Genomic DNA, 91380 nt, shown 5'->3' on the forward strand with positions numbered 1-91380 from the left:
CCGGGCGAACCAGGTGGCGGCCAACGCCCCGTCCACGGGCCGGTGGTCGACCGACAGGGTGAGTCCGACGACGGTCGCCGGCTCGAGCCCACCCTCGTCGGTGACGGCCGCGATCTTCCGCGCGGCGCCGACCGCGAGGATCCCCGCCTGGGGCGGGTTGATGATCGCGGAGAACTCGTCGACGCCGAACATCCCGAGGTTCGTCACGGTGAACGACCCGCCCTCGAGCTCGTCCTGCTTGAGTCGACCCTCGTTCGCCCGCTGCGCGAAGTCCTTGACCCGGGTGGAGACGGTCGTGAGCGGGAGCTGGTCGGCCCCGCGGATCACCGGGGTGACGAGGCCCTTGTCGCTCGCGATCGCGACGCCGACGTCGGAGCGCTCGTAGGACCGGACGTAGTCGTCCGCCCACGTGACGTTGACGTCCGGGACGTCCTGCAGCGCGCGGGCGACGGCCTTGACGAAGAAGTCGTTGACCGAGACCCGCACCGGTGCGCCCTCGTTGATCTCCGCGCGGAGCGCGAGCAGCCGGTCCACGCGCACGTCGCCGCGCAGGTAGAAGTGCGGGGCGACCTGCTTGCTCTCCTGCAGGCGGGCGGCCACGAACCGGCGCAGCCGGCTGTGCGGGACATCCGTGTACCCCTGCGCACCCGCCGCGGCGGGTCCCGCCGGTGCCGCTGCTGCCGACGGAGCTGCGGCGGCGGGTGCCTCCGCCTGCTGCCTCGCCTGCGACAGCGCGGCCTCGACGTCCTTGCGGACGATACGGCCGCCCGGACCGGTCCCGGTGAGCGCACGGATGTCCAGGTCGTTCTCCCGGGCGATCTTCCGGGCGATCGGGCTGGAGAAGATCCGCCCGTGCTCGTTGCCGCCGGTCCCCCGCCCAGTGGCCGGGGCCGTGGGAGCCGCCTCGGCCGGCGCCGGTTGCCCCGACGCGGCCTGCGCGTCCGCCGCCGCGGGCAGCGCGGCGGGCTCGGCCCCGTCGGCGTCGGTCTCGGGGGCGATCGCCTCGGCGGGCACCTCGACGTCCGTCGGGGCGGAACCGCTCGGGGCGGCCTCGTTCGCGGCCCCCGGGCTCGCGTCGTCGCCCTGCGCTGCGCCACCGGCCGGCGCGCCGCCGAGCTGCGCGAGCAGGTCCTCGGCCGCGGAGGCGTCCTCGCCGACGTCGAGGAGGACCGCGATGGGGTCGCTGACCCCGACCGTGGCACCGCCGTCGACCAGGAGCGTGTGGACGACCGCGGCGTCGTCGGCCTCGATGTCGACCACGGCCTTCTCGGTTTCGACCTCGGCCACGACGTCGCCGGCGGCGACGGTGGCCCCGGCCTCGATCGACCACTGACTGAGTATCGCGGTGTCGGCGTCGGCGGAGACGCCGGGCATCCGGAGGAACTTCGCCATGAGTTCTCGCCCTCTCTCGTCGGTGGCGGGTCAGACGGACCTGAGTGCGGACACGATGGCGTCCGTGGACGCCAGCGCGGCCCGCTCGAGGATCTTGGAGATGCTCGGCGAGGACTCGCTGCCGTGCACGCGGGTGACCGGGGCGTCGAGCCAGTCGAAGAAGCGGCGCTGGATCTCGTCGCTCAGCCAGCCCCCGTAGGAGGTGCCGATTGGCCCCTGCTCGACGATGACGACGCGGTTGGTCTTGCGGATCGACTCGCCGATCGTGCTCCAGTCGATGCTCGCCATGTCGAGCCAGCGCAGGTCGATGACCTCGCCGTCGACCCCGGCGGTCTCGACGGCCTCGAGCGCCCGGCGGACCATCGACAGGTAGCTGATGACCGTGACGTCGGACCCGGTGCGCCGCACGGCGGCCTGGCCCACCGGGAGGCAGAAGTCGAGGTCGTCGACGGGCGCGGGCCCATCGGTCTTGTACAGGTCGGCGTCGTGCTCGAGCACCGCGACCGGATCCTTGAGGCGCATCGCGCTGTTGAGCAGCCCGACGTACTCCAGCGGGGTCGACGGCGCGATGATCCGCCAGCCGACCGACGTGGCGAGGATGCCGGCGGGGTCCATCGAGTGCTGCGACCCGTAGCCGGTGCCCGTGCCGATCTTGATGCGCATGAGCAGCGGCATGTCGTGGTCGCCGCCGAACATGTGGCGGGCCTTGCCGATCTGGTTGAAGATCTGGTCGGCCGCGACCCAGATGAAGTCGGCGTACATGAGCTCGACGACCGGGTAGTAGCGACCGTCCAGCGCAACGCCGCCGCCGAGGCCCGTGAAGGCGGCCTCGCTGATCGGGGTCCCGAGCACGCGGTCGGGGAAGTCGGTGGCCAGGCCCTTCGTGGCGCCGCGGGACCCTCCGTTGAGCTTGTGGACGTCCTCGCCGAGCACCATGATCGACTCGTCCTCGGACATCCGCCGGTGCATGACCTCGGCGACGACCTCGACGAACTTGCGGTCCTCGACCTCGTCGGGGCCGAAGTCGGCGGTCTCGCGCACCTTGGCCGACCCGAGGTCCTCCGGGCCGCGGATGCCGACGTCGATGAAGTCCGTGTCCGGCCACAGCTCGGGCCGGATGCGCTGCGTGCCCGGCTTGCCGTCCGGGTCGGGCTCGACGAGCTCGGCGGATATCTCGGCCATCGTGCTCTTGGCGCTCGACCGGAGGGCCGCGGTCTCGTCCTCGGTGAGGATGCCGCGGCGCAGCAGCTGGGCGTCCATCTGCCGGATCGGGTCGCGGTCCTTCCAGTGGGTCTCCTCCTCCTTCGAGCGATACCCGAAGGCGCTGCCCGGGAACGGGCCGTTCTGGTGGAAGTGCCGGTAGGTGTCGACCTCGATGACCGTGGGGCCGCCGCCGGAGCGCATGACCTCGAGGGCCTCCTGCATGGCCAGGTAGACGGCGACGGTGTCCATGCCGTCGACCTTCCAGCTGGGGATGCCGAAGCCGGGGCCGCGCCCGGAGAGCCGGGGCTCGCCGGTGGCCTCCTCGGCCGTGGTCGAGACGGCGTACTGGTTGTTCTCGATGAAGAAGCACACCGGGAGCTTCCACGCGGCGGCCAGGTTGAGCGTCTCGAGCACGGAGCCGATGTTGACTGCGCCGTCGCCGAAGTAGGTGACGGACACGTTGTCGGAGCCCGCGTGCTTGTTCGCCCAGGCGAACCCGGAGGCGAAGGGGACGGCGCCGCCGACGATGGCGTTGGTGCCCATCGCGCCGGCCTCCTTCCACTGCAGGTGCATCGACCCGCCGCGCCCGCGGCAGTAGCCCTGCGCGAGGCCGGCGATCTCGGCGAGGCTGCGGCGCAGCACGGTGCGGATGTCGTCCGGGACGCCGTCGCGCAGGTCGAACCCGTCGGGACGCACGAAACCGAACGCCTTGGCGAGGAACTGGTGGTGGCCCCGGTGCGAGCCGTTGATGTGGTCGGCGCCCACGAGCGGGAAGATCGAGCCGACGGCCCCGCCCTCCTGGCCGATGCTGGAGTGCGCCGGACCGTTGATGAGCTTCTGCCCCGCGAGGTCCAGCACCTCCTCCTCGAAGGCCCGCACGAGGTGGAGCTGGGTCGCCATCGCGACCAGGACGTCCGGGTCGATCGCGTCCCAGTCGTCGTCCGTGCTGGTCAGCTCGACCCAGTCGACCGAAGGCTCGAGAGCTGTCTTCTTTGGCATGGTGCACTCTTCTCGATCTGCTCGTGGTGCCGTCGTTGGCCGGTCGCACGCCGCCGCCTGGCCGTAGCATGGCGTTCCGAGGAGGCCCGTGGAACCGGGTCGCCCCGGCACCGCGGCCGCCTCGGTCGCGAGCGCGACATTACCTTCACTATACATCTCTAGACAAGTTGTAAGGAGTGCGTGACGCTTGACCTGTAAGGACACGTCCTGCCCGGCCGTCGTGGGCCGTAGAACTGGAACCGAGAGATGACCGAGACCCTCAGCCGTACCGGCCCCATCCCGATGTACGTGCAGCTGACGAACATCCTGCGCGAGAAGATCGAGGCCGGCGAGTGGCAGTCCAACGAGAAGATCCCGTCGGAGAACGAGCTCAACAGGCTGTACGGGATCTCCCGGATGACGGCCCGCCAGGTGCTCGCCCAGCTCGTCAACGAGGGCCTGCTCTTCCGCGTCCAGGGCAAGGGGACGTTCGTGGCGCCGAGCAAGATCGCCACGCGCTCGCCGTCCTACAAGGGCATCCGCGAACAGCTCGAGCAGATGGGGTACACGACCAGCACCCGCCTGCTCAGCGAGGAGCTCGTCGTCGCCGACCGCCACCTCGCCGAGCGGCTCGCCCTGCCCGACGGCGCCCCGGTGCACAAGATCCGCCGGCTGCGCACGGTCGACGACGAGCCCATCAGCCTCCACGAGTCCTACATCCCCCAGCGCCTGGCCGAGGACCTCCTCGAGCACGACGCCGCCCAGCAGCAGCTGTGCGTCATCCTCGAGCAGCACTACGACCTGGTCATGGGGCGCATCGTCGAGACGCTGGAGTCCGGGACGCCGAGCCCGGCCGACGCGAAGCTGCTCGGCGTGGGGCGCAACGCTCCCCTGCTCGTGCTGCGCCAGGAGATCTCCACGCCGTCGGGCCAGCGGTTCGAGTACTCCAAGGTCACGTTCCGCGGCGACAAGGTGCGGCTCACCTTCGAGTACGAGATCTGACCCCCATCTCGCCCGACCGCCTCAGGGGGCGAGGAGCAGCGCCTCGAGGGAGGCGACGTCGACGACCCCGAGGTTGAGCACGTCCGCGCCCGCACGCACGGCGGTCGCGTCGTCCGGCTCGCCCAGGTGGTCGACGACGACAGAGGCCGCGGGGAAGTCGTCGTCGCGCGTGAAGTGGCTGAGCGTGACGACGTGGGTGAGTCCCGCGGCTGCGGCGGCCTTGGCGCCCGCCTCGGAGTCCTCGACGACGACGGCCTCGCCGCGCTCGACCCCGAGCTCGCGCACGGCGAGCTCGTAGATGTCCGGCGCGGGCTTCTTCGCGGGCACGACGTCCCCGGCCCACACGCCGTCGACGCGCGCGTAGAGGTCCTCCCCGACGACGGACCGCAGGACGGCGCGCACGCTCTTCTCGGCCGAGGTCGAGGCGACGGCGACCTTCCAACCGGCGTCGAGCGCCTCCCCGATGAGGCGGCGCACGCCCGGCCGGCCGGGCAGCGCCCCGGCCTCGACGAGCTCGACGTAGATCTCGCTCTTGCGCCGGTGCGCGGCGGCGACCGTCTCGTCGACGTCCGGCGCGGACGCGACGTCCAGCTCGGGGTGCTCGGCGAGGTAGGCGCGCATGCGCTCCTTGCCGCCGCCGACCTTGAGCAGCCGCGCGTACTCCTCGGCGCTCCAGCGGAAGGGCAGGCCCAGCTCCTCGAAGGTCTGGTTGAAGGCGACGAGGTGACCGTCGAGCTCGGTGTCGGCGAGGACGCCGTCGCAGTCCAGGATCAGCGCGCGGGCCATCACGCGGCCCTCCCCGCGGAGCGGAAGATCTCGGCGTGCTCGGTGAGGACCTTCGCCACGTCCTCGGCGATCGCGGCGAAGAGCTTGACCGGCTCCCACTTGCCCGTGCGCTCGCACTCGGCGAGGTGCGCCTGCGCGCCCTTCATGTAGGCGAGCTTGAGCGCCGTGGAGATGTTGATCTTGGCCACGCCGGCGTCGATGAACGCGTGGAAGTCCGCCTCGGTCAGGCCCGTGCCGCCGTGCAGGACGATCGGCACCTCGGTCTTCGAGACGAGCTCGGCGGCCCGGTCGACGCGCAGCTCCGGGGACGCCGTGTACAGGCCGTGGGCGGTGCCGAGCTGCGGGGCCAGGGTGTCGGCCCCGGTGTCCCCGGCGACCTCGATCAGCTGGTCGACCGTGTAGGCGTGCACGGCCTCGTCGGAGCCGACGCCGTCCTCGACCCCGATGATGTTCTCGATCTCCGACTCGACGGCGACGCCGGCCGCGTGCGCCTCGGCGACGACCTCCGTCGTCTCCGCCCAGGCGGTCTCCAGGGGGCGGTCCGAGGCGTCGAACAGGACGGAGTCCCAGCCGTGCCGGATGCACTCGGTGATGACCGCGCGGTCCGGGCAGTGATCGAGGTGCAGGGAGACCGGGACCGACACGTTGCGCGCCGCGGCGTGCGCGGCGAAGGCGAGCTGCTCGGCGCCGATGAGCTTCACGGTCTTCACCGACGTCTGGAGGATGACGGGCGAGCCGACGGACTCGGCCGCGTCGACCACGGCGCGGATCGAGTGGTCGTCGACGATGTTGACCGCGGGGACCGCGTACCCGCCCTCGCGGGCGGCCCGCACGAGATCGAGCGTCTTGGCGATGGTCATTGGAGTTCCTTCCCGATGGCGCCGGTGCCGGCGCGGCGTCGAGCCGACCCGAACGTTGCCCGACCTCTTGGACTATACATGTCCATACAACTCTGTGGCACCGTTTCGCACCGCCGGGTCAGGGGCTCGGGGCGCTCGCCCGCACCTCGTCCACGCTCGCGAGGAACTGGGCGGGGTCGAGCCCCCCGCGCCCCAGGAAGATCCCGTCCGGCTCCTGCGCGCGGTTCCGGGCCGCGGCGACGATGTCGGCGTACGTCCCGGGCACGGCCGAACCCCCGTAGACGATCCGGAACGAGGACACGGTCGCCTCCAGGACCCCGCGCAGCGCCTCGACCGTGGCGGCGACGTGCTGCGCGGGGGCCGGCTCGGGCTGGCCGATCGCCCACGTGGGCTCGTAGGCGGCGATCACCTCGGCGCCGTCGGGCAGGCCGCCGAAGTAGGTGGCGACCTGCTCGGTGAGTGCGGGGACCGGGTCGTCGTCGCGGGTGGTCTCCCCGCACACGAGGATCGGGACGATGCCGGCGTCGACGGCCGCCTCGATCTTCGCCCGCACGAGCTGCTCGGACTCCCCCAGGTGACGGCGCCGTTCGGGGTGGCCGACCATCGTGTAGCGCGAACCGAGCGCCGCGAGGAGCTCCGCAGTGACCTCGCCCGTGTACGGCCCGGCGGGGAAGGCCGAGACGTCCTGGGTGCCGATCTCGGTGCCCAGCGGTCCGAGCGCGTCCCGGAAACGCTCGACGAGCGGGAACGGCACGCAGATGTAGGTCCCCTCCCCCGCACCCCGACGTATCCCCAGGCCCCGTGCCACGGTCTCGATCCATGCCTCGGCCTGCTCGAGCGTGAGGTAGCTCTTCGAGCTGAAACCGGTCAGTCTCTCGGGAAGCACGGGTCGGGTCCTTTCGGGCGGGACGACGGGTGGGAGGAAGGGGCCTCGGTCAGCTGACGAGCGCCTCGGCGATGACGTCGACGACGATGCCCGCGGAGACGGCGCCGGGGTCCGGCGTGCCCACGGAGCGGTCGGCGAGCGGGCGTGCGCGGCCGATCCTCGGCCGCATCGGCGCGGTCTGCTCGGCGAGCTGCCGGGCCTGGACGGCGGCCCGGGACCAGGCGGATCCCGGGTTGGCGCCGTCGGCGACGGCCTTCTCGAAGGCATCGACGACGGGCACGACGACGTCGACCATCGTCTTGTCGCCGAGCTCGGCCCCGCCGACCCGCAGGAGCGCGTCGGAGGCGGCGCGCAGGGCGGCGACGGCGTCGTCCGAGGCGGGCGCGCCGGTGTCGCTCAGGCTGCCGCCGGCGGCGAGGATCATCGCACCCCACAGGGCGCCGGAGGTGCCGCCCGCGTCGTCGGACCACGCCTGCCCGGCGCGGGTGATCACCGTGCTCAGGCCGGCGCCGGCCTCGGACGCGGCCCGGGCGGCGGCGAGGGCCGAGGTCGCGCCGCGCGACATGCCGATGCCGTGGTCGCCGTCCCCGGCGACGGCGTCGAGACGGCCGAGCTCGTCGGACTCCCGTCGCAGGCGATCGGCGATGGCCGAGATGGCGTCGACGGCGACCGCCCCGGCGGCGCGGGAGGCGTCGTCGGACTCGGGGATCGCGGCCACCTCGTCCTCGGCGACGGCGCGCTCCTCCTCGCTGAGCACCTCGTGCTGCGCCATCGACCCGAGCTTGAGCGCGGGGGTGTCGACGGGGGCGAGCCAGAACTTCTCGAGCTCGTCGTCGAGCCAGACGAGGGTGAGCGAGACGCCGCCCATGTCCAGCGAGGTGACGAGCTCGCCGACCACCTGGTCGACGATCGTCACGCCGGCCTCCTCCAGGGCGTCGCGCACCCCGTTGTAGGTGACGAACAGCTCCTCGTACTTCGCCGTCCCGAGCCCGTTGAGCAGGGCGACGACCCGGCCGTCCGCCCCCTCGGGGCGTTCCTTGAGCAGCTCGGTGACGAGCAGGCGGGCGACCTCGTCGGCGGTGCCCATGTCCATCTCGTCGATGCCGGGCTCGCCGTGGACGCCGAGGCCGAGGGACAGGCGCCCCTCGGGGACGCTGAACAGGGGTTCCTTCGAGCCGGGCAGGGTGCAGCCCGAGTAGGCGACGCCGAGCGTGCGCGTCGCCTCGTTGGCCTTGTCGAACACGCGGCACACGCCGTCGAAGTCCAGGCCCGCCTCGGCCGCGGCTCCGGTGATCTTGAAGACGGGGACGAAGCCGGAGATGCCCCGGCGCCTGGACTTCTCGTCGGGCCCGGCCGAGGCGACGTCGTCGGTGAGCACGAGCACGCTGGCCTGGTGCCCCTCGGCCTTGAGCTGCTCGACGGCCGCCCCGAAGTGCAGGACGTCGCCGGCGTAGTTGCCGAAGCAGATCACCGTCCCGCCGCCGTGGTCGGCGGCCTTGGCGACGCTCACGGCCTGGGAGGCGGACGGGGAGGAGAAGATGTTGCCGGTCACGGCACCGTCGGCCATGCCCGGGCCGACCCAGCCCATGAAGGCCGGGTAGTGGCCGGTGCCGCCGCCGACGAGCACGGAGACCTTGCCGGGGGTCGACCGCGTGGCGCGGGCGACGCCGCCGGGGACCGCGCGCACGTGGCGGCTGTTCGCGGAGACGAACCCGGAGACCAGCTCGCGGGGGAAGTCGTCGGGGTTGTTCACAAGCTTCGTCATCGTCAGTCCTTCGGTGAGGGGTGGCCGGGCGTCGATGCCCGAGGGCCGGGTCGTGGAAGCTGGGTCCTGGAGGCTGCGCGGCGGGGGCGCGGTGCAGCGGGTGGGAACGGACGGTCGGGCTACGCACCACCCCCGGCCCGTGCGGCGCGGTCGAGGACGGCGTCGAGAAGGTCGTCGTCCCACGCGTCGTTCATGACGAGCAGGTCCGCGAGCGTGACGCGGTTGCGCATGAACGGCAGGGCGGAGAGGACCCAGCGGGCGCGCTCGGGCGCGACGGCCGGCTCGAGCTCGCCGAACCGGGTGGGCGCGCCCCACGCGCGCAGTGTGGCCGCCACCTCCTCCGGCGGTCGCAGCAGCGCGCGGAGCCGATCGAGGAACGCGTCGTCGAGCGGGCGTCGCGTCGCCCGGCCCTGCTCCCAGGCCGCGACCTTCTCCCCCACCGAGGCCCGGCAGGTCGCACCCAGGCGGCCCGTCGGGTCGACCACGCGCCACGTGCGCTCGACCCGGTGCTCGACGTCGTCGGGGAAGGCCGTCGCGTCGTCGATCCGCACGAGGTCGCGCTCGAGGGCCTCCTGCCACAGGGCCGTGGACAGGACCGTGGCGACACCGACCTGCCGGCCGTGCAGGTCGTGCGGGGCGTCGGCGGCCATCGCCGCCATGTCGAGGATGTGGCTCGTCAGGTGCTCGCAGCCCGAGAGCGGTGCGGTGCTGCCGACGACCCCGATCGACAGGCCCCCGTAGGTCAGGGCGTCGACGAGCGCGGTCATCGACCCGTCGGCCGACCGGCCCGTGCGGAGGTCCGCGACGGCGCCGAGCAGGTCCGCGAGCACCGCCGGGTCGGCGGGCCCGCCGGCGCCGAGCCGGGCGGCGAGCACCCAGTCGGCGACCGAGGAGGCCACGGCCACGGCGTCGCCGACGCCGGCCCCGACGAGCAGGTCGGGCGAGTGTTCGAGCGCGCCGGCATCGACGAGCAGCGCGTTCGGCCACCGGGTCGGCACCGTCGACTTCGCCCCGCCGCGCACGAGCACGCTCAGCGGGTCGGCGTATCCGTTGACGGACGGCGCCGACTGCACGGCGACGAGCGGGACCCCGGTCGGCGTCGCGGCCTTCGCGAGATCGGTGACGGTGCCGGAGCCGACCGACACCACGGCGCCGGCACCGGCGAGCGCGGCAGCCGCCTCGTCGACGGTGGACTCGTCGAGGACGACGCCGTGCGGCCCCGTGCACGGCGTCGCCCGCGCGACGTCGTACCCGGCGCGGCGGACGGCTGCCACCGCGATCTCCAGGAGGTCGCCGTCGCCGGTGGGTTTGGGCACCGTGTCGGCCAGCACCGCCACCGTGCCCCGGGCCCCGAGCGCGGCGAGCACCTCGCCGGCCCGGGCACCCGCGTCGACCCCGTACTCGAGGTGCTCGAGCTCGCCGCCCGAGGCGGCGGCCGCGACCTCTCGCCTGTGCTGTGCCGTCACGAGACCTCGAGGGCGGTGACGTCCTGCAGGTCGTCCCACAGTGGCTGGAGCGCCTCGCGGGTGCGCCGGTAGAGGGCGAAGTACCGGTCGTACACCGCGGTCTTCGCGCGGTCGGGCTCGTAGGTCCGGACGATCGTCACCGTGGCGTCGACTCCCGCCGCATAGCTCTCGAAGACACCGGACCCGACGCCGGCGACGATCGCCGCCCCCTTGGCGCCGAACTCCGTGCCCGCGGGGACCACGATCCGGCGACCGAGGACGTCGGCGAAGATCTGGCACCAGGACTCGGAGTTCGCCCCGCCTCCGGCCATCCGCACCGTCTCGACGGTGGTGGGGATCGAGTCAAGACAGTCGCGGATGCCGTAGGCGACGCCCTCGTAGACGGCACGGAGCATGTCGTGCCGGGTGTGCGAGCCGCGCAGCCCGAAGAAGGAGCCGCGTGCGCTGGGCTTGACGAACGGCGCCCGCTCACCGCCCGGCGCGAGGTACCCGTGGAAGATGAGGCCGCGCGCCCCGACGGGGGTGTCGGCGAGGACGTCGTCGAGGTACTCGAACAGCTCCATGCCGCGGGTGCGCGCCTCGAGCCGGAGGACGTTGCCGGGCTCGTCGAGGAACCAGTCGAGGTTCGGGGTGCAGAAGTTCATGCCCATCGACCGGATCCACGTGTCCGGGCTGTGCGGGATCACCCAGCCGGAGTCGGCCGGTGCGAACCCGTTCTCGAGGGAGTCGGTGGCGACGGTGACGATGCCGGCGGTCCCGATGACGGCCATGCAGTCACCGGGCCGGGCCACGCCGACCCCGAGCGACGAGGCGGTGATGTCCATCTGGCCCTTGTAGACGGGGGTGCCCGCGACGAGCCCGGTCTGGCCGGCGGCCTGCGTCGTCACCTCACCCGCGAGGTCGGTCGCGGCCTTGATCGGGGGCAGGACGTCCTTGATGCCGTCGATGCCCCACGTCCGCAGCACGTGGTCGGACCACGTCCGCGTGCGGACGTCGATGCCGGCGAGGCTCGCGTCGGAGGCGTCGGTCGACACGTCTCCCGTGAGGTTGTACTCGACCCAGTCCTTGCACCACAGCTGCGTGGCTCCCTCGAGGATCTCCGGCTCGTTCTCCAGTCGCCAGCGCAGGATCGCCGATGCGGTACCGGCGTACGGGCCGAGCCCGCTCGTGTCGAACTGCCTGCTGACCGTGCCGTCCTCGTACCAGGTGTCGATGACCTTGCCCGTGCGCCCGTCCGTCCAGAGGATGGCGTTGCCGGCCGGCCTGCCGTCCTTGCCGATCAGCCAGCTGCCGTCCCCCTGACCGGTGACCGACACGGCCACGATCTCCTGCGGACGGACGGACGAGCCGGTGATGGCGTCCCGGATGGCCTTGGCGGCGGCCGCCCAGACCGTGTCCATGTCCTCCTCGGCCCTGTCCGGGTCCGGCGAGATGATCGGGACGTTGCCCGCACCTCGGCTCATCTCCGTCCCGGTCTCGTTGAACACGGCAGCCTTGATGACAGACGTCCCGGCATCGATGCCGAGCAGGTATCTGGACATGTGCCCTCCACGGTGAGTGCTGATTCGTCAGCGAATCGTGGGTGGACCGTATCGCCTCATGTCCGTACTTGTCTACGCATGTCTGGCAGACCGGACCCGACGCCTCACCGTCGGGCCGGAACCTCGATCGTGCCGTCGTCCGTCACCGGGAAGAACGGGTTGAACGCGACCTCCCACAGGTGCCCGTCCGGGTCCGCGAAGTAGCCCGAGTAGCCGCCCCACTCCACCAGCTCGGGCTCCTTGACGAGGCGGGCGCCGACGCCGGTCGCGTGCGCGAGCGCGGCGTCCACCTCCTCGGCAGAGTTGACGTTGATCGCGAGGGTGACACCGCGGTAGGGCGGGGGCGGACCGGCGGGGATGCCGACGTCGGCGGCGAGGTCCTCGTAGCCGAACAGGCCCACCCACGTGCCCGATGTACGGAACCAGGTGATGACCGCATCGTTGTCCCCGCGCTGCTCCCACCCGAGTGCGCGGTAGAACGCGATGCTCCGCGCGAGGTCGGCGACACCGAGGGTGACGATGACGAAGTTGGCCGGGATGCTCATGCGGTCAGCCTCCACCCGTCGCGCCCGCGGCACAACGGTGTCGGCGCTGATCCGTAGCCTCCGCGGGAGGGGCCGACGCCGGATCTCCCGGAGGGGTCGTGGGCGACCCGACCTCCGCCGCTATGACGGCGGCCTGATCTCACTGCGCAGGAAGTCCTTCTGCCGGTCGTTCAGGTCGCGTTCGGCCAGGTCGAGGATGACCTGCAGCTGCTCCTCGGTCAGCGACGGCAGTCCGGCGGCGACCTCGCCGACCAGTGACTGTGCCTGCGACATGAGCTCGCGGAGCTCGCCGTCGGAGGTGGCCTCGTCGATGGCGTCGAAGCGCTCCTGCAGGGCCACCAGCTCCGACCGCACCTGCGGGTCGAGCAGTGCATCGGTGAGAACCTCGGTCTGCGGATGCTCCCGGAGGAGATGGGCGACCACGACGGTCACCGGGATGTCGGCGGGCGTCAGGCTCAGAGCTGCTGCTGTCCTCGAGAGCCCGACGTGGTGTCCGGCGCGTGCCCGGGCCAGCCGATCGCGTTGTTCGGTCAGGGCCGCGATCTTTGCCTCCAGGGCCCGCGCCGCCTCGTCCAGCTCCTCCTCGGTGGAGGAGGAACCGGGCTCAGCCGCCAGGACTCCGGCCTGCGCCAGCGACAGACCGGAGCTCGTCAGCTGTCTGATCCTCAGCAGGGCCACCAGATGATCCGCGGTGTAGTCCCGATATCCGTTGGACCCACGCGGCGGCTCCTCCAGCGCGCCCATCTGGTGGTAGTAGCGGACGGCCCGGACCGTCACCCCCGCGAGCTCGGCCAGTTCTGAGATGCGCATCAGGGTGAAGCGTGCCCTAGTCGGCGGATGCTCGGACTCAGCAGGGTCGCGGCGGCCGCGCCGATCCACACAAGGACGAGCGTCGTCGTGGCCACGTGCAGGGTGCCGATCTCGATGAGCACAGCAGCCATGCCGATCCCCACCGACGGAACGAGGGTCATGATGGCGTTCTGGCCGCCCAGCACCTTCCCGCGCTGGGCATCTACGACGTTCTCCACGAACGTCAGCCCGACGACGGCGTTCATGCAGCCACCGCCCAGGCCGACGATCGCAGCTCCGGCGAAGACCGACCACACGGGCCCCAGTATGCCGACGACGACGAAGCCCACGGCGACGACGGTGACGCCGGCGGTGAACCACCCCCGGCGCGGGATCCTGGCGCCGAACCAGGCAAAGAGTCCGCCGCCGACGAGCAGGCCCCCGGCCAGCGCGCTGAGCACGAACCCGACGAACCCGGCCTCACCCTGGAACGCGAAGTGCACCGGTATCACCATGCCTTGCAGGGCAGCGAGCACGACCGCCAGCGCCAGACCCAGCAGGACGACGACGCGCAGGAGCGGTGTGCGGAAGATGACCACCAGGCCGGAGAAGACGGACCTGGGGGCCTCGGGCTCGGAATCGTCCTGCGGTGCACGATCCTCCTGCTCTGCACGCGGAAGTCGAGTTGACCGGGAGGGGATGACGAGGGTCAGCAGGGCTGCCGATGCTGCGATGCCCGAGGTGACCCACATGACCGCCACCGGCTCGAGGGAGGCCACGAGTATGCCGGCGATGGCGGGGCCGACCAGCAGCGAGACCCCTGCCAGGGACTCCCGCAGGCCGATCAGCCGTGACGGGCCCATCCCTGCGGCCTGGGCGACGGCAGGGAGCATGGCCTCCCGCGCGGTGATGCCGGGAACGTCACCGAAGGAGTTCAGCACCGCCACGGCGATGAACCAGCCCAGGTTCAGTCCGACGGTGAGTTCGATGACGGGCAGGATGACCAGCGCTACGGCCGAGATCACGTCGGAGAGGATCGCGACGGTGCGGCGGTTGATCCGGTCCATGAGCGAGCCCATCAACAGCCCGGCGACGGCGGACGGCACCGCCGCGGCGATGGCCACGGCTCCGGCCCCCATCGGACTGCCCGTGGTGAACAGGACCAGGAGCGGGAGTGCGATCGCGGTGATCGAGTTGCCGAGCAACGACGTGCCGAAGGCAGCCAGGTAGAAGAAGACGATCCGAATCATGCGCCGAGTCCAAACGATGACGTCGCGTCAGGGTCAAGCCGCGTATGCGTTCCAGCGCGTAGCGGCGATCCGGTCGCGAACGGCCCGTGTGCGCTCGTCAGGCTCGCACCGGCTGCGGAGCCTTCGCGTCGGTAGAAACCCCTGAGGTCGTGCCCGACCCGGACATAGGTGGCTTCCACCGACGCGAACGGAGCGCCGCCGGCAGAAGTCTGTGGGCACGGCGATGACCGGCAGCGACCGGTCGGCCGACCCTCGTCCGTCCGCTACCGCCCGCGGTCGTACAGCCAGTGGAAGGTCTCGCCATGACATCCCCACAACAGCGCGTCGCCATCATCACCGGCTCGGACCATGAGCGGGCGATGGGCGCGGCCACACCTGTCGGCAGGTCCGGCACCGCGGACGAGGTGGCGTACGCGATCGCGTTCCTCGCCGGCGAGGGCGCGTCGTACATCACGGGTCAGCTCATCACGGTCGACGGAGCGAACTCCACCAGCGAGGAGCACGGTAGAGAAGGAAGGTACCGACAGTGATAGACGGATCCGACGAGTTCCTGCTCGCCCTCGCGAGCATCGCAGCGACCCTCGTCGGAACGTTCATCGTGGCGGTGTTCTTCTACCTCGACTCGGCGCTCCACCGGGCCCGCGGTGCCGCAGGCAGCTCGCCGGACCGGTACATCCGGGCAGGCACCCGGTGGGTGCTCATCGCGTACAGCCTGCCCCTGATCGTCCCTCTCGCCCTGGTCGGTGCGGAGCCGGTCTGGGCGACCGTCACGTTCGTGGTGTGCGCAGCGGCGCTGGTGATCGCCACCGTCGACACGTCCCGTCGAATCGTGAAGAAGGGCGCGACGAGGAGGTCTCTCGCGCTCGCCGCGAACGAGATCGTCACCTCGCTGGCCGTGGTTGCCCTGGTGGTCCTGCCGTGGATCCTCGGCGGCTGGATCCCGTCGCCGAGCGACCTCGTCCCTTCTCTCCTTCTCGCCCTCGCCATCGGCTTCACCAGCACCGCGGCGGTCATCATGTCGGTCGTCGACGCCGGGGAGACGTCGACGCCCGCTCCGCAGCCGACAGCGCTGTCGCGACGCTCCGCGACACGTCGCCGGCCACGGTCGGCGACGGCTCACCTCGTGCGCTGATCGGCCAGCACGGCGTTCCCACCCGTGAGCTGCTCGACGTGCGGCCGGGTACGGCCCGACCTCCGCCACCGGTGGGCAGGCGGTTAGTGTGAAGCGACCGCACCCCCGTCTGACTCTGGAGATCGGACCTCTCATGGCCTTCAACGCAATCGCCAACATCGCCCTCCGAGGGATCCCGGGCGCCTTCATCCTCAACTCGGGCATCAGCAAGATCGGCATGGACGACGAGACCGCCGGCTACGTGCAGGCCGAGGCCGAGAAGGGCATCCCGCAGCTGGGTTCGCTGGAGCCGACGCAGTTCGCCAAGCTGCTCAGCTACGGCGAGATCGGCGTCGGAGCGGCGCTGCTGGCGCCGTTCGTCCCCAACCGCCTGGCCGGACTCGCGCTCGGCGGCTTCTCCGCCGGCCTGCTGAGCATCTACTTCCGCGACCCGGCCAAGACCACCGACGACGGCGTGCGCCCGTCCGGCGAGGGAACGTCGCTGGCCAAGGACTCCTGGATGATGGCCATCGCCATCGCGCTCATCGCCGGGGGCTCGCGAAAGAAGGGCTGATCCCGACGAGGGGGGCGGCATGTGGTCGGAGCGGCGGCGCAGGCGCCGGCCGGTCAGGACCGAGCCGGGAGACGGCAGTGCGCTGAGGCCGCACCGTCCCTGGCAGATGCTGACCCGTTCGGTCTTTCAGGTCGAGCTCACCGACGAGGACGGAGTCGCACGCGACTACGCCGTCGACGTCAGGTACTTCAGCTGGGACGGCACGGTCCACTTCTACGTGGACGGTCGACAGGAGCTGGTGTCCGAGCAGCCCACCGCCTTCCCCGTGCCCGGCGGCATCCTCGAGGTCGCGGTCGGGGCCTCCGGGCTCCGGCGGATACACCTGGTGCCCGACGACGGCGGCCAGGAGCGCACGCTGAGGCCGGTCCGGCACAGCGCGGAGTACTGGCGCGCGGTGGCCGAGCATCGGCACCCCGCCCTCAGCAGGTGGATCGGGCGCGCAGCCGTCGTGATCCTGCTGATCGGGCTGGTGCTCTTCGGGCCGCAGCTGCTCGAGGCGGTGACCCAGTGGGACGTCGTCGGCGACCGTGTCGGCACCTACACCTCGCCGATCTCGTTGCCCGCCTGGCTCAACACCACCCTGCTGATCGCCGGCACCGCGGCGTCGCTCGAGCGTGCACTCACGCTGCGCAGTCACTGGTTGATCGACCTCAAACCCTGGTGGCTCGGGTGATGGAGTCGCGCCGGACCGGGTGGACCTCGGTCGGCCGCACACGTTGTCGTCCGGTACGCGCCGCCCGACGGCGCCGATAGGACGGTCGACTGCGTACGTTCACGGCCCGAGTCTCGACAGCAGGTCCTCCAGCTGGTCGAGCTCGTCGAGCGTCAGGCCCGCGGTCGCGGCGTCATCCGCAGCGAGGACACTGTCGACGACGCCCGGCGAGACGACGGCACCGACCTGTTCGGAGGGCAGATGAGCGACGAGCGTCGCACCGCCCTGGTCGAACGGACCCACGACAAGCGCGCCGGCCACCCCGAGGAGGTCGCGTCCCTCGTCACCTTCCTGGCGTCCGACGGGGCGCGCCACCTCACCGGACAGCACATGCACGTCAACGGCGGCGCCCACACCACGCGGTGAGAGGGGGATCCCGGGCGACGCAGGTCGACCCTCGACGAGTGGGCCCGGCCGGGTTCGAACCGGCGACCTACGCGGTGTAAACGCGGCGCTCTGACCAGCTGAGCTACGGGCCCGCGCCGAAGCCTAACCGGCGCCGCGGCGCTACCCTGGCAGTGGAGGCGAGATGGCGACGAAGCCGACACTCATCAACTCGGTCGTCCGCGCGACGCACCTGCTCGACGCGCTCGGGGACGCCCGGTCGCCCCAGCCCGCCAAGAAGCTGGCCCGCGCCGTCGGGATCCCGCTGCCGACGGCCTACCACCTGCTGCGCACGCTCGTGCACGAGGGCTACGTCGAGCACACGAACGAGGGCTACGCGCTCGGCGACCAGGCGGCGGCGCTCGGCCGCGGGGCGGAGCCCCACCGTGTACGGCGCGTGCTGCGCGGGCTGCACGACGCCTTGCACGCGGCCGCCTATCTCTCGACGTACGCGGATGGCGAGGCCCTGCTCACCGAGGTCGTCGACTCGCCCGAGGCGCCACGCATCGACATGTGGGTGGCGTTCGACGAGGCCGCGCACGCCACCGCCCTCGGCAAGGCCCTGCTCACGTCGTTGCCCGACGACGACCGGCGCGAGTTCGTCGCGCGGCACACCTTCGCCGATCTCACTCCGCACACCCTCACCTCCCCGAGGGCGTTCATGGCGCAGATCGGGCGGCAGGTGCCGTTCGCCGTCGACCGGGAGGAGTACCTGCTCGGTGTCGTGTGTGTGGCCGTGCAGGTGCCCGGTCGCGCGCAGGCGGTCGCGGTGTCAGTCCCCGCGGGGCGCGCCGAGCAGGTGCTCGCGCGCATCGACGAGCTGCACCGCACGGCGGGCCTCGTCGCCCTCGCACCCTCCTGATCCTGCTCGGTCCGGACCTCCACCGCGCCGCGGCCCGCGGATTATCACCAACTGAAAACTCGGCGTTGCGACGCGCCCGGGCCAGGCCGATGGTGGGCACCAACGGCACACGAGCCAACGGAGGCACACATGTCGACGACGACGAACCCACCCCCGCAGCCGACGACGGACGAACCACCGGCCGCGGCCCCACCGCCCGACGAGGTCCGCCTCGAGCTGTTCGAGACGATGGTCCGCTCCCGCACCTACGAGGAGGCGATCCTGCGGGAGTACCACGTGGACAAGGGCCCCGGCTTCGACATCGGCAAGGGGCAGATCCCCGGCGAGATGCACCTCTCGGCCGGACAGGAGCCGGTCGCCGCCGGCATCTGTGCGCACCTCACGTCCGACGACGCCGTGACGGCACCCCACCGGCCCCACCATTTCGCGGTCGCCCACGGCGTGGACCTGAGGAGGATGACGGCGGAGATCTTCGGCCGGGAGACCGGCCTGGGACGCGGCCGTGGCGGCCACATGCATCTGTTCGACCCGGCGGTGCACTTCTCCTGCTCCGGGATCATCGCCGAGGGGTACCCGCCGGCGCTCGGAGCCGCCTTCGCGTTCCGGCGGAAGGGCACCGGCGGCATCGCGGTGGCCGTCACCGGGGAGGGCGCCGCCAACCAGGGTGCCTTCCACGAGTCGCTCAACCTCGCCGCGCTCTGGCAGCTCCCGGTCGTCTTCGTCGTCGAGGACAACGAGTGGGGCATCTCCGTGCCCCGCACGGCATCGACGTCCGTCGCGTCGAACGCCGAGCGCGCCGCCGGGTACGGCATTCCCGGGGTACGAGTGGAGGACAACGACGTCGACGCGGTGCACGCAGCGGCCGAGACCGCTGTCGCCCGCGCCCGCGCCGGAGACGGGCCGAGCCTCATCGAGGTCGCCACCGTGCGCATGTGGGGCCACTTCGAGGGCGACGCCCAGGGCTACCGCCCCGAGCTCGCCTCGGTCGCCGACCTCGACCCGATCCCCCGCTATGCCGAGCGGCTGCGGGGCGCCGGCGTCCTGGACGACGCCACGGAGGAGAGCATCCGCGCCCGGGCGAGCGAGCAGGTCGAGGATGCCGTCACGTTCGCCAAGGACAGTCCGATCCCGGACCCGGCCGAGGTCCACCGGTACGTCTTCGCCGAGGAGCAGTCATGACCGCCACCGACACCACCCAGCCCGCCACCACCCGCCGGCTCAACACGTCCAAGGCGATGGTCGAGGCCGTCGCGCAGGAGATGGACCGCGACGACACGGTGGTCTACCTCGGGGAGGACGTCGGCTCCTACGGCGGCATCTTCTCCTCCACCACCGGGCTCCTCGACCGGTTCGGCCCCGACCGCATCATCGACACCCCCATCTCCGAGACCGCGTTCATCGGTCTCGGCATCGGGGCGGCGACCGAGGGGATGCGGCCGATCGTCGAGCTGATGTTCGCCGACTTCATGGGCGTCTGCCTCGACCAGATCTACAACCACATGGCCAAGATCCGGTACTTCTCGGGCGGCCACGTCTCCGTGCCGATGGTGCTGGCGACGGCCGTCGGCGGCGGCTACTCCGACGGAGGCCAGCACTCCCAGTGCCTGTGGGGCACGTTCGCCCACCTGCCGGGCATGAAGGTCGTCGTCCCCTCGACCCCCGCCGACGCCAAGGGTCTGATGACGTCGGCCATCCGCGACGACGACCCCGTGGTCTTCATGTACCACAAGGGAATCATGGGCCTGCCCTGGATGAAGAAGAACTCCCGGTCGATCGGCGACGTCCCCGCCGGCGAGCACCTCGTGCCGATCGGACGGGCGAACGTCGTCAAGGAGGGCAGCGACGTCACCGTCGTCACCCTGTCACTGTCGGTCCACCACGCCCTCGACGTCGCGGAGAAGCTCGAGGGCGAGGGGATCAGCGCCGAGGTGCTCGACCTGCGCTCGCTCGTACCGCTGGACCGCGAGGCGATCCTCGCCTCGGTCGGGAGGACGGGGCGGCTCGTCGTCGTCGACGAGGACTACCTCTCGTTCGGGCTCTCGGGCGAGGTCTCGGCGACGATCACCGACGAGGACCCGCGGCTCCTGACGGCGCCGGTGCAGCGCGTGACGATGCCGGACATCCCCATCCCCTACGCCCACGACCTCGAGTACGCGGTGCTCCCCCTGCACGCGCGCATCGAGGACGCGATCCGCAGGGTCGTGGCATGAGGGAGGTGCTCTTCCCCCGGGTCGACGAGGACGACCCCAGCGCCGAGGGTGTGGTCGCCACGTGGTACTCCTCCGACGGCGAGCAGGTCGCCGAGGGGCAGTTGATCGCCGAGGTACAGGTGGCCAAGGTCTCGGTCGAGGTCACCGCGCCGGCCGCAGGGGTTCTGCGCGTCGTCGCCGAGGAGGACGCCGCCGTCCACCAGGGCGACGTCATCGGTCGGATCGAGGGATAACCAGCTCGACGAACACCCGCCTCGAGGAGCTGCCACGCCGGGGCCGTCCCAGCCCCGGGGGCGTCGCCGTTCCGGGGGCCGTCCCCGCCCCGGGCGCTACTTCCCGCGGGACCGGGAGACCACCCGGGTGCCCGACCACTCGCTCCCCGCCGCGACGGCGGACGTCGCGTTCATGCCGGCGATCTGGGCGGCCTCGGAGATCTCGGCCGGGCCCACGTGCTCCGGCGAGGTCGGCTTGGGCGTGAGCACCCAGATGGTGCCGCCGTCGTCGAGGTTGGCCTGGGCGTCGACGAGCAGGTCGGTCAGGTCCCCCTCCTCGGTGTCCGACCTGCGCCACCAGATGATGGCGCCGTCGCACACGTCGGAGTGGTTCTCGTCGACGAGCTCGGTGCCCGTGTGCTTCTCGACGGCCTCCCGCAGGCCGTCGTCGGCGTCCTCGTCCCACCAGAACTCCTGGACGACCTGGCCGGGCGCGAACGCTCCGGCGACTGCCTCGTACGCACTGGCGTGCACAGCCCGACTACTCCTCCCCGGGCTGACGCCCGAACGATGCGCCCCCGGGGTCCCGGAGGTCGCTGCGGACGCCCCGCGAGCGCGCGACGTCACCCCGCACGGTATCGGGCATCTCACCTCATCGGGTACAGGCGGGAAGTTGGGCCCGCCCACACGGGGCGGCCTACGATGGTGTGGCCCATATGCAGGCGCCGGAGGCCTCGGCGCACACACCCGGGAAGTGAGATGACGTGACTGCCACTGATCACGGACGGCCGCTGATCGACGGCCTGCTGAGCCAGGTACCGGACATCGACAAGGACGAGACCGCCGAATGGCTCGAGTCCCTGGACGGCCTCATCGACGACCGCGGGGGACCCCGCGCCCGCTACATCCTGCTCAACCTGCTGCGCCACGCCCGGCGTCGCGACATCGCCGTCCCCGGCAACCTCACCACGCCGCACGTCAACACCATCGGCGTCGAGGACGAGCCGTACTTCCCCGGCGACGAGCACGTCGAGCGCACCTACCGCGGCTGGATCCGCTGGAACGCCGCCGTCATGGTGGCGCGGGCGCAGAAGCCGGACGTCGCCGTCGGCGGCCACCTGTCCTCCTACGCGTCCGTGGCGACCCTCTACGAGGTGGGCCTCAACCACTTCTTCCGGGGCAAGGACCACCCGGGCGGCGGCGACCAGATCTTCTGGCAGGGCCACGCCTCGCCGGGCAACTACGCCCGCGCCTACGTCGAGGGTCGCCTGACCGAGGCCGACATGGACGGCTTCCGCCAGGAGTACAGCCACCGTGAGGACGGCCGGGGTCTGCCCAGCTACCCGCACCCGCACCAGATGCCGGACTTCTGGGAGTTCCCCACGGTCTCGATGGGCCTGGGCCCCTCCGGTGCGATCTACCAGGCGTGGTTCAACCGCTACCTGGCCGAGCGCGGCATCAAGGACACCTCCGACCAGCGGGTGTGGGCGTTCCTCGGCGACGGCGAGATGGACGAGCCCGAGTCGCGCGGCATGCTCCAGCTCGCCGCCCACCAGGGCCTGGACAACCTCACGTTCGTCGTCAACTGCAACCTGCAGCGCCTCGACGGACCGGTGCGCGGCAACAGCCAGATCATCCGCGAGCTCGAGTCGTTCTTCCGCGGCGCCGGCTGGAACGTCATCAAGGTCGTGTGGGGCCGCGAGTGGGACGCTCTGCTGCAGGCCGACAAGGACCGCGCGCTGGTCAACCTCATGGACTCGACCAACGACGGCGACTACCAGACCTTCAAGGCGAACGACGGCGCGTACGTCCGCGAGCACTTCTTCGGCCGTGACCCGCGCACCAAGGCGCTGGTGAAGGACATGACGGACGACGAGATCTGGGCGCTCAAGCGCGGCGGGCACGACTACCGCAAGATCTTCGCCGCCTACACGGCCGCCACGAAGCACACCGGCCAGCCGACGGTGATCCTCGCGCACACGGTCAAGGGCTACGGCCTCGGCCCGCACTTCGCCGGTCGCAACGCCACGCACCAGATGAAGAAGATGCAGGTCGCGGACCTGAAGATGCTGCGCGACTCGGTGAAGATCCCGATCAGCGACGAGCAGCTCGAGGACCCGTACGACGCGCCGTACTACCGCCCCGACGAGGACGACCCGACGCTGCAGTACATGCTCGAGCGCAGGCGCGAGCTCGGCGGGTTCGTCCCGGAGCGCCGGGAGCCGGAGCCCTCCCTGGAGATGCCCGGGGACAAGCCGTTCGAGGTTCTCGCCAAGGGCTCGGGCAAGCAGGAGGTCGCCACGACGATGGCGTTCGTCCGGCTGCTCAAGGAGCTCATCAAGGACAAGGGCTTGGGCCGCCACATCGTCCCGATCATCCCGGACGAGGCCCGCACGTTCGGCCTGGACTCGATCTTCCCGACGGCGAAGATCTTCAACACCTCCGGTCAGAACTACACGCCGGTCGACGCCGAGCTCATGCTCTCCTACAAGGAGTCCGAGCAGGGCCAGATCATGCACACGGGCATCAACGAGGCCGGCTCGGCGTCGCTGCTGCAGGCCGTGGGCACCTCGCACGCGACGCACGGCGTGCCGATGATCCCGGTCTACATCTTCTACTCGATGTTCGGCTTCCAGCGCACCGGTGACCAGTTCTGGGCCGCGGGCGACCAGCTGGCCCGGGGCTTCGTCATCGGCGCCACCGCGGGCCGGACGACGCTCGCCGGCGAGGGCACCCAGCACATGGACGGGCACTCCCCCGTGCTGGCGTCGACCAACCCCGCGTTCGTGCACTACGACCCCGCGTACGGCTACGAGATCCGGCACATCGTCCGCGACGGCCTGACCCGCATGTACGGCGAGGACGAGCGCGACCCGAACGTCCTGTACTACCTCACGGTGTACAACGAGCCGCTCGTCCAGCCGGCCGAGCCCGACGACGTCGACGTGGAGGGCATCCTCAAGGGCATCCACCGGGTCTCGCCGGCCGAGGGTGACGGGCCCTGGGTCCAGCTGCTCGCCTCCGGCGTTGGCGTGCCGTGGGCGCTGCACGCCAAGGAGATCCTCGCCGAGGACTGGGGCGTGCGCGCCGGCGTCTGGTCCGTGACGAGCTGGTACGAGCTGCGCCGCGAGGCCCTCGAGGTCGAGAAGCACAACTTCCTCAACCCCGAGGACCAGAAGGTCGCGTACCTGACCACCAAGCTCGAGGACGCCGGGGGCCCGTTCGTGGCCACCTCGGACTACGAGCACCAGGTGCAGGACTCGATCCGCCAGTGGGTGCCCGGCGACTACCACACGCTCGGGGCGGACGGCTTCGGCTACTCCGACACCCGGCCGGCCGCGCGCCGGCAGTTCCTCATCGACTCCCACTCGATGGTGGTCAAGGCGCTGCAGGCCCTCGTCAAGCAGGGGTCGATGGACGGCTCCGTGGTGCGCGAGGCGATCGAGAAGTACGACCTGCTCAACCCGCGGGCCGGCCAGTCCGGCACCGCCGGCGGCGACTCCTGACGCACGCTCAGCACACCAACGGGAGGGGCGCCCGGCCGACCTGGCCGGGAGCCCCTCCCGTCGTTGCGCACCCCCTTCGTCGAGCGTGCGGTTTCCGGTCGTCGAGCGTGCGGTTGGCGCTGGTCGAGAGTGCGGTCGGTCGAACCGCGCTCGCTGTGGGAGCGGTGGTGCGACCTGGTGATGCCTGCTGGCACCTCTCGAGCAGTAATTCCGGCCCCGTGCGCGACTGCCGTGGCCGGAGCGGTCGGCCGGCCGATCCGGCGATCGGATCCCGGGGCGTGGTGACGTTCCGGCCAGGTGGTCTGAGCAGCTGCCCAGCGGTCGGGTGGGGCCGGTCGTGACGCGGAATTCTGCGCGTCCGCGACGGTTGAATCTGACGTTGAACCAGGCGGAGCGCGATCCACACCCCGCGCCCCTCGACAAGGAGCACGTCATCGCATGAGCACGTCACCGGGCAGGGCACCTGTTCTCACTGCCGAGGAGCTCGGCATCCGCGGACCGCTGGGCGGGCGTGCCACCCTGGTGCAGTTCTCGTCGAACTTCTGTGCGCCCTGCCGGTCGACGCGCGGACTGCTCGCCTGGGTCGCCGGCAAGGAGCCCGGCGTGCGGCACGTCGAGCTGGAGATCACCCGGCACCTCGAGCTCGGCGAGGCTCTCGGCGTCACCCGGACCCCGACGTTCTTCCTCCTCGACCCCGACGGCGCGGTGCTCGCCCGCCAGGAGGATGCGCCGAGGCTCGCGGGTGTGCGCGAGCTGCTCGACCGGCTCGTTCCCGCACGCGGGTAGCTACCACGTCGGTCCTGCCACACGGGCGGGCTTGCGCGCGAGACACTGGGGTGGCAGCCCGTACGCCGGGCGGCCGACCCGACCGCGAGAGGGACGGAGAGCCGTGTGAGTGACGTCGTCGTAGGTGTGCTCGCCCTTGTCATCGGGCTGCTGCTGTGCTTCCGCGGGCGCGGGGCTATGCGCGTCCTGCTCGCCCTGTGGGGCGCGCTGGTCGGGTTCGGGCTCGGCATGGTGGTGGTTGCCGAGGTGACCGGCGAGGGGTACCTCGCGAGCACGGCCGGCTGGGTGGCAGCGGTCGTCCTCGCTCTGGTCTTCTCCTGGTTGGCCTTCGTCTTCTTCTCGATCGCCGTCGTGCTGGGGTTCGCCTCGATGGGATTCGTGCTCGGCCGGACCGTCGCCGGGGCTCTGGGCGTCTCCGAGCCGTGGGTGATCATGGCAGTGGGCGTGGTCAGCGGCGTCGTACTAGGCCTGCTCGCGGCCGTCACCGACATGCCCGACCTGGTGCTCGTCGTCATCAGTGCGCTGGCCGGTGCGAGCGCCGCCGTCAGCGGTCTCCTGCTGCTGCTCGGCAACGTCGACCTCGACCACTACGTCGACACCCGGGTCGCTGTCGTCGACGAACCGCTGTGGTACGTCGGTCAGTTCGTGCTGGCCGTTGTCGGCATCGTCGTGCAGGTCCGCCATACCCGTCGCGCACGTTCGCTGCGCCAGTCGTGGGGGTAGTGCCGGCGATGCGGTGAGCGGTACGGCGTCCGTCGGACGTCCGGCCCGATCGTCGACGACGACGCACCCCGTCCCTGACGTAGCGCCTGCCGAGCTCGCGAAGATCGGGAGCTCGTAAGCTCGAGGAGGCGCACGACCGCGACTCCGGCCCCCTGCTCGATCGCTGCAGGCGATGAACTACCCGATGGGGCCCGTGACCGGGACGGGGTCAGCAGCGGTCGTGGACGGCGCACTCGGGCACGAGACGCACCTGGCGCTCACGTACCTCGAAGTCCTCCGTGCTGGTGGTGATCGGGATCGTTCCATCGATGGGCTCCCACACGCCCGTGCCGCCCACCTGGAACTCGGCCTCCCAGACGGTGGTGAGCTCGACATGAATCGCCTCATGGCCGTCGGAGTACGGATAGGACACCGTGTGCGCGGGATACGGGGCGCCCGGGTCGTCCCCGCTGGAGAACGGTGCGCTGCCGTCCATCGGGTCCCACACGTGCTCGACCGGCGTGAACCGCACATCCACCTGCTGTCCGAGAAGCTCGGTGGACACGATGTGCTCGTCCGCCGTCGTCCAGAGCAGGACTGGCATGTTCGCCAGCTGCCACCGACCGTCCATCATCGCCTCCCCCGTGTTGACCAGCAGACTCGCCGCCTCGGACCGGGACACCGTCACGACGACGGGGTCCTGCCCGGGTGCCGCAGGCACGTCGGCCTGCGGACGGGAGACCGACCAGGGCGCCTCGAGTGCGCACGTCGAGCCTGTCCCCTGCTCCATCACGCTCGTGCACTGCCCGATCTGCGAGCCGTAGAACCCCGGGTTCCCCTTGCCGAGACCGAGCGCAACGAACGCGCGCTGGGCTTCGGCGGGGGCGCCGTGTCCGCCCGGAGCATCACCAGATCCGCCCGCGGCCCTGCTCGGGTCCCTAGAACTCGTGGACCTCGATCGCTCCGCAACGGCGACGTCCACGCCATCGTCGACTACTCCACCAGTTACCCCATAAGAGTCGCCATCAGCCGCAAGCGCCGTCGCTTGAATCGAAGTCAACGCAAGTAATGTTACGCAACCTGCCGATACCGCCGTCCACCACCTCATGACGGAGTCTCGTCTCCATCTTGCGAGTATCCGCCGGCTACGAACAGCCACTCGCCGTCGACGAGACGAAGGAAGATGTGGAGCGAAATTGCTTCTTCATCCAATGTTTCCAGCTGATCGCCATGAACATCAACTACTGAACGCGCCTCTTCCACAGCTTCGAATTCAACGAACCAGTCAGGGTGGTCCTCGGTAGGCGGATCGACGAACGCCTCGTCGATCCGAACCACGTACTCGTCGATATATCTGCCATCGATCGAAAGTTCTTCGGTCGAATCAACCAATGACGAGCAGTATCCGCACTCGTCACCCGACACTTCCACGAACGGTTCGGTTACGCCGGTTTCAGTCAGGTGCTCGATCAGGTCGACGAAGTAATGCGCCGCCGCCAGCGCGCCGGCCTCGCCGTCGTCGTCCATCTCCGGGGGCGCTTCGGGCGCGGGCCGCGCACGGCGCTCGAGCTCCCACTCGGTCCACTCGATGTCCTCGGTGCTGACCTCGGCCCCGGCTGAACCGGACTCACGACCGCTCGACGACTCCGACGGTGTCTCCGTCATCCCGTCGGACGGTGTCTCCCCGGACTCGGCCTCGTCGTCGGGTCCGACACGCACCGGTGGTCGCTGCGTCTCGTCCGCGTCGTCGTCGCCCTCGCCACCGCAGCCGGCCAGTCCCATCGCACCGACGAGCAGCAGTGCGGTCAACCGACGCCGACGGCGCCCCCCTGGTCGCGTCATGCAGCCGAGGCTAGCGGCCCGGCCCACGCGGTGGGCGGTTACCGCTCACCCTGTGCACAACCTGGGCCGTCCACACCCGCAGGCGCCCGCGCCGTCCCCGCCGAGATGGAGCCCCGACGAACCGCAGGTTCGACAAGCCCAACCGCACGCTCGAGGGTCGAGAACCGCACACTCGATGATGTCGAGGGCTACTGGTTGCGGGCGTCCTCGAGCACCGAGCGCAGCTCGGTCACGACGGCGGCGCTCTCCTCGTCCTCGTGCGCATCCAGGAGCTCGAGGTACTTCTCGGCGTCCTCGTAGCGCTCGGACTCGATCGCGGCCAGCACGATCTGCCGGCCGGCCGCGGGCACGTGCTGCTCGGCGTCCCAGTGAGCGGTCGCGAGCGCATGAGCATGGGTGGGGTGCCCGGACTCCCGGAGCACCCACACGGACTCGGCGAGCGCGAGACCTGTCCCCTCGCGCGCGCAGGCCGCACCAAGGCGCCGGTTGGCGCCGTCCAGGTCGTCCTCCACGGAGAGTCGGGCGAGCTCGATGAGCGGGTACCAGGCGTTCGGCCGACCGGCGAGCTCCTCGGCCAGCGCCCACACGGCGAGGTCGGCCGAGCGCGGGTCCGACTGCGGGACGTCCGCGGTCAACGGGTCCGCCGCGCGGGACTGGGAGCCGTGGCGGCGCACGATCTCCGCGAGCTCGTTGAACGCGACCGTGTCGTTCGGGTCCTCCTCGAGCCGCGCCCGCAGCTGCTCCTCGCGCGGGTCGGGCGCCTGCTCGTGGGCGGGCCGGTGGTGGCCGTGGTCGGTCGTGGCGAGCAGCAGTGCGAGCAGGAGAGCAGGACGGCGCGCGAGGGACATGCTCCTCAGGATAGCGGCCACGACCGAACTCGCTCGGTGAGCGAGTGCTCCCGGTCTCACCCACGGTGTCGCCCGTTCGGAGGCCCGTACCGGTCCCCGCGGCGCAACCCCCTGCGAGGCGTCCGACACGTAGGCGGAGCCCTGACCTGCCGTCGCTCCGGCGGTAGGTTGGCCCGATGATCGCTGTGCTCGCCCCAGGCCAGGGGGCCCAGACGCCGGGCATGCTCGCCCCGTGGCTCGAGGACCCCAGCTCCGCCGCTCTGCTCGACGAGCTGTCCTCCGCCGCGGACCTCGACCTCGCCGACCTCGGCACGCACGCCGACGCGGAGACCATCAAGGACACGGCGCTCGCCCAGCCGCTCATCGTCGCCTCCTCGATCCTCGCGTTCCGGGCGCTCGAGGCCCGCTCGCCAGGGTTCGTGCCGTCACTGACCGCCGGCCACTCCGTCGGCGAGCTCGCCGCACTCGCGATCGCGGGCGTCCTGTCCGACGTCGACGCCGTGCGTCTCGTCGCGGTCCGCGGCCGGGCCATGGCCGACGCCTCCGCCGTCACGCCCACGGGCATGTCCGCCTGCGTGGGAGGCGACGCAGAGGAGGTCACCGCCGCCATCGAGGCGGCCGGGCTGACCGCCGCCAACGTCAACGGGGGCGGCCAGATCGTCGCGGCCGGCACCCTCGAGCAGCTCGCCGCGTTCGCCGAGCAGCCGCCCGCCAAGGCCCGGGTCGTGCCGCTCGCCGTCGCCGGCGCATTCCACACCGAGCACATGCGTCCCGCCGTCGACGTCGTGGGCTCCGCCGCGGGCGGCCTCGCCGCGGCCGACCCGCGCGTGTCGCTCCTGTCCAACCGGGACGGGGTCGAGGTCACCTCGGGCGTCGAGGCGCTCGAGCGCGTCGTCGCCCAGATCGCCCACCCGGTCCGGTGGGACCTGTGCTGCGAGACCATGCTCTCCCGGGGGGTGCGCGCCGCCGTCGAGCTCGCCCCTGCCGGCGTGCTCACCCGACTGGCCAGGCGCACCCTTCCGGGCGTCACCGCCCGCGCCCTGTCCACCCCGGACGACCTGGCCGCCGCCGTCGAGCTCGTCGACACGGACACCGAAGGAGCCTCATGAGCCGCCCCGCACTCAGGACCGCACCGCCGAACCCTCACGCGAGGATCCTCGGCGTCGGGGGCTTCCGCGGCGAGAACGTCGTCCCCAACGACGACATCGTCGAGCCGATCAACTCCTCCGACGAGTGGATCCAGCAGCGCACGGGCATCGTCACGCGCACCTACGCGAACCCCGGCACCACGGTTGCCGACATGGCGTCGTCGGCGGCCGAGGCGGCCCTCGCCTCGGCCGGCGTCCCGGCGACGAGCGTCGACGCCGTCATCGTCGGCACCGTCACCTGGTTCACGCAGACGCCATCGCTCGCGGGCATCGTCGCCGACCGGATCGGCGCGAACCCGGCGGCCTCCTACGACATCTCCGCCGCGTGCGCCGGGTACGCGTACGGCATCGCCCAGGCCGACGCCCTCGTCCGCTCCGGCACCGCCGAGCACGTGCTCGTCATCGGCGTGGAGAAGATGAGCGAGTACATCGACCCCACCGACCGATCGATCAGCTTCATCCTCGGCGACGGTGCCGGCGCCGCCCTCGTCGGCCCCTCGGACACCCCGGGGATCGGTCCGACGGTGTGGGGCTCGGACGGGTCCAAGGCCGACGTCATCGCCCAGACCCACCCCTGGTCCACGTTCCGCTCGGACGACCCGGACGCGGACCGCTCCTGGCCGACGCTGCGCCAGGAGGGGCCCACCGTCTTCAAGTGGGCGAGCTTCGAGATGACGAAGATGGCGGGCCGGGCGATCGAGGCCGCGGGTCTGCGCCCCGAGGACATCGACGTGTTCGTCCCTCATCAGGCGAACATGCGGATCATCGACCACATGGTGAAGTACCTGGGGCTGCGCGACGACGTGGTCGTCGGACGGGACATCGCCGACACCGGTAACACCTCGGCCGCCTCGATCCCGCTCGCGCTCGAGCGCCTGATCCGCGAGGGACAGGCGAGCAGCGGCGACATCGCGCTGCAGATCGGCTTCGGCGCGGGCCTCGCCTACGCCGCACAGGTGGTGGTGGTGCCGTGATCCGGTGCCCGCGCCTGCCACACTGACCCCCGTCCACGTTCAACCCAACCAGGAGAAGCACATGGCACACACGGAGGAGGAGGTCCTCACGGGCCTCGCCGAGATCGTCAACGAGGAGACCGGGCTGCCGGTCGAGGACGTCAAGCCGGAGGCGTCGTTCACCGACGACCTGGACGTCGACTCCCTGTCGATGATGACGATCGCGACCCTCGCCGAGGAGCGCTTCAGCGTCACGATCCCGGACGACGAGGTCGCGAACCTCAAGACGGTCCAGGACGCCGTGAAGTACATCGTCGGGGCCCAGTCCTGACCACCGGTCGGGGGCCCCGCCAGGCGCCCCCGACCGCTCCCCCGCGAAGGGGGCCGAACCATCGCGCCGCTCCGGCGCGCACCCGAGGAGGAACCGTGCCCGAGCAGTCCACCGCACGCCGCCAGGTCGTCGTCACCGGCATGGGGACGACGAACCCCATCGGCGGCGACGTCGCGTCGACCTGGTCCGCCGCGCTCGCCGGCACCTCCGGCGTCGCGCCCCTCGACAACGACTGGACCGAGACCTACGGGACGACCGTCACCTTCGCCGGCACCGTCAAGGTCGACCCCCTCGAGGTACTGCCGCGCCCCGAGGCGCGCCGGCTCGACCCGTCGGGCCAGCTCGCCGTCGTCGCGGCCGACGAGGCGTGGGCCGACGCCGGCGAGCCCGACGTCGAGGGCGAACGACTCGGCGTGGTCGTGGCCACCGGCATCGGCGGCATCCACACGCTGCTGAACGCGTGGGACACCGTCCGGGAGAAGGGCGCCCGCCGCGTCCTCCCGCTCACCGTCCCGATGCTCATGGCCAACTCCCCCGCCGCCAGCATCTCCGTCAAGCGCGGCGCACGCGCCGGTGCGCACGCGCCCGTGTCCGCCTGCGCGTCCGGCGCCGAGGCCGTCGCGTACGGGGTCGACATGATCCGCAAGGGCATCGCCGACGTGGTCATCGCCGGCGGCACCGAGTCCGCGATCCACCCGGTCACCATGGCCTCGTTCGGGAAGATGCAGGCGCTCTCGACGCGCAACGACGACCCGCAGGCCGCCTCACGCCCCTACGACGTCGACCGCGACGGCTTCGTCATGGGAGAGGGCGCCGGCATCGTCGTGCTGGAGTCGGCCGAGCACGCGGCCGCCCGCGGCGCCACGATTCACGCCGAGGTGCTCGGCGTGGGGATGACGGCCGACGCGTTCGACGTCGCTCCCCCCGACCCGTCGGGCCAGGGGCAGGAGCGGGCGATGCGCATCGCGCTGGAGGACTCCGGGCTCGCGGCGTCCGACGTCGTGCACGTCAACGCGCACGCCACCTCCACCCCGGTGGGAGACACCATCGAGGCAGAGGCCGTCCGCCGGCTCTTCGGAGAGCACGTCACGGTCTCGGGCACGAAGTCGATGACCGGGCACCTGCTCGGCGGCGCCGGCGCGCTGGAGACGATCTTCGCCGTGCTCGCGGTCAAGGAGCGCACCGCTCCCCCGACGATCAACATCGAGAACCTCGACCCCGCCGTCAACGTCGACGTCGTCCGTGACACGCCGCGCGACCTGCCCGGCACCGGCCCACTGGCGGCCCTCAACAACGCGTTCGGGTTCGGGGGCCACAACGCCGCGCTCCTCGTCGGCAGCGTCTGACGGCCGGCGCTCACCGCACCTCGCTGTCCGTCCCGACGTCGAACGCCAGTCGGGGCGGCTGGCCGTTCATCACCCCGACGAACCGGACGTCGCCGGACGGTGACCGGCCGAGCCGGCAAGCGCCCTCGACGGCCTCGTCCTCCAGGGCGCGGTCGCGAGCACCGGCCTGATAGAGCGCGAGCACCTTCGGAGCGGCGACGCGCGTACTCGGAAGCTCGATCCGGATGACGGGGATGACCGACCGCCCTTCCTCCTCGAGTTCCGGTCGCACGTCTTCAGGTCGCGGGACGACGTACCGCATCGTACGCTTCCCGGCATGGCCGTCAGAAGCGGTTTTCCCATCCTCACGAGCGACGCCATCGAGCCGCTCGTCGCCTTCTACGAGGCAGCGTTCGAGGCGACGAAGACGTACCGCTACCCGGGCGAGGACGGCCGGGACGTCTACGTCGCGCTCGACGTGGGTGGCATGCAGCTCGGCATCGGCGTCAGCACCGAGCTACCTCCGCCGGACCGGCGCACGGAGCTGTGGTTCTACGTCGACGACGTCGACGAGAGCTATCGCCGGGCAATCGACGCCGGTGCCGGCGACGAGGGCGCACCGAGCGACATGCCCTGGGGCGAGCGCGTCGCCCACGTGCGTGACCCTGACGGCCTGGTCATCCACCTCGGCGCACAGACCGCACCGGCGTGAGGTGCGGAGCGGACCTTCGGACCCGTGGACTCACGACGGCGCCGGCTCCGTACCAACGAGCTCAGCCCAGGCGCGCCCCGGCGTCGAGGGCGTGCTCGATGCCCGTGACGTACCGCCCGCTGTCGGAGACCAGGTAGAGCACCGCCTCGGACGAGTCGTCCGGCTCGAGCGCGGCCGTCGGCATGATGTTCATCTGCCGCGCCGCCTCCTCGAAGTCCTCGCGCGTGGGGCTCTCGAGATCGGGGCGGAAGAGCTTGTACGTCGGGTCGTTGAGAATCATCGGGCTCGCGAGCGTCGTCGGGTGGATCGTGTTGACCCGGATGCTCTGCGGGGCGAGCTCCTTTGCGAGGACCTTCATGAGCCCGACGACGCCGGCCTTCGCCGCCGTGTAGTGGGCGATGTTGGCGTTCGCCTTCATCGACGCGAGCGAGCTCGTGATGACGATCGCCCCACCGTTGCCGCCGGCGACGATGTGCGGCGCCGCGGCGCGAACCGTCTTCCAGACGCCCGTGAGGTTGATGTCGATCATCGTCTGCCACATGTGCTCGTCCATCTCGAGCGTGGGCGACATCGTGTTGATGCCGGCGTTGGCAAGGATGATGTCGAGGCGGCCGAGCTCGGCCACTCCCTCGTCGACGACGGCGGTCAGCGCCGCGAGGTCGCGGACGTCGACCTCGCGAGCGACGATGCGCCGGTCGAGCGCCTCGACCTGACGCACGGTCTCGGCGAGGTCCTCGGCGGTCGCGGTCGGGTACGGGACCGTGTCGATCTGCTCGGAGACGTCGACGGCGATGATGTCGGCGCCCTCCTGCGCGAGACGGACGGCGTGGTTGCGGCCCTGTCCCCTCGCTGCTCCGGTGATGAAGGCGACCTTGCCCTCGAGACGGCCTGCCATGGCGTGCTCCTTCCGTCGGCCCGGCGGGCGTCGGTGCCTGCCGAGGCATGTCCCAGCAGGCTATGGCACGCGGTGCCATTACGGAAGGGCGTCGGCCGCTGGTGCCGGTGCGCTCCGGGCGGCACGCGGCGTCCGGCGGGTCGCCTCACCCGGGGTCACCCCACCCGGTGCAGCCAGCGCACGGGCGCACCGGCGCCCGCGTACCGGAACGGCTCGAGCTCGTCGTCCCAGGCCTGGCCCAGAGCGAGGTCGAGCTCGTGGCGCAGCCGGGAGGGGTCGGTCCCGTGCTCGAGCGCTGCGCGCACGCGGTTCTCGGGCACCACGACGTTCCCGTGTGAGTCCGTCTGGGCGTAGAAGATGCCGAGCTCGGGGGTGTGCGACCACCGTCCGCCGTCGGAGCCCGGTGCGGCCTCCTCGGTGATCTCGTAGCGCAGGTGCTGCCAGCCGCGCAGGGCGGAGGCGAGGCGCGCGCCGGTCCCGACGGGGCCGACCCAGGACCGCTCGGCGCGCAGGAGTCCGGGCGCGGCGGGCTGCTCGGTCCACTCCAGCGCCACGCGCGCGTCGAGGACCTGGCCGGCCGCCCACTCCACATGGGGGCACAGCGCACGGGTCGCGGAGTGCACGAAGACAACGCCGCGGGTGTAGGCACCACTCATGTCGAGCCTCCTGGTTCGTGTGCGAGGGACGTCTTCCCCAACGGCCTCACGAGGAACCGGGCTGAACATGATCCACGGCGGAACAGCACCAGGATGCACGAGTCGGCGGCATTGCGCCAGAGTCGCGACGGACGGGTGTGATGGACGAGGTTGGTGATGCAGGTGTGACGAGATCAGTGCCCGGTCGGGCCCGCAGGATCACCGTGGCCTGCCGGGTCACCCGGGTCACCAGGTGGGACCTGCTCCGCGACGCCACCTGCCGTCCCGGGCACCGCGCCGGCGGCCGCGAGCCGGTCGGCGGTCACCGTCCGCGCCACGTACAGCATCATCACCAGGTAGCCCGCGCCGGCCAGGAGGAACGGCGTGCGCAGCGCCCATTCCCGGCCGAGCCCGGGCTCGAGCCACGTGACGAGCAGCCCGCCCAGGAGGGTACCGATCGAGATCGTGCCCCAGCCGAAGAAGCGGTAGACGGAGTTGACCCGACCGCGCAGGTGGTCCGGGATAATGCGCTGGCGCAGGGTCACGCTGATGACGTTCCACAGCACCACCGCGACGCCGGAGAGCAGCTGCGCCACCCACACGAGCCACGCCGTCGAGAGCAGGCCGACGGCCCCCAGCGTGAGGCACATGACTCCGACGCTCACCAGGAGCGCACGGGCGTCACCGAGCGCCGCGCCGATCCGGTCGGCCGCGAGTGACCCGATGACCGCCCCGACGGCAGCTCCGCTCAGCAGCAGGCCGAACGCCCACCCGTCGAAGAGCCCGAGGACCTCCTGGGCGAACAGGACGAGGACGATCCCGGCGAGTGAGCTCGCCAGGTTCATCGCACCGAGCGCCAGGGCGAGCGACCGCATGACCGGGCGTCGCCAGAGCCACCCGAAGCCGTCGGCGATCTCCCCCCGCCACCGCACGCGTCCCGTCGTCCGCTCGCCCGTGGGCGTGAACGACCCGCGCAGTGAGAGCACGAGGAGGCCCGAGAGGAGAAGCAGTGCGGCGTTTCCCACGAACGGCAGGACCATCGCCACCCCGAGGAGGACCCCGGCGAGCGGCGGGCCCACGAACTGGTTCATCGTCACCTCGGCGCCCCACAGGCGCCCGTTGGCCCTGGCGAGCAGGCGATCGTCGACGATCGCGGGCATGAGGGTCTGCGCCGTGTTGTCCCGCAGGACCTCGGCGAACCCGAGCACGAGGGCGAGCAGGCACAGCCCCGCGACGAGCAGCGGACCGTTCGTGGGCTCGGCCGCCCCGGCGGCGAGCTCCTCGGGTGTGGGCACGCCCTCCTGTGCCACAGCGAGCACGACGGCGAAGAGCACCACCACAGCGCACCTCAGCAGGTCCATCCACCCGACGATCGCTCGGCGGTCGAACCGGTCCGTGAGCACGCCGGCCGGCAACGAGAAGACGAGCCACGGGATCCGGGAGGCGAGGCCGACCAGGGCGATGACGGCGGCGTCGCGGGTGAGCGCGGAGGCGAGCCAGACCACGGCGATCGCCATGAGCCCGTCGCCGAGGTTGGCGGCGGTCGAGGCGGCGAACAACCGGGCGTAGTTGCGCCCGAGGCGTGGCCGCCCGGGCCCGGAGGGATCGCCCGCCGCGGACCCGTCGACGCTCACCGCGCCGTTCCGTCGTCGTCGCCCGTCGAGCGCCGCTCGGTCGGGTAGAGGGCGAACGCGACCCCGTACGTCGTGTCACCCGCGCGCGGTTCGGCGGTGAGCTCGACGAGGAGGTCGGACAGCCGCCGGTACCACTCCGCGGCACGCTCGGCCGGGATCCGCGCGTACCGGACGGCGGCCTGGACCTCCTCCTCCCGGCCGGACGGGACGGCGTCGACCTCGGCGGCCACCCTCGCCACCGTGCGTCCGGCCTGACCGACGGCCTCCCCCACCGAGTGGTAGTAGAAGGTCCGGGCGGTACGCCCGTAGTACTTCGCCTTGATCGCACGGACCATGCGCGTGCGCACCACGCGCACGAGGCCGGCCCGGGCGAGCACGTCGAGGTGGTACCCCACCGTCCCCTTCGGTCGACCGAGCACGTCGGCGAGCTCCGAGGTGGTGGCCGCGCGCTGCAGCAGGTGGTTGACGATCTCGGCGCGCGTCTCCTCGAACAGCGCCCGGTACTGGGCGGGCGTGCCCAGCTCGAGCGAGTCCGGCAGGTCGTAGTCGGGCGAGCTCGAACGGTCGGTCATACCCGTATGGTCGAGTAAACCCGACCATTGGTCAATGCGGACCCGAACCTGGTCGCCACGGTGATCGCCCACGCGGCTGCACACCGCTTCGGCCGCCCGTGCGTCGGCGGTCCGTGCGTCGTCGGTCCGTGCGTCAGGTGTCCGAGTGCCCGCGGTCGGGCGGGCCGTCGTCCCGAGCCCCCGCCAGGTCGATCATGCGCGCGACGAGCCGCTCCCACACCGGCGGGGTCAGCTCCTCGGCGGTCAGCGACTCGTAGAGCCAGAGGCCGTCGGCGGCCAGGCGGGCGACGAACCGGTCGACGGCCGCGTCGTCGTCGGGGTCGGGTACCCGGGGCGCCCAGTCCTCCAGCACGCGCCGCCACGGCAGCAGCAGGCCGCCCTCGTCCGCGGACTCCAGGAGCAGGCGCAGCTCGGCGCGCGTCGCGGACGCGGCCGTGCTGCGGACGTAGGCGCCGAGCCTGGCCGCCTCGGTCGGCGTGGCACCCGCGACGTCCTCCGCGTGCCGGCTCATCTCGGTGTGCCACTGCTCGCCGACCCTCTCGTGCATCGCCTCGAGGAGGGCCTCTCGTGAGGGGAAGTGGTAGAGCAGGCCGCCCTTGGTCAGGCCGGTCTCGACCGTGAGCGCCTCGTAGGTGAGCGCACGGACGCCGTCGCGGCCGACGATCGCGAAGGCGGCGTCGAGGACGGCGGCACGCTTGCTGGACCGGGACATCACTCGTTCCCCTCGTAGGTGCTGGCGCGGGAGCCGCGGCCGTGGTGACGCAACATCCGCGCCGTCGCGACCGCGGTCGTGGCGAGGGCCAGGGTGACGACGGCGAGCACCACGGCGTAGGCGTCGTCGAAGGCGGCGGAGGCGGCCTCCATGAGGCCGGGGGTCGTACCGGCGACCTCTCGCGCCTCTCCGATGCTCGATCCGGCCGCCTCGGGCGCACCGGCGGGCAGGGAGACGCGCGCCGTGTAGAGCAGGGAGGACAGGCTGCCGAGCACGGCGACGGCCACCAGTCCGCCGAACTCGTAGCTCACCTCCTCCACGGAGGCGGCCATGCCGGCCCGCCGCGGCGGGGCGTTGCCGAGGATCGCCGTCGAGGCGACGGACATCGAGGCGCCGAGCCCGAGGCCGGTGATCACGAGGCCGACGACGAGCAGGGCGAGGCTCGAGCGGGCCCCGGCGATCGTCACGACCAGGCCCAGGGTGGCGATCGTGAAGCCGCCGGAGATCAGCAGCCGGAGCCCGGCGCGGTGGAGGATCATGCCGCCGAGAAGCCCGGTCGGCAGCGAGCCGGCCGCGACGGCGGTGACGAGCAGCCCGGCCTCCAGCGGCGAGTAGCCCGCGACGAGCTGGAAGCGCTGCGTGGTGAGCAGCTGGACGCCGCCGATGACGAACATGGCGGTGACGGCCGCGAGCACCCCGGCGGAGAAGGCCGGGTTGCGGAACACCGTGAAGTCGAGGAGCGGGTCGGCGAGGCGCCGCTGCCGGCGGACGAACAGCACACCGCCGACGACGGCGACGGCGGCCGCCGCGGCGACAGTCCCCCAGGCCTGGGGCTGGTGGAACGCCTCCTTGATCGCGAGCACGGCGCCGCTGAGCATGACCAGCGCCAGGATCGAGGAGGGGACGTCGAACGACTTCGACGGGTCCCGCGGCGCGCGCGGGGCCACGAGCGGGGTGACGATCAGCGCGACGACGACCACGGGCACGTTGATGAGGAAGACCGATCCCCACCAGAAGTGCTCGAGCAGCAGGCCACCGATGATCGGGCCGATGCCGAAGCCGATGATCGAGATGCTGCCCCAGACGGCGATCGCGAAGTTGCGCTCTCGGACGTCGTCGAAGCCGAGGCGCACGAGCGCGAGAGTTGCCGGCATCATCCCCGCGGCGCCCACCGCGAGGAAGGCCCGCGCCGCGATGAGGACGCCCGCCGTCGGGGCGAAGGCGGCCGCGAGGGAGGCGACGCCGAAGACGACGAGGCCGCCGAGGAACATCGTCCGGTGGCCGATCCGGTCCCCCAGCGCGCCGGAGCCGAGGAGGAGGCCCGCGATGACGAGCGGGTAGGCGTTGATGATCCACAGCGCCTGCGATGCAGACGCGTCGAGCTCGGCGGTCAGGGTCGGCAGCGCCGTGTAGAGCACCGAGTTGTCGAGCGTGATGAGCAGCAGGCCGACGCTCACGGTGGCCAGCAGGAGCCAGCGCCGCGAGGCTGCGGTGGTGGAGGTGCGTCCGGTCATCGTCACGACCTAAAACTGTACCGTCCGTACGGTTCAGATCACCGTGTGGACCCAGTCACGGAAGCCGGGGGCGGGCCCGGGCGACACCGGGCTTGTCAGACCATCATCTCGCGCACGGCCTTCATGGCCTTCTTCTTCACCGAGCGCTCGAGGCGGTCGAGGTACAGCATGCCGTCGAGGTGGTCGAGCTCGTGGAGGATGCAGCGCGCCATGAGCTCCTCCCCCTCGACGACGACCTTCTTGCCGTCGACGTCGATGCCCTCGGCACGCGCGTACCAGGCACGCTCGGTGGGGTACCAGAGGCCGGGGACCGACAGGCAGCCCTCCTCGCCGTCCTGGTAGTGCTCCTCGTCGACGGCGACGAGCGTGGGGTTGAGGATGTAGCCGATCTCGTCCTCGATGTTCCAGGAGAACGCCCGCAGGGAGACCCCGATCTGGTTCGCGGCCAGGCCGGCGCGCCCCTCGTCGTCGACGGTCTCGCACAGGTCCTCGACGAGCTGCTTGACGGTGTGGTCGATGTCCGTCACGGGGTCGCACACGGTGCGCAGCACGGGGTCGCCGACGGTCCTGATCTCACGCATGGCCATGGGGCTCATTGTTTCACCGGCGCGGGGGCGCGCCCGGCGCTCGTCCCCCACCCCCTGGGTCCGGCTCGGTGAGTCTGCCCACAGGTCGCCCGCGGGGCGGGATTCTGCCCCTGGGGCCGCCCCCGGGTTTGTTAGAGTCGGTCGTCGCACGATCCCGCGTAGCTCAATGGCAGAGCATTCGACTGTTAATCGAACGGTTGCTGGTTCGAGTCCAGCCGCGGGAGCCGAGAAGGCCCGGGACCACCACGGTCCCGGGCCTTTGTCGGTGCCCGGCCCGGAATGTTCTCGCCCCGCCATCGGTTCGGTCGTAGGGTCGTCCGCGGCCCGCCGGTCCGTGCCCGGCTCACGCCCCGCACCTATCGGGCCACCACCGTCCGTCGACGTCCCGCGCCGACCTCCGACGCCTTGCCGCTCCCGGCCACGAGCGGCGAGCGCCGCTCCGCACCGCCCGTCCTCCTGGAGGTCCCATGTCACCCGCCGCCACCACCTCCTCACGCCCGGACGAGGCCATCGACCCGCAGGGCATGAAGGTCATCTGGCTGCTGCTCGTCGCCGCCTTCGTCGCCATCCTCAACGAGACGACGATGGGCATCGCCGTGCCCGACCTCAACAGGGACCTCGGCCTGGACCCCGAGCTCGGGCAGTGGCTGACCAGCGCGTTCATGCTGACGATGGCGGTCGTCATTCCCACCACGGGGTTCGTGCTCGAGCGGTTCACCACCCGCCAGGTGTTTCTCGCGGCGTCGAGCCTGTTCGCGCTCGGCACCCTGATCTGCCTCGTGGCACCCGGATTTCCGCTGCTGCTCACCGGCCGCGTCGTACAGGCCACCGGCACCGGCATCATGCTCCCCTTGCTGATGACGACGATCATGAACGTCGTCCCGCCGGGCTCCCGCGGGCGGATGATGGGCCTGGTCGGCATGGTCATCTCGCTCGCCCCGGCGATCGGCCCCACCCTGTCCGGCGCCGTGCTGGAGGCGCTGAGCTGGCGCTGGCTCTTCGCGATCGTCCTGCCCATCGCCCTCGTCTCGCTGTTCCTCGGCGCCCGCTGGATGACCAACCTCGGCGAGACGTCGAGGCCGTCGTTCGACCCACTGTCCGTCGTTCTCACGGCCCTCGGTTTCGGCGGCACCGTGTTCGCGCTCAGCCAGTTCGCGGCCGAGGGCGAGGCGGGGCTCGCCGCTCGGGTCGGGATGTCGACGACCGGGTTCGCGCTGACGATCCTCGCCGTCGGGCTCGTCGTGCTCGCCCTCTTCGTGTGGCGCCAGCTCGCGCTCCAGCGGTCGGACCGGGCGCTGCTCGACCTGCGGGTGTTCACCTCGCGGAACTTCACCGTGGCCGTGGCCATCATGGCGATCGTCGCGCTGGCCATGTTCGGCACGCTCAACCTGCTGCCGCTGTTCCTGCGGGACGTCGCCCAGCTCGACGCCCTGCAGTCCGGCCTCGTCCTGCTGCCGGGCTCGCTCGTCATGGGGCTGCTCGCGCCGGTCATCGGCCGGGCGTACGACGCGCGCGGCCCCCGCGCGCTGCTCGTCCCGGGCACGACCCTGCTGACGGCCGGGCTGCTCTTCTACGGGACCATCGGCCAGGCCACGCCGGTGTGGCTGATCGTCGTGGTCCAGACCGGCATCTCGCTGGGCCTGGCCATGTCCTTCACGCCGCTGTTCTCGGCGTCGCTCGGGTCGCTCCCCCGCGCGCTGTACCCGCACGGTTCGGCGGTGCTCAACACTCTGCAGCAGGTGGCCGGTGCCGCGGGCGTCGCGGTGCTCGTCGGCCTGTACTCCGCCGTCCTCGGCGCGGGCACGGACGACGGGCTCCCGAAGGCCGCCGCAGGCGAGCCGGGCGCCCAGACGGGCTTCCTCGTGGCCTCGGGCTTCGCGCTCGTCGCCGCGGTGCTGGCCTGGTTCATCCGGACCCCCACGGACCAGGAGGAGCACGACGACGCCGGACGAGGCGAGGGATCGCCGATCGCGGAGGGCGGCCCGGCCCCGACGACGGGCCCCGCCGGGAACGCGGACGTCCCGCACGGCCCGACCGATCGAGCGCGTGCTGACCGTCCGCGCGACCCGACCGACCGGGGGCCGGCCGACGAGCGTCACGTGCCGGCCGACGTCGTCGGCTGACCTCCCGAACGCAGCGCGACGGACGGCCCTCGGTGCTCCGGTTTCTACCGGGGCACCGAGGGCCGTCCGCTTGCCGGCCGCCCAGCTGACCGGTCGCGTGCTACGCCAGGGCGTCGAGCCGCGCGCGGATGTCGTCCTTGACGGCGGGCGGCGCCCAGGAGATGTCCACGGCGTTGCGCTCCAGCTGGAGGAGCTCGGCTGGCGTGAACCCGGCCTCCTCCGCCAGCACGGCGAGGTTCTCCTGGACGTAGCCGCCGAAGTAGGCCGGGTCGTCGGAGTTGATCGTGATCCTGATGCCGAGCTCGAGGCAGCGCCGGATCTCGGCGGCCTTGGTGCCGTCGCCGCAGAAGGTGTTGGAGATCGGGCACGAGGTCAGCCCGATGCCGCGCACGATCACCTCCTGCGTCAGCTCCTCGTCCTCGAGCACGTTCGTCCCGTGGTCGATGCGCTCCACGCCGATCTCGTGGAGCACCTGACGAATGTGCTCGATCGAGTTCTCCTGGTCGACGTCGCAGTGCATCGTCAGCCGGTACCCCTCGCGGCGTGCGCGAGCGAACACCTTTGCGAACTTCTCCGGAGGGTTCCCCTTCTCGTCTGAGTCCAGGCCGACCCCGACGATCCACTCGCGGTACGGCAGCGACTCGAGCAGCGTCGCCATCGCGTAGCCCGCCTCGAAGTCCCGCAGGAAGCACATGATGAGCGCGCTACGGACGCCGAGACGGTTCTCGGCATCCATCTGCGCACGCCGCAGACCCCGGATCACGACGTCGAACGGCACGCCCCGCGACGTGTGCGCCTGCGGGTCGAAGAACATCTCGACGTAGGCCACGTTCTGCGCGGCGGCGCGTTCGAGGTACTCCCGTGCCAGGTCGTAGAAGTCCTCCTCGGTGAGCAGCACGTTCATGCCCTCGTAGTAGACGGCGAGGAAGGACGGAAGGTCGTCGAAGTCGTAGGTCTCGCGCAGCGCCGCGGGGCTCTCGAACGGGTTGGCCAGGTTGTTGCGCTCGGCGAGCCGGAAGCGGAGCTCGGGCTCGAGGGTGCCCTCGATGTGCAGGTGAAGCTCCACCTTGGGCAGGGCGGTGAGGAAGTCGTCGTCGACAGTCATGCCTCGTACTTTCGCGCTCCCGCGAGCCGGTGTCGAGCCGACACGACAGGTGGCAGCCTCACTCACCCAGGCCGACGGCGCCGCGCGCCTCCGCCTCCGCCGCGAGGATCGCCTCGGCCTCCGCGGTGTCACCGGCAAGCGGGCCGGTGGTCGTCGTCTGGGAGATCAGCTCGCCGGCCTCCCCGCGCCGGACGTGGACCTGGACCTCGGAGCGGTTGGGCAGCTCGCGGCGGACCGTGTGCACCAGCGAGGAGGTCACTCGTTCGCGGACGGCGTCGGCGAGGGCCTGGACGTCGTCGTCCTTGGTGCGCAGCTCGGCGGCCGGGGTCGTGGTGTCGACGTAGGTCACCGTGAAGACGCGTGTCTCTCCGTCCCAGCGGGCGTGGAGGATCTCGTGCCACGGCGTGCGCGAGCGGACGGCCTCGGCGTCGACGAGCGTGAGGGCCGACGGCGTGGCGACGGCCCAGGTGCCGTCCTCGAGCTCGGCGGCCGAAAGGACGGGGGCCTTGGTCAGGTGGGCACGGATCTCGGCGGGCGGGAGCGGGCGACGACGGCGCATGGTCCCAACCTACGTGGCGCCGGCGTTGCCGGCGGTGCCGGTGCGGCGCCGCACAGCGCCGGGACCTCACGACGAGGGGCGGGCCTCCGCCGCGGCAGCGATGTCCACGAGGTCCTGCCTCATCATCTTCTTCGCCATCATCAGGCCGAGCCGGTTCGGCACCGTCATGAGGACGCGCTTGATCAGGCCCCCGTCCGTCTCCTCCCCGCCGAACTCCATGGTGAGCCGCGTGCCCGTAGGGATCGGCTCGAGGTGGAAGGTCGTCCCGTAGGTGGCGCCGCGCGCTTCGGCGGCGAGGACGGTCGAGCGCGGCTCGTCGACCGCCGTCACCCACATCTCCTCAGTCTCCGAGCCGCCCATGAAGGAGCGGGTCTCCTTCCAGCGGGTTCCCACGCGATAGGGACCGTCGGTGAGCATCTCGATGGAGCTGACGCCGCTGAGGACCTGCTCGCTGCCGGCGGGGTCCGTGAGGATCTGCCAGACGGCGTCGGGCGGCGCGGCGATGTCGCGCGTGAGCGTCAGGGTGCGGGTAGCCATGTCGGTCTCCGTCCAGGTCTCGGGCGCTCTCGCGTGGACGCCCGGCGCTCAGAGTAGGCCCCGACGACGGACCGGAGCGGGCCCGCGTGGCCGGACGTGGCGCGGGGCCAGACGTGGCGCGGCGTCGGACGTGGCGTGCAGGGCCGGGGTCACCGCGCGGGGCCGGACGCGGTGCGCAGGTCGTCGCACAGGAGTCCGTCGAGGTGGGCGCCCGGACCTCCGTCGCCGAACTAGGATGGGCCGCCGTGGCCGACGAGGTCCGCTCGCGCGGATCGGTGGCGGCCATGCGCCCCTGTAGCTCAGCCGGTCAGAGCAGCGAACTCATAATTCGTCGGTCGCGGGTTCAAGCCCCGCCGGGGGCACCGGTTTCTACGACCCGCTGTAGCCACCGGTATAACCACGGCGCGTCCGCGGCCCTCGTGTCGGCCACGGTCGACCGCTACGACCGCTCGAGCAGGCGGTCGAGCCCCTCGCCGCGGGCGTAAGAGGCCTGAGTCCCACGGCGAGTGACGGAGTCCGACGCCAGCGTCGTGCCCAGCCTGATCGCGTCCGCCGGCGAGGCGCCCCCGGCGAGCGCGTACGCGAACCCGCCGCAGAAGGCGTCCCCGGCACCGGTGGTGTCCACCGCGCGGACCGCGGGCGCCTCGAACCTCTCGGCCACGCCGTCGCGGACGAGCAGCGCGCCCCGCTCCCCCAGCGTGACCACCAGCGACGCGTCGATCCGGTCGGCGAACGTGAGGGCGTCGGCCTCGAGGTCGCCCACGGTCCGCCCCGTCTCGGCCTCGAGGAGGATGGCGAGCTCGGTCTCGTTGGGCACCACCCAGTCGGTCACCCGCAGCAGCTCGGGATCGACCGGGGCGGCGGGGGCGGGGTTGAGGACCGTGGTCGCACCGCTTCGACGGGCGCGCTCGAAGCCGCGGCAGATCGTCTCCTGCGGGACCTCGAGCTGGCTGAGCACGAGATCGGGGGCCGGCGAGCCGTCGAACGCGGCATCGACGTGGTCCGGGGTGAGCAGCTCGTTGGCACCGGGCGCGAGCACGATCCGGTTGTCGCCGTCGGGGTCCACGAGGATCATCGCCAGCCCGCTGTGGGTGTCGTCCACCTCGACGATGAAGTCCGTGCCGATCCCGGACGACCGGAAGTTCTCGATCGTGTCCCGGCCGAAGGAGTCCGTCCCGACGGCACAGACCATCGTCACCTGCGCGCCGAGGAGCGCGGCCATCACCGCCTGGTTGGCACCCTTTCCGCCGAAGCCCTGCGCGAAGTCCTTGCCGAACACCGTCTCCCCCCGGTCCGGCATGCGATCGAGGTAGGAGACGAGGTCGGTCATCGTGCTGCCGACGATCATGATCCTTGGTCCGGGCACGGCGTTCTCCTTGTCGTCGTCGACGATCGATGCACCTCGCACGGTAGCCGCGGCGGGGGCGGGCCCGCAGCGCGACGAGACCCACGGGACCCCGGACGGGAACATCCCTGCGGCGCTGGTCAGCGGCACATATCGTTGGCAGGCATCCGTTGCCGACGGGGGCCGACCGGAGGGCCGGGCTCGGGTGCAGCACACGACGACGTAGGAGGGCACGATGTCGAACGACGGGTCGTGGGGCCAGCCCGGCGGGAACCCGCAACAGGGCGGCTTCGACCAGGGGGCCGGGTACCCGGCCAACGGTGGATGGGACCAGGGCGCGGGCGCTGCCGGGCAGGGCGGCTATGGGCAACAGCCCGGGTCCGGCCAGCAGCCCGCGTACGGCCAGCAGCCCGGGTACGGCCAGCAGCCCGCGTACGGCCAGCAGCCCGCCTACGGCCAGGCCGGAGGCTATCCGGCCCAGGGCGGCTACGGGCAACCCGGCTACGGGCCCGGACCTGGTGGGCCCGGTGGCCCCGGCAGCCCTGGTGACGACGGGCCGGATTCTGGGGGCTCAGGCGGCAAGGGCTGGCTGTGGGCGATCATCGGCCTGCTCGTCGCGGCCGCGCTCGCCGTCGGCGCGTACTTCCTGTTCTTCTCCGGCGACGACGACGAGAGCGCGACCGGCGGGCCGACCGACGAGGCCACCTCGTCGGCGCCACCGGAGGAGGGCACGGACGAGCCGACCGACGAGACCGAGGAGCCCACCACGGAGGACACCGAGGAGCCCACCACGGACGAGACCGAGGAGCCCACCACGGACGAGACCGAGGAACCGACCACGGAGGACACCGAGGAACCCACCACGGAGGAGACCGACGCACCGCAGGGCGGCACGTCGACCGTCCAGCAGTTCGAGGTCGGTCAGTGCCTCGACATGGACGCAGCAACCAGCGGCGGGGAGGGCACCGTCTCCGAGCTCCCCGTCGTGGACTGCACCGAGGAGCACACCGGTGAGGTCTACGTCGTCCACACCTTCGAGGGCGACGAGTTCCCGGGTGCGGAGCAGGTCGCCAGCGAGCTCGAGGCCGAGTGCGAGGCGGCGTTCGAGGAGTACGTCGGCATCGACTACGCCACCAGCGTCTTCGCGGCTCAGCTGCTCACCCCCACCCAGGAGACCTGGGACCAGGCGAACGACCGTGAGGGCATCTGCATCCTCACCACCCCCGCGGGAACGACCGGTTCGGCCGAGGGCAGCGCACGCTGACCCGTACCCGACCATGACATCGGCGCCGCACGCCCAGCGTGCGGCGCCGACGTACGTCCGGGCCCGCCGCGGGTGAGGACTCCCCATCGGGCTCCGGCCCCCGCCACCCGGCGCAGACATACCGTGGCGCTGTCCGCCGGGAACGGTGGGCGGCGTGCGACGGGCCGAGGCCCGGCCACGGCACGACGAGGTGTGGAGGACCAGACGTGTCGAACGACGGCCAGTGGGGCCAGCAGGGCGACTACCTGCAGCAGGGCGGGTATCCCGACCAGAGCGGCTATCCGCAGCACGGCGGCTACCCGCCGCAGGGCGGCTATCCGCCGCAGGCCGGGCCGGGCGGCCAGCAGCCTCACGGGTACGGTCCCCCGCCCCAGGGCTACGGGCAGCCCAGCGGCTACGGGCAACCCGGCGGCTACGGGCAACCCGGCGGCTACGGCGGACCCCAGCAACCCGGAGGTCCCGGGTCCGGCGGATCGAAGAGCTGGCTGTGGGTGCTCGTCGGGGTCGTCGTCGTCGCGGCCCTCGGCGTCGGGTCGTACTTCCTCTTCTTCGCGGGTGACGACGAGAGCGCGCAGGAGCCGCAGCAGGAGGGCGGTCTCCCCGCGCTGCCGGAGGATGGGGTGCCGGAGGGCGAGATGCCGGAGGGCGGGATGCCGTCGATGCCCGACGACCTGCCGACCGACATCCCCGAGCTGCCGGGCGGTGACGGAGGGGACGGCAGCGACGCCCCGTTCCCGGAGATCCCCGGCGGCAGCGGCGAGTCCGAGGCCACCGTCGTCGACGTCGAGGTCGGCGCACCCTTCGAGACCGCCGAGGGCCACACCATCACCCTGAACTCGTTCGAGCGGGACTTCCAGTGCGACGGCCAGCCGCTGACGACCGACTCCTTCGTGGCGCTGGAATTCACCGTCACGGCCGCGGGCTCGACCCAGGCGACCTCCCCGTCGGCGGGACTCACGCTGCAGTCGCCCGAGGGCGACATCAACTCCTTCGACGCGATCGGATGCCTGAGCGACACGAGCCAGGAGCTCGAGCCGTTCGTCGACCCGGGCGCCACCGAGACCGGTCTCGTCCTCCTCGTCCCGCCGGCCGACGGGCCGTTCACCCTCGAGTACGACCCGATGATGGGGATCGCCATGCCGGGCACCGACCTGTCCGTCGCCCGCTGGACGATCGACTGACCCTGCGCCGTCCAGAGCCGTCCAGGAGCGTCGAGATCCGGTCGGACCAGGCCGGTCCCCGGCCCCACGTGAGCCACACCGGGCTAGCGTGGCGGCGCCACCCGCCGCCCGGCGGGCCGCACTGCGAGAGGATCGCGGTGCCGGAAGCGTCGGCGCGGAGGTCGGCATGGTGGACGAGGAGCACCGGCTGGCCCGGGCCGGCTATCTCGAGGAGTTCTTCCACGACCAGGACGGGCCCGGACGGTACGCCGACGGCCGGTTGCCGCCCCACCTCGACTTCCACGAGGGCCACCTGACACAGACCGGTCCCGACCGAGCACGCCCGGACCCCGCCACCGCCACCGCCCCTGTGGGAGCGGGGGGTGGTCGGCACGTCGCTCGTTCGCACGACTGGCCCTGGCTCGTCGTCGGGGCGGCGACGGTCGTCCTCGCGGCCGTGGTCGGCTACTGGGTCGTCGATACCGCCGAGCGCGACGGGCTCCCCCTGGACGCCGTACGACCGCCACCCGCCATGACCGCGAGTCCCGCGCCGACAGTCCCACCCACCGCACCACCGACCACGCCCGCGCCCGTCCCCTCACCGACGCCGTCGCCCACGCCCCCGCCGGACGGCCCGGACTCGCCGTTCCCCTTCCCCTTCCCGCTCCCACCGGGGACGCCCGGAGCCGGGGGCGACCTGCCCGCCGGCATCGCCCACGCGTTCCCTCTCACGCAGGGCTCGGCCGCCGCCGGGGACGACGCCGTCGTCGACGTCGTCGCCATCGGCGAGACGTGGACCGGGCCGGACGGGACCACCCTCACGATCGACGACGTCGAGCGCGACCTGCAGTGCTCCGCCGCCTGGGCGCCGTCCGGAGAGGTCGTCGCGCTCGAGGTGACGATGACCGTGCCTGCCGACACCCGGGCACCCGCCCTCACCCTCGTCCCCGGCGTCACCCTGAGCTCGCCCGGCGGCACGCTCACGGCCGTGACGCCCGCATGCCTGGCCGGCGGCTCGACGGCCCTCCCGAGCACGGTCTCCCCCGGCGAGACGGTGTCGGGCACGGTCCTCGTCCTCGCCCCCGGGCCGGGGCGGTTCGACGTCGAGCTCGAGCCCGGCATTCTCGACGACGCCGGCCCGCAGACCTTCGTCCGCTGGACGATCGACTGAGATCGGTCCTCCGACAAGAACCCGGGCACCCCTCCCCGTTTCCGGTCGCGCTGCCGGGGCGCACCGCGCCCGTAGGCTGACGCGCATCGCCCGGCCGGGCGGCAGACCTGGGAGGACACGATGAGCAACGAGGGACGCTGGCGCCACGAGGGGAACGCGTTCGAGCAGCCTGGGGCCGACGCCACCCGGCCCGTCCACGCGGGCGACGCGCCGCGCGCCGACGGCCCCGGCGCCTACGGTCCGGTCTCCGGCAGCCAGGGCTCCGCGGGGCACGGCACCTCGGCGTACGGCTCCGACCACGGGCGCGGAGCCCAGGGCGCGTCGGCTTACGGCTCCGACCGCACGGGCGGAGCCCAGGGGGCCTCGGCCTACCGCGGTAGTGAGTACACGGCCAGCGGGGCCGGAGCTGCCCCCACCTACCAGCCCTCCTACGGCGGCGGATCCGGCGGCGACCTCCCCCCGGGCGACGGCGGGAGGACCCCGCGCGGCGGAGGATTCCCCTGGCTGGCCGTCATCCTCGGCGTCCTCGCCGTGGCGGCGGCCGCCGTCGCGGTGTGGTTCTTCCTCCTGCGCGACTCCGGCAACGAGGAGGCCGCGACCGACGATGCCGACGTCGAGGTTCCCAGCGGGGAGTCCGGCTCCGACTCCGCCCCGCCGACCGACGAGGACCCCTCCGGCGACGAGACGCCGAGCGACGACCCGACCGAGGAGGGGACCGGGCCCGGGGACGAGTCCGACACCGACTCGCAGGACGAGTCCGAGACCGACGACGGGTCGGAGGACGACACCGGCGGCGCGGAGTCCCCGAGCGACGACGACGCCGACGGGCCTGGCACCCCCGACGACGCGACGCTCCTCGAGATCGGCGAGACCCACACGCTTGAGAACGGCATGGAGGTCACCCTCGACGAGGTCGAGCGCGACGCCGAGTGCGCCACCTCCCCGGGCGACCCGTTCACCGCCCTGACCTTCACCGTGGTCGCGCACGACGACGAGCTCGTCCCCGCCGTCCCGCCGCTGCCGGGCATCACGGTGTCCACCTCAGAGGGCGACATCAACGCGGTCGACGTCCTCGGGTGCATCGACGACTCCGAGTCCCTGCCCCCGGTGGTCGGCCCCGGCGAGGAGGCCACCGGCACCGTGCTCGTGCCCGATCCCGTCGAGGGTTCCTACGACGTCATCTACCAGCCCGTGACGAACATCGTCTCGGGCGGCGAGACCGAGGCCCTGGCCTGGACGATCGACTGACGCTCCCGACCGCGACGCTCGCCGGGTGCGCTACTGCGGGCCGCGGCGGGCTACGGCGGGCCGAGCGAGCGTCGCCTCGACTCCAGCTCCATGAGGGCGGCGAACCGCTCCGCGTAGGCAGCGTCGTCGGGGTCGGTGCGCTGCAGCGCACCCTTGGCGTCACCGATGAGCCGGGTGAGCCCCATGCGTACCAGCGCGACGACGACGCCGCGCGCGTAGTCCTTCAACGCCTCGGGGCGGTCCTCCGGGAGCGGGGCCACCGCCATGCCGGTCACCGAGTCGGCCACCGGTCCGACCGCGTTCTCCCGCACGGCCTCCACCCAGTGCGCGGCAGCCTCGCGCTGGGCCGCCTGCTCGCCCGCCCCGGCGCCGCGCCGCTCGGCGAGGTGCGTCGCGAAGGTCGCGACCCCGCCGGCAGCCCGGATCGCGTCGTGCGCGGCACGGTAGGAGGGGACGGTGAAGGTGTCGGCCGAGAGTGAGTCGAAGCCGGCTGCGGCCGCGTCGGCGGGCAGCTGGAGCGCGACCTCGAGGACCTGTCGCTCGAGCCGCGCGACCGGGTCCTCCGGGCCACGGTGCCCGACGGCGCCGCCCGCCGTCGCCCCCCACGAACCACCCTGACCGGCGAGCTGCCCGTCGGGACGGCCTCCGCCCGGTTGCCCGGGCCCGCCGTCGTACGCGGGCGAGGCTCCGCCGTCGGGGCCCGGTCTTCCTTGTCCTCCCTGTCCCCCCGGTCCTCCTTGTCCTCCCGGGCCTGACCGTGCCGGCGGGGCCGCGCTGCGCCGCGCGCTGCTCTCCGCGGACCGGACGGCCTGGCGGACGCTCACGTCGTCCATCCCCAACCAGCCGGCGAGCTGCCGGGCGTACTCGCCGCGCAGGGCGCGGTCGCGGATCGCGGCGACCACCGGCGCGGCCGAGCGCAGGCCCGCCACGCGTCCCTCGGCGGTGCCCAGGTCGAGGGAGGCCAGCGAGGAACGGATGACGAACTCGAACAGCGGCTCGCGGCCGGCGACCAGGTCACGGACCGCGGCGTCGCCACGCTCGAGCCGCAGGTCGCACGGGTCCAGGCCACCGGGCGTGACGGCGACGAAGGTCTGGGCGGCGAAACGCTGGTCCTCGTCGAACGCGCGGATGGCAGCCTTCTGCCCGGCGGCGTCGCCGTCGAACGTGAACACCACCTCACCGCCGCGCGCGGACCCGGCGGTCATCACGCCGGACGCGGCGTCGCCGACGTCCCCGAGCAGGCGGCGCACGATGCGCACGTGGTCCTCGCCGAACGCGGTGCCGCAGGTGGCCACGGCCGTGGTCACGCCGGCCAGGTGCGCGGCCATGACGTCGGTGTACCCCTCGACGACGACGACCTGCCGACCGCGCCCGATGTCCTTGCGCGCGAGGTCGATGCCGTACAGGACGTGCGACTTCCGGTACAGCTGCGTCTCGGGGGTGTTGAGGTACTTCGGCCCCTGGTCGGACTCCAGCAGCCGGCGCGCGCCGAAGCCGAGTACCTCCCCCGAGGTGGAGCGGATGGGCCAGACCAGGCGGCCCCGGAACCGGTCGTACACACCCCGCTGCCCCTGAGAGACGAGGCCGGCCGCGAGGATCTCCTGGTCGGTCAGCCCGCGGCTGCGCAGGTGCTTGAGCAGGTGGTCCCAGCCCTCGGGGGCGAACCCGACGCCGAAGTGCGCCGCGGCGGCCTGGTCGAAGCCCCGCTCGGCGAGGAACGCGCGGGCGGGCGCGGCGCCGGGCGAGGAGAGCTGGTCGACGAAGTACTCGGCCGCGATCCGGTTGGCCTCCACGAGACGGCGACGACGGCCGGGCTCGGTGCCGGACGACTGACGGGAGCGACCCTCGCCGTCCTCCCGGCGCAGCTCGAGGCCGACCCGGTCGGCGAGCATCTCGATCGCCTCGGCGAACGACAGGCCCTCGATCCGCTGGACGAAGCTGACGACGTCGCCACCCTCGCCGCAGCCGAAGCAGTGCCAGACGCCCACCTGCGGGCGGACGTGGAACGAGGGGGTGCGCTCGTCGTGGAACGGGCACAGGCCCTTCATCGACCCGACGCCGGCGGACCGGAGCGTGACGTGCGCGCCGACGACCTCCTCGATGCGGACCCGCTCCTTGACCGCCTCGATGTCCTCGCGGCGGATCATGCCCGCCACTCAGTACACCTCGGAGAGCATCCCGCACAGCCGGGCGTGCCACTGCTGCGCGGACGTGTCGGTGAGCGACGCGATCTGGTCGACGACCACGCGCAGGCGCTCGGCGTCCGAGCCGACGGTTCGCCAGCGCTGCGCCAGGTGCGGCTCGAGATGCTCGGCCCCGCCCGCGCTCAGCGCGTCCGCGAGGTCGAAGAGGATCGTGCGCTGCGCCAGGTAGAGCGGCTCGGTCTCCCGCGGCGCCATGACGTAGTGCGCCGCGACCCCCTTGAGCGCGAGGATCTCGGCCTCGGTGCCCGGCGGGACGACGAGGTCGGCGGCGTACCGGGTGAGCGGGTCCTCGCCGTGGCGCTCCCGGGTCGCGTCCTCGGCCGCGGCACAGAACCGGCCGATGAGCTGGCTCGCCATGTCCTTGAGCGCCGCGAGGCCCGCCCACGAGTGGTCGAAGCTCCGCGGGACGACCGGAAGTGCGAGGACGCGGTCGAGGGCGGCGCCGATCTCGTCGTCGCTCAGCGCCGGGTCGTACCAGGAGCGCACCTGGGCGACGACGCCGTCCTGCACGCGGTCGGCTCGGACGCCCGCGATGTCGACGCGGCCCCCGGCCACGGCATCCTCGACGTCGTGCACCGAGTACGCGACGTCGTCGGCCAGGTCCATGACCTGGGCCTCCAGGCAGCGGCGCCGATCGGGGGCCCCGTCGCGCAGCCAGGCGAACGTCTCGGCGTCGTCGGCGTAGACACCGAACTTCGCCGTCGTCGTGCCGTCGGCGCGGCGCGGGCCGGCACCCGTGGCCCACGGGTACTTCACGGTGGCGTCGAGCGTGGCGCGGGTGAGGTTGAGGCCCACGCCGGTGCCGTCGTCGGTCATGATCTTCGGCTCGAGCGAGGTGAGCAGCCGCAGCGTCTGGGCGTTGCCCTCGAAGCCGCCGATGCCGGCGGCCACCTCGTGCAGCGCGCGCTCGCCGTTGTGGCCGAACGGCGGGTGACCGAGGTCGTGGGAGAGGCAGGCAGCGTCGACGACGTCCGGGTCGCACCCCAGCGCCTGACCGAGCTCGCGGCCGACCTGCGCGACCTCGAGGGAGTGCGTGAGACGCGTGCGGACGAAGTCGTCCGAGCTCGGACCGAGGACCTGGGTCTTTGCGCCGAGACGGCGCAGCGCCGAGGAGTGCAGCACGCGGGCGCGGTCCCGCTGGAACGGGGAGCGACGCGGATTCTTGCCCTCCTCGGGCCACCATCGGTCGGCGTCGGTGGCGGTGTACGGGGCCGGGACGGACCTCGTCCGTGCGACCTGCTCCGCCGATGCGCTCACGGATCAAGTCTAGGTGGCCCGGTCCCGCGCTGCTCCCGCCCTCCCCAACCCGGCGAGTGAGCGCGGTACTGCCGGCGCTTATGACGAGTGAGCGGACCTCTGCCCGTTCCGTGTGGCGAGTGAGCGGACTTCTGCCCGCTGGGGAGCGGATTCCGGTGTCGCGCCGAGGCGCCGTTGCCCAGTCAATCGGGTAACCGTCGAGGCAGGCCCCCGGGGGCACTGCCTCGATGGTTACCCCATTGACTCACCGACCACACCGAGCCGAGCACCGAGCATCGCGACGACGACGGGCGGGCCCCGCACCCCACCAGGGTGCGGGGCCCGCCCGACAGGTGAGCGCCGCCCGGACCTCGGTCCGGGCGACGCTCACCGGCGGAGCAGAACTCCGCTCACTCGTGGAGCAGAGCAGAGGTCCGCTCACTCGCCGATGATCGGCATCAGGTTCTGGTCAGCGGCGGACTCCGAGGGTGTCGGAGCCGTCGCCGTCCCAGTCACCGACGTACACCTCGTCGCCGGCCCGGCCGTACCGGACCTCGGTGTCGGCCACCGTGGAGGTCAGCGAGTTCGACACCAGGTAGAGGTTCCCGCGGCGCACGGCGAAGGTGTCGACCGCGTCGCCGTCCCAGTCACCAACCAGCACGTCATCACCGGCCCGGCCGTAGTCCAGCTCGACGTCCGCCCAGCCCGTGCTGAGCGAGTTCGAGACGAAGTAGGTGTTGCCGCGGCGGACGGTGAAGGTGTCGACGGCGTCGCCGTCATAGTCCCCGACCAGCACGGTGTCGTCGGCGCGGCCGTAGTCCAGCACCGCATCCGCGTTCCCACCGGTCAGGGAGTTCGACAGGAAGTAGCTGTTCCCACGACGCACCGCGAACGAATCCGCGCCGTCCCCGTCCCAGTCACCCACCAGCACCGCATCGTCCGCACGCCCGTAGGTCAGCTCGACCTCCGCCGCACCGCCATACAGCGAGTTGGACAGGAAGTAGGCGTTACCCCGACGCACGGCCAGCGTGTCGGACCCGTCGCCGTCCCAGTCACCGACCAGCACCTCATCACCCGGACGACCGAAGCTGAACTCGTGATCGGCCCAGATCCCCCACCCGTCGTTCAGGTAGAACCCACGCCCCGGTGACGGCGGCACCGGCTCAGGCTCCGGCTCGGGGTCCGGACGAGGCTCACCCGGCTCCTCGTCGTCGCCCGGCACCGTCACCTGGCCGGCCACGGCCTCCGAGCGACGCTCGCCGAACCCGTGGGTGAGGCCGAACTCGTGGGTGCCGGTCGCCGTCGGGTCCGCGAGGGCACCCTCGAGGGTCCAGGAACCGTCCTCCGCCACGACGGCCTCACCGGTGACCGCGCCGGTGGCGACGACGGTCGCGCCCGGCTGCCCGGTGCCAGTGAGCGCCGGGAGGACGCCGTCGGCGCCGGACTCGAGCTCCGCCGTCGGGGCCGTGAAGGCCTCGACCTCCGGGCGGTCGATGAGCCACTCGCCGGGCTCGGTGGCGCGGTCGATGACGCGGACCTCACCGACGCCGCCGTGCCAGCCGGCCCCGACCTCGTCGTCGCTCAGGGCGGCGCCGATCATCCACGGGTAGCCCTCCTCGAAGGACATGCCGTTGCCGTCGCTGATGTTGCGCAGGATCGGCATGCCGTCCACGTACATCGTCACCGAACCGTCCTCGGGGTCGTTGACCATCGCGAGGTGGTACCAGTCGTCGGAGGTGATCTCGCCGGACCATGCGGTGCGGTCGCCGGTGGTGGGGTCCTCGGGGACGACCGTCCACTGGAACTCGCGCAGGTTGGAGAAGCCGATCGACGCCGGCGAGTCGGTGTAGTCCCAGATCTGCGCCATGTCCGGGATGCGGGAGCGGTTGCCGGAGCGGGCCAGCGCGCGGGTCCACGCGTTCTCCTCGGCGGTCCACTCCTCCGAGATGTTGATGAACGCCTCGATCGTGTAGCCGTCGTCGAACTCGACGTTGGTCACGGGCACGCCGTGCTCGGTGCTGAAGTAGCTGAACCGGTCGTCGCTGTTGGACGAGTTGTCGAAGCAGATGCCGCTCGCGGAGGAGGAGAAGGCGTGTCCCTCGCACAGGGAGACGTCCGCCTCCTGCGCCGTCGGGGAGGTGTCGATCGGACCGCGGGTCATCGCCTGGTCCTCACGGATGACGTCGGGCAGGATCGCGCCCTCGGGAAGCACCTCCCCGATCTCCGCGTCGACGAGGTTCGGCCGCCAGTGCGCGACCGTCCCCTCGGTGCGCACGAAGTCCTCGGTGGAGCCCGGAACCGCACGGTCGACCGGCGGCACGCCCTCGAAGCCGTCGAGGATGAGGCTGCGGGCGCGCTCCGTGAGCGAGGTGTCCTCGCCGTCGCCCGGCTCCCAGTCCGGGTTGAAGCCGGAGAACCGCTCGGCGAAGTCGATGTCGACCGTGTACTCCTCGTTGGGAGCGTCGAGCATCGGGCGGTCGTGGACGGTCAGGTCCTCGGGGTCCTTGCCGACGACCCACGGCGAGGGCGCCGACACGTGGATCGCGTCGCTCTCCAGGTCGAACTCGAGCAGGCCCAGGTAGCCGTTGCCGCCCTCGTAGTGCATCTGCCAGTCCTGGAGGATCTGGATGACCCCGTTGCCGTTGTCGTTCTCCACCACCCGGTGCGTCGACCCGTGGTTGTGGCCCGAGAGCGTGAGGAAGATCTGGTCGTTGTCACGGATCAGCCCGTCCCACAGCCGCTCCCCGTTCCCGCCCGTCACAGCGGTCACGCCGTCCGAGTCGACGCCGAGGATCTCGTGCGAGACGAGGATCGTCGGGAGCGTGGGGTGCTCCGCCATGACCTGGTCGGCCCACTCGAGCGTCTCGTCCGAGGTGCGCCAGGCGAGCGAGAGCACGAGGTACTCCTGCCCCTCGGCCTCGAAGACGTGGTACTCGCTGAAGCCGGTGGCGTCGCGGCCCGAGTCCGGGGACTGCGCGGCCGAGCGCTCCGGGGAGAACCACTGCAGGTAAGGCTCGTCGGGACTCAGCTCGGTGTCGTTCGACCTCGAGTCGGTGAGGTCGTGGTTGCCGGGCAGCACCGAGTACGGAAGGCCGGCGTCTTCGAGCACCTGGTGGGCAGCGTCCGGCGTCTCCCACTCGCGCTCGACGCCCGCACGGTCGACGACGTCGCCCACGTGCGTGACGAACGGGATGTTGAGCTCGTCGCGCACCTCGGCGAGCCACTCGGTCTGCGCCTGGTACGGGTTGCTGCCGTAGCGCGGCTCGAACTGGTCGGCCGCGTAGCGGGAGTAGAACTGGGTGTCCGGCAGGTTGGCGAGCGTCCAGCGGGACCCCTCCGCCGCCTGGTCGTTCTCGTCGGTCTGATCGTCCTGTGCCGCCGGGTCCGGGGGCGCCGGCTGCGCGAGCGCAGGTGCGGCGAGCGTCGCGGCGAGAGCGGCGGCGAGCATTCCGGCCGCCGCGGTGGACATTCTTCGAGCTCGTGCGCGCACGACTCTCCTCTTCCTCGCGTTCAGGGGGATGGTGGGTGCGCCGAGGGCGCATCCCTGCGGAGCAGACCAGCGCCCGGTGAACGGTGGCTGGATCTCCGGCGGCCGCCAGGTGAATCGCAGCCGCCGGTGCCGGGATCGCTCATCTGCGGGTACGCCGTGATGTCCGAGCACGACGGGCATGCCGGCGGCTGCTCGCTCGCCGGGCAGAACCACGCTCGCTCGCCGGGCAGAACCGCCCTCTCGCGCCGTGTGGGCTTGGTGGGCCGCCCGGGCGGGGCCACAATGTCCGTCTATGGCTCTCGCGACGATCACCACCGACGCCGCCACGACCGGTTCGCGCGCCACGCGGATGCTCCACCGCAGGCCGACGGACCCGCTGCCGTGGTGGTCGACGGCCGCGGTCTACGAGACCGCCGAGGTCCGCACGGTCGACGCCCTCGACGACGTCGCCGCTCACGTGCCGCACGTCGCCTCGCTCGGGTGCGACGCGCTCCTGCTCACGGCCCCCGAGCTCGATCCCCGGCACCCGCTGGTCGCCGAGGCGGTGGCCGCCGTGGTCCGCCGCGCGCACCGTCGCGCGCTGAAGGTCGTGGCCTCGGTGCTGCCGATCGAGATCTCGGACACGAGCGCCTCCCACCTCGCGCGGGTGGAGCGCTGGCTCGCCCTCGGGGTGGACGGGATCGACCTGGGCATCGCACGCGGCACCACCGACGCCCGCGCGCTCGGCCTGGACGAGCGGGAGACCGCCTCAGCCGGCGCACCCGCGCCCCGGACCTTGCTGCGCCACCCCCGCGGAGCGACCCCCGGTGCCTTGCACGCGGTCGTCGCCGAGCACGACGGCGCGCTCACCGGCGGCGTCCGGGCCCTCTCCCTCGAGGCCTACGCCGAGGTCCTGCACGAGGACTGGCTCCACGCCACGCGGGACGACCGGCTCGCGCGCACCGGCTGGGACACGGCCGCGATGGGTGAGGCGCTCACCGGGGTCTTCGGCGTCCACGAGCCGCTCGGCGCACGCCCGGCCTGGGCCCTGGCCACCGGTCGCGCCGCGGCCCCACCCCCGACCTGGGCCCACGCGCGCGACGCAGCCGAGAGCGCCCGGCGGGTCCGCTCCATGACGGCGCTGACGCTCATGCTGCCCGGTGCGGTGTACCTGCGTCAGGGCGTCGAGCTCGACCCGGACGACTCCCCCGCCGGCGGCTCCGCCGAAGCGGGTAGCTCGACCGGATCGCTCGGGGACCTGGTGGCGGCCCTCGCGCCCGTGCGGCACCAGGACGACTCGACCTACGAGCGCCTGCGCGCGTGGCTACGGCTGCGCCGCGAGCTGGGCACGGCGTCGGGCTACCTCGGGCTGCGCGACGTCGACACCGACGCGTTGGTGCTCGTGCTCGACTCCCGTCACCTCGTGCTCGCGCTCGGTCCGGATCCGGTCGAGCTCCCGCCCAACGCGCACGTCACCCACGCGTCGGCCGACGTGCGCGACGTCGACGGGGGGCATGTCCTCGAACCCGGCACGGCCGCACTTCTCCGCCTCGGCTGACGCGGCTCCTCGCCCGGAGGCCGAGACGGCTCGGACCGCCCACGCCGCCCGGCCCGCCCAGGCCGCCCACACGGAGGGAACAGCCGGGGAGAGCTGCCGGCGAGGGCAGCCGGAGACACGCGAAGGGCGGGCGAAGGACCCGTCAGGTCCTCCGCCCGCCCTCGGCTCCGCCCGCGTTACTCGGCGGGAAGGACGAGCTCCTGGCCGACGTGGAGCAGGTCGGGGTGGGCGACCGTGTCCTGGTTGACGGCGTAGATGCCCTGCCAGCCGCTCTCGATGCCGTGCGCCTCGGCGATGTCGAACAGGGTGTCGCCCGCGACGACCGTGTAGGTCTCGTCGGACGGCGCCACGTCGGGCAGCGCCGGAGCGGGCTCGGCCTGCTCCTGCGGGGCGGGCTGGGCCGGTGCCTGCTGCTGCGGAGCCGGCTCGGCCTGCGGTGCCTGCTCCTGCGGGGCGGGCTGGGCCGGTGCCTGCTGCTGCGGAGCGGCCTCGGCCTGCGGTGCCTGCTCGGCCGGTGCCTGCTCCTGGGGCGCCGGCTCGGGCGCGGGCGTGTCGCGAGGCTCCGCCTCGCCGGTGGCCCCGATCTGTGCGGAGCACGCCGGCCATGCGCCCCAGCCCTGTGTGGCCAGCACGTTCTCCGCGACGCGGATCTGCTCGGCGCGCGACGCGTCGGCCGGGTTCCCGGTCCCGCCGTTCGCCTCCCAGGTCGACTGGAGGAACTGGAGGCCGCCGTAGTAGCCGTTGCCGGTGTTGATCGACCAGTCGCCGCCCGACTCGCACTCGGCGAGAGCGTCCCAGGTGGCGTCGTCAGCCGCGTTCGCGGCCGTCGGCATGAGCATCGCCCCGGCGAAGGCCGCGGCACCCGCGGTGGTCATCAGTCCGCCGCGCAGGAATCGCTTCGATCGCCGTGCGCCGCTGGTGGTGGTCTGCTGCTGCATCACACTGAACTCCACGGCCCCGTCCCGGGATGCGCCGTCGACGCGCCCGACCGCCCGACCGGATCAGATCGATTCCATGTCACGAAGGACTCGCGGGGCGGATGCGACGGCCGTCCTTCGCAGTTCAAGGTCCCGACGCTACCCGCACATCACGAAATGGCAACAGTCGGCCGGCAGCTCCACGCGCACCCGGTCCGGGGCCTCGGACACGTGCCGCGACAGCAGGTCCGCCCGCTGCCGGTCCGCGGGGCGCAGCGCCGTCGGCCCTCGAAACGGCGCGGTGGCGCGGCATATGCCGGTCCGGCCGCCCCCTGCCTGCTGCGCCCCCGCCCGCTCCCCGAGGCACTCGTGCGGTCCGGTCGAGCGAGTTTCCGTGAGGATGAGCACGCCTGTGCCCGTCCACCGCGAATACCACCCGCCCCACTCCGCTCAGATGAGCATCTCTTCCCGGCCCACTGCACCGCCCCTCTCCCCCGGACAGCACCCCGCGTAGGCTCAGACTCGCAGCGCACGGCGCTGAGAACTTCTCACATCGCGGTGAGCACGCGCTCGTCGGGGTCGGTCCCCTCGCCCCCGTCGACGCCGCCTCCGCACGACGACGACGAGGTGTGGAATGACCAAGGCGAAGAAGATCATCAACGACCCGGAGAACCTGGTCGACGAGGTGCTCGACGGGCTCGTGCTCGCCTCGCACGGGTCCCTCACGCGCGCTCCCGGCTCCCGGGTGCTCGTGCGCGACTCGATCGAGGACGGCAAGGTCGGGCTCGTCATCGGCGGCGGCTCGGGGCACGAGCCGATGTACACGGCCTACGTCGGCGAGGGACTCGCCGACGCGAGCGTGGCCGGCAACGTGTTCGCCGCCCCCGCGCCGCAGCACGTCCAGGAGGCCATCGCGGCCGCCGACCGCGGCAAGGGCGTCCTCCTGCTGTACGGGAACTACGCCGGCGACGTCCTCAACTTCGACATGGGTGCCGAGCTCGCCGAGGACGACGACGAGATCGACACCCGCACGGTCCTCGTCAACGACGACGTCGCCACCGACGACCCGGACACCCGCCGCGGCATCGGCGGCGCCTTCTACGTCGTCAAGATCGCAGGCGCGGCGTGCGCACAGGCGGACTCACTGGAGGAGGCCGAGGCGCTCGTCGTCAGGGCCCAGCAGGCCACGCGCACGCTCGGGGTGGCCGTCCGTGCCGGCTCCCTGCCGGAGACCGGCGAGCCGACGTTCGAGCTCGGCGACGACGAGATCGAGATCGGCCTGGGCATGCACGGCGAGATGGGCGTCGAGCGCTCGGCGATGATGACCGCCGACGAGCTCACCGAGAAGATGGTCGACAAGCTGGTCGCGGACCTGCCCTTCTCCTCCGGCGACCGCGTCGCCCTGCTCGTCAACAACCTCGGGGCGACCACGCTCATGGAGCTCCTCGTGGTCAACCGCAGGGCCCGTCAGCTCCTCGAGGACAAGGGCATCGAGGTCGTGCGCACCGACGTCGGCTCGTACTTCACCTCCCAGGAGATGGCCGGCTTCTCGCTGACCCTCCTGCGGCTCGACGACGACCTCGAGCGTCTCCTGGCCGCGCCCTGCCGCTCGCTGCCCTACTCGCAGGCCTGAGCGATGGCGGACCAGCTGACGACTGCCGAGGTGACGGCCGTGCTCACCGCCGCGTGCGACGCGATCGTCGCGGCGAAGGACCGGCTCACCCAGGCGGACCAGGCCATCGGCGACGGCGACCACGGCGTCGGCATGGCGCGCGGGTTCACGGCCGGGAAGCAGGCCCTGGCCGAGGCCTCGCCCGGCACCGCGGGCGAGGCGTTCAAGGCCGTGGGCTCCGCGGTGCTCGCCACGAGCGGCGGGGCCTCGGGCGCGATCTTCGGCACCCTGTTCCGGGCACCGGCCAAGGTCCTCGACGGCGACACCCTCGACGCCGAGGGGTTCGCCTCGGCGCTCGAGGCCGGTGCCGAGCAGGTGATGCGCCGCGGCAAGGCGCAGGTCGGGCAGAAGACGATGCTCGACGCGCTCGTGCCCGCCGCCGAGGCCGCCCGCTCGGCGGTCCCGGACGGGCTCACGGCGACCGCGCGCGCCGCGGCCGACGCCGCCGCGGAGGGCGTGGAGCGCTCCGCCGAGCTCGTCTCCGGGTTCGGCAAGTCGAAGTCGCTGGGCGAGCGCAGCGTCGGCCATCCGGACCCGGGCGCGATCTCGGTGTCCGTGCTGCTGGCAGCGATGGCGGACGCGATCGACGCGAGCTGACCCTGAGGAGCACGACGCCGGGGGGCGAGGTCCGTACGGACCTCGCCCCCCGGCGTCGTGCGGGCCCGTTCTTCCGGCCGGACGGATCAGGGCAGCGTGAGGATCTCGGCGCCGTGGTCGGTGATGGCGATCGTGTGCTCGGTGTGCGCGGTGCGGCAGCCGGTGGCGCTGCGCAGCGTCCAGCCGTCGTCGTCCATCGCGAGCTCGTCGGTGTCGGTCATCACCCACGGCTCGAGCGCGAGCATGAGGCCGGGCCGCAGCGGGAAGCCGCGGCCGGGCCGGCCGGTGTTCGGCACGTGCGGGTCCTGGTGCATGGTGCTGCCGATCCCGTGGCCGCCGAACTGGGTGTTGACGGGGTACCCGGCGTCGGACAGGACGGTACCGATCGCGTGCGAGAGGTCACCGATCCGCTGCCCGGGGCCCGCCGCGGCGATGCCGGCGTCGAGCGCGCGCCGCGTGGCGTCGATGAGGCGTTCGCTCTCGGGGTCGGTCGACTCCCCGACGACGAAGCTGATCGCCGCGTCCGCCGCCACGCCGTCCTTGAGGACCGCGAGGTCGAGGGTGAGCAGGTCGCCGTCGGCGAGGACCTGGTCGTGGGGCAGGCCGTGGAGCACAGCGTCGTTGACGGCGGTGCAGATGTGGTGGCCGAACGGGCCACGCCCGAAGGACGGCGCGTAGTCGACGTAGCAGGACGTCGCGCCGGCCATCGCGATGAGGTCGCGCGCCCACTCGTCGATCTCGAGGAGGTTCGTGCCCGGCACGGTCCGTTCCCGGACGGCGCCGAGGATCCCGGCGACGATCGCGCCGGTCACCCGGCCGCGGGCGATCTCTGGGGGTGTGAGGATCTCGATCATGTGCTCGCGATCCTACGGCTCAAGCACGAGCTTGAGGCTCTCCCCCGCCGCCGCACGGGCGAACCCGGCGGGCGCGTCGGCCAGCGGCACGCGGTCGGTGATGAGGCGGCGGAAGCGCCGCGGGTCGGAGGACACGATCTTCAGGGCCTCCGCGTTGTCCTCGGGCGTGTTCGCGGTGGACCCGGTGACGATCAGCTCGCGGTAGTGGACGAGGTTGGCGTCGAGGGCGATCTCACCCTTCCCCGAGGGCAGGCCGGCGAAGAAGTTCACCCGCCCGCCGACGGCGGCGGCGCGCAGGGCGTCGCCGAAGACCTCGGCCACCGGGGTGGCGACGACCACGCAGTCCGCGCCACGACCGCCCGTCAGCTCGAGCACGCGCTCGGTGAGGTCCTCGGCGCGCGGGTCGACGGTGTCGTCGGCGCCGAGGGCGGCGGCCAGCTCCCGGCGCGGCGCGGACGTCTGGCTGACGATGATGCGCTCGGCCCCGCGCATCCGCGCCAGCAGCACGGTGGTGAGCCCGATCGGGCCGGCGCCGCAGACGAGCACCGTGTCGCCCGGTCCGGGGTCGAGGGGGCGCAGGCCCCGCACGACGGCGGCGACGGGCTCGGTCATGACGACCTCGACCGGCTCGAGGCCCGCGTCGACCACGAGGACGTTGCCGGCCGCCACGCCGCGCGCCGGCACGCGGACGACCTCGGCGAACCCGCCGTCGAAGGTGAGGCCGACGCCGGCGTAGTCCGTGCACAGGTTGCTGCGGCCGCCCGCGCAGGCGTGGCAGGTCCCGCACCCGACGTTCGGGGCGAGGGCGACGAGCGTCCCGGGGGCGAACCGGTCGTCGCCGGAGCGGTTCTCCCGGACGTGGCCGACGACCTCGTGCCCCGGGACGCGCACCGTGCCGGGCGGGAAGAGCCGGTGCTGCCCGCGGGCGATCTTCAGGTCCGTCCCACACACACCGGTGGCGGCGACGTCGATCGTCACCTCGCCGTCGTCGGCGACCGGGACGGGCCGCTCGACGAGCCGCAGCTCGCCGTCAGACTGGAACTCGTAGGCCAGCATGCGCTCATCCTCTCGCGGCCCTACGGCCGTGGTGACCGGCGACGCCGGGACGCCGCCTGTCGTCGGGCCCCCGACGCCGTGACGCCGCCAGTCGTCGAGCCGGCGACGCCGTGGTACGCCGGTTGGTCGGCCGTCCGGCCGCCGCGTTCCTCGCAGCGGCCAAAGAGCCCGTCGTGGGGTCCGGGTCAGGCGTCCAGTCCGTCGAGGACGGCCGCGGTGCCGGACAGGCCGAGGCGCGTGGCGCCGGCCTCGATCATCGCCAGGGCCTTCTCCGTGTCGCGGATCCCGCCGGAGGCCTTGACGCCGAGGCGTCCGCCCACCGTGCGCGCCATGAGCTCGACGGCGTGGGTCGTGGCCCCGCCGCTGGAGTGGAAGCCGGTGGACGTCTTGACGAAGTCGGCGCCGGCGCGCTCGGCGGCCTCGCAGACGGCGACGATCTGCTCGTCGTCCAGGGCGCCGGACTCGATGATGACCTTGAGCACCACGCCCGGAGCGGCGTCACGGACGGCCCGGATCTCCGCCTCCGTCTCGTCGTAGCGTCCGGTGAGCGCGAGCGCGAGGTTGATGACCATGTCGATCTCGTCGACACCGTCGGCGGCGGAACGGGCGGCCTCCGCGGCCTTGACCTCGGCGGCGTGGGCGCCGGAGGGGAAGCCGCACACGACGGCGACCTTGAGGCCGGCGGGCACCTCGAGCGGGACGAGGTTCGGCGACACGCACACGGAGTAGGCGCCGAGCTCTGCGGCGTCACGCACGAGGGCGGCGACGTCGTCGGGCGTGGACTCGGGCTTGAGCAGCGTGTGGTCGACGAGCTGGGCGACCTCGGCGCGGGTACGGGTGGTCATGACGTGCTCCTTGTCGTTCGGGATGGTCGTGGGGGTTCGGGTGGCAGGGAGGCGAGCAGGCCGGCGGCGAGGTCCTCGTCGGTGACGAGGATCTTGCACAGGCCGTTGGTGACGGCTGCGAGCGCGGCCGGGGTCTTGGCGACGCCGGCCGCGACGGCGATCGGCAGCCGGGACGCGCGCACCTCGTCGAGCGTGAGCCCGACCGTACGCGCGTCGATCGCCGGGTCCGCCGGGCGGCCCCGGGAGTCGATGAACCGGCCGAGCACGTCGCCGACGGCGCCCTGGGCGACGAGACGCTCGACCTCGGCCGCGCTGAGGTAGCCGGCCTCCACGAGGACGGACGTGCCGACCGGCTCACCGAGGGAGAACAGGAGCGCGTCGGCCTCCCGCGCCTGGTCGAGGACCCGCCTGAGCGAGGCGTCGCCCATGAGCGTGGCGGCCAGGTCCGGCGACTCGACGATCGCCGGGGCCTGGAGGAACACGGCCGTGCCCCGTGCCTGGCGGGCAAGCTCGGCGACGACCTGCCCGGGGTTGCTCGCCCCGGGCAGGGGCAGGCCGGCGTTCGCCTGCACCACCACCGTGCCGTCGGACCACGACGGCGGGATCTGCTCGGCGAGGTCGATCATCGTGCGCCCCCAGGACACCGCGAGCGTGCCCGGGGACTCCTTGAGGTCGGCGAGCAGCTCGCCGGCGGCACCGGCGACCCGGGCGCGCGTGGCGACCGGGTCGCGCTCGGGCGGGACGACGACGGCGGCGGTGAGGCCGGTGCGCGAGACGAGCTCGGACTCCAGGGCGTGCGAGCGCGCCCGTGGATGCACGATCTCGATCCGGACGATGCCGGTGCGGCGCGCCTCCTGCAGGAGGCGGCCGACCTGCCAGCGGGTGAGGTGAAGCCGTTCGGCCACCTCCTGCTGGGTCAGCTCCTGCTCGTGGTAGAGCGTGGCCACCCGCAGCAGGAGCAGGTCGCGCTCCTCGTCACCGCTGCGCACCGGCACCGTGCCTCCCCGTCGTCGTCGTCCTCGTCCGCGTCCGTGGTCCTGCCGGGCTCACAGCCCGTGCGGCAGGAACAGCACCTTCGAGCTGTGGATCGTGCGGTTGTACATCGCCTCGATCGTCTCGCCGACCTTCTCCAGCGGGAGCTCGTGGGTGATCATGAACTCCCACTTGAGCAGGCCCTGGTGCATGGCCTCGACCGTGGTCGTCCACTCGGTGCCCGGGAACGGCGCCGAGAACGAGTTCCACGAGCCCAGGATGTTGATCTCGAGGCGCATCATGCGCGCCCAGTTCGTGTCGCTGATCGTCACGTCGGCGTTGGGGATGCCGATGAGCACGACCTCGCCGTGGCGTCCGGCCAGGCCGACGGCCTGGTTCTCGGCGATCGGGTTGCCGGAGCACTCGACGACGATGTCGTAGCCGAGCCCGGCAGCCTCGGCGGCCTGCTCCGGGGTGGTGGCCGTGGCGGTGGCCCCGGCCTCGCGGGCGAGCTCCGCCTTCTCCGGGGAGACGTCGACGGCGAGGACGTCGAGCGCGCCGCCGAGACGTGCCCACTGGATGGCGAACAGGCCGATCGGGCCCCCCGCGCCGACGACGGCGACCCGCTTGCCCGGCGCGAGCTTCGTCCGCAGCAGAGCGTGCAGGGCGATCGCCGACGGGTCCACCATCGCCGCGGCCCGCGGGTCGAGGTCCGAGGGCACCTTGAGCAGGAGCCGCGCCGGGCCCGCGACGTACTCGGCGTAGGCGCCGTGGCGGCGCGAGCCGTAGTAGTCGTAGTCCTCGCACAGGCTGTAGTGGCCGGCCACGCAGGGAGCGCACTCGAAGCAGGGCAGCATCGGCGGGACCGTGACGAGGTCGCCGACGGCCACCTCGGTGACACCCTCGCCGAGCTCCTCGACCCACGCGGAGAACTCGTGGCCGCAGATCAGGGGGAGCTTGTGCGCCCCCTTCTTGAACATGCGGTCCAGGTCGGACCCGCACACGCCGCACGCGGCGACCTTGAGGAGGGCCTCGCCGGGTCCCGGGGTGGGCTTCTCGACCTCCTCCAGGCGTGCGTCGCCGACGGCGTGGAGCTGGACGGCCTTCATCGTCTCGGTCATGTGTGGCTCGGGTTCCCTTCTGGTGGTCGGGCGCTGCCGCGGGCGCGGCGCTGCCGGTGGTTCTGCGGTGGGCGTCAGGCCTCGTCGACGTGACGCGACATCGAGTTGGTCAGCTCCTTCATGGCCTCGTACGTGTCGATGTACGCCTCGAGGTTGTACTGGTAGGCCTCGTGCGCCTCGGTGTCCGGCTCGATGACATCCACGGTGCGGACCATCTCCCGGGCCGCGGTCGGGAGGTCGGCGTGGACGCCGGCGCCGACGGCGGCCATCATCGCGGAGCCGAGCAGGGGCCCCTCGCTCACGTCGGTGAACGTGATCGGCACGTTCGAGACGTCGGCGTGCATCTGCATCCAGAAGCGGCTCTTCGTGGGACCGCCGGAGACGACGACCTCCTGCGGCGGGAAGCCGCCCGCGCGCATGGTGCGGAAGATGTTCTCCGTGCCGAAGCAGATGCCCTCGAGGATCGCGCGGAACATGTGGCCCTCGGTGTGGCCGAGCGTGAGGCCCCAGAACACGCCGCGGGAGCGCGGGTCGGAGTAGGGCGAGCGGTTGCCCTGGAAGTGGTCGAGCAGGACGAGGCCCTCCGAACCGATGGGGACCTCCGCGGCGAGCTCGTCGAGGACCTCGTAGGCGGAGCGGTTCTCCGCCGCCGCGCGGTCGTTCGCCTTGCGGGCGAGGTGGTCGCGGAACCAGGCGACGACGGACCCGGTCGAGACCTGTCCGGCCTCGACGGTCCACTCGCCGGGAATGACGGCGTCGGTGTAGGAGCCCCACAGGCCCTTGGCGTGCAACGGCACCGGGGACTGGCCGATCATCACGTGGCTGGAGCCGGTGATGAGGGCCATCTTGCCGGGCTCGACGACGCCGAGCCCGATCGCTCCGGCGTAGGCGTCGATCGCGCCCTCCGCCACGGGCGTGCCGGCGGCGAGGCCGAGCTCGTCGGCGATCTGCGGGCGCAGGCCGCCCACCGCGGTGCCGACGGGCAGGACCCGCTCCGGGAACTTTTCGAGCAGGTCGGCCGCGCCGACCGCGTCGTAGAGGGACGTGGGCCAGCCCCCGACGGAGGTGTCGTAGAAGTACTTGCCCGCCGCGTGGTTGAGGGACATGGTCCACTCGCCGGTCAGGCGGTGGACGAGCCAGTCCGTGCAGTCCACGAGGAGGTCGGCCTCGGCGAAGATCTCGGGCTCGTTGTTCTTCAGCCACATCGACTTCGGGGTGCCCCACTCGGCGGACACGGCGCCGTGCCCGGAGTACTTCAGGGCCGGGTCGCCGGCCCGGGAGAGCTCCTCGGCCTCGGCGGCGGCCCGGACGTCCATCCACAGCAGGGCGGGTCGCAGGTGGCGGCCGTCCTTGGTGGCGGCCACGAGCGTGGAGCTGGTGGCGTCGACGGAGATGCCCGCGATGGCGTCGGCGGGGACCTTGGCCTCGGCCAGCGCGCCGCGGACGGAGGTGACGATGGACGACCACCACGTGTCGGGGTCCTGCTCGGCGCGGCCGGGCCGCGGGAAGGACGTCTTCCACTCGGTCGAGGCGACGCCCTTGAGCGCGCCGGCGGCGTCGAAGATCCCGGCGCGCGCACCGCCGGTACCCATGTCGATGCCCAGCAGGTAGGGGCCGTCAGTCATCGGGAACTCCCATGTTCTCGGGGGCGCACCGCGTCATCGACTTATCGACGACCGGTGCTCGGGTGCGTTCAGCCTGCCAGCGGCTCGCGCATGCGCGCAAATGCGGCGCGCTGTTCGCTCATCTGAGCACCAGGAGTGCGGGGAGTGCTGGGCCTGCGCCGGCTCGTGTCCCGGCGCGCTACCCCTTGACCGAGCCGGCCGTGAGCCCGCCGACGATGTAGCGCTGAAGGAAGAGGAACAGCAGGAGCACCGGGACCGCCGAGATGACGGCGCCCGCGGCGAACACGCCCCAGTTCTGGTTCGTCAGCGAGGAGACCAGGCCGTACAGCCCGAGCGCGAGGGTCCAGTTCTGCTCGGACTGCAGCACCACGCGGGCGATGACGAAGTCGGAGAACGTGGCGACGAAGGACAGCAGGCCGACGACGGCCAGCACCGGAGAGACCATCCGCAGGATGATCGTCCAGTAGATGCGGGCGTGGCTGGCGCCGTCGATCTTGGCCGCCTCGTCGAGCTCCTTGGGGATCGTGTTGAAGAAGCCGTACATGAGGAAGGTGTTCGTGCCCAGCGCCCCGCCGAGGTACACGCAGATGAGCCCGACCCGCGAGTTGAGCCCGAGCGCCGGCACCACCTCGCCGAGCGAGAGCAGGAGGAGGAAGACCGCCACGAACGCGAGGAGCTGGGGGAACATCTGCAGCACGAGCAGGGTGTTGAGGCCGAACCCGTGCCCCCGGAACCGGAACCGGGAGAACGCGTACGCCGCGGCGGCGGCCATGATCACGGTACCGATCGCCGTCGAGAGGCCGACGAACATCGTGTTGCGGAACCAGGTCCAGAACAGCGTGGTGTCGGACAGCTGCGCATAGCTGCCGACGTCGAGGGACGTGAACAGCGAGTTCGAACCGGTCAGCGTCGCGCCCTGCCCGGCGAGGGAGGCCGAGAGCACGTAGACGATGGGGAACGCGGCGTAGACGACGAAGACGATGCCGACGACGTGCCGCACACCGAGCTCGGCGAACCAGCGACCGAAGCCCATGCGGCGCTGCGGGGCGATCTCCTGGCCCTTCCGGTCGACGACCGGGTCGGCGTCGGGGGTCGTGGTGGTCATCAGTTGTACTCCTCGAGCTTGCGGGCCTGTCGGAAGCCGATGACCGAGATCACCGCGACGATGACGAAGATGAGGATCGAGAGCGCGGACGCGAGCCCGTAGTCCTTCTGCGCCCCGCCGTCGATGCCGGCGATGTTGTAGACCATCGAGATGAGGATGTCGGTGTGCCCGACCGGCACGCTCGCGTCGTCCATGCGCGGACCGCCGCCGGTGAGCATGTAGATGAGGTTGAAGTTGTTGAAGTTGAAGGCGAACGAGGCGATGAGCAGCGGGGCCGTCGCCACGAGCACGAGCGGCATCGTGATGGACCGGAAGTGTTGCCACACGCCCGCGCCGTCGATCCGCGCGGCCTCCTTGAGGTCGCCGGGGATGGACTGCAGCGCGGAGGTCGCGATGAGGAACATGTACGGGAAGCCGAGCCAGAGGTTGACGCCGAGGACCGAGAGCTTGGCCAGCCACGGATCGGTGAGCCACGGGATCTCGGCGCCGAGCAGGAGGACGTTGTTGACGAAGCCGAAGCGCTCGTTGAGCAGACCCGACCACAGCAGGGCCGCGAGGAAGCCCGGGAACGCGTACGGGAGGATGAGCAGCGTCCGGTAGATCTTCTGCCCCTTGAGGCGCGGCTCGTTGAGGACGACCGCCAGGAAGAGACCGAGGAGGAAGGTCGTGACCACGGACAGGGCGGCGAACGCGACCGTCCACGCCAGGACCTTGAGCAGCGGGCCGGAGTACCTCGAGTCGGCGAACGCGTCGATGTAGTTCTCGGGGCCGACGAGCACCCGCCAGCCGGGGGTCAGCGCCTCGCCCTCCGCGGAGACGAAGCTGCCCCGGTCGTCCGGCCGGTACTCGACCCCGGACTCGACGTTCGTCACGACGTCGGCGTCCTCGTCGTAGACCAGGCGCGAGGTGGCCTGGAACGCGTTCGAGGCGTCGGTGGTGCGCAGCGACCCGTCGTTCGGGTCGTCCGAGAACGGGATGCGGATCTCGAGGATCTCGGCCTGATGGTCAGAGATCTGGTCGCGCGGGAGGATCTGTGCGCCGGGCACCTCCGTGATCAGGGGACGCGTGGCGTCCAGGTCGACGACGGCGTCCGGCACGTCCTCGAGCTCGCCCTCGTGGACGCCCATCCGTACGGTGCCCGACGCCTCGTCGTAGATCGCCAGCCCGAGACCGTCATCGGTCTCGACGACGACGGCGGGGAACGTCGTCGCGTCCGGGAGCCGTCGCTCGTTCTGCTCGAGCATCCGCTCGATCGCCGTCGGCTTGTCGAGGATGTGGCCGTCGCCGTAGTTCGTCAGCGAGACGTACCCCGTGTAGACGATGGTGAACACCTGGTAGATCGCGAGGAAGATCAGTCCGGGCAGGAGGTACTTCAGCGGGACGACCCGGCGCGAGAAGTACACCCAGTTGACGACGACGAGCACGACGACGGTGCCGCCCAACAGCCACCAGGACTCGGCACCGACCGCCTGGATGACGATCGTGATACCGAGCGCGTCGACCAGCGCGACGAGCGCGAGCTTGACGAAGAACCAGACGTTGACGTCACCGCCGGCGGCGGGACGGGTGCGGGTGCCGCCGGTGCCGGGCGACGGGGCGGCCACCGGGAGCTCTGTCGCGGTCATGGGGCCCTTTCGGGGACGTGGGCACGACGTCGTGCCGACCTACGGTGCGGAGAGGAGTGCGATGCGCCGTGGGGCGCGAGGTGGGAGCGGCGCCGTGGCGCGCGGGGTGGAAGCGGCGCACCGCATGGAGCGGAGGTGGGAGCGGCGCACCGCGGGGCGCGGGGTGCGAGGTGGAGAGGTGCGAGGTGGGAACGGCGCACCGTAGCGACGCGTGGCGGGCGGGGCCATGCTGCGGGGCGGCGGCAGGTCGGCCGCCGCCCCGCACGGGCAGGGTCTAGCCGGCGTCGATCGCGCCCTGGATGTCGGCCACCATGGTCTCCCAGGCGGCGGCCGGGTCGGCCTCGGCGCCGGAGACGATGCCGGCCTCGGTCACGCCCCAGAACTGCCAGACCTGACCCATCGCGGGCAGTGCGGGCATCGGGGCCGCGTCGGCGCCGACCTCGCGGAAGCCGGCCTGGATCTCGTCCTCCGCCGCGGCGTCGGCCGACGCGGTCAGCGCGGGCAGGCGACCACCGGTCTCGAAGATCGTGGTCTGCGCCTCCTCGGTCGACATGTAGTTGACGAGGAAGTCGTTGGCGTTGAGCGCGTCCGCGGACTGCGCGTTGACGAAGAACGCCTGGACGCCGGCGAACGGCGTGGCGGCCTCGGGACCGGGCGCCGGGATCGGGTCGATCGCGACGTCGATGTCCGCGAAGGACTCGAGCATCCACGGGCCACCGACGATGAAGGGTGACTCGCCGTTGGCGAAGGCCTCGACGGCGACGTCGTAGGTGACGTTCGTGTCGAGGGCGCCCGTGCCGTTCTCGCCCTGCTCGGCGAGCCACTGCGCGAACGCCGCGCCGCCCTCCCCGCCCAGGCCGAGCTCCTCGGTGTACGCGCCCGCGTCGTCGGTCTCGAAGACCGGGGCGCCGAAGGACATCTGGAGCGGGTAGTACGTGTAGGGGTCGCCCTCGGTGCTCGTCTGGATGAGGATCGGGAACTCGGTGCCCGCCTGCTCGCCCGCTGCGAGCGCGTCGTCCCACGTGGCCGGGGCCTCCGGGGCGAGCTCCGTGTTCCGGATGAGCGCGATGTTCTCGATGGCGAACGGCAGCCCGTAGACCTGCTCGTCGTACGTGACGGCATCGATGGCCACCTGCTCGAACACGTCGGCGTTGGTCAGCTCCAGCGGCGCGACGACGCCGTTGACGGTGAGCTCGCCGAGCCAGTCGTGCGCACCGACGGTGATGTCCGGGCCCTCGCCCGTGGGCACCTGCGTGACGAAGTCGGCGCGGATGTCCTCGAAGTTGCGCAGCACGGTCTGGACCTCGATGCCCGTCTCCTCCTCGAACGCCACGGCGGCCTCCTCGACGGCTGCCTGGCGCGTCTCGTCGACCCAGACGACCAGGGTGCCGTCCTCGTTGGGCGTGACCTCGCCGGCCTCGGCGACCTCGTCCCCACCTGCGTCGTCGGAGGACGCCTCGTCGGAGGAGGACTCGCCACCGGCGTCGTCGGAGGACGCCTCGTCGTCGGTTCCGCCGGCGTCCTGGGCGGGCTCCTCCTCGGTACCGGTCGACTCGTCGTCACCGCCTCCGCAGGCGGCGAGGGTGAGGGCCACGGCAGCTGCTGCCGCGAGGGTGGTGATGCTCCGTCGCATCTCGGTCTCCAGGTGTGTGAAGGTGACGGGGATGTCTCCGCGGACGTGCTCATCGCTGCGCACCTCGCGGATCGAGGCACACAGTACGCAGCCGACTGGCGATCTGCAACCACTTGCAGTAACTTTCAGGAATCCAGACGGTGCCGTTGCACCTCTTCCCCACGACCGCGCGAGCGGGACGCTCGACGAGGAGCGCACGATGACCCTCCACCGCCCTCCACGGGGCCTACCGACCACGTCGACGACGGAGAGCGTCGCATGACGCCCCGGACGCGGCTGACCGACGTCGCCGACCAGGCTGCCGTCTCCACCGCGACGGTCTCCCGGGTGCTCAACGGTCGTCCGGGGGTGGCGGAGGCCACCCGGCGCGAGGTGCTCGCCGCCCTCGACGTCCTCGGCTACGAGCGGCCCTCGTCGCTCCGGCAGCGCTCGGCCGGGCTCGTGGGCCTGATCGTCCCCGAGCTCTCGAACCCGATCTTCCCGGCGTTCGCCCAGCAGATCGAGACGCTGCTGAGCAGCTCCGACCTCACGCCGCTGCTGTGCACCCAGTCCCCCGGTGGGACCACCGAGGACGACTACGTCGAGATGCTGCTCGAGCACGGCGTCGACGGGATCGTCTTCGTCTCCGGCCTCCACGCCGACACCTCTGCCGATCCCGCTCGCTACCACCGGCTCGTCGACCGGCGCGTCCCGTTCGTCCTGGTCAACGGGACGAACCCGGACATCTCGGCGCCGGCGTTCGCCGCCGACGACGCCGACGCCATGGATCTGGCCGTGCGGCACCTCGCCGCGCAGGGGCACCGTCGGATCGGCCTGGCGGTCGGTCCGACGCGCTTCGTACCGGTCGCCCGCAAGATCGACGGCTTCCGTGCGGCGGCGGCCCGGTACGTCGACGACCCGGACCCGGCGACGGTCTCGACCCTGTTCACGGTCGAGGGCGGCCGCGCCGCCGGCCTCGAGCTTCTCCAGGCCGGCTGCACCGCCGTCGTCGCGGCGTCGGACCTCATGGCGCTCGGGGTCGTGCGCGCGGTCCGCGCGGCGGGCCTGCGGGTGCCCGAGGACGTGTCGGTGGTGGGCTACGACGACTCGCCGCTCATGGGGTTCAGCGACCCGCCGCTGACGACCATCCGTCAACCGGTGCCGGCGATGTGCCAGGCGGCGGTGTCGACGCTCGTCGCGATGATCCGGGGCGGTTCGCCGAGCGCCGCCGAGCTGACGTTCGTCCCTGAGCTGGTGGTGCGTCGTTCGACCGGCGCGGCTCCGCCGGAGTCGCCGGCCGCGGCGACCGCCTCCCCGTCGCCCGCGTACCCGTCGCCCGCACCGGGCGCCGAGGCCCCACCCGCACCACCGACGAACCCGGCACAGGACGAGGACGGATGACCGACGCAGCCGCACCCCACGACCGCCCGGCGGGCACCCTCCTGCACGCCGCCGGCTCCGGCGGCGGTGACCACTGGTGGCGCGACGCCGTCGTCTACCAGGTCTACCCGCGCTCGTTCGCGGACTCGGACGGCGACGGCATGGGCGACCTGCCGGGGATCACCGCCAGGCTCCAGCACCTGGCGGACCTGGGCGTCGACGCGATCTGGCTCTCGCCCTTCTACCGGTCGCCGCAGAAGGACGCGGGCTACGACGTCGCCGACTACCGCGACGTCGACCCCGTGCTCGGTTCGCTCGACGACGCCGAGATCCTGCTGGTCCGGGCGCACGAGCTCGGGCTGCGGGTGATCGTCGACCTCGTCCCCAACCACACCTCCGACCAGCACTCGTGGTTCCGCGCGGCCCTCGCCGCGGGTCCCGGTTCGCCGGAGCGCGACCGGTACCTCTTCCGGGACGGCAGGGGCGACGACGGCGACCTGCCCCCGAACGACTGGACCTCGGTGTTCGGCGGCATCGCCTGGACCCGCGTGCGCGACCGGACCGACGCCCCGGGCTCCGCGTGGGCCAACGACCCGCAGTGGTACCTCCACCTGTTCGACGGCTCGCAGCCCGACCTCGACTGGGACCACCCGGAGGTCCGCGCGGAGTTCCTCTCGATCCTGCGCTTCTGGCTCGACCGGGGCGTGGACGGGTTCCGGGTCGACGTCGCACACGGCCTGGTCAAGGAGGCGGGGCTGCCCGACTGGCCCTGGCACCTGCGCATGGTCTCGGGCTCCGACGTCGACCCGGCCGACGTCCCGCCCGCGCCGATGTGGGACCGCGACGGCGTCCACGAGATCTACCGGACCTGGCGGCGCGTCCTCGACGAGTACTCCCCCGCGCGCATCCTCGTGGCCGAGGCCTGGGTCGACGACGACGAACGTCTCGCGCGGTACGTGCGGCCCGACGAGATGCACCAGGCGTTCAACTTCCGCTTCCTGTCCACCCGCTACGACTCAGGGTCGTACGCCGCCGCGATCCGGGGGTCGCTCGCCGCGGCGGACCGCGTGGGCGCGCCGTCGACCTGGGTGATGTCCAACCACGACGTCGTGCGGCACGCGAGCCGGCTCGGCCTCGCCCGCGAGGACACGGGCAAGGGTCCGAACGGGATCACGGCGGACGACCCGCAGCCCGACGCCGCCCTGGGGCTGCGCCGCGCCCGCGCGGTCACGCTGGTCATGCTCGCTCTGCCCGGCTCGGCGTACCTCTACCAGGGCGAGGAGCTCGGCCTGCCCGAGCACACCCACCTGCCGGCGCAGGCCCGTCAGGACCCGGCGTACGCGCGCACCGCCGGCGCCGAGGCCGGGCGCGACGGCTGCCGTGTGCCGCTGCCCTGGGAGGCCGACGCACCGGCATTCGGCTTCTCGCCGTCGGGCGCCTCGTGGTTGCCCCAGCCCGAGGAGTTCCGCGCGCTGGCGGCGGACCGGCAGGCGGGCGTGGCCGGCTCGACGCTCGAGCTCTACCGCGAGGCGCTGCGGTTGCGCCGCAAGCTCGGTCTCGGCCGCGCGTCGCTCGAGCTCGTCGACGCCGGTGGGCCGGGAGAGGTCGACCTGCCCGCGTCGGGCCGCGCGGCGGGCACGGCCGGCGACCAGGACGGGCTCGGCGCCGACGGCGTCCTCGCTCTGCTGTCCCGATGTGCCGACGGTCGCGAGGTCCTCGTCGTGCTCGTCACCGACGGCGAGCCGGTCCACCTGCCCGAGGGCTGGCGGGTGGTCCTGGCCTCGCAGCCCCAGGCCGGCGTGGACGGGACGGTCCCGGTCGACACCGCCGTATGGGCGATGCGGGAGAACCGCGCGGACTGAGTCCTGGCGGCTCCGGCTCGCCGGGTCCGCGGTCGGGACGCCGGCGACGGCCGCCGGCGCGGGGAACCGCGAGTCAGCTGCCCCAGTACTTGTGCTGGACGGCGGCGATCTTGTCGTACGCGCCCGACTCGGTGAGCGCGTCGAAGGTCGTGAGGAAGACGTCGTATAGCTCGTCGTAGAGCTCCCGGTTCGCGGGGTCGGGCTCGAGGTGGCCCACGGGATGGACCATGTGCTCGACCGCCTCCTCGATCGATCCGAAGACCCCGGTGGCTGCCGCGCCGAGGATGGCCGCGCCCAGCGTGGTGCACTCCGGCACGCGGAGCAGCTCGATCGGCCGGCCGTAGACGTCCGCCTGGATCTGGTTCCACAGGTCGCTCGTGGCGCCGCCGCCGGAGAGCCTGATCGACTCGAACGGCTGGCCGATCACGTCCTCCATCGCCTCGACGATCATCCGCATCTCGAAGGCGCTGCCCTCGAGCACGGAGCGGGCCACCATCGCGCGGTCGTGCATGAATGACAGCCCCAGGGCGCCGCCGCGGGCGTTGTGGACGTACCGCGGCGTCACCTGCCCGACGAAGAACGGGAAGAACAGGGCGCCCTTGCACCCGGCGGGCGCCTGGGCCGCCTGCTCGGTGATGAGGTCGTAGGCGCTCACGCCGCGCGCGGCGGCGGCGTCCTGCTCGGCCTGGGCGAAGTTGTCCCGGTACCAGCGCAGGACCGCGCCGGAGCAGTCGGCCTCCCCCTCGAGCTCCCACCGGCCCGGCACGGCGTGCCCGCCGTGCAGGACCTGACAGCCCGGGTCCGCCCTGCGCGAGTCGACGTGCGCCACCATGACCGACGCCGTGCCCACGGTGATCTCGGCCAGCCCCTCACGGACGACGCCCGAGCCGACGGCGGCGCACTGCTGGTCGCCGCCGCCCACGCAGATCGGGGTCCCCTGGGCGAGGCCCGACGCCGCCGACGCCTCGGCGGAGACCTGGCCGACCTGCCTCATCGGTGGCTCGATCGGAGGCAGCAGCTCCGTCGGGATCCCCGCGAGGTCGCAGATCCGCTGAGACCACTGGAGCGTGTCGACCTCCATCATGCCGCTCAGCGTGAGTGAGGACGGGTCCGAGAACAGCTCCCGGGAGCCGAGCCTGTGGAGGAACCACTCCTGGCCGTTGACGACCTTCCAGGTCTTCTCCCACACGTGCGGCCAGTTGTTCTTCACCCACATGATCTTCGGGAGCGACCAGTTGGCGTACAGGGCCGTGCCCGTGATCGCGTGGTACTCCTCCGGGGAGATCCGTGCCCGCAGGTGCTCGATCTCGTCGTGCGACCCGCGGTTGTCGTTCCACACGATGGAGTCGTGGAGCGGGCGCCAGTCCTCATCGATGCACACGAACGTCCCGCGCTGGCTGGAGAATCCCACCGACTCGATGTCGCGCGGATCGATCTGCGTCGCCGCGAGCACCTCGGTGCTGGCATCGCAGATCCCCTGCCAGACCACGTCCATGTCCTGCTCCACCCGGCCGGCCTGCGGATAGCTGCACGGGTACTCGCGGTAGCCGGTCCCGGCGACGTGGCCCTCGAGGTCCACGATCATGACCGTGCACCCCGTGGTCCCCGCGTCGATGCCGCACACGTATCTAGCCATTGCTCATACCTCCTTGTAATGAACCCATGGTGATGCTGCTCTCCGGGGCCACGACCACGTGGCCCCGGATCCTGCGGGCCGGGCCGGGACGCCATCTGGTCCCGGAGCTCCGGCCCGTACCGGGACGCTCTCAGCCGTCCCGGAGCCTCGGACCGCGCCGGGCCGGCCCGGTCACGTCGTTCGTCCGCCCGAGACGAGCACGGTCTCGCCGACGACATAGCTCGCGAGGTCGGACACCAGGTAGAGGACGACGTTCGCCACCTCCTCGGGCTGGGCGACCCGTCCGAGGGGGATGTCCGTCACCCGCCGGGCCCGGACGTCGAGGTCGGGGTTGGCCTCGTAGTACATGTCGGTGTCCATGTAGCCCGGCGCGATGCAGTTGACCTTGATGCCGTCCTGGGTCAGCGTCCGTGCGGAGTACTTGGTCAGCGCGACGACCGCAGCCTTGGCGGGACCGTACGCCGGTCCCATCGTGCCGCCGGTGAGCCCGGAGGTCGAGGAGACGTTGACGATGTGGCCACCGCCCTGCTCCCGCATGACGGGGACGACGGACTGGGTGCAGAGGAAGGTCGAGCGCACGATCGTCCGGTACGCCAGGTCGACGTCTGACACCGGGGTGTCGTCGAACGTGCCGATCGGGCAGCTGCCCGCGTTGTTGACGAGGATGTCGATGCGCCCGAACCGTTCGCGGGTGCGGTCGACGAGCTCCCGGACGTCGTCCTCGTCGCCGACGTCGGCCTGAACGAGGAGCGCCTCGGCCCCGCGCTCCTCGAGCTCGCGGCCGACCGACTCCGCCCGCTCGCGGCTCTGGTGGTAGTTGACGGACACCCCGCTGCACCCGGCCTCCGCGAGCAGCAGGCTGATGCTCCGCCCGAGCCCGCGCGACGCACCGGTGACGAGCGCGACCTTGCCCGAGAGATCGATGCCGATCATCGCGTCCTCACTGTCGTCCTGGACCGGCAGTGCCGGCTCGTGGTCGTCAGCCGGCAGTGCCGGCACCGCCCCGACGCGATCGTCGTCCACGGGTGAGGTCGACGGGCCGGCCGGAGAATCTGATCGATGCTAGGACGGTGCCGGCGACACCGAGAAGCCGGCGCAGGTACTTGCTCAAGTGAGCGCGGTGCACAGCCGCCGTGGGCCGGGGACCGAGGACGACGGCACCGTCCCGGTCGACACCGCCGTCCGGGCGGTGCGGGAGAACAGCGCGGACTGAGTACTGCCGGCTCCGGCACGTCGACGACGCGGTCGGAACGCCGAGGGCGCGGTCAAGGCGCCGAGGGCGCGGTTCGTCGTCGACGACGCGGTCGGGACGCCGAATGGACCCCCGGCGGGTGTCCACTCGGCGCCCCGACCTGACTCTCGGCGCGTCAACCGCGCTCTCGGCGCGAGGTCCGTCTCCTCAGCTCGCTCCAACCACGATCTCGACGCCGAGTCCCGCGCCTCGCCTCAGTGCGCCGTGCCCGCGTGCCGAGCGATCGTGCGGACGACCAGCGCCGCGGAGACCGCGCCGGGGTCCGCGTGCCCCACGGACTTCTCCGCGAGCGGACGCGCGCGCCCGAGCTTGGGCCGCATCTGCTCGGTCGACTCCGAGCCCTGCTGGGCAGCCACCGCGGCGGCCGCCCAGTCGCCCTCGCCGAGGGCGTCGATCGCGGGCAGCAGTGCGTCGAGCATCGTCTTGTCACCCGCGACCGCCCCGCCCACGCGGGCGACGGCGTCCACCGCGGCCTTGGCGGCCCGAACGAGGTCGGCGTTGCTCGGCGACCCGGTGTCGGACAGCTCGCCTGCGGCCGCGTTGAGCAGTGCGCCCCACAGCGCGCCCGAGGTGCCGCCGGCTCGGTCGGACCAGGTCTCGCCGGCCCGGCCGAGCGCGGTGCGCAGGCCCGCTCCGGCGTCGACGGCCTCCCGTGCCGAGGCGAGCGCCTCGCTCGAGCCGCGCGCCATCCCCGTGCCGTGGTCGCCGTCGCCCGCGAACGTGTCGAGCTCACCGAGCTCCTCCTTCTTCGCGGCGAGCGCCTCGGACACCGACGAGAGCACCTCGACGAGGCGTGCCGCGGCGGCCTTCCCGGCGTCGTCGGCGTCGGGGATCGCCTGCTCGGCGGACTCGACCTGCTGGATCTCCTCGGCGCTGAGCTCCTCGCCGGCGATCTGCCCCATCTTCACGGTCGGCGTGTCGCAGGGGGCCTTCCACAGCCGCTCGAGCTCGTCGTCGACCCACACCAGCGTCAAGGAGACCCCGCCCATGTCCAGCGAGGTGACGAGCTCGCCCACGAGCCGGTCGACCACGGTGAGGCCGGCGGCCTCGAGCTGGCTCTCGATGGTGCGGTAGGCGACGAACATCTCCTCGTACTTCGCGGTGCCGAGCCCGTTGAACAGGACGACGACGCGTCCGTCGGCGCCCTCGGGACGCTCCTTGAGCACGGTGTCGACGAGGGTGGTGGCCACCTCGTCGGCGGTCCCGAGGTCCGTCTCGTCGATGCCGGGCTCGCCGTGGACGCCGAGGCCGATGCCGAGCCGGCCCTCTGGCACGGTGAACAGCGGCTCGGACGAGCCGGGCAGGGTGCAGCCCGAGAACGCGACGCCGAGGGTCCGAGTGCGGTCGTTGGCGTGGCGGAACACGCGCTCGACCTCGTCGATGTCCATGCCCTCCTCGGCCGCGGCGGAGGCGATCTTGAATACCGGGAGGTCGCCGGAGATGCCGCGGCGCTTGTCGATCTCGTCCTCGGTCGCGGAGGCGATGTCGTCCGTGACGACCAGCGCGCGGGCGTCGATGCCGTCGGCACGCAGGCGCTCGACGGCGTCGCCGAAGTGGAGGACGTCGCCGGCGTAGTTGCCGAAGCCGATGATGACGCCGCCGCCGCGCTCGGCCGCCTTCGCGACCGACACGGCCTGGGCGGCCGACGGCGACGCGAAGATGTTCCCGGTGACGCCGCCGTCGGCGAAGCCCGGGCCGACCCAGCCCATGAACGCCGGGTAGTGGCCCGTCCCGCCGCCGGTGAGGACGGCGACCTTGCCCTTCGGGGTGCGGGTGGCTCGGACGACGCCGCCGTACACCTCACGGACGTGGTGGGGGAACGCGGCAGCGAATCCGGCGACGAGCTCGGCCGGGAAGTCCGACGGGTCGTTGACGAGCTTGGTCATGACAGCTCCTTCGGTGTCGATCTGGTGGGGGTGATGGGTAGATGGGTGGATGGGTGGACGGACGTGCGGGGGCGGGACGTGGCTGGTCGGGGCGGGTCTGGTCAGGTCGGGTGTGCTCGGGTCGGTCAGGGCGCGGCGCCGGATCAGGTCGCAGCGGCGGTCGTCCCGCCGGGGACGACGGCGACCTTGAGCCCGCCCCGCTGAGCGGTGAGCTCGACGGCGTCGAGCGCGTGGTCGAGGTCGAACCGGTGGGTGACGTAGCGCGAGCCGTCGACGGCGCCGGACGCCAGCAGGCCGACGGCCTCGTGGTAGTCGGACCGGCGGCAGTTCGAGCCGCCGGTGACGGTGAGCTGGCCGTAGTGGATGTCGTTCGGGTCGATGACGGCGGTCCCGCCCTTGGGGAACCCGGCGAACGCGCTCACGCGCCCGCCCACGCGCACGAGGCGGGAGGCCTCGTTGAACAGCTCGGGCGCACCGATGGAGATGACGGCGACGTCGGCGCCGCGGCCGTCGGTCAGCGCCCGCAGCTCGGCGTCGAGGTCGTCGGTGGCCGGGTCGAGGGCGAGGGTCGCGCCCATGTCGAGCGCGACCTGGCGCCGCTCGGCGGAGCGGTTGGTGACGACGACGTGGCGCGCGCCACGCAGGAGCGCCACCTGGAGGTGGAGCAGCCCGATCGGGCCGGCCCCCATGACGAGCACCGTGTCGCCGAGCTCGACGGTGTACTCGCGCAGCCCGTTGAGCACGCAGGCGAGCGGCTCGGCCAGCGCGAGGTGTGCGGGGTCCATGCCCGACGGGGCCGGCACGAGGTTCCCGCGCGCGACGGCGTCGGCGGGCACGAGCTGGTACTCGGCCAGGCCGCCGTCGACCTGGTAGCCGAACAGCCGGGCCTGCTCGCAGTGGTGCTCGAGGTCGCGGCGGCAGTAGAAGCACGAGCCGCACGAGATCGTCGGCAGGACCGCGACCAGGTCGCCGGCCTCCACCGCGGTCACTCCGTCGCCGACCTCGGCGACGACGCCGGCCGCCTCGTGGCCGAGCACGACCCCGGGCCGGGCGTCCTTCTCCCCCCGCAGCAGCCGCACGTCGGTGCCGCACACGGTGTTCGCGGCGACCCTCAGCAGCACCTCGCCGGGGCCCGGGCTCGGGGTCGGCACTTCCGTGAGGACGACGTCCCCCTTCCCGCGCAGGACGACGGCCCTCATCGGGCGGCCCTCGGGTCGGTGAGGATCTGGTGCGTCGTCGGCATCGGGATCTCCTTGGGTGACGGGGACGGGGCGGACAGGATGGTCAGGGCCGGCGGTGCGCCGGTGGTCGGCGGTCCCGCGGTCGTACCGTGGCCAGACGGCGCCGGGACGGCCCTTCGTGCGGCGGTCATGACACGTGGACCCGCAGGCCGAGGTCGCGCAGGTGCTCGACCCGCTCGGCGGACAGGGCGGAGGGGACGACCACGTCGTCGACCTGGGCGAGGTCGGCGACCCGGTGCATCGCGCGCCGGCTGAACTTGCTCGAGTCGACCACGAGGATCTTGCGCACCGACCGCGCGAGCATGGCGCGCTTGACCTCCGTGACGTCGCCGTCGGGGTGGTGCATCGCGTCGTCCCAGATCGCGGTGGCCGACATGACGCAGCAGTCGGCGCTGAGCTCGCGCAGCGCCGCCACGGTCGACGGGCCGTGGTAGGCCTGCGCCCACGGCGTCCAGCGTCCGCCGACCATGTGCAGCCGCACCCCCTCCATCGCCTGGGCTGCGGTGGCGACGAACTGGCAGTGGGTGATGACCGTGAGACCGCTCGTGGCGCCGAGCGCGCGCAGGACGTGCAGGCCGGTCGTCGAGTCGTCGAGCATAAGCACGCTGTCCGGGGCGACGAGCCGGGCCGCGACGGCGCCGAGCTCGTCCTTGACCTCCGTGTCACGCGCGAGCCGGTAGGCTGCCGACGCCTCGACGAGCGAGGTGACCACGGACGTCACCGTGCCGCGCGAGCGCGCGAGCAGGCCCAGCTGCTCGAGCGCCGCCAGGTCCCGGTAGACGGTCATCGCCGAGACGCCCAGCTCGGCGACAAGCTCCTCGACCTGGACGGAGCCGCGCTCGACCACGATGTCCGCCAGGCGGTGGCGGCGGCGGTTGAGCTCGCCGGCGCCCCGCGCGTCCTCCTGCGTCATCGGCCGCGCGCACCGGTCGCCGCGGGACGACCCGGGAGCACCCGGCTCACGACAGCACCGCGGCCGCGACGCGTCCGGCCGGGTCCTCGGCGCCGCCGATGACGTCCGCGACGGCGAACAGCAGGGGCATGCGCTCGGGCAGCCCGCCGCCGACCTGCCGGGCGAGCCGGACCGCGAGACCGGCGGCGGGCACGCCCTCCACGGTCTGCTCGGCGGCCTCCATCGCGGCGAGGGCCTCCGTGGCCTCCTCGCCGGCGCCGATCCGGGAGCCGTAGACCTTGTTGCGTCCGGACAGACCGGTGACCTCGAGGTCGCCGACGCCGGCGAGCCCGTAGACGGTCTCGGCGCGGCCGCCGAGAGCCTGACCGAGGAGCGCGATCTCGCGCACCGCCTGGGCGAAGGTGGCGGCCTTGAGGTTGTGGAACGGCTCGCCGTGGGCCTCCTGGAGACCGTCGGCGAGCCCGAGGGCGATCGCGTAGACGTTCTTCATCGGCGCGCTGACCTCGAGCCCCACCTCGTCCGCGGACGGCTCGATCCGGTAGGTGGTCGAGCTGAGCGCCGCCGCCACCTCACGGACGACCGCCTCGTCCTTCCCCGCGTAGAGGGTCGCGGTCCAGCGGTCGGCGGCGACCTCGTTGGCCTTGCACGGGCCGCCGACGGCGACGATCGGCGGCAGGGGCGTGCCACTCGCCGCGGCGACGCGCCGCACGGCGTCGGGCAGGAGCTCGATGCGCCCCTCGGCGTCCGGGGCGAAGCCCTTGGAGGTGAGCAGGAGCACCCGTGCCCGTGCGATGCCGGACAGGGCCAGCTCGGCGACCTTCTCGACCCCGACGGACGCGACGGCGAGGACGACGTACTCGGCCCCGTCGAGGGCGGCCTCGATCTCGCCGGACCGGAAGAGCCGGGTGCCCTCGGCCACGGGGACCTGCGTGCGCGGGTGGGGCTCGCCCGCCTCGACGGCGTCGAGCAGGTGGTCGTCGAGCCAGGTCCCCCACAGGCGGACCTCGTGGCCCTGGGCGCGATAGGGCGTGGCGAGCGCGGAACCCATGGCCCCTGCGCCGAGGATGGTGATCGTCGTCATGTCGCTGCCTCGATTCGTCGGTGAACCTCGTCGGCCCAACCGCGAGCCGCCCGCATCATCCCACACTTCGGATGTGACAAACAACAGGCATCCCGTGAATCGGGTGGGCCCGTGGAGGCCGAAGCCGCGGGCCGGGACACTCCTGCCCCGGCCCGCGTCCGTTCACTCGCCCCCCAGCTCCCAGAGCCGCTCGTAGACCGGCTCGAGGTGCTCGTAGAGCGTGGCCTGGGCGTCGCCCCAGCGCGCGTACTCCTCGCCGCGACGCTCGTCGGGCTCGGTGACGTGGCCGGTCCTGGCCATGGCTCGGGCGGTGGCCGCGACGTCGCCGTGGACCCCCGTGTGGGCCATCGCGAGCACGGCGGCGCCCTGGGCGGAGACCTCGTCGACGCCGGAGGCGACGATCGGCAGCCCGACGGTGTCCGCGAGGATCTGCGTCCACAGGTCCGAGCGCGACCCGCCGCCCGTGGCCCGCAGCTCGGTGAGCCGCGTCCCGGTCCCCCGCTGCATGCCGGCGAGGTTCTGCCGCAGCTCGTAGGCCGTCCCCTCGAGGATCGAGCGATACATGTGGGCGCGCGTGTGGCTGCCGCCGAACCCGACCATCGCCCCGCTCGCCACGGGGTTCCACCACGGCGACTGCACGGCGTTCCAGTACGGGAGCGTGAGCAGGCCCTCGGCGCCGATCGGGACCTTGGCGGCCGCCGCCTCCAGCTCGGGGTCCGGCCGGCCGTCGAGCTCGGGCCGACCGAGCTCGGAGCGGAACCAGTTCGCGAGCACCGAGCCGGAGTTCTGCACGATCTCCAGGACGTACTGCCCGGCGAGCCCGGCGGCAAGGGTGCGGTACTCGCGCCCGTAGCGGTAGTCCGCGGAGTGCACCCCCGCGACGATCGACGTGCCGATGTTGATGTACGCGACCTCGGGCTCGATCGCGGCGGTGCCCAGGCCGGAGCCCTGCCCGTCGCCGAGACCGGAGATCACCGGCACGGTGTGCTTGAGCCCCCAGTGCTGGGCGACCTCGAGGTCCAGCTCGCCGACCACCTCGCCCGGCGCGGCCAGCTCGGCCATCTGCTCGCGCGTGACGCCGGCGAGCTCGAGCAGCTGCTCGGAGTAGTCGAGCGCCTCGATGTCGAACAGCGCGAGCGTGTCGGCCGACGCGTGGGAGGAGACCCACCGTCCGGTCATCGCATGGACGAGGTAGGCGTGTACGTCGACGACCTTCGCCGCGCGCTGAAAGATCTCCGGCTCGTTCTCCTTGAGCCAGATCATCTTGTACAGCGCGGGCGTCGTGTCGCCGGGTTTGCCGGAGAGCCGGTGGATCTCGTCCGAGCCGTGCTCGCGGATCTGCTTGGCGGCGCGCGAGTCGAGCCACAGCACGGCGTTGCGGATCGGACGGCCGGACGCGTCCACCGGCACGAAGCTCTCGCGCTGGTGAGTGATCGCGACGGCCGCGACGCGTGCCTTCTGATCGGCGCTCAGCCCGCCGACGGCCTTGCCGACCGCCGCGTCGGTGGAGAACCACCACTGCCGCGCGTCGTGCTCGTAGTGGTTCATCCTGGGCTGGAGCAGGTCGATGTCGGCCCGGCCCTCGCTGACGGTGGTGCCGCTGGGGTCCACCACCACGGCCTTGGTGGCCGACGTCGAGGAGTCGATGGCGATGACCAGCGGGTCGTCGGTCATGACCGGCCCCCGAAGAACTCGTCCCAGGGCAGCGAGATCGGCTCGTCGCGGGCGATGATCCCGTGGAGGTGGCGCAGCAGCGGGAACTCGTGCGCCTCGAGGACGCCCCGATCGATCTGCTTCTCGATCGCCGCGCCGACCACGCGGATGGCGTTGACGCCCTCGAGGGTGACGCCCTTCATCAGGGAGTCGCGCACCTCGGAGAACGGGACGCCGGAGCCGACATAGGTGCCGGCCTTGACGTTGCGCCCCCCGGCCGAGGTCACGTGCATGTCGCCCACGCCGGGCAGCCCCCACACCATCTTCGGGTCGCCGCCGAGGATCTCGTAGAACCGGTGCATCTCCTGGGCGCCCTGGGCGAAGATCGCCGCCGTGAGGTTGAGGCGGCGGTAGCGGTCGTTCGCGTCGTCGCCCTCGGCCCGCTGGAGGCCCTCGCCGAACCCGGCGGCGAACGCGTAGATGTTCTTCGTGGCGGCGCCGATCTCGGCACCGAGGAAGTCGGTCGACGTCCACACGTGGTAGTAGTCCGTGCGGAACATGTCCGCCAGGCGCTCGACGACGTCCTCCTTGTCGCCGCAGAACACGACGGCGGTGTCGTGGCCGACCGCCAGCTCGCCGGCGATCGACGGGCCGACGATCGCGGCCCAGTCCACCTGGCCGGCGAGCTCCTCGCCGACGATCCGCTTGAGGGCGTCGGGGATCATCTCCAGGTTGCCGTCGTCGTCGGCGAGCATGCCCTTGGTGACCGACAGGACGGTCTGGCCGGGCCGCAGGAGCCGGGCCAGCTGCTCACCCACCCAGTCGACGCCGAAGGAGTTCACCCCCGACATCACCACGTCCGCGCCGTCGAAGGCCTGCTCGGCCTCCTCCAGCTGGTAGGCGGCGATCCCCTCCTCGACGACGAGGTCGAGGTCGGGGTGCCGGCCCGTGGTCCGGATCGACTCGATGATGTCCCGGTCCAGGTGCGTGCCGACGAGACGGACCTCGTGGCCGTTCTGGCGCAGCGGGTAGGTCAGCGCCGTGGCCATGATGCCGGACCCGAGGACGACGACGGTGGTCATGTGGGTGCTCCTTCGCGCGGGTGGTGGGGTTCTCAGTTCTGACCGTAGACGCCCTGGTAGCGCTCGTAGAGGCGCGTGACGGCGTCGTCGGGCACGGGCACGGGCTCACCGAGCTGGCGCGACACGTGGACGGTGCGCGCCACCTCCTCGCACATGACGGCCGCCTTGACGGCCGCCCGTGCGTCCTTCCCGATGGTGAACGGACCGTGGTTCTGCATGAGCACGGCCGGCGAGCGGTGGTCGCGCAGGGTCTCGACGATGCCGCGACCGATCGAGTCGTCGCCGATGATCGCGAACGGCCCGACGGGGATCTCCCCGCCGAACTCGTCCGCCATCATCGTGAGCGCGCAGGGCACGGCCTCTCCCCGGGCGGCCCACGCGACGGCGTAGGTCGAGTGCGTGTGCACCACTCCCCCGACGTCGGGCATGTGCCGGTAGACGTAGGCGTGCGCGGCCGTGTCCGACGACGGGCTGAGCACTCGGGACGCGTCCGGCTCGCTCAGCGCCCGGCCCCACAGGTCGGTGACGACCATGAGCTCCGGAGCGAGCTCGTCGTAGCTGACGCCGGAGGGTTTGATGACCATGAGGTCCTCGCCCCCCTCGACGGCCACACGTGCCGAGACGTTGCCCGCGGTCCACACGACGAGCCCCCAACGGGGCAGCTCGGCGTGCAGGGCAGCGACCTCCGCGCGCGCCCGGGCGACGTCGTCGCGCACCTCGGCCGGGAGGTCCGCCAGGGCGGGGACCTCCCCGCGCGGGGTGTCGACGTCCGCCACGGTCACCTCGTGGCGCCCCGGGCGGCCGCCCGGGCGCGGATCGCCTTGAGCCGGTGCATGAGCTCGTTGCCGCCCCGGCCGAAGTAGTCGTGCAGGGTGACGTACTCGGCGTAGAGCTCGTCGTAGAGCTTCGCGCGCGCCTCGCTGGGCAGGTAGGCGTTGCGGACCTTGCCGCCCATGGCCTCCGAGGCCTCCTGGATGGTGCCGTACTCACCGGCCGCGACGGCCGCGTGGACCGCCGAGCCGAGTGCCCCGGCGTGCGCCGCCGTCGCGACCGAGATCGGCAGGCGGGTGACGTCGGAGAACAGCTGCATGAGGAACTTGTTCTTCAGCAGGCCGCCGGCGGCGACGAATTCGGTGAGCTCGACGCCGTGCTCCTTGAAGGTGTCGACGATCATGCGGGCGCCGAACGCCGTCGACTCGAGCAGCGCGCGGTACTGGTCCTCCGGGCGCGTGGTCAGCGTGGTGCCGATCATCAGGCCGGACAGGTCCGTGTCCACGAGCACCGACCTGTTGCCGCCGTGCCAGTCAAGGGCGACCAGACCGTGCTCGCCGATCTCCTGCTTCGCCCCGAGGTCGGTGAGGTAGTCGTGGACCGACTTCTTCGCCTTCTTCGCGGCCTCGTGGTACTCGGGCGGGACGCTGTGGTCGACGAACCAGCCGAAGATGTCGCCGACGGCGGACTGGCCGCCCTCGAAGCCCCACAGGCCGTCGACGATGCCGCCGTCGACGACGCCGAACATGCCGGGCACCTCGACGAGCTCCGGTCCAGAGACGACGTATACGGCGGAGGTGCCGAGGATCGCGGTGAGCTGGCCGGCCTCGACGGCCTTGACCGCGGCGGCGGTGACGTGGGCGTCGATGTTGCCGACCGCGACCGCGGTCCCGGCGTCGAGGCCCATGAGCTTCGCGAACTCCTCGTTCAGCTCGCCGGCCTTCGACGCCAGCGGCGCGACGGGCGCGGACATCTTCTCCTCGAAGACACCGCCGAAGTCGGGGTTGAGCGCCTCGAGGTACTCGCGCGAGGGGTACTGCCCGTCCTGGTACATGCGCTTGTAGCCGGAGTCGCCGGCGGACTGGACGAGCGTGCCGGTCATCCTCCAGACGATCCAGTCCAGGGCGTTGACGAAGACGTCGGTGGCCGCGTAGACCTCCGGGTCCTCCTCGAGGGTCTCCAGGACCTTGGGCAGGAGCAGCTCGGAGGAGATGGTGTTCCCGTAGCGTCCGAGCCAGGTCTCGCCGCGCTCCTTGGCCACCTCGACGATGCGCGTGGCCTGCTCCTGGCCGCCGTGGTGCTTCCACAGCTTGACCCAGGCGTGGGGCCGGTTGCGGAACTCCTCGAGCGTGCACAGCGGGGTGCCGTCCTCCTTGGCGGCGACGACGGTCGCGGAGGTGAAGTCGATGCCCACCCCGACGACCTGGTCGGGCGTGATGTCGGCGTCGTTCATGGCCGCGGGCACGGCCTTCCTGAGCACGTGGATGTAGTCGTCCGGGTCCTGCAGCGCGAACTCGGGCGGGAGCTTCGAACCGTCCGCGGCGTCGAGCGTGCGGTCCATGACCGCGTGCGGGTAGTCGACGATGATCGAGGAGCCCTTCTCGAGGCCGTCGCTGACCCGGATGATGCTCGCGCGTCCGGAGAGCGTGCCGAAGTCGATACCGATGACGAACTTGCTGTCCTTGGTCACGATGATGCCTTCCTCCCGGCGCTCAGGATGACGCCGACGTGGGTGGCGGGAGCGGACGAGCGCGGTCGGCGGGGCCCGGCTCCCGCCGGTCCGGGCCCCCGACCGTTCAGCGTGCGTCGTCCCGGGCCCAGTAGCCGTCCGGCCCGAAGAGCTCCTCGACGCACTCCTCGAGCAGGCCGACCTCGAGCAGGAGGTCGAGGATCGTGTAGCGCGAGCGGATCGTCTGCGCGCGGTAGTAGGTGAGCCGGAACCGCTCCATGTCGATGTCGATCTGCTCCGGGTGGTAGACCGCCCCGACGGCCCGGAGCATCTCGCGGGCATCGGCGGCCGGGACGAGCTGCTCGCGGCAGCGGCTGACGATGGTCGGCCACTGCTCGACGACGAGCTCGAGCCGCGCGCGCAGCTCCTCGGGCTCGAGGTACTTCTTCAGCGTCTGCTCCACGGCCGGCTCGACGAGCGGCGCGGCGCGCTCCGCCGTGTGCATGGCGCGCACCCGGGCCTCCATCTCCTCGCGCGAGGGCCAGGCGGTGACCAGGGCGTCGATGTTGATGCCGGGAACGTCCTTGGTGAGCGCCACCTCGAACAGGGCGCAGATGGCCACCGTGCCGAGGCCGACCTTGAACCCGTGCGAGAGGGGCGGCTCCCAGTCCAGGCCGTGCCCCTCCATCTCCCAGGTGTGGGAGAACTGGTGGCCCGCGCCGGAGGCCGGCCGCGAGCTCTGGTGGGCCTGCATCGCCAGGCCGGACATCAGCAGGCCCTCGGCGAGGCCGGCGAGCGCGTCGGGGTCGGAGGTGGCCAGGTCGGCGGGACGCGAGAGGGACTCGCGCAGCGGGCCCTGGACCAGGCCCCACACGTACTCGTCGACGGGCTCGACCCCGAGGATGTCGGAGATGATCCAGTCGGCGCCGGCGGGGACCTTCTCGACGAGGTCGCCGAACCCGGTGGCGGTGAGGCGCTGCGGGGCCGTCGCCATGAGGTCGAGGTCGGCGACCAGGGCCGTCGGTGCCGGGCAGTTGCGGGTGATCTTGAAGCCGTCCTTGGTGATGGACGAGCCGAACGCCGCGTAGCCGTCCATCGAGGCGGCCGTGCAGACGTTCATGTAGGGGCGCTCGAGCTCGCCCGAGGCGAGCTTGACGATGTCGTTGAGCGTGCCCGCGCCGATCGAGCAGGCGACCGCGTCGGTGCCCCGCAGGTGCTCACGGATCAGCTCGACGTTCTCGTAGCCCGCGTACAGGGTCGGGACGCCCGGGAACACGTAGGGCTCGTCGAGGTCGATACCGGCGGCGCGCAGCGACGCCGTCACCGCCTCCCCGGCGAGGTCCCACGTGTTGCCGTCGGCCACCACGATGCCGCGCCGGCCCGGGAACTGCTCGGCGAACACGTCCCCGGTCCGGTCCACCACCCCTCGTCCGTGGACGATCGCCTTGGTGTCGGTGGCGGTGCTCAGTGCGGTGGCGATCAGGTCCTCGGTCATGACAGCTTCTCCTTCTCGGCGTGGGCTTGGTGGTGCGCGGCGGTTCAGCCGGCGACGTGGTCGACGGTGTCGTGGATGAGCCCCTGCAGCGCCGGGTACTGCTTCGCGTACTGGTCGACGTAGAAGGAGTACTCCTCGTGGCGGGCCTTGTTCGGCTCGAGCCGCGCGCGCGTGTGCACCATCGCCTCGGCGGCCTCCTGGACCGAGGGGTGCAGGCCTGCGCCGGTCGCGGCGAGGATGCAGGAACCGAGGGTGACGGCGTCGCCGACCTCGGTGAGCGTGATCGGCACGCCGGTGACGTCGGCGTGCATCTGGATCCAGTCCCCGGACTTGAGCGCGCCGCCGGCGGCGACGAACTCCTCGACCTCGAGGCCGCCCTCGCGCAGCCCCCGCATGTTGAGCTCGACGCCGTAGGCGACCGACTCCTGGACGGCCTTGTACAGGTGTGCCCGGGTGTGGGAGAGCGACAGGCCGGAGACGGTGCCGCGCGCCTTGGAGTCGGAGTACGGCGTGCGGTTGCCCTGGAAGTACTCGGTGAAGATCACGCCGTCGGACCCGGGCGGGATGTCGCGCGCCTGGGCGTTGAGCACGTCGTAGGGGTTGAGGCCGGTGCGCTCGGCGGCGTCGACGATGTCCTGGCAGAACTCGTCCCGGAACCACTTGAGGACGGAGCCGGAGGACGTCAGCGAGGTCTCGACCGTGTACTGGCCGGGGACCACGCCGTCGACGTACCCGCCGAAGAACCCCGGTCCCGAGATCGGCTCGGCGCTCTGGCCGGACATCACGTGGCTGGAGCCCGTCACGAGGGTCATCTTGCCGGGGCTGAGGACGCCCAGGCCGATCTGGCCGTGCCAGGCGTCGCCGCCGCCCTGCGCGACGGGCGTCCCCGGCGTCAGCCCGAGCTCCTCGGCGGCGTGGGAGGTGAGGCCGCCGACTGCCACGCCCAGGTCGTTGACGGTCTCGGGGAGCTTGTCGAACACGTCGCCGGCGCCGGCCGCCTCGTAGAGGTCCACCGGCCAGCCGCCGTTGTCGCGGTCGTAGTAGGACCGGTGCGCGGCCGTGTTGATGTTGAGGGTCCACTGGCCCGTGAGCTGGTAGGTCAACCAGTCGGGCGCGTCGATGAGACGGTACGCGGCGTCGTACGTGTCGGGCTCGTTCTCCTTGAGCCAGGCCGCCTTGAACGGGTACCACTCGGCGGTCGGCGGGAGCGTGCCGTCACCGGTGTACCGCGTGGCCGGCGAGGGGTGCC

80 protein-coding genes and 3 tRNA genes are annotated in these 91380 nt (G+C 72.2%); 30 read left to right on the top strand and 53 right to left on the bottom strand.

Annotated features, from left to right (window positions below; translation table 11 throughout):
- Together ACZLKG_RS14160 and ACZLKG_RS14165 are read right to left on the bottom strand one after the other, a co-directional pair.
- On the bottom strand, positions 1-1392 hold a 1392-nt coding region (locus ACZLKG_RS14160; protein ID WP_463649108.1), incomplete at its 3' end, for a 2-oxo acid dehydrogenase subunit E2.
- Between the two features lie 30 nt (positions 1393-1422).
- Positions 1423-3594, bottom strand: coding sequence for an alpha-ketoacid dehydrogenase subunit alpha/beta (locus ACZLKG_RS14165; RefSeq protein WP_463648757.1), 2172 nt, complete (start codon positions 3592-3594; stop codon positions 1423-1425).
- Between the two features lie 246 nt (positions 3595-3840).
- Here ACZLKG_RS14165 and ACZLKG_RS14170 point away from each other — a divergent pair, with 246 nt between their 5' ends.
- Positions 3841-4575: a GntR family transcriptional regulator gene (locus ACZLKG_RS14170; RefSeq protein ID WP_425708958.1), complete on the top strand. Its 735-nt coding sequence runs from the start codon at positions 3841-3843 to the stop codon at positions 4573-4575.
- Positions 4576-4596: 21 nt separating this feature from the next.
- Here ACZLKG_RS14170 and ACZLKG_RS14175 read toward each other — a convergent pair whose 3' ends face one another.
- From ACZLKG_RS14175 to ACZLKG_RS14215, 9 genes are all read right to left on the bottom strand, one after another.
- Entirely contained in the window at positions 4597-5361 is a 765-nt protein-coding gene (locus ACZLKG_RS14175; RefSeq protein ID WP_425708959.1) for an HAD-IA family hydrolase, read from the bottom strand.
- Positions 5361-6221: a class II fructose-bisphosphate aldolase gene (locus ACZLKG_RS14180; protein WP_463648758.1), complete on the bottom strand. Its 861-nt coding sequence runs from the start codon at positions 6219-6221 to the stop codon at positions 5361-5363. The genes ACZLKG_RS14175 and ACZLKG_RS14180 overlap by 1 nt, the downstream gene beginning before the upstream one ends.
- Positions 6222-6339: 118 nt before the next feature.
- Positions 6340-7107 (bottom strand): triose-phosphate isomerase family protein, encoded by a 768-nt coding sequence (locus ACZLKG_RS14185; protein ID WP_463648760.1) that lies wholly within the window; start codon positions 7105-7107, stop codon positions 6340-6342.
- A gap of 49 nt (positions 7108-7156) precedes the next feature.
- Complete coding sequence (locus ACZLKG_RS14190; RefSeq protein ID WP_425708962.1) at positions 7157-8872, bottom strand: dihydroxyacetone kinase family protein; 1716 nt, start codon at positions 8870-8872, stop codon at positions 7157-7159.
- Between the two features lie 119 nt (positions 8873-8991).
- On the bottom strand, positions 8992-10338 hold the full coding sequence (locus ACZLKG_RS14195; RefSeq protein WP_425708963.1) for an iron-containing alcohol dehydrogenase: 1347 nt from the start codon (positions 10336-10338) through the stop codon (positions 8992-8994).
- Positions 10335-11879, bottom strand: coding sequence for an FGGY family carbohydrate kinase (locus ACZLKG_RS14200; protein ID WP_425708964.1), 1545 nt, complete (start codon positions 11877-11879; stop codon positions 10335-10337). The genes ACZLKG_RS14195 and ACZLKG_RS14200 overlap by 4 nt, the downstream gene beginning before the upstream one ends.
- A 104-nt stretch (positions 11880-11983) precedes the next feature.
- Positions 11984-12424: a VOC family protein gene (locus ACZLKG_RS14205; protein WP_425708965.1), complete on the bottom strand. Its 441-nt coding sequence runs from the start codon at positions 12422-12424 to the stop codon at positions 11984-11986.
- 120 nt (positions 12425-12544) lie between these two features.
- Positions 12545-13234, bottom strand: coding sequence for a MerR family transcriptional regulator (locus tag ACZLKG_RS14210; protein WP_463648761.1), 690 nt, complete (start codon positions 13232-13234; stop codon positions 12545-12547).
- Positions 13234-14463: an MFS transporter gene (locus ACZLKG_RS14215; RefSeq protein WP_463648762.1), complete on the bottom strand. Its 1230-nt coding sequence runs from the start codon at positions 14461-14463 to the stop codon at positions 13234-13236. The genes ACZLKG_RS14210 and ACZLKG_RS14215 overlap by 1 nt, the downstream gene beginning before the upstream one ends.
- A 302-nt stretch (positions 14464-14765) precedes the next feature.
- On the opposite strand from ACZLKG_RS14215, the gene ACZLKG_RS14220 reads away from it, so the two are divergent.
- The 5 genes from ACZLKG_RS14220 to ACZLKG_RS14240 all read left to right on the top strand — a co-directional run bounded on the left by ACZLKG_RS14220 (position 14766) and on the right by ACZLKG_RS14240 (position 17226).
- Positions 14766-14993, top strand: coding sequence for an SDR family oxidoreductase (locus ACZLKG_RS14220; RefSeq protein ID WP_463648763.1), 228 nt, complete (start codon positions 14766-14768; stop codon positions 14991-14993).
- Positions 14990-15595, top strand: a complete 606-nt coding sequence (locus tag ACZLKG_RS14225) for a hypothetical protein (RefSeq protein ID WP_463648764.1) — start codon at positions 14990-14992, stop codon at positions 15593-15595. The genes ACZLKG_RS14220 and ACZLKG_RS14225 overlap by 4 nt, the downstream gene beginning before the upstream one ends.
- A 133-nt stretch (positions 15596-15728) precedes the next feature.
- Positions 15729-16148: a hypothetical protein gene (locus tag ACZLKG_RS14230; protein ID WP_463648765.1), complete on the top strand. Its 420-nt coding sequence runs from the start codon at positions 15729-15731 to the stop codon at positions 16146-16148.
- A 106-nt stretch (positions 16149-16254) separates the two neighbouring features.
- A complete protein-coding gene (locus ACZLKG_RS14235; protein ID WP_425710235.1) occupies positions 16255-16821 on the top strand; it encodes a hypothetical protein in 567 nt (188 codons plus the stop codon).
- A gap of 240 nt (positions 16822-17061) precedes the next feature.
- The gene (locus ACZLKG_RS14240; RefSeq protein WP_463648766.1) at positions 17062-17226 is read left to right on the top strand and encodes an SDR family oxidoreductase; all 165 of its coding nucleotides are present in this window, start codon (positions 17062-17064) and stop codon (positions 17224-17226) included.
- Between the two features lie 39 nt (positions 17227-17265).
- Here ACZLKG_RS14240 and ACZLKG_RS14245 read toward each other — a convergent pair.
- Positions 17266-17339: transfer RNA gene (locus ACZLKG_RS14245), tRNA-Val, on the bottom strand.
- Positions 17340-17389: 50 nt separating this feature from the next.
- Here ACZLKG_RS14245 and ACZLKG_RS14250 point away from each other — a divergent pair.
- From ACZLKG_RS14250 to ACZLKG_RS14265, 4 genes are all read left to right on the top strand, one after another.
- Positions 17390-18106: an IclR family transcriptional regulator gene (locus tag ACZLKG_RS14250; protein WP_425710233.1), complete on the top strand. Its 717-nt coding sequence runs from the start codon at positions 17390-17392 to the stop codon at positions 18104-18106.
- Positions 18107-18334: 228 nt separating this feature from the next.
- Positions 18335-19285: a thiamine pyrophosphate-dependent dehydrogenase E1 component subunit alpha gene (locus ACZLKG_RS14255; RefSeq protein ID WP_463648784.1), complete on the top strand. Its 951-nt coding sequence runs from the start codon at positions 18335-18337 to the stop codon at positions 19283-19285.
- A complete protein-coding gene (locus ACZLKG_RS14260) occupies positions 19282-20316 on the top strand; it encodes an alpha-ketoacid dehydrogenase subunit beta (protein ID WP_425710231.1) in 1035 nt (344 codons plus the stop codon). The genes ACZLKG_RS14255 and ACZLKG_RS14260 overlap by 4 nt, the downstream gene beginning before the upstream one ends.
- Positions 20313-20549 carry a biotin/lipoyl-containing protein gene (locus ACZLKG_RS14265; RefSeq protein ID WP_425710230.1) on the top strand — a complete coding sequence of 79 codons (237 nt, stop codon included), beginning with the start codon at positions 20313-20315 and terminating at the stop codon, positions 20547-20549. The genes ACZLKG_RS14260 and ACZLKG_RS14265 overlap by 4 nt, the downstream gene beginning before the upstream one ends.
- A gap of 96 nt (positions 20550-20645) precedes the next feature.
- Here the strand turns inward: ACZLKG_RS14265 and ACZLKG_RS14270 are convergent, their stop codons facing one another.
- The gene (locus tag ACZLKG_RS14270; protein ID WP_425710229.1) at positions 20646-21062 is read right to left on the bottom strand and encodes a DUF3052 domain-containing protein; all 417 of its coding nucleotides are present in this window, start codon (positions 21060-21062) and stop codon (positions 20646-20648) included.
- Between the two features lie 230 nt (positions 21063-21292).
- Between ACZLKG_RS14270 and aceE the strand changes: the two genes are divergently transcribed.
- The 3 genes from aceE (at position 21293) to ACZLKG_RS14285 (ending at position 25543) form a co-directional block, all read left to right on the top strand.
- The gene (gene aceE / locus ACZLKG_RS14275) at positions 21293-24034 is read left to right on the top strand and encodes a pyruvate dehydrogenase (acetyl-transferring), homodimeric type (RefSeq protein ID WP_425710228.1); all 2742 of its coding nucleotides are present in this window, start codon (positions 21293-21295) and stop codon (positions 24032-24034) included.
- A gap of 438 nt (positions 24035-24472) precedes the next feature.
- The gene (locus ACZLKG_RS14280; RefSeq protein ID WP_425710227.1) at positions 24473-24820 is read left to right on the top strand and encodes a TlpA family protein disulfide reductase; all 348 of its coding nucleotides are present in this window, start codon (positions 24473-24475) and stop codon (positions 24818-24820) included.
- A gap of 105 nt (positions 24821-24925) precedes the next feature.
- A complete protein-coding gene (locus tag ACZLKG_RS14285; RefSeq protein WP_463648767.1) occupies positions 24926-25543 on the top strand; it encodes a DUF4203 domain-containing protein in 618 nt (205 codons plus the stop codon).
- 208 nt (positions 25544-25751) lie between these two features.
- On the opposite strand, the gene ACZLKG_RS14290 is transcribed toward ACZLKG_RS14285, so the two are convergent.
- The 3 genes from ACZLKG_RS14290 to ACZLKG_RS14300 all read right to left on the bottom strand — a co-directional run bounded on the left by ACZLKG_RS14290 (position 25752) and on the right by ACZLKG_RS14300 (position 28212).
- On the bottom strand, positions 25752-26312 hold the full coding sequence (locus ACZLKG_RS14290) for a hypothetical protein (protein WP_463648768.1): 561 nt from the start codon (positions 26310-26312) through the stop codon (positions 25752-25754).
- A 314-nt stretch (positions 26313-26626) separates the two neighbouring features.
- Complete coding sequence (locus ACZLKG_RS14295) at positions 26627-27364, bottom strand: DUF6318 family protein (RefSeq protein ID WP_463648770.1); 738 nt, start codon at positions 27362-27364, stop codon at positions 26627-26629.
- 188 nt (positions 27365-27552) lie between these two features.
- The gene (locus tag ACZLKG_RS14300) at positions 27553-28212 is read right to left on the bottom strand and encodes a hypothetical protein (protein WP_463648771.1); all 660 of its coding nucleotides are present in this window, start codon (positions 28210-28212) and stop codon (positions 27553-27555) included.
- 176 nt (positions 28213-28388) lie between these two features.
- On the opposite strand from ACZLKG_RS14300, the gene ACZLKG_RS14305 reads away from it, so the two are divergent.
- The 4 genes from ACZLKG_RS14305 to ACZLKG_RS14320 all read left to right on the top strand — a co-directional run bounded on the left by ACZLKG_RS14305 (position 28389) and on the right by ACZLKG_RS14320 (position 31990).
- Positions 28389-29321 (top strand): ACP S-malonyltransferase, encoded by a 933-nt coding sequence (locus tag ACZLKG_RS14305; protein WP_463648772.1) that lies wholly within the window; start codon positions 28389-28391, stop codon positions 29319-29321.
- Positions 29318-30334 carry a beta-ketoacyl-ACP synthase III gene (locus ACZLKG_RS14310; protein ID WP_425708976.1) on the top strand — a complete coding sequence of 339 codons (1017 nt, stop codon included), beginning with the start codon at positions 29318-29320 and terminating at the stop codon, positions 30332-30334. The genes ACZLKG_RS14305 and ACZLKG_RS14310 overlap by 4 nt, the downstream gene beginning before the upstream one ends.
- Positions 30335-30395: 61 nt before the next feature.
- Complete coding sequence (locus tag ACZLKG_RS14315) at positions 30396-30644, top strand: acyl carrier protein (RefSeq protein WP_425708977.1); 249 nt, start codon at positions 30396-30398, stop codon at positions 30642-30644.
- Positions 30645-30739: 95 nt separating this feature from the next.
- Complete coding sequence (locus ACZLKG_RS14320) at positions 30740-31990, top strand: beta-ketoacyl-[acyl-carrier-protein] synthase family protein (RefSeq protein ID WP_463648773.1); 1251 nt, start codon at positions 30740-30742, stop codon at positions 31988-31990.
- A 10-nt stretch (positions 31991-32000) separates the two neighbouring features.
- On the opposite strand, the gene ACZLKG_RS14325 is transcribed toward ACZLKG_RS14320, so the two are convergent.
- Entirely contained in the window at positions 32001-32261 is a 261-nt protein-coding gene (locus ACZLKG_RS14325) for a hypothetical protein (protein ID WP_463648774.1), read from the bottom strand.
- Positions 32262-32306: 45 nt separating this feature from the next.
- Between ACZLKG_RS14325 and ACZLKG_RS14330 the strand changes: the two genes are divergently transcribed.
- Positions 32307-32681 (top strand): VOC family protein, encoded by a 375-nt coding sequence (locus ACZLKG_RS14330; protein WP_425708980.1) that lies wholly within the window; start codon positions 32307-32309, stop codon positions 32679-32681.
- Between the two features lie 61 nt (positions 32682-32742).
- On the opposite strand, the gene ACZLKG_RS14335 is transcribed toward ACZLKG_RS14330, so the two are convergent.
- The 7 genes from ACZLKG_RS14335 to def form a co-directional block, all read right to left on the bottom strand.
- Positions 32743-33576 (bottom strand): mycofactocin-coupled SDR family oxidoreductase, encoded by an 834-nt coding sequence (locus tag ACZLKG_RS14335; protein WP_463648775.1) that lies wholly within the window; start codon positions 33574-33576, stop codon positions 32743-32745.
- 155 nt (positions 33577-33731) lie between these two features.
- Positions 33732-34232, bottom strand: a complete 501-nt coding sequence (locus ACZLKG_RS14340; RefSeq protein WP_425708982.1) for a DUF3145 domain-containing protein — start codon at positions 34230-34232, stop codon at positions 33732-33734.
- Between the two features lie 173 nt (positions 34233-34405).
- Positions 34406-35845 (bottom strand): MFS transporter, encoded by a 1440-nt coding sequence (locus ACZLKG_RS14345; protein WP_463648776.1) that lies wholly within the window; start codon positions 35843-35845, stop codon positions 34406-34408.
- Complete coding sequence (locus ACZLKG_RS14350; RefSeq protein ID WP_463648777.1) at positions 35842-36417, bottom strand: helix-turn-helix domain-containing protein; 576 nt, start codon at positions 36415-36417, stop codon at positions 35842-35844. The genes ACZLKG_RS14345 and ACZLKG_RS14350 overlap by 4 nt, the downstream gene beginning before the upstream one ends.
- Positions 36418-36550: 133 nt before the next feature.
- Positions 36551-37129 carry a TetR/AcrR family transcriptional regulator gene (locus ACZLKG_RS14355; protein WP_463648778.1) on the bottom strand — a complete coding sequence of 193 codons (579 nt, stop codon included), beginning with the start codon at positions 37127-37129 and terminating at the stop codon, positions 36551-36553.
- Positions 37129-38643: an MFS transporter gene (locus ACZLKG_RS14360; RefSeq protein WP_463648779.1), complete on the bottom strand. Its 1515-nt coding sequence runs from the start codon at positions 38641-38643 to the stop codon at positions 37129-37131. Before ACZLKG_RS14360 ends, ACZLKG_RS14355 begins: the two co-directional genes overlap by 1 nt.
- Before the next feature lie 95 nt (positions 38644-38738).
- Entirely contained in the window at positions 38739-39230 is a 492-nt protein-coding gene (gene def, locus ACZLKG_RS14365; RefSeq protein ID WP_425708984.1) for a peptide deformylase, read from the bottom strand.
- Between the two features lie 152 nt (positions 39231-39382).
- On the opposite strand from def, the gene ACZLKG_RS14370 reads away from it, so the two are divergent.
- Both ACZLKG_RS14370 and ACZLKG_RS14375 read left to right on the top strand, forming a co-directional pair.
- Positions 39383-39454: transfer RNA gene (locus ACZLKG_RS14370), tRNA-Asn, on the top strand.
- A gap of 243 nt (positions 39455-39697) precedes the next feature.
- Positions 39698-41353, top strand: coding sequence for an MDR family MFS transporter (locus ACZLKG_RS14375; RefSeq protein WP_425708985.1), 1656 nt, complete (start codon positions 39698-39700; stop codon positions 41351-41353).
- A 100-nt stretch (positions 41354-41453) separates the two neighbouring features.
- Here the strand turns inward: ACZLKG_RS14375 and add are convergent, their stop codons facing one another.
- The 3 genes from add to ACZLKG_RS14390 form a co-directional block, all read right to left on the bottom strand.
- Positions 41454-42458, bottom strand: a complete 1005-nt coding sequence (gene add / locus ACZLKG_RS14380) for an adenosine deaminase (RefSeq protein ID WP_425708986.1) — start codon at positions 42456-42458, stop codon at positions 41454-41456.
- A 58-nt stretch (positions 42459-42516) separates the two neighbouring features.
- Positions 42517-43017, bottom strand: a complete 501-nt coding sequence (locus ACZLKG_RS14385; RefSeq protein WP_463648780.1) for a hypothetical protein — start codon at positions 43015-43017, stop codon at positions 42517-42519.
- Positions 43018-43083: 66 nt separating this feature from the next.
- A complete protein-coding gene (locus ACZLKG_RS14390; protein ID WP_425708988.1) occupies positions 43084-43554 on the bottom strand; it encodes an SRPBCC family protein in 471 nt (156 codons plus the stop codon).
- A gap of 288 nt (positions 43555-43842) precedes the next feature.
- Here ACZLKG_RS14390 and ACZLKG_RS14395 point away from each other — a divergent pair.
- Positions 43843-43916, top strand: a tRNA-Ile gene (locus tag ACZLKG_RS14395).
- Positions 43917-43993: 77 nt separating this feature from the next.
- Here the strand turns inward: ACZLKG_RS14395 and rbsK are convergent.
- Complete coding sequence (gene rbsK / locus ACZLKG_RS14400) at positions 43994-45049, bottom strand: ribokinase (RefSeq protein ID WP_463648781.1); 1056 nt, start codon at positions 45047-45049, stop codon at positions 43994-43996.
- Positions 45050-45134: 85 nt separating this feature from the next.
- Here rbsK and ACZLKG_RS14405 point away from each other — a divergent pair, with 85 nt between their 5' ends.
- The 4 genes from ACZLKG_RS14405 to ACZLKG_RS14420 all read left to right on the top strand — a co-directional run bounded on the left by ACZLKG_RS14405 (position 45135) and on the right by ACZLKG_RS14420 (position 49742).
- Positions 45135-46163 (top strand): septum formation family protein, encoded by a 1029-nt coding sequence (locus tag ACZLKG_RS14405; RefSeq protein ID WP_425708990.1) that lies wholly within the window; start codon positions 45135-45137, stop codon positions 46161-46163.
- A gap of 206 nt (positions 46164-46369) precedes the next feature.
- Positions 46370-47344 carry a hypothetical protein gene (locus ACZLKG_RS14410; protein ID WP_425708991.1) on the top strand — a complete coding sequence of 325 codons (975 nt, stop codon included), beginning with the start codon at positions 46370-46372 and terminating at the stop codon, positions 47342-47344.
- A 166-nt stretch (positions 47345-47510) separates the two neighbouring features.
- Complete coding sequence (locus ACZLKG_RS14415; protein WP_425708992.1) at positions 47511-48494, top strand: hypothetical protein; 984 nt, start codon at positions 47511-47513, stop codon at positions 48492-48494.
- A gap of 120 nt (positions 48495-48614) precedes the next feature.
- Positions 48615-49742: a hypothetical protein gene (locus ACZLKG_RS14420; protein WP_463648782.1), complete on the top strand. Its 1128-nt coding sequence runs from the start codon at positions 48615-48617 to the stop codon at positions 49740-49742.
- Between the two features lie 50 nt (positions 49743-49792).
- Here ACZLKG_RS14420 and dnaG read toward each other — a convergent pair whose 3' ends face one another.
- From dnaG to ACZLKG_RS14435, 3 genes are all read right to left on the bottom strand, one after another.
- Complete coding sequence (gene dnaG, locus ACZLKG_RS14425) at positions 49793-51898, bottom strand: DNA primase (protein WP_425708994.1); 2106 nt, start codon at positions 51896-51898, stop codon at positions 49793-49795.
- Positions 51899-53203, bottom strand: coding sequence for a deoxyguanosinetriphosphate triphosphohydrolase (locus ACZLKG_RS14430; protein ID WP_425708995.1), 1305 nt, complete (start codon positions 53201-53203; stop codon positions 51899-51901). It abuts the gene before it with no gap.
- A gap of 448 nt (positions 53204-53651) precedes the next feature.
- The gene (locus tag ACZLKG_RS14435; RefSeq protein WP_425708996.1) at positions 53652-56651 is read right to left on the bottom strand and encodes a metallophosphoesterase; all 3000 of its coding nucleotides are present in this window, start codon (positions 56649-56651) and stop codon (positions 53652-53654) included.
- A 313-nt stretch (positions 56652-56964) separates the two neighbouring features.
- On the opposite strand from ACZLKG_RS14435, the gene ACZLKG_RS14440 reads away from it, so the two are divergent.
- Complete coding sequence (locus tag ACZLKG_RS14440) at positions 56965-58209, top strand: alpha-amylase family protein (RefSeq protein ID WP_425708997.1); 1245 nt, start codon at positions 56965-56967, stop codon at positions 58207-58209.
- Positions 58210-58385: 176 nt separating this feature from the next.
- On the opposite strand, the gene ACZLKG_RS14445 is transcribed toward ACZLKG_RS14440, so the two are convergent.
- Positions 58386-59147 (bottom strand): transglycosylase family protein, encoded by a 762-nt coding sequence (locus tag ACZLKG_RS14445; protein WP_425708998.1) that lies wholly within the window; start codon positions 59145-59147, stop codon positions 58386-58388.
- 613 nt (positions 59148-59760) lie between these two features.
- On the opposite strand from ACZLKG_RS14445, the gene ACZLKG_RS14450 reads away from it, so the two are divergent.
- Positions 59761-60759 (top strand): dihydroxyacetone kinase subunit DhaK, encoded by a 999-nt coding sequence (locus ACZLKG_RS14450; protein ID WP_425708999.1) that lies wholly within the window; start codon positions 59761-59763, stop codon positions 60757-60759.
- Positions 60760-60762: 3 nt separating this feature from the next.
- Positions 60763-61395, top strand: coding sequence for a dihydroxyacetone kinase subunit DhaL (gene dhaL / locus ACZLKG_RS14455; protein ID WP_463648206.1), 633 nt, complete (start codon positions 60763-60765; stop codon positions 61393-61395).
- 86 nt (positions 61396-61481) lie between these two features.
- Here the strand turns inward: dhaL and map are convergent, their stop codons facing one another.
- The 9 genes from map to ACZLKG_RS14500 all read right to left on the bottom strand — a co-directional run bounded on the left by map (position 61482) and on the right by ACZLKG_RS14500 (position 72231).
- A complete protein-coding gene (gene map / locus ACZLKG_RS14460; RefSeq protein ID WP_425709001.1) occupies positions 61482-62249 on the bottom strand; it encodes a type I methionyl aminopeptidase in 768 nt (255 codons plus the stop codon).
- A 12-nt stretch (positions 62250-62261) separates the two neighbouring features.
- Positions 62262-63305 (bottom strand): zinc-binding dehydrogenase, encoded by a 1044-nt coding sequence (locus ACZLKG_RS14465; protein ID WP_425709002.1) that lies wholly within the window; start codon positions 63303-63305, stop codon positions 62262-62264.
- A gap of 185 nt (positions 63306-63490) precedes the next feature.
- Positions 63491-64150, bottom strand: a complete 660-nt coding sequence (deoC, locus tag ACZLKG_RS14470; protein ID WP_425709003.1) for a deoxyribose-phosphate aldolase — start codon at positions 64148-64150, stop codon at positions 63491-63493.
- Entirely contained in the window at positions 64147-65145 is a 999-nt protein-coding gene (locus ACZLKG_RS14475; RefSeq protein ID WP_425709004.1) for a sugar-binding transcriptional regulator, read from the bottom strand. Before ACZLKG_RS14475 ends, deoC begins: the two co-directional genes overlap by 4 nt.
- A gap of 51 nt (positions 65146-65196) precedes the next feature.
- Positions 65197-66243, bottom strand: coding sequence for a galactitol-1-phosphate 5-dehydrogenase (locus tag ACZLKG_RS14480; protein ID WP_425709005.1), 1047 nt, complete (start codon positions 66241-66243; stop codon positions 65197-65199).
- A gap of 74 nt (positions 66244-66317) precedes the next feature.
- On the bottom strand, positions 66318-67868 hold the full coding sequence (locus ACZLKG_RS14485; protein WP_425709006.1) for an FGGY-family carbohydrate kinase: 1551 nt from the start codon (positions 67866-67868) through the stop codon (positions 66318-66320).
- A gap of 178 nt (positions 67869-68046) precedes the next feature.
- Positions 68047-68973: a sugar ABC transporter permease gene (locus ACZLKG_RS14490; RefSeq protein WP_425709007.1), complete on the bottom strand. Its 927-nt coding sequence runs from the start codon at positions 68971-68973 to the stop codon at positions 68047-68049.
- Complete coding sequence (locus ACZLKG_RS14495; protein ID WP_425709008.1) at positions 68973-70598, bottom strand: ABC transporter permease subunit; 1626 nt, start codon at positions 70596-70598, stop codon at positions 68973-68975. Before ACZLKG_RS14495 ends, ACZLKG_RS14490 begins: the two co-directional genes overlap by 1 nt.
- Positions 70599-70872: 274 nt before the next feature.
- On the bottom strand, positions 70873-72231 hold the full coding sequence (locus tag ACZLKG_RS14500; protein ID WP_425709009.1) for a sugar ABC transporter substrate-binding protein: 1359 nt from the start codon (positions 72229-72231) through the stop codon (positions 70873-70875).
- A gap of 258 nt (positions 72232-72489) precedes the next feature.
- Here ACZLKG_RS14500 and ACZLKG_RS14505 point away from each other — a divergent pair, with 258 nt between their 5' ends.
- A complete protein-coding gene (locus ACZLKG_RS14505; RefSeq protein ID WP_425709010.1) occupies positions 72490-73611 on the top strand; it encodes a LacI family DNA-binding transcriptional regulator in 1122 nt (373 codons plus the stop codon).
- Positions 73608-75452, top strand: a complete 1845-nt coding sequence (locus tag ACZLKG_RS14510) for a glycoside hydrolase family 13 protein (protein WP_463648205.1) — start codon at positions 73608-73610, stop codon at positions 75450-75452. The genes ACZLKG_RS14505 and ACZLKG_RS14510 overlap by 4 nt, the downstream gene beginning before the upstream one ends.
- Before the next feature lie 73 nt (positions 75453-75525).
- Here the strand turns inward: ACZLKG_RS14510 and ACZLKG_RS14515 are convergent, their stop codons facing one another.
- The 12 genes from ACZLKG_RS14515 to ACZLKG_RS14570 form a co-directional block, all read right to left on the bottom strand.
- On the bottom strand, positions 75526-77088 hold the full coding sequence (locus ACZLKG_RS14515; RefSeq protein WP_463648204.1) for an FGGY-family carbohydrate kinase: 1563 nt from the start codon (positions 77086-77088) through the stop codon (positions 75526-75528).
- 171 nt (positions 77089-77259) lie between these two features.
- Positions 77260-78111: an SDR family NAD(P)-dependent oxidoreductase gene (locus ACZLKG_RS14520; protein WP_463648203.1), complete on the bottom strand. Its 852-nt coding sequence runs from the start codon at positions 78109-78111 to the stop codon at positions 77260-77262.
- A 423-nt stretch (positions 78112-78534) separates the two neighbouring features.
- On the bottom strand, positions 78535-80226 hold the full coding sequence (locus ACZLKG_RS14525) for a dihydroxyacetone kinase family protein (RefSeq protein WP_425709012.1): 1692 nt from the start codon (positions 80224-80226) through the stop codon (positions 78535-78537).
- A gap of 143 nt (positions 80227-80369) precedes the next feature.
- Positions 80370-81425: an alcohol dehydrogenase catalytic domain-containing protein gene (locus ACZLKG_RS14530; RefSeq protein WP_425709013.1), complete on the bottom strand. Its 1056-nt coding sequence runs from the start codon at positions 81423-81425 to the stop codon at positions 80370-80372.
- Positions 81426-81594: 169 nt separating this feature from the next.
- Positions 81595-82380 (bottom strand): DeoR/GlpR family DNA-binding transcription regulator, encoded by a 786-nt coding sequence (locus ACZLKG_RS14535; protein WP_425709014.1) that lies wholly within the window; start codon positions 82378-82380, stop codon positions 81595-81597.
- Between the two features lie 46 nt (positions 82381-82426).
- Entirely contained in the window at positions 82427-83461 is a 1035-nt protein-coding gene (locus ACZLKG_RS14540) for an NAD(P)H-dependent glycerol-3-phosphate dehydrogenase (RefSeq protein WP_463648202.1), read from the bottom strand.
- 162 nt (positions 83462-83623) lie between these two features.
- A complete protein-coding gene (locus ACZLKG_RS14545; protein ID WP_425709016.1) occupies positions 83624-85135 on the bottom strand; it encodes a xylulokinase in 1512 nt (503 codons plus the stop codon).
- A complete protein-coding gene (locus tag ACZLKG_RS14550; protein WP_425709017.1) occupies positions 85132-86196 on the bottom strand; it encodes an NAD(P)H-dependent glycerol-3-phosphate dehydrogenase in 1065 nt (354 codons plus the stop codon). Before ACZLKG_RS14550 ends, ACZLKG_RS14545 begins: the two co-directional genes overlap by 4 nt.
- Positions 86197-86228: 32 nt before the next feature.
- On the bottom strand, positions 86229-86933 hold the full coding sequence (locus tag ACZLKG_RS14555) for an L-ribulose-5-phosphate 4-epimerase (RefSeq protein WP_463648221.1): 705 nt from the start codon (positions 86931-86933) through the stop codon (positions 86229-86231).
- 41 nt (positions 86934-86974) lie between these two features.
- Positions 86975-88660, bottom strand: a complete 1686-nt coding sequence (locus ACZLKG_RS14560; RefSeq protein ID WP_463648220.1) for a ribulokinase — start codon at positions 88658-88660, stop codon at positions 86975-86977.
- Between the two features lie 103 nt (positions 88661-88763).
- Entirely contained in the window at positions 88764-90131 is a 1368-nt protein-coding gene (locus tag ACZLKG_RS14565) for a sn-glycerol-1-phosphate dehydrogenase (protein WP_463648201.1), read from the bottom strand.
- 44 nt (positions 90132-90175) lie between these two features.
- On the bottom strand, positions 90176-91380 hold a 1205-nt coding region (locus ACZLKG_RS14570; protein WP_463649109.1), incomplete at its 5' end, for an FGGY-family carbohydrate kinase.

Source organism: Georgenia sp. Z2081 (genome assembly GCF_055326445.1).

Coding starts and splice junctions, on each gene's coding strand:
- map (WP_425709001.1), bottom strand. CDS start 62,249: ATGATCGAGATCCTCACACCCCCAGAGATCGCCCGCGGCCGGGTGACC.
- ACZLKG_RS14435 (WP_425708996.1), bottom strand. CDS start 56,651: ATGTCCACCGCGGCGGCCGGAATGCTCGCCGCCGCTCTCGCCGCGACG.
- ACZLKG_RS14500 (WP_425709009.1), bottom strand. CDS start 72,231: ATGCGACGGAGCATCACCACCCTCGCGGCAGCAGCTGCCGTGGCCCTC.
- ACZLKG_RS14350 (WP_463648777.1), bottom strand. CDS start 36,417: ATGACCGACCGTTCGAGCTCGCCCGACTACGACCTGCCGGACTCGCTC.
- ACZLKG_RS14235 (WP_425710235.1), top strand. CDS start 16,255: ATGCTGACCCGTTCGGTCTTTCAGGTCGAGCTCACCGACGAGGACGGA.
- ACZLKG_RS14255 (WP_463648784.1), top strand. CDS start 18,335: ATGGTCCGCTCCCGCACCTACGAGGAGGCGATCCTGCGGGAGTACCAC.
- ACZLKG_RS14205 (WP_425708965.1), bottom strand. CDS start 12,424: ATGAGCATCCCGGCCAACTTCGTCATCGTCACCCTCGGTGTCGCCGAC.
- ACZLKG_RS14300 (WP_463648771.1), bottom strand. CDS start 28,212: ATGTCCCTCGCGCGCCGTCCTGCTCTCCTGCTCGCACTGCTGCTCGCC.
- ACZLKG_RS14495 (WP_425709008.1), bottom strand. CDS start 70,598: ATGACCGCGACAGAGCTCCCGGTGGCCGCCCCGTCGCCCGGCACCGGC.
- def (WP_425708984.1), bottom strand. CDS start 39,230: ATGGCCATGCGTGAGATCAGGACCGTCGGCGACCCCGTGCTGCGCACC.
- ACZLKG_RS14220 (WP_463648763.1), top strand. CDS start 14,766: ATGACATCCCCACAACAGCGCGTCGCCATCATCACCGGCTCGGACCAT.
- ACZLKG_RS14550 (WP_425709017.1), bottom strand. CDS start 86,196: ATGACCACCGTCGTCGTCCTCGGGTCCGGCATCATGGCCACGGCGCTG.
- ACZLKG_RS14540 (WP_463648202.1), bottom strand. CDS start 83,461: ATGACGACGATCACCATCCTCGGCGCAGGGGCCATGGGTTCCGCGCTC.
- ACZLKG_RS14210 (WP_463648761.1), bottom strand. CDS start 13,234: ATGCGCATCTCAGAACTGGCCGAGCTCGCGGGGGTGACGGTCCGGGCC.
- ACZLKG_RS14505 (WP_425709010.1), top strand. CDS start 72,490: ATGACGCCCCGGACGCGGCTGACCGACGTCGCCGACCAGGCTGCCGTC.
- ACZLKG_RS14490 (WP_425709007.1), bottom strand. CDS start 68,973: ATGACCACCACGACCCCCGACGCCGACCCGGTCGTCGACCGGAAGGGC.
- ACZLKG_RS14165 (WP_463648757.1), bottom strand. CDS start 3,594: ATGCCAAAGAAGACAGCTCTCGAGCCTTCGGTCGACTGGGTCGAGCTG.
- ACZLKG_RS14230 (WP_463648765.1), top strand. CDS start 15,729: ATGGCCTTCAACGCAATCGCCAACATCGCCCTCCGAGGGATCCCGGGC.
- ACZLKG_RS14485 (WP_425709006.1), bottom strand. CDS start 67,868: ATGACTGACGGCCCCTACCTGCTGGGCATCGACATGGGTACCGGCGGT.
- ACZLKG_RS14295 (WP_463648770.1), bottom strand. CDS start 27,364: ATGACGCGACCAGGGGGGCGCCGTCGGCGTCGGTTGACCGCACTGCTG.
- ACZLKG_RS14510 (WP_463648205.1), top strand. CDS start 73,608: ATGACCGACGCAGCCGCACCCCACGACCGCCCGGCGGGCACCCTCCTG.
- ACZLKG_RS14385 (WP_463648780.1), bottom strand. CDS start 43,017: ATGCGCCGTCGTCGCCCGCTCCCGCCCGCCGAGATCCGTGCCCACCTG.
- ACZLKG_RS14215 (WP_463648762.1), bottom strand. CDS start 14,463: ATGATTCGGATCGTCTTCTTCTACCTGGCTGCCTTCGGCACGTCGTTG.
- ACZLKG_RS14420 (WP_463648782.1), top strand. CDS start 48,615: ATGAGCAACGAGGGACGCTGGCGCCACGAGGGGAACGCGTTCGAGCAG.
- ACZLKG_RS14355 (WP_463648778.1), bottom strand. CDS start 37,129: ATGTCCCGGTCCAGCAAGCGTGCCGCCGTCCTCGACGCCGCCTTCGCG.
- add (WP_425708986.1), bottom strand. CDS start 42,458: ATGACTGTCGACGACGACTTCCTCACCGCCCTGCCCAAGGTGGAGCTT.
- ACZLKG_RS14375 (WP_425708985.1), top strand. CDS start 39,698: ATGTCACCCGCCGCCACCACCTCCTCACGCCCGGACGAGGCCATCGAC.
- ACZLKG_RS14415 (WP_425708992.1), top strand. CDS start 47,511: ATGGTGGACGAGGAGCACCGGCTGGCCCGGGCCGGCTATCTCGAGGAG.
- ACZLKG_RS14200 (WP_425708964.1), bottom strand. CDS start 11,879: ATGTCCAGATACCTGCTCGGCATCGATGCCGGGACGTCTGTCATCAAG.
- ACZLKG_RS14465 (WP_425709002.1), bottom strand. CDS start 63,305: ATGCTGGCCTACGAGTTCCAGTCTGACGGCGAGCTGCGGCTCGTCGAG.
- ACZLKG_RS14340 (WP_425708982.1), bottom strand. CDS start 34,232: ATGAGTGGTGCCTACACCCGCGGCGTTGTCTTCGTGCACTCCGCGACC.
- ACZLKG_RS14480 (WP_425709005.1), bottom strand. CDS start 66,243: ATGACCGAGACGATGAAGGCCGTCCAGCTCCACGCCGTCGGCGACGCA.
- ACZLKG_RS14390 (WP_425708988.1), bottom strand. CDS start 43,554: ATGGCTACCCGCACCCTGACGCTCACGCGCGACATCGCCGCGCCGCCC.
- ACZLKG_RS14240 (WP_463648766.1), top strand. CDS start 17,062: ATGAGCGACGAGCGTCGCACCGCCCTGGTCGAACGGACCCACGACAAG.
- ACZLKG_RS14305 (WP_463648772.1), top strand. CDS start 28,389: ATGATCGCTGTGCTCGCCCCAGGCCAGGGGGCCCAGACGCCGGGCATG.
- dhaL (WP_463648206.1), top strand. CDS start 60,763: ATGGCGGACCAGCTGACGACTGCCGAGGTGACGGCCGTGCTCACCGCC.
- ACZLKG_RS14535 (WP_425709014.1), bottom strand. CDS start 82,380: ATGACGCAGGAGGACGCGCGGGGCGCCGGCGAGCTCAACCGCCGCCGC.
- ACZLKG_RS14175 (WP_425708959.1), bottom strand. CDS start 5,361: ATGGCCCGCGCGCTGATCCTGGACTGCGACGGCGTCCTCGCCGACACC.
- deoC (WP_425709003.1), bottom strand. CDS start 64,150: ATGACCACCCGTACCCGCGCCGAGGTCGCCCAGCTCGTCGACCACACG.
- ACZLKG_RS14180 (WP_463648758.1), bottom strand. CDS start 6,221: ATGACCATCGCCAAGACGCTCGATCTCGTGCGGGCCGCCCGCGAGGGC.
- ACZLKG_RS14445 (WP_425708998.1), bottom strand. CDS start 59,147: ATGCAGCAGCAGACCACCACCAGCGGCGCACGGCGATCGAAGCGATTC.
- ACZLKG_RS14290 (WP_463648768.1), bottom strand. CDS start 26,312: ATGGAGCAGGGGACAGGCTCGACGTGCGCACTCGAGGCGCCCTGGTCG.
- ACZLKG_RS14530 (WP_425709013.1), bottom strand. CDS start 81,425: ATGAGGGCCGTCGTCCTGCGCGGGAAGGGGGACGTCGTCCTCACGGAA.
- ACZLKG_RS14250 (WP_425710233.1), top strand. CDS start 17,390: ATGGCGACGAAGCCGACACTCATCAACTCGGTCGTCCGCGCGACGCAC.
- ACZLKG_RS14190 (WP_425708962.1), bottom strand. CDS start 8,872: ATGACGAAGCTTGTGAACAACCCCGACGACTTCCCCCGCGAGCTGGTC.
- ACZLKG_RS14405 (WP_425708990.1), top strand. CDS start 45,135: ATGTCGAACGACGGGTCGTGGGGCCAGCCCGGCGGGAACCCGCAACAG.
- ACZLKG_RS14315 (WP_425708977.1), top strand. CDS start 30,396: ATGGCACACACGGAGGAGGAGGTCCTCACGGGCCTCGCCGAGATCGTC.
- ACZLKG_RS14330 (WP_425708980.1), top strand. CDS start 32,307: ATGGCCGTCAGAAGCGGTTTTCCCATCCTCACGAGCGACGCCATCGAG.
- ACZLKG_RS14260 (WP_425710231.1), top strand. CDS start 19,282: ATGACCGCCACCGACACCACCCAGCCCGCCACCACCCGCCGGCTCAAC.
- ACZLKG_RS14525 (WP_425709012.1), bottom strand. CDS start 80,226: ATGACCAAGCTCGTCAACGACCCGTCGGACTTCCCGGCCGAGCTCGTC.
- ACZLKG_RS14360 (WP_463648779.1), bottom strand. CDS start 38,643: ATGACCGGACGCACCTCCACCACCGCAGCCTCGCGGCGCTGGCTCCTG.
- ACZLKG_RS14440 (WP_425708997.1), top strand. CDS start 56,965: ATGGCTCTCGCGACGATCACCACCGACGCCGCCACGACCGGTTCGCGC.
- ACZLKG_RS14565 (WP_463648201.1), bottom strand. CDS start 90,131: ATGACCGAGGACCTGATCGCCACCGCACTGAGCACCGCCACCGACACC.
- ACZLKG_RS14450 (WP_425708999.1), top strand. CDS start 59,761: ATGACCAAGGCGAAGAAGATCATCAACGACCCGGAGAACCTGGTCGAC.
- ACZLKG_RS14265 (WP_425710230.1), top strand. CDS start 20,313: ATGAGGGAGGTGCTCTTCCCCCGGGTCGACGAGGACGACCCCAGCGCC.
- ACZLKG_RS14310 (WP_425708976.1), top strand. CDS start 29,318: ATGAGCCGCCCCGCACTCAGGACCGCACCGCCGAACCCTCACGCGAGG.
- ACZLKG_RS14515 (WP_463648204.1), bottom strand. CDS start 77,088: ATGGCTAGATACGTGTGCGGCATCGACGCGGGGACCACGGGGTGCACG.
- ACZLKG_RS14335 (WP_463648775.1), bottom strand. CDS start 33,576: ATGGCAGGCCGTCTCGAGGGCAAGGTCGCCTTCATCACCGGAGCAGCG.
- ACZLKG_RS14170 (WP_425708958.1), top strand. CDS start 3,841: ATGACCGAGACCCTCAGCCGTACCGGCCCCATCCCGATGTACGTGCAG.
- ACZLKG_RS14280 (WP_425710227.1), top strand. CDS start 24,473: ATGAGCACGTCACCGGGCAGGGCACCTGTTCTCACTGCCGAGGAGCTC.
- ACZLKG_RS14545 (WP_425709016.1), bottom strand. CDS start 85,135: ATGACCGACGACCCGCTGGTCATCGCCATCGACTCCTCGACGTCGGCC.